The sequence below is a fragment of the Micromonospora sp. NPDC006431 genome (genome assembly GCF_042870725.1).
GTDB lineage: Bacteria > Actinomycetota > Actinomycetes > Mycobacteriales > Micromonosporaceae > Micromonospora.
Genome location: NZ_JBIAHQ010000023.1, coordinates 1 through 107,578 on the forward strand (window position 1 = coordinate 1; position 107,578 = coordinate 107,578).

The 107,578-nt window shown below is 73.4% G+C and carries 96 protein-coding genes, 2 pseudogenes and 1 riboswitch; of the genes and pseudogenes, 15 read left to right on the forward strand and 83 right to left on the reverse strand.

Annotated elements, in window-relative coordinates:
* Positions 1–151: 151 nt before the first annotated feature.
* From pheT to ACFYM6_RS29110, 10 genes are all read right to left on the reverse strand, one after another.
* Entirely contained in the window at positions 152–2,734 is a 2,583-nt protein-coding gene (gene pheT / locus ACFYM6_RS29065) for a phenylalanine--tRNA ligase subunit beta (RefSeq protein WP_387280616.1), read from the reverse strand.
* Positions 2,735–2,771: 37 nt separating this feature from the next.
* Positions 2,772–3,854 carry a phenylalanine--tRNA ligase subunit alpha gene (gene pheS, locus ACFYM6_RS29070; RefSeq protein WP_387280618.1) on the reverse strand — a complete coding sequence of 361 codons (1,083 nt, stop codon included), beginning with the start codon at positions 3,852–3,854 and terminating at the stop codon, positions 2,772–2,774.
* Between the two features lie 170 nt (positions 3,855–4,024).
* A complete protein-coding gene (locus ACFYM6_RS29075; RefSeq protein WP_387280620.1) occupies positions 4,025–4,909 on the reverse strand; it encodes a TrmH family RNA methyltransferase in 885 nt (294 codons plus the stop codon).
* A gap of 32 nt (positions 4,910–4,941) precedes the next feature.
* Positions 4,942–5,334 (reverse strand): 50S ribosomal protein L20, encoded by a 393-nt coding sequence (gene rplT, locus ACFYM6_RS29080; RefSeq protein ID WP_030335718.1) that lies wholly within the window; start codon positions 5,332–5,334, stop codon positions 4,942–4,944.
* 32 nt (positions 5,335–5,366) lie between these two features.
* Positions 5,367–5,561, reverse strand: a complete 195-nt coding sequence (gene rpmI, locus ACFYM6_RS29085; protein WP_073835294.1) for a 50S ribosomal protein L35 — start codon at positions 5,559–5,561, stop codon at positions 5,367–5,369.
* A gap of 19 nt (positions 5,562–5,580) precedes the next feature.
* On the reverse strand, positions 5,581–6,216 hold the full coding sequence (infC, locus tag ACFYM6_RS29090; protein WP_073835293.1) for a translation initiation factor IF-3: 636 nt from the start codon (positions 6,214–6,216) through the stop codon (positions 5,581–5,583).
* A gap of 444 nt (positions 6,217–6,660) precedes the next feature.
* Positions 6,661–7,125: a PH domain-containing protein gene (locus tag ACFYM6_RS29095; RefSeq protein WP_073835292.1), complete on the reverse strand. Its 465-nt coding sequence runs from the start codon at positions 7,123–7,125 to the stop codon at positions 6,661–6,663.
* A gap of 73 nt (positions 7,126–7,198) precedes the next feature.
* A complete protein-coding gene (locus ACFYM6_RS29100; RefSeq protein WP_387280622.1) occupies positions 7,199–8,170 on the reverse strand; it encodes a DMT family transporter in 972 nt (323 codons plus the stop codon).
* A complete protein-coding gene (hisG, locus tag ACFYM6_RS29105) occupies positions 8,158–9,003 on the reverse strand; it encodes an ATP phosphoribosyltransferase (RefSeq protein WP_387280624.1) in 846 nt (281 codons plus the stop codon). The genes ACFYM6_RS29100 and hisG overlap by 13 nt, the downstream gene beginning before the upstream one ends.
* A gap of 45 nt (positions 9,004–9,048) precedes the next feature.
* The gene (locus tag ACFYM6_RS29110) at positions 9,049–9,330 is read right to left on the reverse strand and encodes a phosphoribosyl-ATP diphosphatase (RefSeq protein WP_221623237.1); all 282 of its coding nucleotides are present in this window, start codon (positions 9,328–9,330) and stop codon (positions 9,049–9,051) included.
* Between the two features lie 139 nt (positions 9,331–9,469).
* Here ACFYM6_RS29110 and ACFYM6_RS29115 point away from each other — a divergent pair, with 139 nt between their 5' ends.
* The 5 genes from ACFYM6_RS29115 to ACFYM6_RS29135 all read left to right on the forward strand — a co-directional run bounded on the left by ACFYM6_RS29115 (position 9,470) and on the right by ACFYM6_RS29135 (position 14,119).
* Complete coding sequence (locus ACFYM6_RS29115) at positions 9,470–10,345, forward strand: transporter substrate-binding domain-containing protein (RefSeq protein WP_387280626.1); 876 nt, start codon at positions 9,470–9,472, stop codon at positions 10,343–10,345.
* On the forward strand, positions 10,342–11,187 hold the full coding sequence (locus ACFYM6_RS29120) for an amino acid ABC transporter permease (protein ID WP_073835288.1): 846 nt from the start codon (positions 10,342–10,344) through the stop codon (positions 11,185–11,187). The genes ACFYM6_RS29115 and ACFYM6_RS29120 overlap by 4 nt, the downstream gene beginning before the upstream one ends.
* A 1-nt stretch (position 11,188) precedes the next feature.
* Positions 11,189–11,932: an amino acid ABC transporter ATP-binding protein gene (locus ACFYM6_RS29125; protein WP_387280628.1), complete on the forward strand. Its 744-nt coding sequence runs from the start codon at positions 11,189–11,191 to the stop codon at positions 11,930–11,932.
* Positions 11,933–12,134: 202 nt separating this feature from the next.
* A complete protein-coding gene (locus ACFYM6_RS29130) occupies positions 12,135–12,791 on the forward strand; it encodes an ArsR/SmtB family transcription factor (protein ID WP_387280630.1) in 657 nt (218 codons plus the stop codon).
* Positions 12,788–14,119, forward strand: coding sequence for an MFS transporter (locus ACFYM6_RS29135; RefSeq protein ID WP_387280632.1), 1,332 nt, complete (start codon positions 12,788–12,790; stop codon positions 14,117–14,119). The genes ACFYM6_RS29130 and ACFYM6_RS29135 overlap by 4 nt, the downstream gene beginning before the upstream one ends.
* Positions 14,120–14,223: 104 nt before the next feature.
* On the opposite strand, the gene ribH is transcribed toward ACFYM6_RS29135, so the two are convergent.
* The 7 genes from ribH to rpe form a co-directional block, all read right to left on the reverse strand.
* A complete protein-coding gene (ribH, locus tag ACFYM6_RS29140) occupies positions 14,224–14,724 on the reverse strand; it encodes a 6,7-dimethyl-8-ribityllumazine synthase (RefSeq protein WP_387280634.1) in 501 nt (166 codons plus the stop codon).
* 2 nt (positions 14,725–14,726) lie between these two features.
* A complete protein-coding gene (locus ACFYM6_RS29145) occupies positions 14,727–15,992 on the reverse strand; it encodes a bifunctional 3,4-dihydroxy-2-butanone-4-phosphate synthase/GTP cyclohydrolase II (protein ID WP_387280636.1) in 1,266 nt (421 codons plus the stop codon).
* Positions 15,989–16,684, reverse strand: a complete 696-nt coding sequence (pnuC, locus tag ACFYM6_RS29150; protein ID WP_387280638.1) for a nicotinamide riboside transporter PnuC — start codon at positions 16,682–16,684, stop codon at positions 15,989–15,991. Before pnuC ends, ACFYM6_RS29145 begins: the two co-directional genes overlap by 4 nt.
* A complete protein-coding gene (locus tag ACFYM6_RS29155) occupies positions 16,684–17,301 on the reverse strand; it encodes a riboflavin synthase (protein WP_387280640.1) in 618 nt (205 codons plus the stop codon). Before ACFYM6_RS29155 ends, pnuC begins: the two co-directional genes overlap by 1 nt.
* Entirely contained in the window at positions 17,302–18,363 is a 1,062-nt protein-coding gene (gene ribD, locus ACFYM6_RS29160) for a bifunctional diaminohydroxyphosphoribosylaminopyrimidine deaminase/5-amino-6-(5-phosphoribosylamino)uracil reductase RibD (RefSeq protein ID WP_387280642.1), read from the reverse strand.
* Between the two features lie 167 nt (positions 18,364–18,530).
* Positions 18,531–18,702, reverse strand: a riboswitch (FMN riboswitch).
* Between the two features lie 81 nt (positions 18,703–18,783).
* On the reverse strand, positions 18,784–19,740 hold the full coding sequence (locus ACFYM6_RS29165) for a response regulator (RefSeq protein ID WP_387280644.1): 957 nt from the start codon (positions 19,738–19,740) through the stop codon (positions 18,784–18,786).
* Position 19,741: 1 nt separating this feature from the next.
* A complete protein-coding gene (gene rpe, locus ACFYM6_RS29170; protein ID WP_387280646.1) occupies positions 19,742–20,422 on the reverse strand; it encodes a ribulose-phosphate 3-epimerase in 681 nt (226 codons plus the stop codon).
* Between the two features lie 328 nt (positions 20,423–20,750).
* Here rpe and ACFYM6_RS29175 point away from each other — a divergent pair, with 328 nt between their 5' ends.
* The gene (locus tag ACFYM6_RS29175) at positions 20,751–21,641 is read left to right on the forward strand and encodes a septum formation family protein (protein ID WP_387280648.1); all 891 of its coding nucleotides are present in this window, start codon (positions 20,751–20,753) and stop codon (positions 21,639–21,641) included.
* 48 nt (positions 21,642–21,689) lie between these two features.
* Here the strand turns inward: ACFYM6_RS29175 and ACFYM6_RS29180 are convergent, their stop codons facing one another.
* From ACFYM6_RS29180 to pyrR, 20 genes and pseudogenes are all read right to left on the reverse strand, one after another.
* On the reverse strand, positions 21,690–23,420 hold the full coding sequence (locus ACFYM6_RS29180) for a M28 family metallopeptidase (protein WP_387280650.1): 1,731 nt from the start codon (positions 23,418–23,420) through the stop codon (positions 21,690–21,692).
* Between the two features lie 283 nt (positions 23,421–23,703).
* On the reverse strand, positions 23,704–25,383 hold the full coding sequence (locus ACFYM6_RS29185) for an RsmB/NOP family class I SAM-dependent RNA methyltransferase (protein ID WP_387280652.1): 1,680 nt from the start codon (positions 25,381–25,383) through the stop codon (positions 23,704–23,706).
* Complete coding sequence (gene fmt, locus ACFYM6_RS29190; RefSeq protein WP_387280654.1) at positions 25,380–26,306, reverse strand: methionyl-tRNA formyltransferase; 927 nt, start codon at positions 26,304–26,306, stop codon at positions 25,380–25,382. The genes ACFYM6_RS29185 and fmt overlap by 4 nt, the downstream gene beginning before the upstream one ends.
* Positions 26,307–26,310: 4 nt before the next feature.
* A complete protein-coding gene (def, locus tag ACFYM6_RS29195; RefSeq protein WP_387280656.1) occupies positions 26,311–26,871 on the reverse strand; it encodes a peptide deformylase in 561 nt (186 codons plus the stop codon).
* A 207-nt stretch (positions 26,872–27,078) separates the two neighbouring features.
* Positions 27,079–28,062: an AAA family ATPase gene (locus ACFYM6_RS29200; RefSeq protein ID WP_387280658.1), complete on the reverse strand. Its 984-nt coding sequence runs from the start codon at positions 28,060–28,062 to the stop codon at positions 27,079–27,081.
* A 353-nt stretch (positions 28,063–28,415) separates the two neighbouring features.
* Positions 28,416–30,428, reverse strand: coding sequence for a primosome assembly protein PriA (locus ACFYM6_RS29205; protein ID WP_387280736.1), 2,013 nt, complete (start codon positions 30,426–30,428; stop codon positions 28,416–28,418).
* A pseudogene (locus ACFYM6_RS29210) lies at positions 30,402–30,629 on the reverse strand (primosome assembly protein PriA); the annotation flags it as partial. The gene ACFYM6_RS29205 and the pseudogene ACFYM6_RS29210, both read right to left, overlap by 27 nt.
* A 59-nt stretch (positions 30,630–30,688) precedes the next feature.
* A complete protein-coding gene (metK, locus tag ACFYM6_RS29215) occupies positions 30,689–31,894 on the reverse strand; it encodes a methionine adenosyltransferase (protein ID WP_387280660.1) in 1,206 nt (401 codons plus the stop codon).
* Positions 31,895–31,979: 85 nt separating this feature from the next.
* A complete protein-coding gene (gene coaBC / locus ACFYM6_RS29220; RefSeq protein ID WP_387280662.1) occupies positions 31,980–33,188 on the reverse strand; it encodes a bifunctional phosphopantothenoylcysteine decarboxylase/phosphopantothenate--cysteine ligase CoaBC in 1,209 nt (402 codons plus the stop codon).
* Between the two features lie 15 nt (positions 33,189–33,203).
* Positions 33,204–33,470, reverse strand: coding sequence for a DNA-directed RNA polymerase subunit omega (gene rpoZ, locus ACFYM6_RS29225; protein WP_013285517.1), 267 nt, complete (start codon positions 33,468–33,470; stop codon positions 33,204–33,206).
* Positions 33,471–33,516: 46 nt separating this feature from the next.
* Positions 33,517–34,050 carry a guanylate kinase gene (locus tag ACFYM6_RS29230; protein ID WP_387280664.1) on the reverse strand — a complete coding sequence of 178 codons (534 nt, stop codon included), beginning with the start codon at positions 34,048–34,050 and terminating at the stop codon, positions 33,517–33,519.
* A gap of 26 nt (positions 34,051–34,076) precedes the next feature.
* On the reverse strand, positions 34,077–34,394 hold the full coding sequence (mihF, locus tag ACFYM6_RS29235) for an integration host factor, actinobacterial type (RefSeq protein ID WP_357442661.1): 318 nt from the start codon (positions 34,392–34,394) through the stop codon (positions 34,077–34,079).
* A 179-nt stretch (positions 34,395–34,573) separates the two neighbouring features.
* Positions 34,574–35,410, reverse strand: coding sequence for an orotidine-5'-phosphate decarboxylase (pyrF, locus tag ACFYM6_RS29240; protein WP_387280667.1), 837 nt, complete (start codon positions 35,408–35,410; stop codon positions 34,574–34,576).
* 194 nt (positions 35,411–35,604) lie between these two features.
* Positions 35,605–36,879: an adenosylmethionine--8-amino-7-oxononanoate transaminase gene (locus ACFYM6_RS29245; protein ID WP_387280668.1), complete on the reverse strand. Its 1,275-nt coding sequence runs from the start codon at positions 36,877–36,879 to the stop codon at positions 35,605–35,607.
* A gap of 73 nt (positions 36,880–36,952) precedes the next feature.
* Positions 36,953–37,990: a quinone-dependent dihydroorotate dehydrogenase gene (locus ACFYM6_RS29250; RefSeq protein WP_387280670.1), complete on the reverse strand. Its 1,038-nt coding sequence runs from the start codon at positions 37,988–37,990 to the stop codon at positions 36,953–36,955.
* A 103-nt stretch (positions 37,991–38,093) separates the two neighbouring features.
* Positions 38,094–41,504: a carbamoyl-phosphate synthase large subunit gene (gene carB, locus ACFYM6_RS29255; RefSeq protein WP_387280672.1), complete on the reverse strand. Its 3,411-nt coding sequence runs from the start codon at positions 41,502–41,504 to the stop codon at positions 38,094–38,096.
* Complete coding sequence (carA, locus tag ACFYM6_RS29260) at positions 41,497–42,642, reverse strand: glutamine-hydrolyzing carbamoyl-phosphate synthase small subunit (protein ID WP_387280674.1); 1,146 nt, start codon at positions 42,640–42,642, stop codon at positions 41,497–41,499. The genes carB and carA overlap by 8 nt, the downstream gene beginning before the upstream one ends.
* The gene (locus tag ACFYM6_RS29265) at positions 42,639–43,970 is read right to left on the reverse strand and encodes a dihydroorotase (protein WP_357442649.1); all 1,332 of its coding nucleotides are present in this window, start codon (positions 43,968–43,970) and stop codon (positions 42,639–42,641) included. The genes carA and ACFYM6_RS29265 overlap by 4 nt, the downstream gene beginning before the upstream one ends.
* Positions 43,967–44,893: an aspartate carbamoyltransferase catalytic subunit gene (locus ACFYM6_RS29270; RefSeq protein ID WP_357442647.1), complete on the reverse strand. Its 927-nt coding sequence runs from the start codon at positions 44,891–44,893 to the stop codon at positions 43,967–43,969. Before ACFYM6_RS29270 ends, ACFYM6_RS29265 begins: the two co-directional genes overlap by 4 nt.
* Positions 44,890–45,474, reverse strand: a complete 585-nt coding sequence (gene pyrR, locus ACFYM6_RS29275; protein ID WP_387280677.1) for a bifunctional pyr operon transcriptional regulator/uracil phosphoribosyltransferase PyrR — start codon at positions 45,472–45,474, stop codon at positions 44,890–44,892. Before pyrR ends, ACFYM6_RS29270 begins: the two co-directional genes overlap by 4 nt.
* 283 nt (positions 45,475–45,757) lie before the next feature.
* On the opposite strand from pyrR, the gene ACFYM6_RS29280 reads away from it, so the two are divergent.
* Positions 45,758–46,246 (forward strand): transcriptional regulator, encoded by a 489-nt coding sequence (locus tag ACFYM6_RS29280; RefSeq protein ID WP_013285505.1) that lies wholly within the window; start codon positions 45,758–45,760, stop codon positions 46,244–46,246.
* 72 nt (positions 46,247–46,318) lie between these two features.
* Here the strand turns inward: ACFYM6_RS29280 and nusB are convergent, their stop codons facing one another.
* The 17 genes and pseudogenes from nusB to ACFYM6_RS29365 form a co-directional block, all read right to left on the reverse strand.
* On the reverse strand, positions 46,319–46,729 hold the full coding sequence (gene nusB / locus ACFYM6_RS29285; RefSeq protein ID WP_357442783.1) for a transcription antitermination factor NusB: 411 nt from the start codon (positions 46,727–46,729) through the stop codon (positions 46,319–46,321).
* Positions 46,730–46,752: 23 nt separating this feature from the next.
* Positions 46,753–47,310: an elongation factor P gene (efp, locus tag ACFYM6_RS29290; RefSeq protein WP_123239785.1), complete on the reverse strand. Its 558-nt coding sequence runs from the start codon at positions 47,308–47,310 to the stop codon at positions 46,753–46,755.
* A 466-nt stretch (positions 47,311–47,776) separates the two neighbouring features.
* Positions 47,777–48,217, reverse strand: a complete 441-nt coding sequence (gene aroQ / locus ACFYM6_RS29295; RefSeq protein WP_387280678.1) for a type II 3-dehydroquinate dehydratase — start codon at positions 48,215–48,217, stop codon at positions 47,777–47,779.
* Positions 48,214–49,293, reverse strand: coding sequence for a 3-dehydroquinate synthase (aroB, locus tag ACFYM6_RS29300; RefSeq protein WP_387280679.1), 1,080 nt, complete (start codon positions 49,291–49,293; stop codon positions 48,214–48,216). Before aroB ends, aroQ begins: the two co-directional genes overlap by 4 nt.
* A complete protein-coding gene (locus ACFYM6_RS29305; RefSeq protein WP_387280737.1) occupies positions 49,290–49,811 on the reverse strand; it encodes a shikimate kinase in 522 nt (173 codons plus the stop codon). Before ACFYM6_RS29305 ends, aroB begins: the two co-directional genes overlap by 4 nt.
* Positions 49,811–50,989, reverse strand: a complete 1,179-nt coding sequence (gene aroC, locus ACFYM6_RS29310) for a chorismate synthase (protein ID WP_387280681.1) — start codon at positions 50,987–50,989, stop codon at positions 49,811–49,813. The genes ACFYM6_RS29305 and aroC overlap by 1 nt, the downstream gene beginning before the upstream one ends.
* A 68-nt stretch (positions 50,990–51,057) precedes the next feature.
* Complete coding sequence (locus ACFYM6_RS29315) at positions 51,058–51,951, reverse strand: sulfotransferase domain-containing protein (RefSeq protein ID WP_387280683.1); 894 nt, start codon at positions 51,949–51,951, stop codon at positions 51,058–51,060.
* 13 nt (positions 51,952–51,964) lie between these two features.
* Positions 51,965–53,503, reverse strand: a complete 1,539-nt coding sequence (locus tag ACFYM6_RS29320; protein WP_387280685.1) for a lipopolysaccharide biosynthesis protein — start codon at positions 53,501–53,503, stop codon at positions 51,965–51,967.
* Positions 53,500–55,089 (reverse strand): O-antigen ligase family protein, encoded by a 1,590-nt coding sequence (locus tag ACFYM6_RS29325; RefSeq protein ID WP_387280687.1) that lies wholly within the window; start codon positions 55,087–55,089, stop codon positions 53,500–53,502. The genes ACFYM6_RS29320 and ACFYM6_RS29325 overlap by 4 nt, the downstream gene beginning before the upstream one ends.
* A gap of 25 nt (positions 55,090–55,114) precedes the next feature.
* Positions 55,115–56,062 carry a glycosyltransferase family 2 protein gene (locus ACFYM6_RS29330; RefSeq protein WP_387280689.1) on the reverse strand — a complete coding sequence of 316 codons (948 nt, stop codon included), beginning with the start codon at positions 56,060–56,062 and terminating at the stop codon, positions 55,115–55,117.
* Entirely contained in the window at positions 56,055–57,683 is a 1,629-nt protein-coding gene (locus ACFYM6_RS29335; RefSeq protein WP_387280691.1) for a Wzz/FepE/Etk N-terminal domain-containing protein, read from the reverse strand. The genes ACFYM6_RS29330 and ACFYM6_RS29335 overlap by 8 nt, the downstream gene beginning before the upstream one ends.
* A 175-nt stretch (positions 57,684–57,858) precedes the next feature.
* Positions 57,859–59,757: a delta-60 repeat domain-containing protein gene (locus tag ACFYM6_RS29340; protein ID WP_387280738.1), complete on the reverse strand. Its 1,899-nt coding sequence runs from the start codon at positions 59,755–59,757 to the stop codon at positions 57,859–57,861.
* Between the two features lie 239 nt (positions 59,758–59,996).
* Positions 59,997–60,944, reverse strand: coding sequence for a glycosyltransferase (locus ACFYM6_RS29345; protein ID WP_387280693.1), 948 nt, complete (start codon positions 60,942–60,944; stop codon positions 59,997–59,999).
* A gap of 85 nt (positions 60,945–61,029) precedes the next feature.
* Positions 61,030–61,863 carry a phosphatase PAP2 family protein gene (locus ACFYM6_RS29350; protein ID WP_387280695.1) on the reverse strand — a complete coding sequence of 278 codons (834 nt, stop codon included), beginning with the start codon at positions 61,861–61,863 and terminating at the stop codon, positions 61,030–61,032.
* A 299-nt stretch (positions 61,864–62,162) separates the two neighbouring features.
* Positions 62,163–63,398, reverse strand: a complete 1,236-nt coding sequence (locus tag ACFYM6_RS29355) for a hypothetical protein (RefSeq protein WP_387280696.1) — start codon at positions 63,396–63,398, stop codon at positions 62,163–62,165.
* A 107-nt stretch (positions 63,399–63,505) separates the two neighbouring features.
* Positions 63,506–64,408, reverse strand: coding sequence for a family 16 glycosylhydrolase (locus tag ACFYM6_RS29360; RefSeq protein WP_387280698.1), 903 nt, complete (start codon positions 64,406–64,408; stop codon positions 63,506–63,508).
* 127 nt (positions 64,409–64,535) lie between these two features.
* Positions 64,536–64,717, reverse strand: a pseudogene (locus tag ACFYM6_RS29365) (shikimate dehydrogenase); the annotation flags it as partial.
* 250 nt (positions 64,718–64,967) lie between these two features.
* On the opposite strand from ACFYM6_RS29365, the gene ACFYM6_RS29370 reads away from it, so the two are divergent.
* Positions 64,968–65,483: a peptidoglycan-binding protein gene (locus ACFYM6_RS29370; protein ID WP_387280700.1), complete on the forward strand. Its 516-nt coding sequence runs from the start codon at positions 64,968–64,970 to the stop codon at positions 65,481–65,483.
* Positions 65,484–65,928: 445 nt separating this feature from the next.
* Here ACFYM6_RS29370 and ACFYM6_RS29375 read toward each other — a convergent pair whose 3' ends face one another.
* The 10 genes from ACFYM6_RS29375 to ACFYM6_RS29420 all read right to left on the reverse strand — a co-directional run bounded on the left by ACFYM6_RS29375 (position 65,929) and on the right by ACFYM6_RS29420 (position 77,620).
* Positions 65,929–66,765: a shikimate dehydrogenase gene (locus tag ACFYM6_RS29375; protein ID WP_387280702.1), complete on the reverse strand. Its 837-nt coding sequence runs from the start codon at positions 66,763–66,765 to the stop codon at positions 65,929–65,931.
* Complete coding sequence (gene mltG / locus ACFYM6_RS29380; RefSeq protein ID WP_387280704.1) at positions 66,762–67,982, reverse strand: endolytic transglycosylase MltG; 1,221 nt, start codon at positions 67,980–67,982, stop codon at positions 66,762–66,764. Before mltG ends, ACFYM6_RS29375 begins: the two co-directional genes overlap by 4 nt.
* The gene (gene ruvX, locus ACFYM6_RS29385; RefSeq protein ID WP_387280706.1) at positions 67,979–68,440 is read right to left on the reverse strand and encodes a Holliday junction resolvase RuvX; all 462 of its coding nucleotides are present in this window, start codon (positions 68,438–68,440) and stop codon (positions 67,979–67,981) included. The genes mltG and ruvX overlap by 4 nt, the downstream gene beginning before the upstream one ends.
* 74 nt (positions 68,441–68,514) lie before the next feature.
* Positions 68,515–71,193 (reverse strand): alanine--tRNA ligase, encoded by a 2,679-nt coding sequence (gene alaS, locus ACFYM6_RS29390; RefSeq protein ID WP_387280708.1) that lies wholly within the window; start codon positions 71,191–71,193, stop codon positions 68,515–68,517.
* Positions 71,190–71,495 (reverse strand): hypothetical protein, encoded by a 306-nt coding sequence (locus tag ACFYM6_RS29395; RefSeq protein ID WP_387280710.1) that lies wholly within the window; start codon positions 71,493–71,495, stop codon positions 71,190–71,192. The genes alaS and ACFYM6_RS29395 overlap by 4 nt, the downstream gene beginning before the upstream one ends.
* 24 nt (positions 71,496–71,519) lie before the next feature.
* Positions 71,520–71,981: a DUF948 domain-containing protein gene (locus ACFYM6_RS29400; RefSeq protein WP_073835240.1), complete on the reverse strand. Its 462-nt coding sequence runs from the start codon at positions 71,979–71,981 to the stop codon at positions 71,520–71,522.
* A gap of 147 nt (positions 71,982–72,128) precedes the next feature.
* Positions 72,129–72,758 (reverse strand): hypothetical protein, encoded by a 630-nt coding sequence (locus ACFYM6_RS29405; protein WP_387280739.1) that lies wholly within the window; start codon positions 72,756–72,758, stop codon positions 72,129–72,131.
* Positions 72,759–75,193: 2,435 nt separating this feature from the next.
* Positions 75,194–76,684, reverse strand: a complete 1,491-nt coding sequence (locus tag ACFYM6_RS29410; protein ID WP_387280711.1) for a replication-associated recombination protein A — start codon at positions 76,682–76,684, stop codon at positions 75,194–75,196.
* Positions 76,685–76,759: 75 nt separating this feature from the next.
* The gene (locus ACFYM6_RS29415) at positions 76,760–76,963 is read right to left on the reverse strand and encodes a hypothetical protein (protein ID WP_357442601.1); all 204 of its coding nucleotides are present in this window, start codon (positions 76,961–76,963) and stop codon (positions 76,760–76,762) included.
* A 90-nt stretch (positions 76,964–77,053) separates the two neighbouring features.
* On the reverse strand, positions 77,054–77,620 hold the full coding sequence (locus tag ACFYM6_RS29420) for a GNAT family N-acetyltransferase (protein WP_387280712.1): 567 nt from the start codon (positions 77,618–77,620) through the stop codon (positions 77,054–77,056).
* Positions 77,621–77,646: 26 nt separating this feature from the next.
* On the opposite strand from ACFYM6_RS29420, the gene ACFYM6_RS29425 reads away from it, so the two are divergent.
* A complete protein-coding gene (locus ACFYM6_RS29425) occupies positions 77,647–78,387 on the forward strand; it encodes a GNAT family N-acetyltransferase (RefSeq protein ID WP_387280713.1) in 741 nt (246 codons plus the stop codon).
* Positions 78,388–78,619: 232 nt separating this feature from the next.
* Here ACFYM6_RS29425 and ACFYM6_RS29430 read toward each other — a convergent pair whose 3' ends face one another.
* The 5 genes from ACFYM6_RS29430 to ACFYM6_RS29450 all read right to left on the reverse strand — a co-directional run bounded on the left by ACFYM6_RS29430 (position 78,620) and on the right by ACFYM6_RS29450 (position 84,673).
* Complete coding sequence (locus ACFYM6_RS29430) at positions 78,620–79,996, reverse strand: MFS transporter (RefSeq protein ID WP_387280714.1); 1,377 nt, start codon at positions 79,994–79,996, stop codon at positions 78,620–78,622.
* Positions 79,993–80,613, reverse strand: a complete 621-nt coding sequence (locus ACFYM6_RS29435; RefSeq protein WP_387280715.1) for an ArsR/SmtB family transcription factor — start codon at positions 80,611–80,613, stop codon at positions 79,993–79,995. Before ACFYM6_RS29435 ends, ACFYM6_RS29430 begins: the two co-directional genes overlap by 4 nt.
* 85 nt (positions 80,614–80,698) lie before the next feature.
* The gene (locus tag ACFYM6_RS29440; RefSeq protein ID WP_387280716.1) at positions 80,699–81,511 is read right to left on the reverse strand and encodes a sugar nucleotide-binding protein; all 813 of its coding nucleotides are present in this window, start codon (positions 81,509–81,511) and stop codon (positions 80,699–80,701) included.
* Between the two features lie 98 nt (positions 81,512–81,609).
* Entirely contained in the window at positions 81,610–83,415 is a 1,806-nt protein-coding gene (aspS, locus tag ACFYM6_RS29445) for an aspartate--tRNA ligase (protein WP_387280717.1), read from the reverse strand.
* 202 nt (positions 83,416–83,617) lie between these two features.
* Positions 83,618–84,673, reverse strand: a complete 1,056-nt coding sequence (locus ACFYM6_RS29450) for a S1 family peptidase (protein ID WP_387280718.1) — start codon at positions 84,671–84,673, stop codon at positions 83,618–83,620.
* 246 nt (positions 84,674–84,919) lie between these two features.
* On the opposite strand from ACFYM6_RS29450, the gene ACFYM6_RS29455 reads away from it, so the two are divergent.
* Entirely contained in the window at positions 84,920–85,747 is an 828-nt protein-coding gene (locus ACFYM6_RS29455; protein WP_387280719.1) for a GDSL-type esterase/lipase family protein, read from the forward strand.
* Between the two features lie 56 nt (positions 85,748–85,803).
* On the opposite strand, the gene ACFYM6_RS29460 is transcribed toward ACFYM6_RS29455, so the two are convergent.
* Entirely contained in the window at positions 85,804–86,277 is a 474-nt protein-coding gene (locus ACFYM6_RS29460; protein WP_387280720.1) for a winged helix-turn-helix transcriptional regulator, read from the reverse strand.
* A 56-nt stretch (positions 86,278–86,333) separates the two neighbouring features.
* On the opposite strand from ACFYM6_RS29460, the gene ACFYM6_RS29465 reads away from it, so the two are divergent.
* Positions 86,334–86,843 (forward strand): PaaI family thioesterase, encoded by a 510-nt coding sequence (locus ACFYM6_RS29465; protein WP_387280721.1) that lies wholly within the window; start codon positions 86,334–86,336, stop codon positions 86,841–86,843.
* 190 nt (positions 86,844–87,033) lie between these two features.
* Here ACFYM6_RS29465 and ACFYM6_RS29470 read toward each other — a convergent pair whose 3' ends face one another.
* From ACFYM6_RS29470 to ACFYM6_RS29480, 3 genes are read right to left on the reverse strand one after another with little or no spacing between them, the layout of a single operon-like run.
* Positions 87,034–87,969, reverse strand: coding sequence for an acyl-ACP desaturase (locus tag ACFYM6_RS29470; protein ID WP_387280722.1), 936 nt, complete (start codon positions 87,967–87,969; stop codon positions 87,034–87,036).
* A 51-nt stretch (positions 87,970–88,020) separates the two neighbouring features.
* On the reverse strand, positions 88,021–89,361 hold the full coding sequence (hisS, locus tag ACFYM6_RS29475; RefSeq protein ID WP_387280723.1) for a histidine--tRNA ligase: 1,341 nt from the start codon (positions 89,359–89,361) through the stop codon (positions 88,021–88,023).
* Positions 89,362–89,418: 57 nt separating this feature from the next.
* Entirely contained in the window at positions 89,419–90,138 is a 720-nt protein-coding gene (locus tag ACFYM6_RS29480; RefSeq protein ID WP_387280724.1) for an MBL fold metallo-hydrolase, read from the reverse strand.
* Positions 90,139–90,399: 261 nt separating this feature from the next.
* Between ACFYM6_RS29480 and ACFYM6_RS29485 the strand changes: the two genes are divergently transcribed.
* Positions 90,400–91,251, forward strand: a complete 852-nt coding sequence (locus ACFYM6_RS29485; RefSeq protein ID WP_387280725.1) for a peptidylprolyl isomerase — start codon at positions 90,400–90,402, stop codon at positions 91,249–91,251.
* 61 nt (positions 91,252–91,312) lie between these two features.
* Complete coding sequence (locus ACFYM6_RS29490) at positions 91,313–92,152, forward strand: peptidylprolyl isomerase (RefSeq protein WP_387280726.1); 840 nt, start codon at positions 91,313–91,315, stop codon at positions 92,150–92,152.
* A gap of 169 nt (positions 92,153–92,321) precedes the next feature.
* Here ACFYM6_RS29490 and ACFYM6_RS29495 read toward each other — a convergent pair whose 3' ends face one another.
* From ACFYM6_RS29495 to ruvC, 8 genes are all read right to left on the reverse strand, one after another.
* Positions 92,322–94,775 (reverse strand): RelA/SpoT family protein, encoded by a 2,454-nt coding sequence (locus ACFYM6_RS29495; RefSeq protein ID WP_387280740.1) that lies wholly within the window; start codon positions 94,773–94,775, stop codon positions 92,322–92,324.
* A 217-nt stretch (positions 94,776–94,992) separates the two neighbouring features.
* A complete protein-coding gene (locus ACFYM6_RS29500; RefSeq protein WP_073835843.1) occupies positions 94,993–95,559 on the reverse strand; it encodes an adenine phosphoribosyltransferase in 567 nt (188 codons plus the stop codon).
* A gap of 141 nt (positions 95,560–95,700) precedes the next feature.
* Entirely contained in the window at positions 95,701–96,891 is a 1,191-nt protein-coding gene (gene secF / locus ACFYM6_RS29505) for a protein translocase subunit SecF (protein WP_387280727.1), read from the reverse strand.
* 1 nt (position 96,892) lies between these two features.
* Complete coding sequence (gene secD / locus ACFYM6_RS29510; RefSeq protein WP_387280728.1) at positions 96,893–98,785, reverse strand: protein translocase subunit SecD; 1,893 nt, start codon at positions 98,783–98,785, stop codon at positions 96,893–96,895.
* 223 nt (positions 98,786–99,008) lie between these two features.
* Positions 99,009–99,356, reverse strand: coding sequence for a preprotein translocase subunit YajC (gene yajC / locus ACFYM6_RS29515; RefSeq protein ID WP_387280729.1), 348 nt, complete (start codon positions 99,354–99,356; stop codon positions 99,009–99,011).
* Positions 99,357–99,493: 137 nt separating this feature from the next.
* The gene (gene ruvB / locus ACFYM6_RS29520; RefSeq protein ID WP_387280730.1) at positions 99,494–100,558 is read right to left on the reverse strand and encodes a Holliday junction branch migration DNA helicase RuvB; all 1,065 of its coding nucleotides are present in this window, start codon (positions 100,556–100,558) and stop codon (positions 99,494–99,496) included.
* Positions 100,555–101,157: a Holliday junction branch migration protein RuvA gene (ruvA, locus tag ACFYM6_RS29525; RefSeq protein WP_073835740.1), complete on the reverse strand. Its 603-nt coding sequence runs from the start codon at positions 101,155–101,157 to the stop codon at positions 100,555–100,557. Before ruvA ends, ruvB begins: the two co-directional genes overlap by 4 nt.
* Positions 101,154–101,681, reverse strand: a complete 528-nt coding sequence (ruvC, locus tag ACFYM6_RS29530) for a crossover junction endodeoxyribonuclease RuvC (RefSeq protein WP_387280731.1) — start codon at positions 101,679–101,681, stop codon at positions 101,154–101,156. The genes ruvA and ruvC overlap by 4 nt, the downstream gene beginning before the upstream one ends.
* 202 nt (positions 101,682–101,883) lie before the next feature.
* On the opposite strand from ruvC, the gene ACFYM6_RS29535 reads away from it, so the two are divergent.
* Together ACFYM6_RS29535 and ACFYM6_RS29540 are read left to right on the forward strand one after the other, a co-directional pair.
* Complete coding sequence (locus ACFYM6_RS29535; protein ID WP_387280732.1) at positions 101,884–102,666, forward strand: 3-hydroxybutyrate dehydrogenase; 783 nt, start codon at positions 101,884–101,886, stop codon at positions 102,664–102,666.
* Positions 102,667–102,680: 14 nt separating this feature from the next.
* On the forward strand, positions 102,681–104,600 hold the full coding sequence (locus ACFYM6_RS29540) for a helix-turn-helix domain-containing protein (RefSeq protein ID WP_387280733.1): 1,920 nt from the start codon (positions 102,681–102,683) through the stop codon (positions 104,598–104,600).
* Between the two features lie 114 nt (positions 104,601–104,714).
* Here ACFYM6_RS29540 and ACFYM6_RS29545 read toward each other — a convergent pair whose 3' ends face one another.
* Positions 104,715–105,323: a TetR/AcrR family transcriptional regulator gene (locus ACFYM6_RS29545; protein ID WP_387280734.1), complete on the reverse strand. Its 609-nt coding sequence runs from the start codon at positions 105,321–105,323 to the stop codon at positions 104,715–104,717.
* Between the two features lie 11 nt (positions 105,324–105,334).
* Complete coding sequence (locus ACFYM6_RS29550; protein WP_387280735.1) at positions 105,335–106,903, reverse strand: MFS transporter; 1,569 nt, start codon at positions 106,901–106,903, stop codon at positions 105,335–105,337.
* Between the last annotated feature and the right edge of the window lie 675 nt (positions 106,904–107,578).

A 107,578-nucleotide genomic window follows, 5' to 3' on the forward strand; every position in this document is an offset into this window, starting at 1 on the left:
TGGTGGGGGTTCCCGGCCCGGGCCCGGCGCCGGGGGGGGGGCAAAACCCCGCGGGGCGGCGGGCGCCCCGCCGGGGCTATTGAACGAAGACGAAGGAGGGCCCCCCCCCAAACCCCCCCCCCACCACCTACGATCGGACGAGCGGCCCCGGTCAGGCGCCGCGGAGCGTGGCGCCGAAGCGGCGCGCCGCCTCGGCCACCGCCGCGTCCCGGGTGGCCACCGCCTCCTCGACGGTGAGCGTCCGGTCCGGGGCCCGGAACGTCAGCTTGTACGCCAGCGACTTGCGGCCCGCGCCGAGCTGCTCGGAGGCGTACACGTCGAACAGCCGGACGCCCTCCAGCAGCTCGCCGGCCCCCTCGACGAGGGCCCGCTCGACCTCGGCCGCCGGCACCGAGTCGTCCACCACCAGCGCCACGTCGATCAGCGCGGGCGGGAAGGTGGAGATGGCCGGGCCGGCCACCATCGGCGCCGGAGGCAACGCGTCCAGGTCCAGCTCCATGGCGCAGGTGCGGCGGGGCAGCTCCAGCGCCGCCACCACGGCCGGGTGCAGCTCACCGGCGTGCCCGACGACGGTGTCGTCCACCAGCAGCTCGGCACAGCGGCCGGGGTGCCAGGGGGCGTACTCAGCGGACCGGACGGTGACCCGGTCGGCCGGGATGCCGGCGGCGTCGAGGACGGCCCGGCCGGCCGCCACGGCGTCCGCCCAGCCGGCCGCCCGGCCCGGGCCCCACCAGCCGGCCGGCTCGAGCTCGCCAGTGAGCGCCACGGCGACGTGCCGCGGCTGGTCCGGCACCACCGCGTCGGCGGCGGCGAACTCCTCGTCGGTGGGGCGCCGGTCCACACCCATGGCCGGCGGGGTGCCGGCGCCGGGGCGCGGGTGGAACACCGTGCCGATCTCGTAGATCGCCAGGTCGCGCAGGCCCCGGCTCACGTTGCGCTTGAGGATGCCGAGCAGCGGGCCGAGCAGCGTGGTACGCAGCAGCGGCTGCTCCTCGGACAGCGGGTTCGCCACCCGCACCGTCCGGCGGCGCGGGTCGTCGGCGGGCAGGCCGAGCTGGTCGGCGAGTTCCCCGGCGACGAACGGGTGGGCGAGCACCTCCGCGTACCCGCGCTCGGCGAGCGACCGGGCGACCGCCCGGCGGCGCTGCTGCGGCCAGGTGAGACCACGGCCGGGCGGCGCGGTGGGCAGCACCGACGGCACCCGGTCGTACCCGTCGAGGCGGACCACCTCCTCGACCAGGTCGGCCGGGTCGGTGAGGTCGGGCCGCCAGCTCGGCGGGGTCACCGTGAGCACCTCGGCCCGCCCGGCGGCGGCCACCCCGACCTCGCCCGGGTCCTCGCCCAGCCGGTCGCCACCCCGGGCGACCGTGCAGCCGACCTGCTCCAGCAGCTCGACCACCCGCTCCGGCGAGTACGCCACACCGACCCGCCGCGACGCCAGGTCCGCCGGCAGGGTGACCGGGGTACGCGGCCGGACGTGGTCGATGTCCAGGATCTCCGCACCGACCGTGCCGCCCGCGTGCTCGGTGAGCAGCCGTACCGCCTTCTCCAGCGCGACCAGCGGCAGGGCCGGGTCGACGCCCCGCTCCCAGCGCTTCGCCGCCTCGCTGAACAGCTTGTGCCGGCGGGCGGTGCGACCAACCATCGCCGGGTCCCAGTGCGCCGCCTCGAACAGCACGTCGGTGGTGGCGGCGACCACCTCGCTGGTCTCGCCACCCATCACGGCGGCGAGCGAGATCGGGACGCCGGCGCCCTCGCCCGCGAGGGCGTTGGGCAGCCCAGCGTCGCAGATCACCATGTCCTCGGCGGACAGGGTGCGGTCGACCCCGTCCAGAGTGGTCAGCTTCTCCCCCGGCTCGGCCCGGCGGACCACCAGCGGGCCGCGGATCCGGTCGGCGTCGAAGGCGTGCATCGGCTGGCCGAGTTCGAGCATCAGGTAGTTGGTGATGTCGACCGGCAGCGAGATGCTGCGGATGCCGGCGACGGTGAGCCGCTGCTGCATCCAGCCGGGCGTCTGCGCGGTCGGGTCGACGCCGCGGACCATCCGGGCGGCGAACCGGTCACAGCCGACGGTGTCCCGCACCTCGACCGGGTACGCCGGCTCGACGGTGGCGCCGGGTGCCGGGACGTCGGCCGGGTCGCGGAACGGCACCCCGAGGGCGTGCGACAGCTCCCGGGCGATGCCCCGCACGCTCAGCGCATACCCGCGGTCGGGGGTGATCTCCATCTCGACCACGACGTCGTCGAGGCCGACCACCGGGCGGGCGTCGTCGCCGGGCTTGGCCGGGGTGTCCTCGGGCAGCACGATGATGCCCGAGTGGTCGTCGCCCAGGCCCAGCTCCTTCGCGGAGCAGATCATGCCGTTGGAGTTCCGCCCGTACGTCTTGCGCGCGCCGATGGCGAAGTTGCCGGGCAGCACGCCGCCGGGGAGGATCACCACCACCCGGTCGCCGGGGGCGAAGTTACGCGTCCCGCAGACGATCTCCTGCGGCTCGCCGGTGCCGTTGGCGGCGCCGACGTCCACCTTGCAGAACCGGATCGGCTTCTTGAAGCCGGTCAGCTCCTCGATCTCCAGGACCTCACCGACCACCAGCGGGCCGGTGACGGTCTCCCGCAGGTCCACGACGGACTCGACCTCGATGCCCAGGTCGACCAGCGCCTGCTCCAGGTCGCCGGCGGGCAGGTCGGCGGGGAGGTCGACGTACTCCCGCAGCCAACTGAGAGAAACTCGCATGACTGTTAACCACCGTCTCCGTAGCTCGTGGCGCCGATCAGGCCCCGAACGCGCGGGTGAACCGCACGTCGCCCTCGGCCATGTCCCGCATGTCGCTGACCCCGTGCCGGACCATCACGGTCCGGTCGATGCCCATGCCGAAGGCGAATCCGGAGTAGACCTCCGGGTCGATGCCGCAGGCGCGCAGCACCCGCGGGTTGACCATGCCGCAGCCGCCCCACTCGACCCACTGCGGCCCGTCCCGGTGCTCCGGGAACCAGACGTCGAACTCGGCCGACGGCTCGGTGAACGGGAAGTAGTGCGGCCGCCAGCGGGTTTTCGCGCCCTCGCCGAACATCGCCCGGGCGAAGTGGTCCAGCGTGCCGCGCAGGTGCGCCATGGTGATGCCCTTGTCCACTACCAGGCCCTCGACCTGGTGGAAGACCGGCGCGTGGGTGGCGTCCAACTCGTCGGTGCGGTAGACCCGGCCAGGCACGACCACGTAGATCGGCGGCTTGCGGGTGAGCATGGTGCGCGCCTGCACCGGCGAGGTGTGGGTACGCAGGACAAGGCCAGACGCCGCGCCGTCGGTTGAGCCCTCCTGCGGGGCGATGTGGAAGGTGTCCATCAGGCCGCGGGCCGGGTGGTCGGCGGGGATGTTGAGCGCGTCGAAGTTGGTCCACTCCAGCTCGACCTCGGGGCCCTCGGCGATCTCGTAGCCCATCCCGATGAACAGGTCGCTGATCTGCTCCATCAGCACGGTCAGCGGGTGGCGGGCGCCGCGCGGCCGGCGGTCGTAGGGCAGGGTCACGTCGACCCGCTCCTCGACCAGCACCCGCTCGGCCTGCTCGCGCTCCAGCGTCTCCTGCCGGGCCGCGTACGCGGTCTCGATGGCGCGGCGGGCCTCGTTGACCCGCTTGCCGGCGTCGGCCTTGGCGGCCGGCGGCAGCGCGCCGATCTCCCGGCGGGCGAGCGAGACCGGAGCCCGGTCGCCGAGGTGCGCGGGGCGCAGCGCGTGCAGCGCGTCCGGGTCGGTGGCGGTGGCGAACGCCTTCTCGGCCTCGGCCACGGCCTCGGCCAGGGCGTCGGGGTCGAGCAGGGCGACCTGCTTCGGGTCGTACGGATCGTTGCGGTAGCTCATGGCGTACGGGCACTCCCTCACGGCGGCGCCGGCCCTCACGGGCGGCTAGGCGAGTCTACGGACGCGCGGCTTCGCCGCAGCCCGCCGGTGGGAGGTATGCAGGAGGAAGGGTCACGCCCGCCGCCCGCCGACACCGGCGGGCTGGCTAAACGAACGCCGTGGCGCGTTCATCATCCGGACGACTCCCCTGCTGTGTGACCGCGCGGACCCGACGGTCGGCGCAGTGCTCTCGCTGAAGCGTACAGGCAGACGGCCGCGGCCGCAGCGAGGTTCAGGCTCTCGGCACGCCCGTGCAGCGGCACCCGGACCCGGGCGTCGGCCGCCTCGGTCAGCTCCCGGGGCAGGCCATGGGCCTCGGATCCGAAGAGCCAGGCGGTGGGCGTGGCGAGCCGGCCGGCATCGGCCAGGTCGTCGAGGTCGGTGTCGCCGTATCCGGTGGTGGCCAGCACGGTGCGGCCTGCGGCGCGCAGCGCGTCGACCACCGCGACCGGGTCGGGGGCGCGCACCACGTCGACGTGGAAGAGGCTGCCGGCGGAGGCCCGCACGCACTTGCCGTTGTACGGGTCGACCGCGTCCCCGGCGAAGACCACCGCGCCCGCACCGGCGGCGTCGGCGGTGCGCAGCACGGTGCCGGCGTTGCCCGGGTCGCGGATCTCGGCGAGCACCGCGACCAGGCGCGGCCCGCGTGCCAGGGCCTTCTCGAGCGGTACGTCGAGGTGCCGGCAGACGGCGACCAACCCCTGCGGGGCGACGGTCTCCGCGAGCGCCGCGAGGGCCTCCTCGGTGACCTCGGACACCGGCACGTCGGCCCGGGCGGCCTCGGCGGCGAGGTCGGCGTACCGGTCGAGGGCGGCCGGCGTGCCGAACAGCTCGACGACGGTCCCGGCGCGGCCCAGGGCCTCCCGGACGGCCTGCGGACCCTCGGCCAGGAACCGGCCGGTGGCCTCGCGGTCCCGGCGGCGCTGGAGCCGGCGGGCGGCGACGACCCGGGGGGTACGCGGGGTGAACGGGCCGGGAACAGCGTCGAGGCGCCTCCCGCGCGACGGTGACTGCATGGGAGACGCCTCGATCTGCTGGTGCGGGTGGGTCAGGCGGCCTGGGCCGCGGCGCCACCGGTGCCCTCGGCCGCCACGGCGGCGCGGGCCAGCTCGACGATCGCGGCGAACGCCGCGGCGTCGTTGACGGCCAGGTCGGCCAGGATCTTGCGGTCGACCTCGATGCCGGCCAGGCGCAGGCCCTGGATCAGCCGGTTGTAGGTCATGCCGTTGGCCCGGGCGCCGGCGTTGATCCGCTGGATCCAGAGCTGCCGGAAGTCGCCCTTACGGTCGCGGCGGTCCCGGTAGGCGTACTGCATCGAGTGCAGCACCTGCTCCTTGGCCTTGCGGTAGAGGCGGGAGCGCTGACCGCGGTAGCCGCTCGCGGTCTCCAGCAGGGTACGACGCTTCTTCTGGGCGTTCACAGCCCGCTTGACGCGTGCCATCTCAACTCCTTCTTCGGTTCAGGTGGCGCGCGTCAGCGGCCGAGCAGCTTCTTGATTCGCTTGACGTCGGCCTTGGCCAGCTCGACGGTGCCGGTCAGCCGGCGGGTCTGGGTGGAGGCCTTCTTCTCCAGGTTGTGGCGGAGGCCGGCCTGCTGGGCAACGATCTTGCCCTTGCCGGTCACCTTGACCCGCTTGCCCATACCCGTGTGGCTCTTCATCTTCGGCATGTGGAACGTCTCTCCCCTGTTACTGGCCGCTGGTGTCAGCGGTCGTGCCGGTCTCACCGGCTGCTGCGGTCTCGCCAGCCTCCGGAGCGACGGATTCCTCCGCGGCCCGCTCCCGGGGCGCCCCGCCCCGGGAGGCCGTCGCGGCGACCGCGGCGGCCTTGGTGGCGCGGTGCGGCGCGAGCACCATGATCATGTTGCGGCCGTCCTGCTTCGGCGCGGCCTCGACGTACCCCAGCTCCGAGATCTCGGACTCGAGCCGGCGCAGGAGCCGGTAACCCAGCTCCGGGCGGCTCTGTTCGCGACCGCGGAACATGATCGTCACCTTGACCTTGTCGCCGGCCTTGAGGAACCGCACCACGTGACCCTTCTTGGTCTCGTAGTCGTGCGGGTCGATCTTCGGCCGGAGCTTCATCTCCTTGATGACGGTCTGCTGCTGGTTACGCCGCGCTTCGCGCGCCTTCAGTGCGCTCTCGTACTTGAACTTGCCGAAGTCCATGAGCTTGCACACCGGCGGGCGCGCCATCGGCGCAACCTCGACCAGGTCCAGGTCGACGTCCGCGGCCAGCTGAAGGGCGCGCTCCAGCGGGACGATGCCCACCTGCTCACCCTCAGGACCGACCAGTCGGACCTCACGTGCCCGGATCTGCTCGTTCACGCGTGGTTCGACGCTGATGGGGCCTCCTCGAGTCGAGTCTTTCTTTCTGCATGTGTGCCGACTCCGCGGGCTCCCGGACGGGAGCCGACCCGGAAAGCAGAAGGCCCCGGCGCATGCCAGGGCCCGCTCGACCGGTCGGCACGATCACATGATCGCGCATCCGGTGCCGGAACGTGCCCGGAACCGGTGACCGGACCCGGCCGCCGCGCGGCGACTCGGGTGGGAGCAGGCGCTCCGCTTCGGGACCACCCACGCGTCAGGGACGGGGGCAGTCTGGTCGACTCAGCAACACTACACCCCCGGCCCACCCGTCCCCAAACCCACCCCACCCGCGCCTCGCCGGTGACCAGGCCACTCATTCGTGAAAAGGGTGCCCACTCCGGAGCGGATGCCCGCTCTTTCCGCGACTCCGCCGGCTTCGACCGGGCGGGTGCGGTGGCGGGGTCAGCGAGAGGCGTTGGCGAGGGTAGCCAGGTGGGCCTGGTGCAGGCGGCGCAGGGCCCGCACCCCCTCGACCGCGCGCTCCTTGTCGGCGGCCTGCAGGGCCACCATCGGCAGCAGGTCATCGTCGTGCAGCTCCAGGCTGGCCCAGGGGGCACCCCGGTCGAAGCGGACCCCGCGGACGACCTCCCAGGGCAGCTCGTACGAGCCGATCACGTTGCGCACCCGGATGCCCTTGGCGTCGGCCACCACCCGGGGGCGGGTGAACAGCAGGGCGCCCAGGGCGCCGAGGACGCCCAGCCCGATCATGGCGAACTGGTCGCCCCGCTGGAACGTGCCGTAACCCTCGCCGGTGGCGCCGGTCAGGGAGGTGGCCACCAGGCTGAACACCACCACCAGGGTGGCCGCCGAGGCCCAGCAGACCAGCCGGATCCGACGCGGCCGCACGGTCACCACTGAATCGCTCATGCCGCCTCGCTTCGCTCCGCGGCGGCGCGAGGCGCCACGCTGCTGAGCCTGATGGTCCGCTCGCTCCGTTCGCTCACCCGACCAGTCTGCCATCCGGCTCGGACGCGGGGTCCGCTGCCACACGGGTCGGCGTCCGCCGGCGTACGCCGGCCAGCAGCACCGCCGCGGCGGTGAGCCCCGCGCCGGCCAGCACCGGCAGCCGCGCGCCCGCCCCGCCGGGCAGCGCCACGTCCAGCAGCAGGGCACCGCCGAGCTGGCCGGCGACCAGCGCCAGGCCGGTCCGCAGCACCCCGGCCGCCCGGACGCCGACCAGCAGGGCGAGCACGATGCCGACCCCGAGCAGGCCGCCGATGTAGAGCCACCACTGCCCCGGCCAGGCGGGTCGGATGGCGAACGCCCCGACCGCAGCCGCGACCGCCAGGATCACCGGGGTGCTCACGGCGAAGTTGACCGCCAGCCCGGCGGCGGTGCTGCTGGCGGCGGAGACCCGACCGTTGAGCGCGGACTGCAGGGCGACCGCCAGACCGCCGGCGACCGCGAGCAGGACCAGCCCGACCGCCAGGTCGCCGACCGGGCGACCGAGCTGGGCCAGGGCCACCGCGCCGACGCCGAGCAGCGCCCCGGCGACCCGGGGCGCGGTGAGCGGCAGCCGCCCCGCCGGGGACACCCCGGCCCGGTCCACGGCCAGCCCGCCCAGGCTGCCGCCGGCGACCTGAGCGATCGTGAACACGGCCACCCCGAGCACCGGCACCACGTACGTGCCGATCACCACGATCGCCGCGCCGCCGAGCCCGCCCAGGTAGGCCCACCAGGGCAGGCCGCCGCGCCGCAGCACGGCCAGCCCGGCCCGCATCGACGGGACGGCGAACAGCCCGAGCAGGACCAGCAGGCAGCCGCCGAGGTTGTTGACCACCGCGCCGAGCACCGGGTTGCCGGCCCGCTCCCCCAGCTCGGAGTTGACCACGCCCTGCGCCGCCGAGGCCATCCCGCCGAGGACGACCACGCCCAGGGCGGCCGGCGCGGGCAGGGCTCTCACAGCCGGCACGCGTGGATGTTGGTGACCAGGATGGCCCGCGCGCCCAGCTCGTACAGCTCGTCCATGACCCGGTGCACGTCGTCGCGCTGGACCATCGCCTGCACGGCCACCCAGCCCTCGCGGTGCAGCGGGGAGACGGTCGGCGACTCGATGCCGGGGGTCAGCGTGCTGGCCCGGTCGAGCAGGCCGGCCGGCACGTCGTAGGCGAGCATCACGTAGCGCCGGGCGACCAGCACGCCGTGCAGCCGGCGCAGCAGCTGGTCGGCCTGGGCGCAGCCGGGGGCGCCGGCCCGGCGGACCAGCACCGCCGAGGAGCGCAGCAGCGGCTCGCCGAAGACCACGAGGCCCGCCTGGCGCAGCGTGGCGCCGGTCTCCACCACGTCAGCGACCACGTCGGCGACGCCGAGGCGGATGGCGTTCTCCACCGCGCCGTCCAGGCGGATCACCTCGGCCTTGACACCCAGCTCGGCCAGGTGCCGCTCGACCAGCCCGGGGTACGCGGTGGCGATCCGGTGCCCGCCGAGCTGCTGGACGGAGTCCACGTCGTCGGGGCGGGCGGCGAAGCGGAAGGTGGCCCGGCCGAAGCTCAGGTCGACGACCTCCTCGGCCGGCGCGCCGGAGTCGACCAGCAGGTCCCGCCCGGTGATGCCGACGTCCAGATCACCGGAGCCGACGTAGGTGGCGATGTCCTTGGGGCGGAGGTAGAAGAACTCGAGGTCGTTGGGCTCGTCCCGGCAGACCAGGTCCTTCGGGTCGGTGCGCTGGCGGTAGCCCGCCTCGCGCAGCATCTGGGCGGCCGACTCGGCCAGAGCGCCCTTGTTCGGTACGGCGACACGCAGCATGACGGAGTGCTCCTTCGATCGATGAGATGATCAGCGGACGGGCACTCACAGATGTCGGTAGACGTCCTTGAGCTCGAGACCGGTGGCGAGCATCAGCACCTGGGCCTGGTAGAGCAGCTGGGAGATCTCCTCGGCGGCCCGCTCCGGCCCCTCGTGCTCAGCGGCCATCCACGACTCGGCCGCCTCCTCGACCACCTTCTTGCCGATGAAGTGCACCCCCTTCTCGAGCGCGGCGACCGTGCCCGAGCCCGGGGTGCCGGCAGCGGCCTTGGCCTGCAGCTCGGCGAACAACTCCTCGAACGTCTTCACGGAAGGCGATTCTTCCAGTTCACCGGCCGGGCCGCGTGCGGCGGGTCGGGCCGGGCCCACCGGCCGGGACGGCGCGCGGACCGGTGTGACGGAATTCCCTACCACCACGGTGGGACACGCTTCGGCCCCGAACGCGCCTGGCTCTACGCTGTCCGCCATGGCCAGCAGCTCACGGATCGTCGCGCTCACCCTCGCCGCCGCCACCGCCGTCACGGTGGCCGGCTGCGCCCCACAGGACGACGGGAAGACCACCACCGCCAGCCCCACCGGCGCGGCCGCGGCGTCCTGCGCCAAGGACAGCCTGCCGACGCGGACCCCGGGCAAACTCACCATCGCCACTGACGAGCCGGCGTACGAGCCGTGGTTCCGCGAGAACAAGCCGGAGAACGGCGAGGGCTTCGAGGCCGCCGTCGCGTACGCGGTGGCGGAGCAGCTCGGGTACGCCCGCGAGGACGTCACCTGGATGCGGGTCAAGTTCGACACCGCCATCGCTCCCGGCCCGAAGAGCTTCGACTTCGACGTCAACCAGTTCTCCATCACCGAGGAGCGCAAGCGGGCAGTCGACTTCTCCGCGCCCTACTACCGGGTGCGGCAGACTGTGATCGCGCTCAAGTCCTCGAAGATCGCCGGAGCGAAGACCCTGGCCGACCTCAAGGACGCCACCCTCGGCGCCCAGGTCGGCACCACCAGCTACCAGGCGATCACCGACGTGATCAAGCCGACCGCGAAGCCGCAGGTCTACAACAGCAACGACGACGCCAAGAAGGCGCTGCAGAACGGCCAGCTCGACGGGCTCGTGGTGGACCTGCCGACCGCCTTCTACATCACCGGGGCGGAACTCACCGACGCCACCATCGTCGGCCAGCTACCGCAGGTCGGCGCAGCCGAGGCGTTTGGGCTGCTGCTGGACAAGAACTCCCAGCTCACCCCGTGCCTCGACGCGGCCATCGGCAAGCTCGACGAGGCGGGCACGCTCAAGCAGCTGGAGCAGAAGTGGCTCGCCCAGGTGGCCGGAGCGACCGAGCTGACGTGAGCCTGCTTGAACACACCCCCTCCGCCGCCCAGCTGAGGCGGACCGCGTACCGGCGGCGGCAGACCGTGCGCAGCGTGCTGGTCGCCGCCTCCTCGACGGCGGCACTCGGCACACTGCTGGTCCTCGCGGTCACCGGCGCGCCCGGGTGGGACCGGGTCCGCGAGTCGTTCCTGGACCCCTCGATCGCCCGGGATGCCCTGCCGGCGGTGCTCGCCGGGTTGTGGCTCAACGTCCGGCTGCTGGTCTGCTGCGCCGCCGGCGCGCTGCTGCTCGGGCTGCTGATCGCGCTCCTGCGGACGCTGCGCGGCCCGGTCTTCTTCCCGGTGCGGGCGCTCGCGGCCGGCTACACATACACCTTCCGCGGCCTGCCGCTGATCATCGTGTTGTACGTGCTTACTCTCGGCGTGCCCGGGCTGCGCCTGCAGGGCATGCCGCCGGTGCTGGTGCTCGGCGGCCTCGCGCTGGTGCTCACCTACGGCGGCTACCTGGCGGAGGTGTTCCGGGCCGGCATCGAGTCGATCCACCCCAGCCAGCTCGCCGCCGCCCGGTCGCTCGGGCTGACCTACCGGCAGACCATGCGGCACGTGGTGCTGCCACAGGCCGTCCGCCGGGTCGCCCCGCCACTGCTCAACGACGTGGTGGCGTTGCAGAAGGATGTGGGCCTGGTCTCCCTGGCCGGGCCGATCGACGCGGTCCGCGCCGCCCAGATCGCCACCGCGGAGACCTTCAACTACACCCCCTACATCCTGGCCGGGGTGTTGTTCGTGCTGCTCGCCATCCCGCTGATCGCGGTCACCGACTGGGTGACGCTGCGCTCGGCCCGACGCCAGTCCGGAGGCTGAGATGCCGGTGCTGACCTGCCGTGGGCTGCGCAAGGAGTTCGGCGGCCACGGGGTGCTCGACGGGCTCGACCTGACCGTTGACGAGCATCAGGTGGTGGCGCTGATCGGGGCGTCGGGGTCGGGCAAGTCGACCCTGCTGCGCTGCGTCAACCTGCTGGAGGAGCTGGACGACGGGAGCATCGAGCTGGACGGGGAGGAGATCTCCGACCCCCGTGTCGACCCGGACCTGGTCCGCCGCCGGATCGGGATGGTCTTCCAGTCGTACAACCTCTTCCCGCACCTCACCGTGCTGGAGAACATCACCCTGGCGCCCCGGCGGGTGCACCGGCGGGCGCGGGCCGAGGCCGACGCCCAGGCCCGGGAGCTGCTCGACCGGGTGGGGTTGGGCGCGAAGGCGGACGCCTACCCGGACCGGCTCTCCGGCGGGCAGCAGCAGCGTGTGGCGATCGTCCGGGCCCTGGCCAACTCGCCCAGGCTGATGTTGCTGGACGAGGTCACGTCCGCGCTGGACCCGGAACTGGTAGGCGAGGTGCTGACGATGATCCGCGACCTCAAGGCCGATGGGATGACTATGGTGCTGGCCACCCACGAGATGGGGTTCGCCCGCGAGGTCGCCGACCAGGTCTGCTTCCTCGACGGGGGCCGGGTGGTGGAGGCCGGGCCGCCGGCGCAGGTGCTCGGCGAGCCGACACAGCCGCGTACCCGGCAGTTCCTCAGCCGAATCATCGAGGCCGGCCGGCTCTGACGGCCAGGGGCGGCCGGGGCCGGCTCAGCGTGCGGTAAGGCGAGGAACGCGCGGACCGGGGCAGGCCGGCCCCAGGCCCGGTACGCCACGCGCAGCCGGGGCAGATCCCACGTACCGCACGGTCGTCATGTCGGAAGTCAGTCACGAACATCATGGAAACAGGACTTTCGAAGGTCGCCTTTCGAAAGGTACGCTTCGAACCATGGCCGAGCAGCCCCGCGAGATCACCGACGTCGACACCCTCCGCGCCCTGGCGCACCCGTTGCGACTGCGCATCCTCGACGCCGTCGGCCTGTACGGCCCGCTGACCGCGACCGAGGTGGCCGAGCGGGTCGGCGAGAGCCCGGCGAACTGCTCCTGGCACCTGCGTCAGCTCGCCCGGTACGGCTTCGTCGCCGAGGCCGGCGGCGGCACCGGGCGGCAGCGACCGTGGCGGCTGGTCACCGACGGGCACCGGTGGGGCGAGGGCGAGGAGAGCCCGGAGCTGGCGCGGGCCGGTGACGCGGCCGCCCAGGTCCTGCTCGACCTGGAATACCGCAAGCTCCGGGACTGGATGGCCGTCCGCCGGCAGCAGTCCCCCGCCTGGCGGGACGCCGGCTTCTTCAACCAGTTCATCGGCTGGTACACCGCCGACGAGCTCGGCGAGCTGAAGGAGGAGCTCCGGTCGCTGTTCGGGCGCCATCTGGACCGGCTCACCGACCCGGCGGCCCGCCCGCCGGGTTCCCGGCCGGTGCGGCTGATGGCGTGGGGCGTACCCGAGGTCGACGGGCCGGTCGTCGGTGGCGCCGACGCCGGGCAGGACACGGAACACGGGCCGGTCGTCGGCGACGCCGACGCGGAGCGGAACGGGCAACGATGAGACACCTGCTGCGCCGGCCGGACTTCCGGCTGTTCTTCATCGCGTTGACGGTCAGCATGGTCGCCGAGTCGGTCCTCCTCCTGGCCCTGGCCGTGTGGGTGAAGGAGCTGACCGGCTCCGACGGGCTGGCCGGCGCCACCTTCGTCGCGCTGACCGCGCCGATGGTGCTGGCCCCGCTCGTCGGCTGGGTGGTCGACCGGGCGCCCCGCCGAACGCTCTTCGTGGCGCTCAACGTGGCCACCGCCGTGCTGCTGCTGCCGCTGCTGGCGGTCCGCGACGACGGCCGGCTCTGGATCGTGTACGCGGTCGCCGCCGGCTACGGGCTTTCCTACATCGCGCTCGGCGCGACGATCACCGCGCTCGTGCAGGAGTTGGTCCCGGCCGAGCTGCTGCCCGACGCCAACGGCGCGTCCCAGACCGTCAAGCAGGGGCTGCGGCTGGCCGGTCCGCTGCTCGGTGCCGGCCTCTACGTGCTGCTCGGCGGACCGGCGCTGGCCGCCACCTGCGCGCTCGGCTTCCTGGTGGCCGGCGCGGTCGGGCTGGGGCTGAGCCGCGCTCCGGCTCCGGCTGCGGGCACGGGTGACGGGTTCGGGCCGGCGGCCGGCGGCGACCCCGGCGCCGCGCCGACCGGGGCGGCGCCCCCGGGCGGAGCCGACGTGCTAGCCGCCGGCGGGCGCGGTGCCCTGGTCGCCGGGGTCCGGCACCTGATGGCCGAGCCCGCGCTGCGCCGGGCACTGATGGCGGTGGTGGTCGCCACCATCGGGCTCGGGTTCGGGGAGACGCTGTGGTTCGCGTACGTCGACCAGGGGCTCGGCCGGGAGCCGGCCTTCCTGGGGGTGCTGGTCTCGCTCCAGGGGATAGGCGGGCTGGTCGGCGGCCTCGCCTCGGCGGCGCTGGTGCGCCGGCTCGGGGAACTGGGCACCATGGCGCTCGGCGTGGCCGCTCTGGCCGCCGGCAGCCTGGCCCTGGTCCGGCCGGCCCTGGGGCTCGCCGTCACCGCCAGCGTGCTGATCGGGCTCGGGCTGCCGGCCGCGATGGTGGGCACGATGACGCTGATCCAGCGGCGTACCCCAGCGGACCTGGTCGGCCGGGTCTCGGCCGCGCTGGACGCGTTGGCCAGCGGCCCGCAGGCGGTGGCGATCGGGGCGGGCGCGCTCCTGGTCGGCCTGGTCGACTACCGGCTGCTGTACGGGGTGATCGGCGCGCTGCTGGTGGCCGCGGCCGGCTACCTGCTCACCGGCCGCCGCCTCACCCCGCCCGCCGCCACGCCGCAAGGGGCGGCGCCCACGCCGCTCACCGTCGGCTCGCCGTCGGCGACCGCGGGCTAGCTCCACTGCGGGTCGGCGAGGTGGCGGTGTCCGGACGTCCTGGACACCGCCATCTCGGCGATTCCGCGGCCGGTCACGTCGGGGCGGCCTGCGGGGCGGCGGCGTCAGCCGCCGAAGCCGACCCGGTGGCCGTTGGTGGCGTCGAGGCCGCGGATGGCCAGGGCGGCGTCCAGCGCCGCGACCGTGGCCGCCCAGCCCTTGTCCTCCGCCGAGCCGGGCAGCCCGGCCCGGTCCCGGGCCTGCTCGATGGTCTCCACGGTGAGCACCCCGTGCGCCACCGGCTTGCCCTCGTCGAGCGCGACCCGGGTCAGCCCCTCCGTCACCGACTTGCAGACGTAGTCGAAGTGCGCCGTGGCGCCCCGGACCACCACGCCGAGGGCGACCACCACGTCGTACCGGCGGGCCATCGCCTGGGCCACCACGGGCAGCTCCACCGATCCGGCCACCCGGGCCACCACGGCCCGCGCGCCGCACGCCTCGGCGGCGGCGACCGCCCGGTCGACCATGTGGTCGGTGAGGTCGCCGTGCCAGCGCGCGGCCACGATGCCGACGGTGAGCCCGGCCGCGTCCACCGAGGTGACGCCCGGTTCCCCGAAACCCGCCATGCCTACGCTCCGATCTCGTCACCGGCGACCGGGCGGCCCATCGGCGCCTCGGTCACCTCGTCCAGCCCCTCCAGGAGGTGGCCCATCCGGTCCCGCTTGGTCCGCAGGTAACGCACGTTCTCCGGGTTGGACCGCACGGGCAGCCCCTCGCGGCCGCTCACCGTGAGGCCGTACCCTTCCAGGCCGGCCCGCTTGGCCGGGTTGTTGGTCAGCAGCCGCATCGAGCGGACGCCGAGGTCGTAGAGGATCTGCGCGCCGGTCCCGTAGTCCCGGGCGTCGGCGGGCAGCCCCAGGTCGAGGTTCGCGTCCACGGTGTCCCGGCCTTGGTCCTGGAGCTCGTACGCGCGCAGCTTGTGCAGCAGGCCGATGCCGCGCCCCTCGTGCCCGCGCACGTAGAGCACCACGCCGCGGCCCTCCTGGGCCACCCGGGCCAGGGCGGCCTGCAACTGCGGGCCGCAGTCGCAGCGCAGCGAGCCGAAGACATCCCCGGTGAGGCACTCGGAGTGCACCCGGACCAGCACGTCCCGCCCGTCGCCGAGGTCGCCCATGACCAGCGCGACATGCTCGGCCGGGTCGTGCTCGCTGCGGTAGCCGAGCGCCCGGAACACCCCGTACGGGGTGGGCATCCGCGCCACGGCGACCTGCTCCACCTGCTTCTCGGTACGCCGCCGGTGGGCGATCAGGTCGGCGATGGTGACCAGGGTCAGCCCGTGCTCGGCGCAGAACTTCTCCAGGTCGGGCAGGCGCATCATGGTGCCGTCGTCGTTGACCAGCTCGCACAGCACCCCGGCCGGACGCAGCCCGGCCAGCCGGGTCAGGTCGACCGCCGCCTCGGTGTGCCCGGGCCGGCGCAGCACCCCGCCGTCGCGGGCCCGCAGCGGCACCACGTGCCCGGGACGGGCCAGGTCGGTCGGGTCGGTCGCCGCGTCGGCGAGCAGCCGGATGGTGTGCGACCGGTCGGCCGCGGAGATCCCCGTGCTGACCCCCTCCCGGGCGTCCACGGTCACCGTGTACGCGGTGCCCCGCCGGTCCTGGTTGGTGTGGTGCATGGGCGGCAGGTCCAGCCGGTCGCACTCGCTCTCGGTCAGCGGTACGCAGATGTAGCCGGACGTGTAGCGGACCATGAACGCGACCAGCTCCGGCGTGGCCAGCTCGGCCGCGAAGATCAGGTCGCCCTCGTTCTCCCGGTCCTCGTCGTCGACCACGACGACCGGCCGGCCGGCGGCGATGTCCGCCACCGCCTGCTCGATGCTCCCAAAGCTGGTCATGCCACGGCCTCCGAGTACCTCGGCGGGATCGGGGTGGGGGCGGGCGGGACGGCCCGGGAGGCGCGCCACCAGGCGGCCAGGCCGGCTACGCAGAACCCGCCGTAGACCAGGTACATGGCGGCCGACGGATAGAAGCCGCCGCGCAGCAGCAGCGGTACGCCGACCGCGTCGACGGCGATCCAGACCAGCCAGAACTCCACCCAGCCGCGGGCCATGCCGTACGTGGCGAGCAGGCTGCCGACCAGGATCCAGGCGTCCGGCAGCGGCCCCCACGAGCCGAGCGCGGCCAGCACCGGGTACGCGGCGGCCGTGCCGACCAGCGCGGCGGCGAGCAGACCGAGCCGCTCCCGGCCGGTGGCCCAACGCGGGACGACCGCCGGCTGCTCCCCGCCGCCGGCCCGACGGTTGCGCGACCAGCGCCACCAGCCGTACAGGCTCACCGCGAAGAAGAAGACCTGCCGGCCGGCCTGGCCGTAGAGGTCGTGCGCCTGCGGCGTGGCGAAGACCCCGCCGAGGAAGACGGTGAACAGCAGGGCGTTGCCGATCATGCCGATCGGCCAGGCCCAGACCAGCCGGCGCAGCCCGAGCAGCGCCGAGGCGAGGCCGAAGACGTTGCCGACGATCTCCCGGACCAGCACCGGCGAACCGGCGACCTGGAGCTGCGCGTCGAGCAGCCAGCCGAGCGGGCCCATCAGCGGTCACCGCCCGGGCCGGGCGCGCCACCGGCGAGCAGCCGCTCGACGTACTTGGCCAGCACGTCCACCTCGAGGTTCACCGGGTCGCCGGGCCCCTTGGCGCCGAGCGTGGTGAGTTTGAGGGTGGTGGGGATCAGCCCGACCGCGAACCAGTCGGCACCGACGTCGGCGACGGTCAGCGAGACGCCGTCGACGGTGATCGAGCCCTTCTCCACCACGTACCGGGAGAGCGCGGCGGGGAGCCGGAAGCGGACCGTCTCCCACTGGGCGGCCGGCTCCCGGGCGACGATCTCGCCCACCCCGTCGACGTGCCCCTGCACCAGGTGCCCGCCGAGCCGGCTGCCGAGCGCGGCGGCCCGCTCCAGGTTGACCGGGTCGCCCGGGCGCAACGCGCCGAGCGCGGTGCGCCGCAGGGTCTCCCCCATCACGTCGGCGGTGAAGACGCCGCCGTCGACGTCGACCACGGTCAGACAGACCCCGTTGACGGCGATGGAGTCGCCGTGCCGGGCGTCCGAGGTGACCAGCGGGCCACGGATGGCGACCAGCGCGGAGTCGCCTCCGGTCTCGGTGGTCCGGACCACCTCACCCAGCTCCTCGACGATGCCGGTGAACATTCAGCCCTCCCTCTTCCGGGGCAGCGCGGTGATCCGCAGGTCGGGGCCGACCTGCGTAACGTCGGTGATCTCCAGATCGATGGCGTCGGCGATGGTCGTCACGCCCGCGTCGAGCAGCGCGGTCGGGCCGGCGCCGAGCAGCTTCGGCGCGACGTACCCGACGACCTTGTCGACCAGGCCGGCGGCGAGGAACGCGCCGGCCAGCCGTGGACCGCCCTCCAGCAGGGCGGCCCGCACGCCGCGGTGGTGCAGCTCGGCGAGCAGCGCCGGCAGGTCGACCCGGCCGTCCGGGCCGGCCCCGACCTCCGCGGCGGTGGCGATCCAGGTCCGGGAGGCGCCGTCGCGGACCCGGGCGTCGGCCGGGGTACGCCCCGAGCTGTCCACCACCACGCGCAGCGGCTGCCGGATGGCGAGGGTGCCGTCGCGCAGGTTGCGGGCGGTGAGCCGGGGGTCGTCGGCGAGCACGGTGCCCACTCCGGCGATCACCGCGTCGACGGTGCCGCGCAGCGCGTGCACGTCGATCCGGGCCGCCTCGGAGGTGATCCACATGCTGGTGCCGTCGGCCGCCGCCGAGCGCCCGTCCAACGTGGCGGCGTACTTCCAGATCAGGTACGGCCAGCCGCGGCGCATCGAGGTGAGCCAGGCGACGTTGCCGGCCTCGGCCTCCTCGGCGCGTACCCCCGTCTCGACCTGGATCCCGGCGGCGCGCAGGGTGGCCGCGCCGCCGGAGGCGACCGGGTTGGGGTCCGGGGCGGCGACCACCACCCGGGCGACCCCGGCGGCGATGAGCGCGTGGCTGCAGGGGCCGGTGCGGCCGGTGTGGTCGCAGGGTTCCAGGGTGACCACGGCGGTGCCGCCGCGGGCCCGCGTGCCGGCCTGGGCGAGGGCGACGATCTCGGCGTGCGGGCCGCCCGCGTACGCGTGGAATCCCTCGCCGACGATCTCGCCGGCCGCGTCGAGGAGCACGCAGCCGACCACCGGGTTGGGGCTGGTGGTGCCGAGACCGCGGGCGGCCAGCACGATCGCACGACGCATCGCCTCGTCGACGGAGACGCTCGCCATCGCCTGCCCCTGCCCTCTCGCTCGCCGGTCGCGCGCGGGCGGGGCTGGGAGTCGGCACGGATGCCGCGGACACGCGGCGGCGGAGATCCGGGGACGGCAGCGCCGACCCCGGAGAAGCCCACGCGGCGGCTGAGGGTGTCAGCGGCCGGCAGGGGCCTCCCCGTCCCGCGCGCTGTCTCCCATCCGGACTGTCTGGGGGCGGACGAGCCGCGCCCCAACCGTCGGCCCCGGATTCTCACCAGGTCCACCGGGCGGCAGAGCCGTCCGGGTCGCGGGCTTACCACGGTCGGACCGTGGATCACCGCCGGTTCGGAATTTCACCGAGCCCCGCCAGCGCGTGGTGGGTACATCGGAAGTCTTACACGCCGGGTGGGGGGCCGCGCCACATAGGCGAGGTACTTCACAGGGAAGACCGCACGATCACGTAACGCCGCGCCTGCGGTCGACCGCGACGTACGACCCGGGTTGGCTCTTGGCGACCGTCTTCATCTCGGAGGCGACGGCGATCGCCTCCAGGGGGTTGGTGAAGCGCTTCCCGGGATCGGAGAGGGAGACCCCGATGGAGAGGGTGACCAGGGCGGCCCGGCGGATGTTGCCCCGCCGGTCCTTCAGCTCGACGAAGCCGCGCTCCCGGTCGATCGGGTCGTAGAGGGCGTCGGCGGCCTTCTCGAAGTCCTCCACCGCCCGGAAGGTCAGCGGGCGGACCTGCTCGGGGGTGCAGACAATGACGAAGTCGTCACCGCCGACGTGGCCGAGGAAGGCCGGCGGCAGGCCGATCGACACCACCGCCCGGTGCAGGCTGCGGGCCAGCGCGGAGATGAACTCGTCGCCGCGGACGAAGCCGTACCGGTCGTTGACGCTCTTGAACCGGTCGATGTCGATGTACCCGACGGCGTAGTCGGCGCCGTTGCGCACCCGGTCGCTGATCTCCCGCCGGATCCGGCTGTTGCCGGGCAGCCCGGTCAGCGGGGAGACCTCGCGGAACTCCTTGTTGCGGCGCAGCGTGGAGCTCACCCGGGCGACCAGTTCGGCGGTGTCGAAGGGTTTCACCAGGTAGTCGTCGGCGCCCGCGCTGAGGCCGTTGACCTTGTCGGAGGTCATCCCCTTGGCGGTCAGCATGATCACCGGGAGGGCCGAGGTCATCGGGTCGGCGCGTAGCCGCCGGGTCAGCTCCAGGCCGTCGATCCGGGGCATCATGAGATCCACCACGGCCAGGTCGGGCCGCTGCTGCTCGATGACGTCCAGGGCCTCCTGGCCGTCACTGGCGTGCAGCACCTCGAAACCGTGCAGGCGCAGGTTGAACTCGACGAAACGGGCGATGTCCTCGTCGTCGTCGACGACCAGGATGACGTCGGGTCGCTCACCGGCCGGGTCCACGTCAGGCCCCGGGGGCCGCGCGTTCCGCCAGGGCGCGCAGGCGGCGTACCGCCTCCGCGGGATCGTCGGCGCCGTAGACCGCGGTGCCCGCGACGAAGGCGTCGGCACCCGCCGCGGCGGCCTGCTCGATGGTGTCGGCGGCGATCCCGCCGTCGACCTCGATCCGCAGCTCGAGGTGGCCGCTGTCGACGTGCTCCCGGGCGGTACGCACCTTGTCGAGCAGTTGCGGGATGAACCGCTGGCCGCCGAAGCCGGCCTTGATCGTCATGATCAGCAACGTGTCGAAGCTGGGCAGCAGCTCCAGGTACGGCTCGATCGGGGTGTCCCGGTCGACGGCCAGCCCCGCCTTCGCGCCGGCCGAGCGGAGGTCCTTGGCCAGCGCCACCGGGTCGTCGCACGCCTCGGCGTGGAAGGTGACGTTGTACGCGCCGGCGTCGGCGTACCCGGGGGCCCAGCGGCGCGGGTCCTCGATCATCAGGTGCACGTCGAAGGGCAGCTCGGTCACCGCGCGCAGGCTCTGCACCACCGGCAGCCCGATGGTCAGGTTCGGCACGAAGTGGTTGTCCATCACGTCCACGTGCAACCAGTCGGCGGCGTGCTCGACGGCGCGGACCTCGTCGGCGAGGCGGGCGAAATCGGCGGCCAGGATGCTGGGCGCGACGATCTGCGGCGGTACGGTCACGGGGCCAGTGTACGAACGCGGTCACCCGCCGTCCGCACCGCGGCACCGACGGAGACTCCCTGTGATCCAGACGTGACCCCCGGTGCGGCGCCAACCCGTCGAATGCGGGAACTCGGCACGAAAGGCCATCCGCCACCGGCCGAACGACCGGGCAACACTCCAACAGGGACGGTCACGACAATCGGCCCGGAGGGACTCCCCGTAATCTGAGCGCCGGTGCCGTATGCTGCACCGCCGTGGCAGTCGACCGTTCCGGGGTCGCGGCGCGGCGCGCGCCGAGCCGGAAACGGTCGACGCAGGCGGTCCGCGACGGGGAGGTCGGTGCGCGATGCGGCGATGGGGGACGGCGCTCGCCGTCGGCATGACGGTGGCACTGGCGCTCGCCGGATGCGGCGCGCCGGCGGGGGTGGACCGGGACCTGACCGACGACTGGCCCGCCGCTCCGGCGGCCAAGGCCTTCCTGCCGGAGGCCGGGGTCTGCCATCCCACGATCCAGGACATCGGCTACCTCAGCGGCTACAACCCGGTCGACTGCACCGCGTCGCACCGCAGCGAGACGCTACACGTGGGCACGCTGACCGGCCCGGACGCCGACCGGGGGGCACCCCCGCGCGCCGGGTCCACCGGGATGCGGACCGCGCACGCGGAGTGTGACGGGCGGGTCAGCAAGGCGGTCGGAGCCGACTGGCGGTCGGGACGGCTGCAACTCTCCGTCGTCTTCCCGTCGCCGTCGGCCTGGGCCGGCGGGGCCCGCTGGTTCCGCTGCGACCTCTCCGAGGTGGCCAGCCTGGACGACCGCAGCGTGACCGCCCGCTCCGCCAGCCTGCGCGGCGCCCTGGCGCCGGGATCCCCGCTGACCCTGGGCTGCTACAACCCGAAGCTCAAGAAGGACGACATCGAGCAGATGCAGCCGGTCGCCTGCACGGCCAAGCACCACGCCGAGTTCGTCGGGGTCTACCAGTTCCCCGACATCACGTACGCCGAGTTCAAGCGCACCTCCCTGCGGGCGCACAAGGCGTGCCAGGGGCTGATCGCGAAGTACGTCAAGGTGCCGAACAACAGCGACATGCAGTACCGGTCCGGCACGATCATCTACCACCCCTTCGACGAGGAGTGGACGAACGGCGACCGGGGCGTGCAGTGCTTCCTCTGGGTGTCGGACCGCACGCTGACGAAGTCGCTGAAGGGCGCCGGCAGCAAGGCCCTGCCGGTCCGGTGAGCCGCGCGGGGCGGGGCCGACCGCGGTCGGTCCCGCCCCGTCGACCGGTCAGCCGACCTGCAGCGTCACGTCGTCCACGACGAAGCTGGTCTGCAGGGAGGCGTCCTCCACGCCGGTCCACTTCAGCGTCACCGTCTGCCCGGCGTACCCGGCCAGGTTGAACGTGCGCTGCTGGTAGCCGCCGGCGGCGTTCAGGTTCGAGTACGTCGCCAGCGTGGTCGTGCCGACCTGCACGGTCAGCTTGTCGTACGCCGTCGTCGTGGTGGTCTCGGCGGTGTCGATGTGCAGCCAGAAGGCCAGCGTGTAGCTGGCGCAGCCGGTCGGGAGGGTCACCGACTGCGAGAGCGTGTCGGTGTGGCTGGTGCCGTACCCGTCCAGCCACGCCTTGTACGACCCGGTGCGCGCCGGCTGGCTCGACGAGCTGGTGATCACGCCCGAGCTGGCGGTCCACGGGGTGGTGCCCGACTCGAAGCTGCTGTTGCCGATGAGCTGCCCGCCGACGCAGCCGCCGGTGCCGGTCACGGTGAGGGTGTAGCTGGTGCTGTGGGTGACCGAGCCGGTGCCGGTCACCGTGATGGTCCAGGTGCCGGCGGCGGCGGTCGACGAGGCGGAGACGGTCATCGTGGCCGAGCCGCCCGAGGTGACCGAGGACGGGCTGAACGAGACGGTGACCCCGCTCGGCGCGCCGGTGGCGGAGAGGCTGACCGTCTGGGCGCTGCCGCTGGTGGTGGCGGTGCTGACGGTCGCGGTGGTGGTACCGCCCCGGGCCACGCTGCCCGAGGTTGGGCTCACCGCGACGGAGAAGTCGTTGGTCGGGGTGCCGCCGACCGCGAGCTGCCAGATCGCGTACGCGATCCCGTCCGCGGCGCGGTTGAGGATGGTCGCGTTGATGTTGCTCGTGGTGTCGCAGGAGCGGTGGTAGCAGCCGTCGTACGCCGCCCCCGCGGTGCCGCCCCACTTGCTGGCCTGCGCCGCGGTCTTGGTGTAGCTGGCGCCCGCCGCGTAGCCGGAGGTGGGGATGCCGGCGTTGGCGAACGAGTAGTCGTCGGACCGGCCCTGTCCCTCGGTGTTCTCCTCCGGCTGGAGGTTGAGCGAGTCCCAGTACGCCTTCAGCGGGGCGGCCGTGGTGGAGGTGACCCGGTTGATGAAGTAGCCGCCATTGGGCGAGGCGACCATGTCGAAGTTGTAGTAGCCCTTGATGTAGCCCCGCTGGGTGGTGGTCAGCTGGTTGACGTAGTGCTTCGAGCCCTGCAGGCCCTGCTCCTCGCCGTTCCACCAGGCGATCCGGACCCGCTTGGTCATGGTCGGGTTCTGCGCGGCGAGCACCAGCGCGTTCTCCAGCAGGGTCGCCGAGCCGGAGCCGTTGTCGTTGATCCCCGGGCCGGCGGAGACGCCGTCCAGGTGGGCGCCGAACATGACCACCTGGTCGGCGGGGCCCTGCGGCCACTCGGCGATCAGGTTGCTGCCGGGGTAGGTGCAGGTGGTGCAGGTCTGCTCGGTGACGGTGTAGCCGGCCGCCTGGAGCTTGCCCTTCACGTAGGCGACCGAGGCGGTGTAGCCGGCCGAGCCGGCCCGCCGGTTGCCCCCGTTGCTGGTGGCGATGGTGTTGAACTGGGTGAGGTGGGCCTGCACGTTGGTCACCGAGATGTCCGGCGCGGCGAGGGCCGGCGCGGCGGCCACCGGCGCGGGGACGGCGGAGGCGGGGGCACCGGCCAGCGTCGCCGTCACGGCGGCGAAGAGGGCGAGCGTGAGGCCCGCGGTCGGGGTGCGGCGTCTCATGTGGACTCCTCGTGGGGGTCGGCGGGGCGGGGTGGGCGCGACGCGTGGGCTCCGGTGCAGCCCTCGGCGTCGACGGACCGGTGATCGGAACAGTTACATGCGTCGATCAGATAGTCAACGGGGTGTCACATCCCGCATGCCCACTCCCCAGCCGGGATGCACACCCCGCGCGCGCCGGGTGTGCGCCCGCGCCCGCCGAGCCGCGGAGGCCCGGCGGATGGCAGGCACGGGGCCCAGGAAAGGTCGGTCAGGGCCTGCCCCAGGCGGCACCAGACGTGGCTGCTCAGCCCCGCCGCAGCACCGCCAGGAACATCGCGTCGGTGCCGTGCCGATGCGGCCACAGCTGCACGGTCGGCCCGTCCCCGAGCCCCGGCATACCCGCTGGCAGCAGCGGCCGGGCGTCGACGAAGTCGACCGGGAACCCCGCCCGGCGGGACGCCTCGGTCACCGTCACGTGCGTCTCCACGATGTGCGGCGAGCAGGTCACGTACGCGACCAGCCCGCCCGGACGGACCGCGCGCAGCGCCGCGGTGAGCAGTTCCCGCTGCAGGCGGGTCAGCGGCGGCAGGTCGGACGGCTGCCGGCGCCAGCGGGACTCGGGCCGCCGACGCAGCGAACCGAGCCCGGTGCACGGGGCGTCGACCAGCACCCGGTCGAAGTGGTCCTCGGGCAGCTTCGGATCCGAGCCGACCGTCCGCCCGTCGGTGTTCAGCACGTTCACCGGCAGGCCCCGGGTGGCCTGCGCGACCAGCCGCGCCCGGTGCTCGGCCACCTCGACCGCGGTGAGCCGGGCGCCGCGCTGCGCGGCGAGGGCGCCGAGCAGGCCGGCCTTACCGCCGGGCCCGGCGCACAGGTCCAGCCAGCGGCCGTCCGGGCCGTCCAGCGGCGCGACCGCCAGGGCGTTCGCCACCAGCTGGGAGCCCTCGTCCTGGACGTGGGCGCGTCCCTCGGCCAGCGCCGGCAGCTCCCCCGGCGCACCGCCGGGCAGATAGACGGCGTACGGCGAGAAGGCACCCGGCGCCCCGCCGACCTCGTCGGCCAGCTCGATCGGGTCGACCAGACCGGGCCGGGCGCACAGATGCACCGGGGGACGCTCGTTGTCCTCGATGAGCAGCCGCCTCGTCTCACCCAGATCACCGCCGAGCGCCTCGGCGAAGGCCCGGACGATCCACTGCGGATGGCTGTACGCCAGTGCCAGGTGCCCGATCGGGTCGGTCTGCTCCGACGGGGCGAGCTTCGTCACCCAGCCGTCGAGGTCGCGGGTGGCCACCTCGCGGAGCACCGCGTTGGCGAAGCCGGTGGCGCCCGGGCCGACCGCCCGGACCAGGTCCACGGTCGAGGAGACCGCCGCGTGCGCCGGGACCCGGGTGTGCAGCAGCTGGTACGCCCCGAGCCGCAGCGCGTCCCGCACCGGCGGGTCGATCCGCTGCACGTCCCGGCCGGCGGCGTCGGTGATGATCGCGTCCAGGGTGCCGGTGTGCCGCAGCGTGCCGTAGGTCAACTCGGTGGCGAAGGCGGCGTCCCGGCCGGCCATCCCCTCGTCGCGCAGCATGGCCGGCAGCACCAGGTTGGCGTACGCGTCGTCCCGGTGCACCGCCGCGATCGCCTGGTACGCCACGTGCCGCGGCAGGTCGACGGCCGGCCGGCCGGGCCGGCGGCCGGCGCCGAAGCGCCCCTCGCGAGGCGACCGCTCCCCCGGCCGGGCCGGGCGCTCGGCCCGCTCGCCGCCGACGGGCCGGCGGCCCTCTCGGGAGCGCTCGGGACCGGGGTACCGCCCCGCACCGCGCCCACCGCCGGAGCGGCCGGCGTCGTCGGAGGCGTACCGCGGGCCGCGCTCGCCACCACCGGAGGGCTCGCCGTCGCGGGGCCGTCCCGCGCGGTCACCGGCGGGCGGCCGGGCCGACCCGCCGCGCGGCCCGCCGGTGGAGAAGCGCTCGTCCCGGGGCTCGGACGGCCCCGTCACGCGAACTCCTCGCCGGCGACGACCCGGGCGCCGCGCGCCCAGTCGCTCGCCGACATGGCCTTCTTGCCGGCCGCCCGCACCTCATCGAGCCGCACCGGGACGGTGGCCGTGCCGGCCAGCACGCGGGACTTCTCGACCAGCAGTTCGCCGGGCTTCAGCTCCGGGCCACCGGCCACCGGGGTGACCGGGCCGAGCTTCACCCGGTCGCCGCGGAAGGTCGTCCACGGGCCGGGGGCCGGGGTGCAGGCGCGGATCCGCCGGTCCACGGCGAACGCCGGGTCGGCCCAGCGGACCCGGGCGTCCTCGACGGTCAGCTTCGGCGCGAGGGACACCCCGTCGGCGGGCTGCGGCTCGGCCCGGGCGGTCCCGTCCTCGAGCGCGTCGAGGACGCCCACCAGCAGGCCCGCGCCCGCGTAGGCGAGCCGCTCCAGCAGATCCCCGGAGGTGTCGGTGGGGCGGATCTCGTCGGTGAGCGTGCCATACACCGGGCCGGTGTCCAGCCCCGCCTCCAACTGGAAGACGCTGGCGCCGGTCACCTCGTCGCCGTGCAACACCGCGTGCTGCACGGGGGCCGCGCCCCGCCAGGCGGGGAGCAGCGAGAAGTGCAGGTTGATCCAGCCGTGCCGGGGGATCTCCAGCGCCACCGGCGGCACCAGCGCCCCGTACGCGACCACCGGCACGCAGTCCGGGGCCAGCTCGCGGAGCCGGTCCAGGAACTCGGGCTCGCGCGGCTTCGCCGGGGTGAGCACCTCGACGCCGTGCGCGTCGGCCCAAGCGCCGACCGGCGAGCGGACCAGGCCGCGGCCACGGCCGGCGGGCGCATCAGGACGGGTCACCACGGCCAGCAGCTCGTGACGGGACGCGGCGACGGCGTCCAGGGCGGGAACGGCGACGGCCGGCGTGCCGGCGAAGATCAGACGCACCCGGTCACCGCCCCAGGCCGAACGGGTTGCCGGCGGCATGCGGGCTGAGCTTGACGGTCGGCGGGGCACCCGCGTCGTACCACTCGGCCTCGCGGATCGCCTTCATGGCCGCCTTCCGGCCGGCCGGGTCGAGGCGGTCGACGAAGAGCACCCCGTCGAGGTGGTCGGTCTCGTGCTGCACGCACCGGGCCATCAGGCCGGTGCCGACGATCTGCAGCGGATCCCCGTAGCCGTTGAAGCCCTTGGCGATGACGTTCTGCCGGCGCTTGGTGTCGAAGTAGAGCCCGGGGATGGACAGGCAGCCCTCCGGGCCGTCCTGCTCCTCCTCGTCGGGGAACTCCAGCACCGGGTTCACCAGGTGCCCGAGGACGTCGTCGACGTCGAAGGTGAACACCCGCAGGCCCACCCCGAGCTGCGGCGCGGCCAGGCCGGCACCGTTCTGCTCGCGCATCGTGTCGGTCAGGTCGGCGATCAGCTTGCGCAGCTCGGCGTCGAAGTCGACGACCCGGTCGGCCGGCGTGCGCAGCACCGGATCCCCGAACAGACGGATGGGCTGAACGGTCACGCGGAGTGGCTCCTTGTCTGAAACGAGTGGTGCCGTACCAGTCTACGGAGTCGTCCCTGCCGCCCCGGCCGGCGTACCGCGATCGGCGCCCGGCGACCCGTCACCCTCGGTGACGCCGTCACCGAGGGTGACGGGCAGGGTGGCGTAGCCGCGCGGGGTGAGCCGGACCCGGCGCTCGGGCGGCCCGGCCAGGACGCCGCCCCCTGCTCAGGCGCCGGCGCCCGGCTCCCCGGCCAGCACCGCGTCCCCACCGAGCAGGGCGTGCTCGGGCAGCGGCAGCGCGATCCCGTGGGCGGCCGCCCAGTCGTGGATCAGGCTGGGATTGACCTGGGCGGCGAAGTAGTCGACCGCGCTCATCCCGCCGACGACCGGCTCGTCGACCTCGGCGACCAGCTTGGCGGGCACCAGCGGAAAGCCGTTCTGCAGGGCGGCGCTGAGCCGGCGGTGTCCGTCGACCACGAAGAAGTACTCCCCGGTGTAGCCGATGGTGAGCGGCTCCAGGGCCTCGTCGCCGGCCTCGGCCACGTCACCGACGAACTCGGAGTCCCAGAGGCCCCGCAGCGTGGCGATGTCCTCGGTCGGGTAGACCCGGGCCGGGTCCAGCAGCAGCAACGGCTGGCCCTCACGCAGCACGTCCTCGCCGAGCCGCCCCTCGAACACGTCGATGACGTGCTGGATCACCTGCTCCGGGGTGGCCCGGGTGGTGTCGCAGATCAGGTCGTAGTTGCGCAGCCGCGCCTTGTCGACGCCGTACCGGACCAGGAACCGGCCGCGCTCGCTCTCGCTGCGCTCCCGGAGCTTGGCCCGGGCCTCCTCCAGCGAGGCGTAGCTCTCGGCCGGGCCGGACGGGCGGGCCAGCACCCGCCGGGCCGCCTCGGTCGGCTCGGTGATCATGTGCACCTTGAGCGCGTCGGTGAAGAAGTGCCAGGCCAGCCGGGAGTCCATCACCAGGCGCTCACCGGAGGCGGCGATGTCCCGCTGGAGCTGGTCGACGTACCCGTCGACGGCCCGGTCCAGCTCGGCGTGCAGGTTGAGCTGGAGGGCGGTCATCTGCCGCTCCTGGGCCATCTGCCGGTAGAGGTCACCGACGCTGACCCGGCGCAGCCCCAGCCGCTTGGCGATCTCGACGGAGACGGTGCTCTTGCCGCTGCCGAGGTCACCGTTGAAGACGATCGATTGACGGACGGTCACGACTGGTCCACCCCTGCTCACCGGCTGATTGACATCATCGATTTGGCGTCGCCCCCGACAACCCCAGCTCGGCGCGCCTGACGCCGCGCCACGACCTGACGCCGTCGTCACCGCGCTCTCGCCTGCGTCGCGCCCCCGGGCATGACGGGCGATGCTATCACGCAGTCTCTACCCATTTGCCGGACGAGGTGTGCGGCACGCCTCTGCGGAACTGCCGAAACACCCGAAGATTCCCGGAAAGCGTGGCCATCCGACGCCGGACGGCCACGCTTCCCGGGCGTGCCTCGGTCTGCCTCGTGGCGAGCGGCGCGGCCGGCGGAGCGCGGGGCGGTGGGAGGCGGGGTGCGGGGTGATCAGAAGAGGCTGAGCGGGTCCACCTGGAGGCGGACCGGGTCGGCGGCCTTGCGGGCGCTGCGTTGTCCGGCCGCCGCGTGCAGCGCCTCGGCGAGCGCGGCCGCCCGGGCCCGGGGCACCCGGACCAGCATCCGCTCCCGCCCCTCGGCGGCGGGGACCGGACCGAGCACCTCCGCGCCGTCCGGCAGCCGGGCCCCGGCGAGCAGGTCCGCCACCGCGTCCGCCACACCGGTGACGCTGGCCATCCGTACCGCCGGGGGGAAACCCAGCTCACGGCGCTCGGCCAGTTCCCGGACGGCGAACCAGGCCGCGTCCCAGCGCAGCAGGGCCTGCACCGGGGCGAGGGCGCCGTCGGCGACCACCACCACCCGGCCGCCCGTCGCGCCCGGGCGGGCCAGCGCGGCCGCGGCCAGCCAGCGGCGCAGCGCCTCCTCCCCGGCCCGCAGGTCGGCCCGGGTGAGCAGCGCCCACGAGTCGAGCAGCAGCACCGCCCCGTAGCCACCCTCGGCGACCGGCTCCGCGCCCGGCGTGGCAACCACCACGCCCGCCCCGCCCAGCACCGTGCTCAGCACCTCCTCCCGCCCGGAGGTGCGGACCGGCACCCCCGGGAAGGCGCGCCCCAACTCCTCAGCAGTCCGCCGGGCGCCGGTGACCGCGGCGCGCAGCCGCCGTCCACCGCACTCCGGGCAGGCGTACGCGGCGACGACCCGGCCGCACCAGCGGCAGGCGGGCACCCCGTCGGCGGCCGGCAACGCGAGCGGCCCGGCGCAGTGCGGGCAGCGGGCCGGCGTCCGGCAGTCGGTACAGGCGACCGAGGGCAGGTAGCCCCGGCGGGGCACCTGGACCAGCACCGGCAGGTCGTCGCGGAGCGCGTCCCGGGCGGCGGTCCAGGCCAGGCTGGGCAGCCGGGCGGAGGCCGCGCCGGGGTCCCGGGCCAGCTGCGGGTCGTCCCCGGTCGGCGCGATCGCCGGCACCCGGGCCCGTACGGTCGCCCGGTCGGCGACCACCTCACGGGCCCAGCCGGTCTCCACCAGCAGCTGCGCCTCCGCGGTGCGCGCGTACCCGCCGACCAGTGCCGCCGCCGCGCCGAGCTGGGCCCGGGTGAGCAGCACCTCCCGGGCGTGCGGGTACGGCGCCCGGGGCTCGGCGTGCAGGTCGTCGCCGTCGTCCCAGATCGCCACGAGGCCGAGCCGCCCGGCCGGGGCGAACATCGCCGCCCGGGTGCCGATCACCACGGGCACGTCGCCCCGCAGGGCGGCGAGGAAGGCCCGGTAGCGCCGGGCCGGGCCGAGCGCGGCGGAGAGGCAGACGTGCCGGCCCGGCCCGAGGGTGCCGGTCAGGGCGGCGTCGAGGCGGTCCAGGTCCCGGGCGTCGGCCACCACGACCAGCGCGCCCCGGCCACCGGCCACGGTGGCGGCGACCGCGTCCGCGTACCGGGCCGCCCAGTCCTCCCCGGGCAGCGCGGACCAGACCGCGCGCGGCGCCCGCCCGTCGGTGAGCGCCCGCAGGAAGGCCGGCCCGGCCGGATAGTCCCGCCACCCGCGCGGGTCCACGCTGGTCCGGTCGCCGCCGGCCGGCGCGGACGGTCGGGCGACCGCCTGCGACGACGGCCCGGCGACCATCTCGGCGGCCGGCGGGTCGGCCCCGGCGGTGGCGCCTCCCCCGCCCGTACCGTCGGCGTCGCCGGTCGGCGCCGCGGTGGCCGGGTCGTCGGCGTCGCCGGTCGTCGCAGCCACGGCGGACGGGTCGTCGGCATCGCCGGTCGTCCCAGCCGCGGCGGCCGGGTCGTCGGCATCGCCGGTCGTCGCAGCCACGGCGGACGGGTCGTCGGCATCGCCGGTCGTCCCAGCCGCGGCAGCCGGGTCGTCGGCATCGCCGAGCTGCGCGGCTGCGGTGACGTCCTTCTCGACCCGGGCGTGCCGGGGCGGCACGGCGAGCCGGAGCACGTCGGCGAGGCTGCCGGCGTACCGGTCGGCGACCGCGCGGGCCAGCCGGGCGACCTCCGGCGCCAGCACCGGCACCGGCGAGACCACCTTCTCCAGGTACGCCAGCCGGGGGTGGTCGGACTCCGCCACCCGGTCCAGCAGCCAGCCGTCGACGAGTTGGCCGGCGAAGCGCACCTTCACCCGCACCCCGGGCCGGGCCTGGGCGTCCAGCTCGGCGGGGACCAGATAGTCGAACGGCCGGTCGAGGTGGGCCAGGGGCAGGTCCACGCAGACGCGAGCGACCGGCGACCCGTCGGCGGGTCGCCGGTCGCTGCGCCTGGTCGCGGTCAGGCTCCCGCAGCCGACTTGAGGTCGGCGGCCCGGTCGGTGCTCTCCCAGGTCAGGTCCGGCAGCTCCCGGCCGAAGTGGCCGTACGCGGCGGTCTGCTGGTAGATCGGGCGGAGCAGGTTGAGGTCCCGGATGATCGCGGCCGGGCGCAGGTCGAACACCTCGGCGACGGCCTTCTCGATCGAGGCGACCGGCACGGTCTCGGTGCCGAAGGTCTCGATGAAGAGGCTGACCGGGTGGGCCTTGCCGATCGCGTACGCGACCTGCGCCTCGCAGCGCTCGGCGAGGCCGGCGGCGACCACGTTCTTGGCCACCCAGCGCATCGCGTACGCGGCCGAGCGGTCCACCTTGGACGGGTCCTTGCCGGAGAAGGCGCCGCCACCGTGCCGGGCGTAGCCGCCGTACGTGTCGACAATGATCTTGCGGCCGGTGAGGCCGGCGTCACCCATCGGACCGCCGATCTCGAAGCGCCCGGTCGGGTTGACCAGCAGCCGGTAGCCGTCGATGTCGAGACCGAGGCCCTCCAGCTCGGGAGTGATCACGTGGTCCCGGATGTCCGGGGTGAGTAGCGAGTCCAGCGAGATGTCGGCCGCGTGCTGGCTGGAGACCACGACGGTGTCGAGCCGGACCGGGCGCAGCCCGTCGTACTCGATGGTCACCTGGGTCTTGCCGTCCGGCCGCAGGTACGGGATCGTGCCGTCCTTGCGCACCGCGGCGAGGCGGCGGGCCAGCCGGTGGGCGAGCGCGATCGGCAGCGGCATCAGCTCGGGCGTCTCCGAGCAGGCGAAGCCGAACATCATGCCCTGGTCGCCGGCGCCCTGCGCGTCGAGCGCGCTCTCCGACGAGCCGGTACGCAGCTCGAACGCGTTGTCCACGCCCTGCGCGATGTCCGGCGACTGGGCGCCGATGGAGACGCTGACACCGCAGGAGGCGCCGTCGAAGCCCTTCTTCGACGAGTCGTACCCGATCTCCAGGATGGTCTCCCGGACGATGGTCGGGATGTCCGCGTACGCCTTGGTGGTCACCTCACCGGCCACGTGGACCTGGCCCGTGGTGATCAGGGTCTCGACCGCGACCCGGCTGTGCGGGTCCTGGGCGAGCAGCGCGTCGAGGATGCCGTCACTGATCTGGTCGGCGATCTTGTCCGGGTGGCCTTCCGTGACCGATTCGGACGTGAAGAGACGTGTCACGGCACTCCTAAGCATGTGAAAACTCTTTGAAAAGGTCGCTCGGCGGCAGTTTAATCACCTGTCTCCCAGGGTGACCCCTGGAATGCGCGGTGACCAACCGTCAGGATTGCTCAATCAGCCGGGCGACCACGAGGTCCCAGACCGCGTCGGCCAGCTCCTCCTTGGGCTGCTCGGGCAGCCGGTGCACCGCACCGTCCGCCCCGATCACCGTGGCGGCGTTGGTCTCGGCGCCGAAGACCTTGTCCACGCCCACCTCGTTGATGACGATCAGGTCGGCCCGCTTGCGGGCGAGCTTGGCCCGGCCGTTCGCCTCGGCGTCGCCGGTCTCGGCGGCGAAGACGACCAGCACCTGCTCCGGCCGGCGACGCCGGCCCAGCTCCGCCGCGATGTCCGGGTTGGTGACCAGCTCGATGGTGGGGGCGCTGCCGTCGTCCGCCTTCTTGATCTTTCCGGGCGCGTAGCTCGCCGGCCGGAAGTCGGCGGGGGCGGCGGCCATCACCACGGCGTCCGCGTCCGCGGCCGCCTCGAGGGTGGCCTTGCGCAGCTCCTCGGTGGTGCCGACCCGGACCAGGTCCACGCCGGCCGGCTCGGCGAGCGTGACGTTGGCGGAGACCAGGGTGACCCGGGCGCCCCGGGCGACGGCGGCGCGGGCGAACGCGTAGCCCTGCTTGCCGGAGGAGCGGTTGCCGAGGAAGCGGACCGGGTCGAGCGGCTCGCGGGTGCCGCCGGCGGTGACCACCACGTGCCGGCCGGCCAGGTCGGCCGGGGCGGCGACGCCCCGGGCGAGGGCCCGCCGGGCGACCGCGAAAATCTCCGCCGGGTCGGGCAGCCGGCCCTTGCCGGTGTCCTTGCCGGTCAGCCGGCCGACCGCCGGCTCGATCACCCGCACGCCCCGCGACCGCAGGGTCGCCACGTTGGCGACGGTGGCCGGGTGCTCCCACATCTCGGTGTGCATGGCCGGGGCGAGCACCACCGGGCAGCGGGCGGTCAGCAGGGTGTTGGTGAGCAGGTCGTCGGCGAGCCCGTGGGCGGCCTTGGCGAGCAGGTCGGCGGTGGCGGGAGCCACCACGACCAGATCGGCGTGCTGGCCGAGGCGCACGTGCGGCACCTCGTGCACGTCCGACCAGACGTCGTCGGCGACCGGCTGGCCGGAGAGCGCGGCCCAGGTCGGCGCCCCGACGAACCGGAGCGCCGACGCGGTCGGCACGACGCGGACCCGGTGACCCGACTCGGTGAAGAGCCGGAGCAGCTCACACGCCTTGTAGGCGGCGATGCCGCCGCCGACCCCGAGGACGATCTCGGCGGACATCGACGCGGGCGGGTGCTACGGCTGGTCGGTCGGCTCGGCGGTGAGCAGACCCGCGTTGATCTCGCGCATGGCGATGGAGAGCGGCTTCTCCTGGGGGGTGGTCTCCACGAGCGGGCCGACGTACTCCAGCAGGCCCTCACCGAGCTGGCTGTAGTAGGCGTTGACCTGGCGCGCGCGCTTGGCGGCGAAGATCACCAGCGCGTACTTCGAGGTCGTCTTCTCGAGGAGCTCGTCGATCGGCGGGTTGGTGATGCCCTCGGGGTTGGTGGCGATGGATCCCACGAATAAACCTCTGCGTCTTGATGCACCGCCCGGAGGCGGTGGCCTCTCAACCGCTCGGGCGCGGTTGGGCCGGAGCCAGGAAGGAAGAACCGAGCAAGCCTACCAGCTCGTCCACCGCACGCTCGGTCCGGTCGTGCGCCACGGCGTGTGTGAGGGCGGCGGCCACGGCCGGGTCCGGCCGGTGTCCGGGCGGGGCGAGGAGCACCAGCTGCGGGTCCGGCACGGCGGCCCGGACGGCGAGCGCACCGGGCAGGTCCAGCGGGAGCAGCACCGGCCGGCCCTCGGCGAGCCGGGACCGGACACCCTCCCGCGGCACGCCCCGCCGGTACGGCCCGATCCGGCTCCACTCCAGCAGCTCGTCCGCGGCGATCATCCGGTCGAACCCGGCGGGGTCGAGGAAGAGCCGGTCGACGCCGTCCACCTCACCGGGGCACGGGGCACGGGTGGTGGCGACCACCGGCACCCACACCAACGGAAAGCGCGCCCGGACCTGCTCGACGACACTGCACCGCCCGGCCCCCGAAGGTCCGGTCAGGACAGTGAGCCGAGCCGCCGGGCGCGCCTCGTCATCCGTGCTCATCGCTTGTTTCTACACGCCTACGGCGTTCAGTTGGCGGCGAACTCTCCAAGCAGAGCCTTGCGCTGCTGCTCGCCGAGGCCGCGCAGGCGGCGGCTGTCGGCGATCTTGAGCTTCTCCATGATCTGGGTGGCCCGGATCTTGCCGATGCCCGGCATCGCCTGGAGGACGGCCGACACCTTCAGCTTGCCGACGACGTCGTCAGCCTCGGCCTGCTCGAGGACGGTGGCGAGGCTGGTCTTGCCCTGCTTGAGGTCCTCCTTCAGCTTCGCACGGGCCTTGCGGATCTCCGCGGCCTTCTCCAGCGCGGCAGCGCGCTGCTCGGGGGTCAGTGACGGGAGCGGCACCAGTTCTCCTCAGGTCCCTAGCGCGACGGGCGGAGCGCACCGTCGCTTCTGTGAAACGTGGTGTCGCTGGCAACCAAAGGGGTCCGTGGTTCCCAGCGCGGGGAAAACTAGCGGGCAACGGAGTTTTCGGCAACGTGGGCGCGCGAAGATCAACGCAAAGTGACCGAGCCGTCAGTCAGTCATGAGGTGGCGAGGGTCGTCCGGCACTCCGCCAGCACCCGCTCGGCGGCGGCCCGCAGGGCGGCCACCTCGGGCCCGGCGTGCAGCACCTCGCGGGAGTACGACGGCAGCACCGACGGCAGGCTGGACCCGAACACGGTGCGCAGGTCGGCCGCCGTGGCACCCTGCGCGCCGAGCCCCGGGGCGAGCAGCGGACCGTGCACGGCGGAGAGGTCGTGACCGGTGTCCCCGATGGTCGCGCCGACCACCAGACCGAGGCTGCCGAGCGGCTCGGCACCCCGGTTGAGCTGGGAAATCTCGTCGATCACCGTCTGCGCCACGGTGCGCCCGTCGGCCGCGACAGCCCGCTGCACGGCGGCACCCTCGGGATTCGAGGTGAGCGCCAGGACGAAGACGCCGCCACCGTGCGCGGCGGCGAGCTCGAACATCGGCGCGAGTGACCCCACCCCCAGGTACGGGCTCGCCGTGACCGCATCGACATACATCGGGCTGGATGGATCGAGGTACGCCGCGGCGTACGCGCTGACCGTTGAACCGATGTCGCCCCGCTTGACGTCGAGGAGAACGAGCGCGCCCGCCTCCCGCAACTGTCGGATAGTTGACTCAAGCACGGCGATCCCGCGGGACCCGAAACGCTCGAAGAAGGCCGACTGGGGCTTAACCACCGCGACCCGGTCACCGATCGCCTCCACCACCGTCCGGCTGAACCGGTCGAGGCCCACGACGTCGTCAGACAGCCCCCAGCGGGCCAGCAGCCCGGGGTGCGGGTCAATACCCACGCAGAGCGGTCCCCGCTCGGCCACGGCCCGGTACAGGCGGGCGCCGAAGGTCTCCATCGCGTCTCTCCCTCTCCGTCGCGCGGCGTCGCGCCGCGGCGTGCGTCGATGTCATCCTGTCGCCGCCCGTTCCCGGGTCGGCCGTCCGTGCTGTGCGCCGCCGCCGCGCCGCCCACGCGTGCCGTCGAGGGCCGCCGCCGAGGTGTGCCGGCGCGTGTCCCTGGCGGGCCGCCGGGGGCGGCCAGCGGGCCGGCTCAGCCCGCCTTGACCGCCGCCTCGATGCCGGCCACGATCCGCGCCACGTCCGCGTCGTCGGTGACGTACGGCGGCATGGTGTAGACGAGGTCCCGGAACGGCCGCAGCCACACGCCCTGCGCCACCGCGGCGGCGGTCGCCCGGGGGAGGTCCACCTCGTGGTCGAGCTGGACCACGCCGATCGCGCCGAGCACCCGGACGTCGGCCACGCCCGGGGCGTCGCGCAGCGGCGCCAGGCCGGCCCGTAGCCCGGCGGAGATCCGCGCCACCTGCCCGGCCCAGTCCCCGGCCGCCAGCAGGCCCAGGGAGGCGTTGGCGACCGCGCAGGCGAGCGGGTTGCCCATGAAGGTCGGACCGTGCGCCAGCACCCCGTCGGCCGAGATGCCGTGGGCCACCTCGGGAGTGCAGAGCGCGGCGGCCAGGGTGAGGTAGCCGCCGGTGAGCGCCTTACCGACGCAGAGCACGTCCGGAGCGACCCCGGCGTGCTCGGCGGCGAACATCGTCCCGGTCCGGCCGAAGCCGGTGGCGATCTCGTCGAAGACCAGCAGGATGCCGTGCGCCCGGGTCACCTCGCGCAGCACCCGCAGGTAGTGCGGGTGGTGGAAGCGCATCCCGCCGGCCCCCTGCACCACCGGCTCCACGATCACCGCGGCCAGCTCGTCGACGTGCCGTTCCACCGCGTCCACCAGGGCCGCCTCGTACGCCGGGTCGGGCGGGGTGTCGAAGCCGCCCGGCGGCACCGGCGCGAAGACCTGCCGGGGCAGCACGTCCCCCCAGAGGTGGTGCATGCCGCCCTCCGGGTCGCAGACGCTCATCGGGTGGAACGTGTCGCCGTGGTAGCCGCCCCGCCAGGTGCCCAGCCGGCGGCGCTGCGGCCGCCCGGTGGCCCGCTGGTACTGGAGGCACATCTTCACCGCCACCTCCACGCTGACCGAGCCGGAATCGGCCAGGAAGACGTGCTCCAGGCCGTCCGGGGCCAGCTCGACCAGAGCCCGCGCGAGGCGTACCGCGGGCTCGTGGGTGAGGCCGCCGAACATCACGTGGCTCATCCGGCCGAGCTGGTCGGTGACGGCCGCGTCCAGCACCGGGTGCCGGTAGCCGTGGATCGCCGCCCACCAGGACGACATCCCGTCCACCAGCTCCCGGCCGTCGGCCAGCCGCAGCCGTACGCCCCGGGCGCTCTCCACCACGTAGGGCGGGCTGGCCGGCGGCAGCGCCGCGTACGGGTGCCAGACGTGCCTGCGGTCGGTGGCGAGGATCTCCTCGGGCGTCATCGGGCTCTCCTTCGTCTCCTCGCGGCCGGGCCGCGCGCCGGGCCCGGCGCAGCTTCCCCGCCCGGCCCTCGCCTCACCGGTGGCCGGCCGGCACCGTCGCCGGCCCGGCTGCCCGGGCGACCGACCGGACCAGGGCCGGCCCCCGGTAGATGAAACCGGTGTAGAGCTGGACCAGGCTCGCGCCGGCGTCGAACATCCGGGTCGCGTCGTCCGGGTCGAGGATGCCGCCGACCCCGATCACCGGCAGCCGGCCGCCGGTCTCCCGGTGCACGAAGGCGACCACCTCGCGGGCCCGCGCGGCCAGTGGCCGGCCGGACAGGCCGCCGGTCTCCGCACCCCGCGTCCGGTCGGCCGGGGCGAGCCCGTCGCGGGCCAGGGTGGTGTTGGTGGCGATCACCCCGGCCGCGCCCCGCTCGAGACAGACCTCCAGCAACTCGGCGACGGCCGGCTCGGTCAGGTCGGGGGCGATCTTCACCAGCACCGGCTTCTCCCCCACCAGCGCCGCCAGCAACGCGTCCAGGTGGAACCGGTCCTGCAGGGACCGCAGGCCGGGGGTGTTCGGCGAGGACACGTTGACCGCGAAGTAGTCGCCGTGCTCCCGCAGCGCCCGGTAGGACGCCAGGTAGTCCTCGACCGCCTCGTCCAGCGGGGTCACCTTGGACTTCCCGAGCGAGATCCCCAGGGGTACGCCGATCGGGCGCGGCAGCGCCGCCAGCCGGGCCGCGAGGGCCTCCGCGCCAGCGTTGTTGAAGCCCATCCGGTTGACCACGGCCTCGCTGTCCCGCAGCCGGAACAGCCGGGGCCGGGGGTTGCCCGGCTGGGCGTGCGCGGTGACGGTGCCGACCTCGACGAAGCCGAAGCCGAGCGCCGGCCAGGCCGGCAAGGCGATCCCGTTCTTGTCCATTCCGGCCGCCAGCCCGACCGGGTTCGGGAAGTCCACTCCGAACACGTTGCGCGGCGCGGACCGGAGGTAGCGGGCGCGCAGCGCCGCCAGCACGGCCGGCCGCCGCGACACCGAGGCCAGCCGGTCCAACGTCCACTCGTGCGCCCGCTCGGCGTCCCCACCCCCGATCCGGAACAACTGCGGCCGCACCACCCGCTCGAAGATCACCCCGCGCCTCCCCGGCCCCGGGCCCCGTCGATCATGAGGTTGACGGCGATGTCGATCTCCTCGACCGCCGCCAACCTCATGATCACCGCGATGTTGCCGGCGGTCACTGGGCGGCTCGCAGGGTGGCGTGGAGGTCCTGCAGGGGGCGGACGCGCATGTCGCCCCGGATGCGGGCCTCGATGCCCATGACCGCGGCCGCGGCGCCGGGGACCGTGGTGATGCAGGGGATGTCCGCGGTCACCGCGGCGCTGCGGATCTCGTACCCGTCGGAGCGGGCGCTCGCGCCCGAGCCCTGCGGGGTGTTCACCACCAGAGCCACGTCGCCGCCGAGGATCAGCGACACCGCGTCCTCGCCCGCACCGGCCTCGAAATGCTTGCGGATCTGCTCGCAGGCGATCCCGTGCCGGCGCAGCACCTCGGCGGTGCCGGTGGTGGCGACGATCTCGAAGCCCAGGTCGGCCAGGCGCTTGATCGGGAAGACCATCGCGCGCTTGTCCCGGTTCGCCACCGAGACGAAGATCTTGCCGGCGGTCGGCAGCGACCCGTACGCGGCGGACTGCGACTTGGCGAAGGCGTGCCCGAAGTTGGTGTCGATGCCCATCACCTCGCCGGTGGACTTCATCTCCGGGCCGAGCAGCACGTCGATCCCCTTGCCGGCCGGCGTACGGAACCGCTTGAACGGCAGCACCGCCTCCTTGACCGCGATCGGGGCGTCGGCCGGCATGGTGCCGCCGTCCCCGGTCGGCGGGAGCATCCCCTCGGCGCGCAGCTCGGCGATGGTGGCGCCGAGCGCGATCCGGGCCGCCGCCTTGGCCAGCGGCACCGCGGTCGCCTTGGAGACGAACGGGACCGTCCGGGACGCCCGCGGATTCGCCTCCAGCACGTAGAGCATGTCGCCCTGCAGGGCGTACTGGACGTTCAGCAGGCCGCGCACGCCGACCCCGCGGGCGATCGCCTCGGTGTAGCGGCGTACCTGGGCCAGGTGCGAGCCGGCCAGGGTGATCGGCGGCAGCGCGCAGGACGAGTCGCCGGAGTGGATGCCGGCCTCCTCGATGTGCTCCATCACGCCGCCCAGGTAGACCTCGCCGTCGGCGTCGCAGAGCGCGTCCACGTCGATCTCGATGGCGTCGTCGAGGAAGCGGTCCACCAGCACCGGGTGGTCGGGCGAGATGTCGGTGGCCCGACCAATGTAGTCGCGCAGGGTGGCGTCGTCGTAGACGATCTCCATGCCCCGCCCGCCCAGCACGTACGACGGGCGGACCAGCACCGGGTACCCGATCTCGTCGGCGATCGCCTTCGCCTCGTCGTAGGAGGTGGCCATGCCGTGCGCCGGAGCGCGCAGCCCGGCCCGGGCCAGCACCGCGCCGAACGCACCCCGCTCCTCGGCCAGGTGGATCGACTCCGGCGAGGTGCCGACCACCGGGACCCCGGCGTTCTTGAGCCGCCGGGCCAGACCGAGCGGGGTCTGCCCGCCGAGCTGCACGATCACGCCGACCACGCCCGGGCCGCCGGCCGCCCGGCCGGAGGAGTCCTCGGCGTGCCAGACCTCCAGGACGTCCTCGAAGGTCAGCGGCTCGAAGTAGAGCCGGTCGGCGGTGTCGTAGTCGGTGGAGACGGTCTCCGGGTTGCAGTTGACCATCACGGTCTCGTAGCCGGCGGAACCGGACGCGGGGGCGGTGCCGATGGGCGCGCTGCGCAGCGCCTGGACGGCGTGCACGCAGGAGTAGTCGAACTCGATGCCCTGCCCGATCCGGTTCGGCCCGGAGCCCAGGATGATCACCTTGGGCCGGTCCGAGGGCGCGACCTCGGTCTCCTGGTCGTACGTCGAGTAGTGGTAGGGCGTGGTCGCCTCGAACTCGGCGGCGCAGGTGTCGACCGTCTTGTAGACCGGACGTACCCCCAGCCGGTGGCGCAGGGCCCGGACGCCGTCCTCGCCGGCCAGCTCGGGGCGGAGCGCGGCGAGCTGCCGGTCGGACAGCCCGGCCCGCTTGGCCCGGCGCAGCAGGTCGGCGTCGAGCACCGGCGTGTCGACGATCTCGGCGCGCAGCTCGACCAGCGCCGCGATCTGGTCCAGGAACCAGGGGTCGATCCCGCCGGACGCCTCGGCGACCTCCGCGATCGAGGCGCCGAGCCGCAGCGCCCGCTCCACCGTGTAGAGCCGGCCGTCGTGCGGCATGCGCAGCGCGGCGAGGGTGCTCTCCCGGGTCGCGTCGGCCGGGTCGGCGCCCGTCGCGGCAGCGACGACCTCATCCGGAACAGTCCAGAATCCGGCTGCTTTTGTCTCCATCGAGCGCATGGCCTTGTTCAGCGCCTCGGTGAAGTTGCGGCCGAGGCTCATCGCCTCGCCGACCGACTTCATCGTGGTGGTCAGCTCCTGGTCCGCGCCGGGGAACTTCTCGAACGCGAACCGGGGGATCTTCACCACCACGTAGTCCAGCGTCGGCTCGAACGCCGCCGGGGTCTTCAGGGTGATGTCGTTGGGGATCTCGTCCAGGGTGTAGCCGATGGCCAGCTTCGCCGCGATCTTGGCGATCGGGAAGCCGGTGGCCTTCGAGGCCAGGGCCGAGGAGCGGGACACCCGGGGGTTCATCTCGATCACGACGATCCGGCCGTCGGCCGGGTTCACCGCGAACTGGATGTTGCAGCCGCCGGTGTCCACCCCGACCTCGCGCAGCACCGCGATGCCGAGGTCGCGCAGCCGCTGGTACTCCCGGTCGGTCAGGGTCATCGCCGGGGCGACGGTGACGCTGTCGCCGGTGTGCACACCCATCGGGTCGAGGTTCTCGATCGAGCAGACCACCACCACGTTGTCGTGGCGGTCGCGCATCAGCTCGAGCTCGTACTCCTTCCAGCCGAGCACGCTCTCCTCGATGAGCACCTCGTGCACCGGGCTGGCGGCCAGGCCGGCCCCGGCGATCCGCCGCAGGTCCTCGTCCGTGTGGGCCATGCCGGAGCCGAGGCCGCCCATGGTGAACGACGGCCGGATCACCACCGGCAGGCCCAGCTCGACGACGGTCTCCTCGACCTCGGCCATCGAGTGGCAGACCCGGGAACGGGGCACCAGCGAGGACGGGTCGTCGAGGCCGATCCGGACGCCGGCCTTGGCGACGATGTCCTTGAACAGCTGCCGGTCCTCACCGCGCCGGATCGCCTCGATGTCGGCACCGATCAGCTCGACGCCGTACTTCTCCAGGACCCCGGCCTCGTGCAGGGCGACCGCGGTGTTCAGCGCGGTCTGGCCGCCCAGGGTGGGCAGCAGCGCGTCGGGACGCTCCTTGGCGATGACCAGCTCGACGAACTCCGGGGTGATCGGCTCGACGTACGTGGCGTCGGCGAACTCGGGATCCGTCATGATCGTCGCCGGGTTGGAGTTGACCAGGCTGACCCGGATCCCCTCGCTGCGCAGCACCCGGCAGGCCTGGGTGCCGGAGTAGTCGAACTCGCAGGCCTGCCCGATCACGATCGGCCCGGAGCCGATCACCAGGACGTGCTTGAGGTCGGTCCGCTTAGGCATTCTTTCCGCCTTCGATGAGCTCGGCGAAGCGGTCGAAGAGGTAGTCCGCGTCGTGCGGGCCGGCCGCCGCCTCCGGGTGGTACTGAACGGTGAAGGCGGGCACATCCTTGGCCCGCAGCCCCTCGACCACGTTGTCATTGAGGCAGACGTGCGACACCTGGACGCCCCCGAACGCGGTGTCGATCACCTGGTCGGGGACCACCGCCCCGGCCTGCGCACCAGGCACCTCCACGGCGAAGCCGTGGTTGTGGCTGGTCACCTCGACCTTGCCGGTGGCCCGGTCGAGCACCGGCTGGTTGATGCCGCGGTGCCCGTAGCCCAGCTTGTAGGTGCCGAAGCCGAGTGCCCGACCCAGGATCTGGCTGCCGAAGCAGATGCCGAAGAGCGGGATCCGCCTGGTCAGCACCTCCCGGGCCAGCGCCACCGGACCGTCGGCGGTGGCCGGGTCGCCCGGGCCCGGCGAGAAGAACACCGCGTCCGCCCCGGTGGCGAGCAGGTCCTCGATGCTGGCGGTGGCGGGCAGCACGTGGGTGGTCACCCCGCGCGCCGCCAGCCGGCGGGGCACGTTGCGCTTGATGCCCAGGTCCAGCGCGGCGACGGTGAACCGGTGCGGGCCCCGCGCCTCGACCACGTACGGCTCGACGGTGGTCACCTCGGCGGAAAGGTCCGCGCCGACCATCTGCGGCGACCGGCGGACCCGGTCGAGGAGGGCGGCCGGGTCGTCGTCGACGCTGGAGATGCCCACCCGCATGGCGCCCCGCTCGCGCAGGTGCCGGGTGAGCGCCCGGGTGTCCACGCCGCTGATGCCGACCACGCCCTCGGCGGCGAGCCGGTCCTCCAGGCCGCCGGTGGCCCGCCAGTTGGAGCCGATCCGGGCCGGGTCCCGCACCACGTACCCGGCGACCCAGATCCGGCCGGACTCGTCGTCCTCATCGTTGACGCCGGTGTTACCGATGTGCGGCGCGGTCTGCACCACCACCTGCCGGTGGTAGGAGGGGTCGGTCAGGGTCTCCTGGTAGCCGGTCATGCCGGTGTTGAAGACCGCCTCACCGAAGGTCTCCCCGACGCTGCCGTACGCCTCGCCGTGGAAGGTGCGCCCGTCCTCGAGGACGAGGATCGCGGGCCTGCGCTTGGTCACTTGACTGCCTTTCCGTCCAGGACCGTCGGCTCGCCGCGCAGGAAGGTCGCCACGATGCGACCTGGCAGCGTCATGCGGGCGTACGGGGTGTTGCGACTGCGACTGGCCAGCTCCGCCGGTTCGATGACGCGGCGGACGGCCGGGTCGACCAGGGTCAGGTTGGCCGGCACGCCGGGGGCGGGGTCGAGGCCGTGCCCGTCCAGCCCGGCGATCCGGGCCGGGGCGCGGGACATCCGCTCGGCGATCAGGTCCCACTGCGGGCCGACCACGTCGAGGGCGATCGACAGCGCCGTCTCCAGGCCGAGCATGCCCGGCCGGGCGTACGCCCACTCGCACTCCTTGTCCTCCACCGCGTGCGGGGCGTGGTCGGTGGCGATGATGTCGATCACGCCCTCGGCCAGCGCGGCCCGCAGCGCGGCGACGTCGGCCGCGGTCCGCAGCGGCGGGTTGACCTTGTAGACCGGGTCGTAGGGAGCCACTGGGCTCCAGTTGTTCGCGAGTGCGGGGCTCGCAAGCTCACTCCGCCCGCTCACGACCTCGTCGGTGAGCAGCAGGTGGTGCGGGGTCACCTCGGCGGTCACCTTCACCCCACGCGCCTTGGCGTGCCGCAGCACCTCCACGCTGCCGGCCGTGGAGACGTGGCAGACGTGCAGCCGGCTGCCGACGTGCTCGGCCAGCAGCACGTCCCGGGCGATGATCGCCTCCTCGGCGACCGCCGGCCAGCCGGTCAGCCCGAGCCGGGTGGAGACCTCACCCTCGTGCATCTGCGCGCCCTCGGTGAGCCGCGGCTCCTCGGCGTGCTGGGCGATCACCCCGTCGAACGCCTTGACGTACTCCAGGGCCCGGCGCATCAGCTTCGGGTCGGCGACGCAGTGCCCGTCGTCGGAGAAGATCCGCACCCGGGCCGCCGAGTCGGCCATCGCGCCCAGCTCGGCCAGGCGCTCGCCGGCCAGGCCGACGGTGACCGCGCCGATCGGCTGCACGTCGACCAGCCCGGCCTCCCGGCCGAGCCGCCACACCTGCTCGACCACACCGGCCGTGTCGGCGACGGGCGAGGTGTTGGCCATCGCGCAGACCGCGGTGTAGCCGCCGAGGGCCGCGGCCCGGGACCCGGACTCGACGGTCTCGGCGTCCTCCCGGCCGGGCTCGCGCAGGTGGGTGTGCAGGTCGACCAGGCCGGGCAGGGCGACCAGGCCGGTGGCGTCGACCACCGTGGCGTCCGGGGCGGTCAGCCCCGCGCCGGTCTCCGCCACGACGCCGTCGCGGATCAGCAGGTCGGTCGGCGCGCCGCCGACCACACTCACGTTCCGGATCAGGTACGCGGTCACCGGTTGTTCCCTCCGAGCAGCAGGTAGAGGACGGCCATCCGCACGGAGACCCCGTTGGCGACCTGTTCGACGATGGTGGAGCGGGGTGAGTCGGCGACCTCGGGCGTGATCTCCATGCCCCGGTTCATCGGACCGGGGTGCATGACGATCGCGTGCTCGGGCAGCCGGCGCAGGCGCGGCCCGTCGAGCCCGTAACGGCGGGCGTACTCGCGGGCCGAGGGGAAGTAGGAGTCGTTCATCCGCTCCCGCTGCACCCGCAGCATCATCACCACGTCCACACCGGGTAGAACGGCGTCGAGGTCGTAGGAGACGTCGGTGCCCGGCGCGAGTGCCGGCGAGATGTCGACCGGGATGAGGGTGGGCGGGCCGACCAGGGTGACCTTGGCGCCGAGGGTGGAGAGCAGCAGCACGTTGGAGCGGGCCACCCGGGAGTGCAGCACGTCACCGACGATCGCCACGTGCAGGCCGGCGAGCCGGCCCAGCCGGGCGCGCATCGTGTACGCGTCGAGCAGCGCCTGGGTGGGATGCTCGTGGGTGCCGTCGCCGGCGTTGACCACCGACCCGTCCACCCAGTTCGCCAGCCGGTGCGGGGCGCCGGAGGCCGGGTGCCGGACGACCACCGCGTCGGCCCCCATGGCCTGCAGGGTGAGGGCGGTGTCCTTCAGGCTCTCGCCCTTGGTGACGCTGGAACCCTTCGCGGAAAAGTTGATCACATCGGCGCTGAGCCGCTTGGCGGCCGCCTCGAACGAGATCCGGGTCCGGGTGGAGTCCTCGTAGAAGAGGTTCACCACGGTCCGGCCGCGCAGCGCGGGCAGCTTCTTGACCTCGCGGCCGGCGACGGTGGCCATCTCGGCCGCGGTGTCCAGGATCTGGGTGGCGGTGGCCGCGTCCAGGTCGCCGCCGGAGAGCAGGTGCCTGATCATGACGGGCTACCCCCGTAGAGCTTGACCTCGTCGGCGCCGTCGGTCTCGGCGAGGGTGACCTTGACGCTCTCGGCGAGCGCGGTCGGGATGTTCTTGCCGACGTAGTCGGCCCGGATCGGTAGTTGCCGGTGGCCGCGGTCGACCAGGACGGCGAGCTGCACGGATGCCGGGCGACCGACGTCGCTCAGCGCGTCGAGGGCGGCCCGCACGGTACGGCCGGAGAAGAGCACGTCGTCGACGAGGATCACCCGCCTGCCGTCGATCCCGCCCGGGGGCAGGTCGGTCGGGCCGACCGCGCGGGTGGCATGCCGGCGCAGGTCGTCGCGGTAGAGCGTGATGTCGAGCACGCCGACCGGGACGGTCACGTCCTCGAAGGTGCTGATCCGGGCGGCGAGGCGCCTCGCCAGCGGGACGCCACGGGTGGGAATGCCGAGCAGCACGGTCTCGGCGGCGCCCTGGGTCTTCTCCAGGATCTGGTGGGCGATGCGGTCGACCACCCGCGACACGTCGGCGGCGGTGAGGATGACCTTCACCGAGGGTTGTCGTGGCGGCGACGTGCGGGCAGCCGGTGGGTAGGCCACGGCGGACCTCCTTCCCCGCCTCACGGGACGGGTCGTTAAAGGATGTCTGGTCTTCCGGCGGGCCGCAGGCGGCCCGGACCGGGGCTTCACGCCACGTTACCAGCGGTCACCGGGCCGACCGTCGGCGGTACTGACCCCCGGGTCAGGCCGGCGAAACCGGGACAAGTCCCCCGCCTGCCCCAACGGTAACGTCACGAGCACTTGACCCGGTGTCCCAATCCCCGTACCGTCACGCTCCGTAGCGATAGCTGGGAGAACCCCGAGCAGCACTGGGAGTGTCCGAATGCCCTCTGAATACGCCAAGTCGCTGGGCGCCCGCCTGCGCTCCATCCGCCAGCAGCAGGGCCTGTCCCTGCAGGGGGTGGAGGAGAAGTCGAACGGGCGGTGGAAGGCTGTGGTGGTCGGCTCGTACGAGCGTGGCGACCGGGCCGTCACCGTGTCCCGCCTGGCGGAGCTGGCCGACTTCTACCGCGTTCCCGTCTCGGAGCTGCTGCCCGACGGCAGCGGGGTGCGCCACGAACCCACCAGCAAGATCGTCCTGGACCTGGAGCGGCTCTACGACGAGGCCTCCGAGGACCTCGCGTATGTCGCCCGGTACGCCCGCGCCATCCAGCAGCAGCGCGGCGACTACAACGGCCGGGTGCTCTCCATCCGCGCCGACGACCTGCGGGCCCTCGCGATCGTCTACGACGCCTCGCCGTCGGGTCTGATCGAGCGGCTCACCGAGCACGGCGTGCTGGTCGCCGACCCGCGCGCGTTCTTCGCGTCCTGACCCGCTGTCACCACGACGAGGGCCCGTGCCGGACGGCACGGGCCCTCTCGTCGTCGGTGGTGACGCCGCCGGTCAGCGGGTGGCGTACTCGGCGATCCGGCCGAGGATGCCGTTGAGGAAGCGCGGCGAGTCGTCGGTCGACATCTGCCGGGCCAGCTCAACGGCCTCGCTGATCGCCACCGCGTCGTCGATCTCGTCGACGTAGAGCAGCTCGTAGACCGCGATCCGGGCCAGGTTACGGTCGACCACCGGCATCCGGTCGAGCGTCCAGCCCTCGGCGTAGCTGGCGATCAGCTCGTCGATCCGGTCGAGGTGCGCCGCGACGCCCTCGACCAGGCCCACCGCGTAGCCCAGGTGCTCGGGGCGCGGCTTCTCGATCCGCTCGAGGTACCCGGCCAGCACCTCGACCGGCGGACGGTCCCGCAGGTCGGCCTCGAAGAGCACGTCCAGCGCCCGCTTGCGCGCCTTGCGGCGCGCCGGCATCTGCTGCTTGGGAGCCTCGGCCATCAGGCGCGGCCGAGGTAACGGCCGTCGCGGGTGTCGACCTTGATCTTCTCGCCGGTGGTGATGAAGAGCGGCACCTGGACGGTCGCGCCGGTCTCGACGGTGGCCGGCTTGTTGCCGCCGGTCGACCGGTCGCCCTGCAGACCCGGCTCGGTGTAGGTGACCTCGAGCACGACCGAGGTCGGCAGCTCGATGTACAGCGGCACACCCTCGTGGGTGGCGACGGTCGCCTCGGCCTCGGGGAGGAGGTAGTTGGCGGCCTCGCCGACGGTGCCGCCGGGGACGGTGATCTGGTCGAACGTCTCCAGGTCCATGAAGACGTAGTCCTCGCCGTCGGCGTACAGGTACTGCATGGTGCGCTTGTCGACGGTGGCGGTGTCGACCTTGGTGCCCGCGTTGAAGGTCTTGTCGACCACCTTGCCGGACAGCACGTTCTTCAGCGTGGTACGCACGAACGCACCGCCCTTACCGGGCTTGACGTGCTGGAACTCGACGACGGCCCACAGCTCGCCGTCCAGGTTGAGTACCAGGCCGTTCTTGAGGTCGTTGGTGGTGGCCATTTCCTGCCTTGATCATCAATTGGCGGACAGACCTCAGAAGTCTACTAGCTGTGTCGAACCGGGTCCGCCGCGCTGCGCGCGGGGCCGGCCGGGTGCCCGCCCGGCGGCCGGCCGAACGTGCCGAACATCACCCAGAGCGACAGTCGCGTCCACCGGAGGCGCCGACCACACCCGCCTTTGCTCTGCAGCCATCGGCGCAACACACACGCTCCGTTACGAGCCCGGGCGACGATCCGGGCGGGACCGGAGCCTGTCGTTGCAGCTCAACCGAGTGATGCGTGGATGGCTGCAGAGCGGCGACCACCGCACCGGTGCGACAGACCCGGGCAACGGAACGTGACGAAGATGACGAACACGGAGAGCCGCTGCCGGCGGCGCGGGCGCGGGGCCGATCGTGCTCGGGGCGGGCGGACCGCGCGGACGGGCGCGCCGGCGCGGGCGGCAGGGGGCGAGCCGCCGGGACGGGTCAGGCGTCGCCGGCCAGCCGGGCGGCCAGGTGGCGCAGAGCGAGCCGGTAGCCGTCCACGCCCAGGCCGCAGATCACCCCGGTCGCCACCGCGGAGACCACCGAGTGGTGCCGGAACTCCTCGCGGGCGTGGATGTTGGAGATGTGCACCTCGACCAGGGGGCCGCGGAGCATGGCGCAGGCGTCCCGGACCGCGATGGAGTAGTGCGACCAGGCGGCCGGGTTGAGCACCACCGCCGCCCCCTCGTCGGCCGCCGCGTGCAGCCAGCCCAGCAGCTCGTGCTCGGCGTCGGTCTGCCGGACGACCACGTCCAGCCCCAGCTCCCGGCCGGTGTCCACGCACAGGGCCACCAGGTCGGGGTAGCTGGTGACGCCGTACACGTCGACCTGACGGGTGCCGAGCCGCCCCAGGTTCGGCCCGTTGAGCACGTACACCCTCATGAGCTGATCTCCCGGTAGGCGGCGTGCAGCAGCTCGTCGTCCGGACCCTCCAGGATCGCCGGGCGGGCCGGCCCGTCCAGCACCACGAAGCGCAGCGTGTTCCCGCGGGCCTTCTTGTCCACCCGCATGGTGGCCAGCAGGCGCTGCCAGGCGTCGGCCCGGTAGCTGGTGGGCAGGCCGAGCAGGCCCAGCACCGCGCGGTGCCGCTCGGCGGTGGCCGGGTCCAGCCGGCCGGCGAGCCGGGCCAGGGTGGCCGCGTAGACCAGGCCCACCGCGACGGCGTGACCGTGCCGCCAGCGGTAGCCCTCGACCTTCTCGATCGCGTGGGCCAGGGTGTGCCCATAGTTGAGCACCTCGCGTACCCCGGACTCGCGCAGGTCCCCGGAGACCACGTCGGCCTTGACCCGGATCGCCCGTTCGATCAGCTCACGGGCCACCGGTCCGGCCGGGTCGACGGCGGCGGCCGGATCCCGCTCGACCAGGTCGAGGATCACCGGGTCGGCGATGAAACCACACTTGACCACCTCGGCCATCCCGGCGGCCAGGTCGACCGGGGGCAGGGTGTCCAGGGCTGCCAGATCGCAGATCACCCCGGCGGGCGGATGGAAGGCCCCGACCAGATTCTTGCCGGCCGCGGTGTTGATCCCGGTCTTGCCGCCCACCGCCGCGTCGACCATGCCCAGCAGCGAGGTCGCCACGGGCACCCAGCGCACCCCGCGCAGCCAGCAGGCCGCCACGAAACCGGCCAGGTCGGTGACGGCGCCGCCGCCCACCCCCACCACGGCGTCGGTACGGGTGAAGCCAGCCTCGCCGAGCCGGTCCCAGCAGGCGGCGGCCACGTCGATGTGCTTGCCCGCCTCGGCGTCCGGCACCTCGATCAGCAGCGGCGCGACACCGGCCGCCCGTACCTGTTCCGCGATCCCCTCGGCCAGGCCCTTCAACGCCGGCGCGTGCAGGAAGGCCACCCGTTCCGCGCCGGGCAGCAGCCGTGGCGGCGGGGTGAGCAGGTCACGACCCACGAGCACCTCGTACGGCCGCTCGCCGCCGACCGGGATCCGCGTCACCTCGTCCGTCATCGCGCCGCCCGCCCGTCGGCCGTGAGCAGGGCGGCGAGTTCGACGGCGAGCTCCTCCGGGGTACGCCCGTCGGTGACCACGGTGGCGGTCGCCACCTCGGTGTAGAGCGGCCGGCGCTGCTCCATCAGGTGCTTCAGGGTGGCCCGGGGGTTGAGCGCCAGCAGTGGCCGGCCGGCACCCAGGCCGACCCGCTTCACCGCGTCGGGCAGCTCCACCGACAGGTGCACGACGGTGTGCCCGATCAGCGCGGCGCGGTTCTCCTCGGCGAGGACCGCGCCCCCGCCGAGGGCGAGCACCCCGGGGTGCGACGCCAGCGCCGCCGCCACCGCCGCCCGTTCGAGGGTACGGAAGTGGTCCTCCCCCTCGTCGACGAAGATCTCCGGGATCGGCTTGCCGGCGAGCTGCTCGATGTCGGTGTCGGTGTCCCGGAACGCCACGCCGAGCGCGGCGGCGAGCGCCAGCCCCACCGTGGTCTTGCCGGACCCGGGCGCCCCGACCAGCACGCAGACCGGCCGGATCACCGGATCACCAGGGCGTCGAGGTAGCCAGCCAGGTTGCGGCGCATCTCGGCGACCGAGTCGCCGCCGAACTTCTCCACCGCGGCCTCGGCGAGCACCAGGGCCACCATCGCCTCGGCCACCACCGCCGCAGCCGGCACCGCGCAGACGTCGGAGCGCTGGTTGATCGCGGTGGCCGGCTCCCCGGTGGCGACGTCGACCGTGGACAGGGCCCGGTTCAGCGAGGAGATCGGCTTCATCGCGGCCTTCACCCGCAGCGGTTCACCGGTGGTGATGCCGCCCTCCAGGCCGCCGGCCCGGTCGGTCACCCGGCGTACCCCGGCGGCCGTGGGCAGGATCTCGTCGTGCGCCTCCGAGCCGCGCGAGCGGGCCTGCTGCCAGCCGTCGCCGATCTCCACGCCCTTGATGGCCTGGATGGACATCAGCGCGGTGGCCAGCCGGGCGTCGAGCTTCCGGTCCCACTGCACGTGGCTGCCCAGGCCCGGCGGCACCCCGTACGCGAGCACCTCGACCACGCCGCCCAGGGTGTCGGCGTCCTTCTTCGCGGCGTCGACCTCGGCGACCATCCGGGCGCTGGCCTCCGGATCGAGGCAGCGCAGCGGGTCGGCGTCGATCCGCGCGGCATCCTCCGGGGCCGGACGCAGGCCGGGCTTCACAGCGACCGGGCCGAGCTCCACCACGTGGGAGACGATCTCCACGCCGAGCGCCTGCTTCACCAGCGCCTTGGCGACCGTACCCACGGCGACCCGGGCGGCGGTCTCCCGGGCGCTGGCCCGCTCCAGGATCGGCCGGGCGTCGACGTGGCCGTACTTCTGCATCCCGGCCAGGTCGGCGTGGCCCGGGCGGGGACGGGTGAGCGGGGCGTTACGGGCCTGCCCGGCCAGCTCCACCGGGTCCACCGGGTCGGCGGCCATCACCGTGCGCCATTTCGGCCACTCGGAGTTGCCGACCCGGATCGCCACCGGGCTGCCCAGCGTCACGCCGTGCCGCAGGCCGCCGATGATCTCGACCTCGTCCTGCTCGAACGACATCCGGGCACCCCGGCCATAGCCGAGCCGGCGGCGGGCCAGCTCACCGGAGATCTCCGCGGTGGTCAGCTCGACGCCGGCGGGCACCCCGTCCAGCATCGCGACGAGGGCGGGTCCGTGCGATTCACCTGCAGTCAGCCAGCGCAACACAGCGGCCAGTCTGTCACGCCCGGTGTCCGCCCCGATGCTCCGCCCACCGCGTCCCGCCCTGCGGACCGTCAGCGTTCCCAGTCGAAGGTCAGGCCCAGGCGGTCGGCGAGGGCCTCGTTGTACGGCGCGTAGTACCGGGTCAGTTCGTCGCGCACCGCCGCGTCCATGGCGCTGCTGCGCCGGTCGTTGAACACCTGGTACCGGTCGAGCTGGTACGGCGGCAGCCCGAGGAAGTCCAGCACCCGCGCGTACGCCGCGGCCGGCTCCCGGTAGAACGTCTCGCTGGGCAGGATGAGCAACTGCTCCCGGTCGAACCGGTCCAGCCACGGCTCCAGGTGCTCCAGGTACCGGCCCCGGGCCCGATAGCTGTACCAGTCGTAGGCGTTGCTGACGTACGTCGGGTCGGCGATCAGCTTCTCCCGCTCCCCCGCCGTGCGCTCCTCCTCGGCCGCGAGGGCCTCGGCGAAGCCGAGCGGCTCCACGCCCTCGGTGCGCCGCTCCTTCCAGTGCGAGTACGCCCGCTCCACCGGGTCACGCAGGAGCACGATAAGCTTCACCGCCGGGATCAGCTCGGCCACCCGGGCCGGAGCGAGGGGGTGGAACATGTACAGCGGCGCGGCCTCCCCCACCCGGGTCGGCCCGCCGTGCCGGCGTTCCAGGGCCCGTCGCTGCCGCTCGGTCGGGAAGTGCGAGCGGTACCAGGCCTCGCCCCTGGAGTAGGTGTCCTCGAAGTAGTGCGAGGTCTTGGTGTTCCACGCCGGGAAGAGGCGTGGCACCAGGGGGTGCTCCAGCAGGTACCGCCAGAGCGACGTCGTCCCGCCGCGCTTGGTGCCGATGACCAGGAAGTCCGGCAGCGGCCTCCGGTCGCTGGTCCGTTCCCCGTAGCGCACCAGCGAGCTGCGCACCCCGCTCAGCACCGGGGCGGGCACCAGCGTCTTCACCCGGTCCCGCAGCGTCGTCATCCTGTCCTCCTCGTCATCGGGGTGGCCGCCCCAACAGGGTGGGCACGGTGGTGCGCATCCGCCGGCGTAGCTTGGGGTGCAGCAGCAGCGCGACGGCGAGCAGCGCCACCACCCCGAGGGTGAGGAACAGGCCGGCCACGCCCCGACCGGCGACCGCCGCCCCGCCCCCGGCCACGACGGCGGTGCCCGGCGCGGCGGCGACCGCCGCGCGCAGCACCTCCCGCGTGATCAGCGGCTCACCGACCACCCGGCGGGCGGCCGCCGTGGCGATCACGTTCTCCACCACGATGCCGGCCGCCCAGGCCGCCGCCGCACCGAGTGCGCCGTACGGCGGAATCAGCACCAGGGCCAGCCCGACGTTGAGCACCAGGCCGGTCGCGGCGGCGAGCAGGTGCCGCCGGCTGCTGCCGCTCATCAGCAGCAGGGTCTGCACGATGCCGGTACCGGAGTTGACCATCATGGCGCCCGCGAGGACCGCCATGGCGGACGCGCCGGTGGTGAACTCCGCGCCGAACAGCCACAGGAAACCCGGGGCGAATATCGCCAGCAGCAGGTATCCCGGCCAGGACAGCGCGATGATCCAGCTGGTGATCCGCCGGTAGACCATGACCGCCTCGACCCGGCGGCCCTGGCCGAGCAACCGGGACAGCTGCGGGGCAACGGCAACCCGCAGGCCCTGCATAACGAGCAGCCCGGCGAGGGCGTACCGGCCGACCGCGCCGATCACGCCGGCCTCGGCCTGGTCGGCGAGGGCGGCGGTGAGCAGCACGGTAAGCCACATGCTGCTGGCGTCGATGGCCGCCGACGCAGCCCGGGGCAGGGCGAAGCCCCAGAGGGTGCGCCAGTCCTCGCCGACCGGGCGCAGCGCAGCACCGGCAGCGAGGCCGAGCGGGCGGACCAGCAGCGCCGCGCCGACCAGCCCGGCCAGCAGCACCGGGGCGAGCCAGCCGGCGAAGACGGCGGTCACCCCCGCACCGGCGGCGACCGCGGCGAGCACCAGCGCGGGACGGGCCGCGGGCAGCAGGACGTACTGCACGGCGACCAGGGCCGCGACCGGGCGGACCGCGCGGACGGCGGCGAGCAGCAGGGTCATCGCCACCACGAACGGCAGGCCGGCGAAGGCCAGCCGGAGCAACTCCTCGCCCCCGGTCGTGCCGGGATCGAAGAACACCGGCGCGAGCAGCCCGGACAGGGCGACGCCGGCCGCCGCCACACCGACGGTGAACAGCAGCGCCGGCGACAGCGCGACCGGCAACAGGCGGGCCGCGTCGCCGGTTCGGCCCGCCGTGCGCCGGGGCAGGGCCCAGACCAGCGCAGTGTCCGCGCCCGCGCAGCAGAGCGCACCCAGGACGGTGACGACGCCGATCGCGGTGAACATCGCGCCGGAGCCGGCGGGTCCGAGTCCGCGGACGATCACCACGGTCAGCACGAAACCGAGCAGGCCGTTGACGGCCGCCCCGGCCAGTCCGACCATCCCGCTGCGCGTGCCGCGGCGGACCTCCCGCTCGCCGGCGGTCGCGGGCGCGCCCGGCACGGCCGTCGTACCGGTCACGGCGTCCCTCCCTGCTGTGGCGCCCCGGGCGCCGGACGATCCACGACGGTGTCGGGCGGTGGCGAAACGACCGGGTCGGCCGGCGCCCGGGGCTCTGGCACGACCGGCGCCGGCGCGTGTTCGGCCACCGGGTCGGGCGCGCCGGTTGCCGGGCCGGGCACCGGGGCGGCGGTACGCAGCGGCACGGTGGCCACCCCGGCCCACGCGGACGGCTTCCGCCGGCCTGGCACCGCCGCCCGGCCGAAGCCCCTGGTCCGCCACGACCGCAACGGCGCCGGGCGGGACATGGCGGACGGGCCGAGCGCGGCCCGGTTGACCGGCCCGGCGACCGCGGCCAGCCCAGCGCCGACGGCGAAGAAGATCACTGACAGGTTCGGGTCGATGTACGCGTACACCGGAATGACCACCAGGGCGATCACCGGGACCGCGCTCAGCCAGAAGCCGGCCGGCGACACCGCAGCGGCCAGCCGCCGGGCGGCCAGCAGCAGCCAGGACAGGAAGACGAACAGCGCCGGGATGCCGTGGCTGTAGAGGATCTGCCAGATCAGCCCCTGGGTGCCGAGTGGCTCCTCGGCCAGCGTGGTGTCGACGCTCTTCGGCGCGCCGTAGCCGAGCAGCGGCGAACGCTCGACCGCCTGCCAGGTACGCAGGTACAGGTCCATCCGGTCGACGTTGGTGTCGGTGGTGCTGACCCGCGCGTTGATCATGTCCTGGACCGGGACCACGAGGCTGACGATCCAGACCAGCAACACCAGCCCGGCGATGGAGAGGATGAGGCGGGCGTTGCCCCGGAGCAGCGCGCGCAGGGCGAGGTAGAGCAGGCCGGCGCCGAGGCCGAGGAACATGCCGCGGTTGAGCGTCAGGAACGCCGGGACCACCGACAGCGGCAGCGAGAGCCAGAGCGCCCGCCGGAACCGGCCGGTGCGCACCGAGGTCAGGTACGCCAGCACGCACGGCACCAGCAGGGCGTACGCGGTGCCCCAGTTGTTCGTGTACGGGTACGGCGCGGCCGTGCGGTAGATCGGTGCCCGGGAGACCGGGTTGAACTCGTTGAGCCGCACGTGGGTCAGCGCCTGGATGTACCGCTGCCCGCTGATGCCGTGCGGCAGCGCCAGCTCCACCGGGGTGGTCAACGCGAAGGTGGGGGCGAGCACGGCCAGCCAGCCCAGCGCCACGATGCCGAGCCAGTACCAGCCCAGCGGGCGCAGCACCCGCTCCCAGGCGGCGCCCTCCCGCACCAGGGTGTGCACGTACACGCCGACGATCAGGGCGGTCACCAGGAAGCCGAAGCGCAGCCCGAAGGTGAGGTAGGCGGTGGCCCGGTCCAGCCGGCTGGCGCTGAGCAGCACCAGGGCGAGGAACAGCAGCCAGCAGGCGCTGCCGGCGGGCAGCGGGACGCGACCGCGCGCGACGAGCAGGGCGAGCAGCACCACGCCGAACACCGACCAGCCGAGATAGAACGCGCCGAGCGCCCACCACAGCGGCATCAGGGCGAACATCAGGGTCAGCGGCCAGACCGGCAGCGGCGCGGCAGGCATGAGCCGCGACCCGGACGCGCCGCCGCCCGCCGGTCGCGAGGCGCTCACCGGCGGGAGGATCCCGGCCGCCCGGTCAGACACCCCGTCCCGTCCGCTGGGCCAGCCGAAGGACCCGCTCTCCGGACAGCAGACCGAGCACCACGGGGACGGTCACCAGGACGCGCTTCTCGCGCGGGTTGAGCCGGAGCACCCGGCCCAACTCCCGGACCGCCTCCCGGCGGCACCGCCCGGAGGCGAGGGCGAAGGCGATCTGCCCGTGCAGCCGGGCCAGCCCGGTCCGGCTCCGGGCCAGTTCGGGGTGCTTGTCGATGAGGTATCGGGTCGCCTCGACGATCATCGCCCAGCGGCCGAAGAAGAACGAACCCCCATGCCAGTCCACCACCACTAGGACCTCAGGCACGATGACCACCGGGCCGTGCGCGGCGATTCGCAACAGCCACTCGTAGTCCTCGCCGTAGCCGCCGGGCAGGTCCTCGTCGACCGGGCCGACGGCGTCCCAGGTGGAGCGCGGCAGCAGGATGGTGCTGGAGTGCACCTCCATGATCCGGTCCTCGACGAAGTCGGACAGGGTCACCTCGGTGGCGTCGAGCCGCCGTTCCTTGGCGATGCCCGGGCCCTCCAGCCGGATCCCGCAGCTCACCGCGGCGGCGTCCGGCCGGACGGCCAGCAGCTCCGCCTGGCGGCGCAGCTTGCCCGGCAGCCAGTGGTCGTCGTCGTCGCAGAAGGCCAGCAGGTCGTGCGCCGCCTCCTCCGCGCCGGTGTTGCGGCCACCAGGCAGGCCCCGCGAGTGGGTGTTGTTGACGTAGCGAAGTGCCCGGCCGTCCGGCACCGGCAGGTCCAGCGGGCGGATGTCGGTGTGGTCGTAGACGACCAGGCATTCCACCGGCCCGGGATAGTCCTGTTCGAGCACCGCGCCCACGGCTCGCTCCAACAGCCCCGGGCGGTCCCGGGTGGCCACCACCACGGTCACCGGCGGGTACGCCCCGCCCGCCGGGACGGCCGGCTGGTCGTGGTCAGTCACGCCCATCTCCCGTCAGTACGAATCCGAACGGCTCCACGCCCACCGCACGCAGCCGCTCGACCAGGCGGACCAGCTCGGCGATGCGGGTCCGGTCCCGAGCCGCCACCACCACCGCGCGGCCCTCCCGGGCGGCCCGCACGCCCCGCTCGTCGTGCAGCGCGGGCGGTGCGTCGAGCACCGTGAGGCCGCCCCCGGGCAGGGCGTGCAGCTCGACCAGCCGGACCGTGCCGGAGCCGATCCGCAGCTCCTGCCCGTCGGTCCGGGCGCCCGCGCCGGCCGCCGCGGGCCGGCTGGCGGGGATGGCCTGGGTCTTCTCCTCGTTGGTGGCGGACCGATACACCCCGCTGTTCGGCCCGTCCGCGGTCGGGTAGGGGCGCGGCTTCCGCACGGCGGGGATGACGGCCGTCTCTTCGGGTCCGGCGGTGCCGCCGGCAGCCGCCGCCGGTGCGGTCGCCGGCTGCCGCTGCCGGATGACGCGCGCCGGCTCCACCGGCGGGTTGCGGCGCTGCGCGTCCAGCATCAACGGCCGGATCCGGTCCAGGCTCTCCGGCGTGACGCCGAGCTGCACCTCGTGTCCGGCGCCGGCGAGCGCGGCGGCCAGCCCACCGGTCACCTGCTCGCGTCCGTCGTTCGCCGACGAGGACAGCAGCACCAGCGGGCCGCGGTGCGGGCCGTCCACCCAGCGGGCCAGCGCGAGCGCGAGGTACCGCAGGTCCGACTCGTCGGGGTGCCCGCCGCGGTTGCGGCGGACCGTGCCCAGCAGCGGCGCACCGATCGCCGCCACCGCCTCGGCCGTGGTGCGCAGCCGTCGGTCCAGGGATTCCCGCGCGAAGGCCACCAGCGCGCCGAGCAGCAAGCCGCCGAGCAGGCCCGCGACGAGGATTACCGGCGCGGCGTCCCGGCTGGACGGGATCGGCTCGCGGGCCGCGCTCGTGATCGACCCGGGGCTGAGGTCCGCGGAGGCGATCTTGGACCGCTGCTCGGCGAGCGTGGCGAGCTGGTCGTTCAGCGCCCGCAGCTGGTCCAGCAGGGCGCTGGTGCGCGGCGACGGGCTGTCCGCGGGCTGGCTCGGCAGGGATCGCTGGGTGGTGGTGCGCTGCGCCGTGACCACCGCAATCGTGTCGTCGTACGACTTCAGCACCGCCGCGCGCTGGTTCTCGTAGATGCCCCGGCGCAGGTCCAGGTACGCCTGGCCCGCCCCGTTGGCGCCCTGGACCGCCTCCCGCTCGCTGTGCGCGGCGTAGTTGAAGCGCATCACCTGGCCGCCGACCGGGGTCTCCACCTCCAGCGCGTCGGCCACCTCCTTGGTGTCCCGGCCGGTGATGGCGGCGACCTTGTCGATGACGTCGTTGCTGGTCGCGATGCCGCTCTCGGCCGTCATGTTCACCGCGCGGTCGGCGCCACCCGAAGGCACCGAGAACGGGTCGGTGACCACCGGGCGGATCACCACGGCCGTCGTCGCGGTGTACGTCGCCGGCAGCACGAACAGGTAGACCAGCACGGCCAGCAGCACCGCCGCCGCCACGCCGAGCACGGTCCGCCACCGGCGGAGCGGAACCCGGGCCAGCTCGACGAGGCCGACCGGGTTCTGTCGGGCGGGGGCGACGTCGGTCACGTCCATCAGTCAGGTCCTTGCGCGATGAGGAATGGGTAACCGCCTCGGGCCGGAGCGGGACCACCCGGGGTGACGTCTCATTGTCACCGGCCGGGTGCCGGTTGCGGCAGTGCGACCCGAGCCGTCCCGGGCGGTCCGCCATGCCACGAGGGTGGCGGGACCGCCCGGTCGGATCGGACCGTCAGGAGGTGGCGAAAAAGAGCGTCCTGCTCGACCAGTTCACGCCGCCGCCCGCCGCCGCGAGCTGGACCGAGGCGGCGCCGTCGACGGCCGTCCCGTCGAACGGCACCGCGCGCAGCGAGCCGTCCTGATTGCCGTAGACGAGCTTGCCGCTGACCCAGGCCAGGCCGCGCACCCCACCCCAGGCCAGGCCTGTGCTGGGCAGGGTGAACTCGGTGCAGCCGACGATGTAGCCGTCCGGCTCCAGATACCGGTAGAACAGCCGGTTCGTACCGGACTTGGTGTAGTACATCCGGCCGTCGAGATAGAACGCCCCGGTCATCGCCGCCGCGTTGAACCAGTCGTTGTAGCCGCTGCTCACCCAGGGCGCGCCCACCGAACCGCCCGAGAAGATCGACACCTCGAGGTAGCTGCCGCTCGGCGCGCTCGCATCGGTCTTCGACCAGTAGACCTTGTTGCCGATCGAGAAGGACGCGCCGGCAGCGGTGAGGTTCGCCTGGCTGGTGCTGACCGGGGTGCCGAGCGTGGTGCCGTCGAACGGGGTCTTCGTCGCCTGCCCGTTGGCGGAGGAGACGTAGAGGAAGCCCGACGCGGCGGCCGGGGCGTTGACCGCCGCCACCGTACGCCCGCCGGCCAGCGGGAACAGGCCCATCCGGCCGTGGTACTCGTTGCCGACGCCGTCGGAGTCGAAGCCGGCGTACAGGCCGGTGCTGCCGCGCCACAGCTCCCACATGATCGGGCCCCAGGTGGTGGTGCCCGCCGGGGCGCCCGAGCGGCCCGGGTTCCAGACCAGCGGCATGCCGTTGATCGGGTCCAGCGCGCCCAGGCCGAACCGGTTGATCGCGCCGGCACCGGCCGAGTCGTTGCCGTTGGCGTTGTTCAGCCAGCGGAAGTGCCCGCCCACGTAGACCACGTTGTCGGTGACCTCGACCGAGGTCACCGAGTCGGTGCCGGTGTAGTTGACCCAGGTGGCGTCGATGCCGGCACCCCGGTCCACGGTCTCGAACCGGGCGATCGCGTCGCAGTACGCCCCGTCGCCCCGTCCGCCGTCGGCGATGACGACGAAGTAGGTGCCGTCGTCGGAGAAGTCGACGTCCCGGGCGTAGAACGGGAACGACCAGTCGTAGCAGGGCGCCACGTACCGCTGGGTGCTCCAGTCCGCCACGGCCGGGGTGCCGGCCAGGTCGACCACCACGACCTGGTTGCGGGCCTGCCCGTTGACCTGGGTGAAGTTGCCGACCGCCACCAGGGTCCGGCCGTCCGGCGACACCGCCAGGCCCCAGACCAGCTCGCTGCTGGCCCGGGCCACGCTGGCGTCGATCTGGAAGGTCGGGTCGATCGCGCCGGTGGTGGCATCCAATCGGGCGAGCAGCGAGTGCTGGGTGCCGTTGACCCAGTGGAACGCGCCGGCGATATAGAGCTTGGTGCCGACCACAATGGTGCGCCGAACGAGACCGCCGTCGCTGCGCCCGGCCCAGCTGGCCACGGTCGCGCCGCTGGTCGGGTCCAGCTCGACCAGGTTCTTGCGGCTGACCCCGTTCACGTTCACGAAGGCGCCGCCGACGATGAGCTTGCCGTCGGGGCTGACCGCCAGGGCGTGCACGGCGCCGTCCAGCACCGGGTTGAACCCGGTCTTCAGCGCGCCCGTGGTGCGGTCGTACGCGAAGAGGTAGTTGCGGGTGGTCCAGCCCGCGCCGCCCGCCGCCTTGACAGAGGTGAACGATCCGCCGACGTACACGGTGGTGCCGATCTCGGCGAACGCCTTGGTGTCGCCGTTCTGGGCGTGCGGGGTTTCGTCCGCCGGATTCGCCGACGTGAGCGTGCTGGTGACCGGCGTGAGGCCCGCCGCGCGGGCCGGCGCGGCGAGCAGCCCGACGGCGAGCACCGGCGCGGCGAGCACAGCGAGCCACCGCCACACCGGTCGAGACGTTCTGTGAAGCACTGGCGCCCCCAATGAGGTAGTGAGAACACGACTAGCTTGCTGGAAACGGACATTCGACACCATCAACCGACCGGTCCGCCCGGTCACCGGCTCGGTCCGGTCCCGACGTACGAGTCGCGTCCCGGGGCCTCCGGTGTGGACGTGGCTCCGTTGTCGACCGGCGGAGGCGGGCACGAGGTGGTCCGGCCGAAGCGGCCTCACGTCGGGTCCGTCCACTGGAACGGCGCGACGGCACCGCTCGCCTCGACCGTCCACGATGCCGCCTCCGTCAGGTCCTCGAACGTCACGGCGTCGGCTTCCCGGGCCAGGACCAGGCCGCGGCGGTCCAGATCCCAGGCCAGCTCGACCTGATGGTCGTCGACGTGCTCGTCGTGGCAGCGCCGGCGCGGCACGTAGACGGCCCGGCGGCCGGCCCGCATCGCGGCCAGCGCCGAGCCCACCCCAGCGTGGGTCACCACCACGTCGGCCTCCCGCATCGCCTGCTGCATCTCCGCGTACGGGACCTGTGGGCGCGCGCCGGCCGGCAGCTGGGGGATCCGGGTGGACCCGACCTGCCACAGCACCTCCACCTCCGGTGGCAGCACCTCGACCAGTCGGGCCAGCAGCCGGGGGAAGCCGAAGTGCTGGTGGGTGCCGAGGGCGACGACCACCCGGGACACCGGCCGCGGAGTGGCGAGGCGACTGGCGCGGTAGCCGTCGAAGACGGTGCCGCCGTACCGCCACCGCTCGTCCGCCCAGCCCGGGTACTGGGTGTAGAGCCGGGTGCGGGGCACCCAGGCGACCAACTGGCCGGTGAGCGAGGGGCCTTCCGTACGGGTCGCGCTCTCGATGTAGTGGCAGGCGAGCCCGCGCCGGCTGGCGGGCACGAAGAAGGACATGGCGACGCTGGCGCCGGTGCTGACCACCCGGGTGAACCGGCCGCCGCGCAGCACCCGTCGGGCGGCCAGCAGGTTACGCGCCGCTCCCATGGCGTCCCGGGTGGTCGCGGGCGGGATGTGGATGACCTCCTGACCCTCCAGGAGGGAACGGCTCTGCGGCGAGTCGAAGGTCGCCCAGACGCAGTCCTCCCGCAGGCCCAGCCTCGGCCGCAGGTCGTACAGCTCGGCGAGATGCCCACCGGTGGAGGCGACGAGAAGGTTGGTCACGTCTTGCCCAACTTCCGTTCGAAGGGTGGCGGCAGGGCGGTTCCGGGCCACCGCGGGAGGAGGTCACGGGCGGCCCGGGCTCGGGTCAGGTGCCGATCGTGACGTCGTCGCGCGGGGCCGGCGCGGTGGACCGCTCCGGGGACCGGACCCGCCCTGCCGCCACCAGGACGGCGAGCACCATCACGCCGGTGAGCAGGGAGCCGAAGATCCAGCCGCCGACGACGTCCGTGAGCCAGTGCTTCTCGGCGTAGACGCGGGTGTAACCCTCCACGGTGACCAGCATCGCCAGCGCGGTGACCAGGGTGACGCGGACCCGGCGGGGCATCCGCCAGGTGAGCGCGGCCAGCACCAGGATCGTGCCGAAGGTCATCAGCACCCGCGCGCAGCCGCCGGACGGATAGGTGCCCAGGTCGGTCGGCGGGTGGCCCCGGTCGACCACCAGCTTGAGGATCTCCTGGGTGTACTGCTCCACGACGAACTGGAGCGGCAGCGCGACAAGCGGGATCCACCAGCGCCGACGCCGCCAGGCGACGGCGAGGACGAGGGCGGCGACCACGGTGACCCACTTGAGCGGGTACCGGTCACCGATCGCGGTGACGAACGAGTTGACCTCGGCCCACCCGTCGACCCGCCGCGCGTGCACGTACTCGAACACCGGATGGTCGACGTGGGGTTCGAGCCGGGACAGGGCCTCGCCCAGCGGCCAGCAGACGGCGACGACCGCGGCCGAGCCGGCGAGCAGCACGACCACGGCGGCGCCGAGCCGGCCGAAGGCGGCGGTGAGACCGGCGACGGCGACGCGCAGCCGCCCGGCCGTCCGGCTTCCCGCCACGGCCGGCGCCCAGCGGCCGGCCAGCCACGGAACGAGGATCGCCGGCAGGAGTACGGCGAGCACCCCGCAGACGTAGATCAGGATCACCGGCGGTCACCGCCGTCGGGCCGCCGGGCGGGCGAATCGGCGTCCGTCCCGGGCCGCGCGACGCGTGCCCGCCGCCGCACGCCCTCTGCCATGCCAGCCACCGGCCGGACCTCCCCGTGCCCACGGTCCGGGGGCGCCCCACGCCACCCGGGCCGGATCGAACCCGCCACCACGTGACAGGTGGTGATCGAGTGCTGACACCCTAGTGGAGCTTCCTCGCCGGCGGTAGCGAGGGCGACGGCTCTGCGGTGTTTTTTCCCGTATTCCAGTCGCCTCCCCGACAACGGGCACCGACCGGCTCAGTCTCGCGGCAGCCCCAACCGGTCGGCAAGCAGGTGCAGCAGGGTGGGGTGCAGCTTGCTGCTCCAGCCGCCGCCCCCGGCGGCGAGTTCCGCGGTACGCAGCCACAACTCGACGAGGTAGGCGTCGGCGACCAAGCGACGGCGCGCCGGGTCGAGACCAAAGGCGGCGCCGTACCGTTCTAGCACCGCCGTCATCTCGCTCGCCGCCTCGGCCACCGGCCGGTCACGCAGCGACAGTGCACTCTGGAACGCCTGGTGGGCGAGGTCGAAGCCGACCGGCCGCCCGGTGCCGCTGTTCTCCCAGTCCCAGGCGAAGAGGCGGCCCCGGTGGGTGGCGAGGTTCCAGGGCACCCAGTCGCCGTGCCAGTGGCCGAACTCCAATGTGGTCGTCCCGTCCCGGTCGGCGAGGGCCGCCAGCGCCGGGACGACCGGCCCGCCGGCGCGTCCGGCACGGGCGGTGAGGTCGGCCAGGAACGGCGAGTCGGCCAGCGGCCGGGGCGCGGCCGGCGGGCCGCCGCGCCGGGCGACCGCGAGCATGGCGGCCACCTCCGGCCGTTCCGGGCGGGCCAGCCGGCGCACGCCGGCGGGCATCGGCTCGACCAGGGTCACCGCCAGGTCGCCCCAGGCGAGCTCCCGCAGCAGCCGGGGCACCTCGGGAAACTCACCGGCGCCCCGCGGCAGCTCCCGCAGCGCGTCGGCCTCCGCGCGGACCATCGCCCGGGTCGCCTCGTTCCAGCCGACCTTCGCGTACGCCCGCGCGGCGCCCCGGTCGTCGAAGAGTTGCAGCGTCGGCTTGTGGTGCGGATCGGGTGGGCGGATGCCGATCGCGGCGTGCAGGGGGCAGCCCTCGATCCGGGTGAGGTACGCGGTGAGCAGCAGCTCGGCCGGATCGGCGGTGGCCGGGACGGCGACGGTCAGCACCGGCATCCGGGCCAGCTGGGTGGCCCCGAGACCGGCCAGCACGCCGACGGCGAACCGGTTGACGCGGACCCGGGGCGGCCGCAGTGCGTTGTACGCCAGCGTCGACGCCGCCCCGACCCGGCGGGACGGCAACGGCAGCAGGAACTTGGCCCGCTCCATCGAGGGCACCACGGCGTACCGGGCGACGACCCGGTGTCCCGGGGGCGGCACGGCGGAGCCGGGGCCGACCCCGAGCCACAGCCGCGCCTCCCCGAAGATCGCCCGGCTCACCCAGCCGAGGCCGTCCTGGCGGATCCGCGGGTCCTCCACCACGTCATGTCCTCCCCTGTGCCAGCCCTGCGCCCCGGCACACTGGCGGTCACGATATTGGCGACGGGCAACGGTCCGGCCGACGGGCGCGGCGGCGCCGGTGTTGACGGTCAGCGCTGCCAGACGCGCACGTAGTCGACCCGGAAGTCGGCCGGAAAACGAGTGGCCGCGTCGGGACGGCCGAGCCAGCCCCCGACCTGGAAGTTCAGCCGCAGGTTGAACGGCTTGTCGAAGGCCTCGTCGAACCACGGCGTGGTGCCGCGATCCCGCTGCCAGACCTGCCGGCCGTCGATGTACCAGCGGATCACCCCGGGCTCCCACTCGGTGGTGTAGGTGTGGAAGCCATCGCCCGGGTGCCCGCTCGGGAACTCCCAGCGCTGGTCCTGCTTGACGGGGGTGTAGTCGTAGAAGATGGCCTGGGTGGCGGCCCGGTGGTACGCCGCGCCGCCGGGCAGCTCGACCACGTCGATCTCACCCTTGCCGCCGTCGTCCGGCCGCAGCCAGAACGCCGGCCACAACCCCTGCGAGTCGGCCGGCCCGTTCGGGGACTCGGCGCGCACCTCGAAGCGGCCGTAGCGGAACGAGGCCTTGCCGATGGTGTCCAGGTAGCCCTCGGTGTACTGCCGGAGCTGCGAGCCGCACACCGTGGTCTTTCGCTGCGCCCGGAGGGTCAGTACGCCGCCCGAGACGATCACGTTCTCCGCGTCGTCGACGTTGCAGCCGAGGTCGATGTCGCGCGCCTCGCCGTTCCGGACGTTCCACCTGGCCCGGTCGACCGTCGACCCGTCGAACTCGTCCGACCAGACCAGCCGCCAGCCCGGTACGTCCGTACCGGGGCGGTCGGCCGGGGCCGGCGCGGCCGGACGGGCCGCCGGCATCACCTCGGCGGCGACCCGGGGCAGCGCCAGGGCGACGAGGCCGGCGACCAGGGCGGCACCGAGGACGCCGAGCACCACGGGCCGGCGGGATCCGCGAACGGCCGGACGGTCGTGCTGGGGCGGGTGCCCGGTCACAAGCACTCCCTGGTTCGGCGAAGGGTTGCCGCAGCAGCGTATCGACCTGTCGCACTCAGAAGACGGACCCCGGCCGCCAGTCGAAGTGCCCGGCGAGCGGGTCGGCCACCCCCTTAGGCACGGCCGAGATCACCACCGACAGCCGGGCCCACTCCGGGCCAGGCCCGGGACCAGGCCAGCCAACTCCTCGGCCGCGCACTCGATGCGCGTGTACGACCACCCGGTCAGCCCGGCCGCCGCGCACCCCGCCTCGTGGATCACCGGGGAGAGCGAGTGCGCGATCGGCTTACCGACGACCGCTGCCCTCACGTGCAGTTGCTTCCCGTCAGCACCTTGTTGTCGCACATCTACTTCTGCAGCGCCCTGAATTCGGCGGGGCGCTGCCAGCAACCCCTGGATCCCCACCACCGCCTGACCGCCCAAGATCGGGCACCTATCCAGTTACTTCAAAACCGGCTCTTCCCAAACGGTCCAGTTGTGGCAATACTATGCATGCATCGACGCAGGCCACTACATAGTGTGTGCGGCGCTAGGCGTCGAGAACGGGGAAGGAAGAGGCTTGAAGAGACTAAAGGGAACGGCGGTAAGCACTGCCCTCATCACCGCGGCGGTAATGCTCGGCGCTTTTGGGGGCGCCGCACCCGCTGCAGCATCCGCTTCTGCCGGCTACATCAGCGGGGTCGACGCGGTGACCGATGACTGGGGTGATGAGGGAACGCTCAGCACCACAAGTTATGCGAACAGCAGTGCCGCGGGGCTCTGGCAGCAGGTTCTGGTCGCCGACGGACTGATGAGCAACCTAGACGTCGACTGCTCGTTTGGCCCCAAGACCGAGGCGGCCACCAAGACCTGGCAGAGCCGAAACGGCCTCACCGCCGACGGGAGGGTCGGGCCCTTAACCTTCGGAAAGGCCGACAATCGGCTCACCGATCAGGGTGGCGGCTATGTCTACTACCACGGTTCGAACGGCGTTTCCGCGTTCAAGCGAATCAACGGGCAATATTGGACCCTCTTCTACAACTCATACGACACGTGGTCGGTTGCGTACTACAACTCGAAGCCCTCTTGGTGCTAACGAACAAGCAAATGCCGTTGTCAACGGCTAGAGGAAAGGTAGCTGTTCACCTCGACTTGCAGCGGATGCGATCCACCGCGAGCTGCGCATACTCGATCCCAGCATGATCGCCGGCCGCAGGTGCGTGCCGAACGGTCGGATGAATTGCAGGATTTTGGTCGCCTTGCGGCAGGCCGCCAATGCCGGCCGTTCAATTTGTACGCCTGATTCAGGGTGAACAGTCACAGAGGAAAGGTGTCCCATGGGTTCCATCGGACACCTTTCCTCTAACCCGAGTTGCCTCAGGTCAGTACGGCAGCCCGGGTTCGTTATGTAGATGCCGGTTGATGAGTTCCGCAGCGGTAGCGAGTGGTCCGGGCTCGTGCTTGGCGTTGGCGTCGCCAATGGCAAGACCAAAGGTCATCATCGCCGATGATCTTGAGTCAAGTCAGGTCTAACGAGACAATTAGTGCTGTCCCAGGTTCCAGCGACCGTTCGAACGGTCGCCGAACAGGGCGGCGGCCATCGCCGCGCGGGGCGCGGCAACGCCGGTGAACTGCACGAACTGGTCGACCGCCTGGGCCAGCAACAGGTCCAGCCCGGAGACCACCCGGCAGCCGGCGGCGAGCGCAGCCGTGGCGAGCGGGGTGGGCCAGGGATCGTAGAGCGCGTCGAAGAAGACGGACCCCGGCCGCCAGTCGAAGTGCCCGGCGAGCGGGTCGGCCACCCCCTTCGGCACGGTCGAGATCACCAGATCGGCGCGGGCGTGCGCCGGGGCGCCGTCCCAGTCGGCGCCGGCCAGGGGCACCCCGACCGCGCGGGCCACCGGGCGCAACTCGTCGATCGCCTCCGGCCGGCGGGCCACCACGGTCACGTCGGCCGCGCCGATCCGGGCCGCCGCCGCGATCGCCGCCCGGGCAGTGCCGCCGGCGCCGAGCACGGTCACCGTGGCGCCGGCCGCGCAGCCGGCCGCGGTGAGCACGTCGACCATGCCGGTGACGTCGGTGTTGTCCGCGTACCAGGTGCCGTCGGGGCGGCGTACCAGGGTGTTGGCGGCACCCACGGCGGCGGCGACCGGCGAGACCTCGTCGGCCACCGCGAGCGCCGCCTCCTTGCCCGGCATGGTCACCGACAGCCCGGCCCACTCCGGGCCCAGGCCCGCGATCAGGCCGGCCAACTCGTCGGCCGCGCACTCGATCCGGGTGTACGACCACCCGGTCAGCCCGGCCGCCGCGTACCCCGCCTCGTGGATCACCGGGGAGAGCGAATGGGCGATCGGCTTACCGACGACCGCTGCCCTCACGTGCAGTTGCTTCCCGTCAGCACCTTGTTGTCGCACATCTGCTTCTGCAGCTTCTTGAAGTCGGCATCGTTGGAGCCGTAGCCCATCGTGCCCTTCTTGTCCACCGTCATGAAGTAGATCCAGTCACCCGGCGGCGGGTCCAGCGCGCCCTTGAGCGCACCCTCGCCCGGGTTGCTGATCGGGGTGATCGGCAGGCCGGCCACATTGTGCGTGTTGTACGGGTTCTTCAGATCGTTGATCTCGCTCTGCAGCAGGTCGTCCGAATCCTTCGGGTCCTTGCCCTGCAGCCTCAGCCAGTAGTTGATACCACTGTCGATGCCGAGGCACTTGCAGGGGATCTTGCCGCGGTAGACCCGGTTGTAGATCACCTGGGAGACCTTCGCGAAATCCTTCGGGTCGACCGCCTCGGCCTGGGCAATGGACGCGGTGATCAGCGCCTCGTACGGCGAGATCTGCCGTTCCGTCTTCACCCGGTCGACGAAGTCCATCTGCTGGGCGACCCTGAGGAACTCGTCCACCATCATCTTCAGGATCGTCTCGGCGGTGGCCTTCGGCGGGATCTCGTAGGTGGACGGGTAGAGGAAACCCTCGATGCTCTTCGGGCCCTTCTTGCCGTCCTCGCGCTTGAACCAGAAGGCCGGCACGCCCAGCTTCTCCGGGTCCGCCGCGGCCTTCTTGAACTCGGCGACCGGGATCTTGGTCTCCTTGGAGAGGATCGCGTAGATGTTCAGGGTGATGGTGCCCTCGGGGATGGTCACCCCGTTGACCACCCGGCTCTTCGGGTCGAGCAGCAGGGTGACCACGTCGGCGGCCTTCATCTGCTTGCGGACCTTGTAGCTGCCGACCTGGATGTTCTTGCTGCGCGAGTTCGCCTCGGCGGCCTCGATGAACGCCTTGGTGCTCTTCACGACCCCGGCGTCGTAGAGGGCGTTGCCGATGTCGGTGAGGGTGTCGCCGGCCTTGACCTGCACCAGCACCTCGCCGGAGCCCGGGCCGTCGTAGTCGGGGGTGACGAGGTAGCTGCGGATCCGGTCGAAACCGACGTAGGCACCGCCGCCGATGCCGCCCAGCAGCACGAGCGCCATCAGGAGGGCGAAGACTGTCTTGCCCCGGCCGCCGCGCGAGCCGCCGTTGCGCTTCCGTACCGCGCTGCGCCGGTGCCGGCCCTTCTCCCCCCTCTCCTGCTCGTCGAACACCACGTCAAGGTCGTCGATCATTGCGTCCGCCTCCGCTGTGCGTCCAGCCAGCTCTGCAGAATCTCCACCGCGGCGGCCTGATCGACCACCGCCCGTTGGCGCTTTCCCCGGACGCCCCGTTCGGCCAGCCTACGACTCGCGACCACGGTCGACATCCTCTCGTCCGTCAGCGTCACCGGAATCGACCCCATTACATCGGCCAAACGGGCAGCGTACGCCGATACGTTCAGCGCCGCCGGGCCATGCTTTCCGGCGAGGTTGACCGGCAGCCCGACGACGATCTCGACCGCCTCGTGCTCCGTGGCAAGCCGGACCAGCTCGGCCATGTCGGTCGGCACCGCGTCCGGCGCCGCGGTCAGGTCACGGGCGAGGGTGACCAGCGGGGTGGCCAGGATGCCGTGCGGATCCGACCTGGCCACCCCCACCCGGACCTGCCCGACATCCACCCCAAGTCGAACCCCGCGGGTCGGTTCAGCCATCTACCGGACACCTTCCCGCCGGTACGGGTCAGGGCGGACCGTTCGGTCCGCCCTGACCTCGATCGATGCGACCATCACGCCTCGGCGATCGCCTTCTCCACCGTCTGGAGCAGGTTCGGCGCCTCCGCGGCGGGCAGGCCACCGCCCTGAGCCAGCTCGTCGCTGCCGCCGCCCCGACCGGAGAAGGCCGCCTTCACCAGGTCCTTCGCGCTCAGGCCCCGAGCCCGAGCGGCCTGGTTGACTGCCACCACCAGGGACGCCTTGCCGTTCGCCCGGGCGGCCACGGCGACCACCGCCGGCCGGGCCGGGTCGATCCGGCCTCGGACCTCCTGGGCCAGGGTCCGCACGTCGTTGGCCGCCGCGCCCTCGGGCGCCTCGGTCCCGACGTACGCGACGCCCCGCACGTCCCGGGCCTGCGCGGCCAGTGCCGCCGCGCCGCCCAGCACCAGCTGGGCGCGGAGCTTCTCCAGCTCCTTCTCCGCGTCGCGGAGCTGGGTGACGGTCTGCTCCACCCGGTCGGCGACCTGGTCGCCGGGGACCCGGAACAGCTCGGCCAGCCGGGAGACCAGCAGGTGCTCGCGGGCCAGGAAGCCGAACGCGTCCATGCCCACGAGGGCCTCGATCCGGCGCACACCGGAACCGACCGACGCCTCGGAGAGGATCTTGACCAGGCCGAGCTGGGCCGAGCGGGCCACGTGGGTACCGCCGCAGAGCTCCCGGGCGTAGTCGCCCACCTCGACGACCCGGACCCGCTCGCCGTACTTCTCGCCGAACAGCGCCATCGCGCCGATCCGGCGCGCCTCGTCCTGGGTGGTGATGAAGGCGTGCACCTCCAGGTCGGCCAGGAGCACCTCGTTGACCTGCTGCTCGACGTCGTGCAGCACGCTCGGCGCGACCCCGGTCGGGGTGTTGAAGTCGAACCGCAGCCGGCCCGGCGCGTTCAGCGAACCCGCCTGGGTGGCCGACTCGCCGAGGAAGTTGCGCATGGTCTGGTGCACCAGGTGGGTGGCCGTGTGCGAGCGGGAGATCGCCCGCCGGCGGGACACGTCGATCTCGGCGTACCCGGTCTCCCCGGCGCGCACCTCGCCCCGGACCACCCTGGCCCGGTGCACGATCAGCCCCGGCACCGGCTGCTGCACGTCGAAGACCTCGAGCTGGCCGCCGCCGACCGTGATGAGACCCTGGTCGGGCTGCTGGCCGCCGCCCTCGGCGTAGAACGGGGTGGTGTCGAGCACCAGCTCGACGGTGTCCCCCTCGACCGCCGCGGCCACCTCGGCACCGCCGGCGAGCACGGCGCGTACCCGGGACTCCCGGTTCAGCTCGGTGTAGCCGGTGAACTCCACCGGGCCGCCGCCGTCGAGCACCGACCGGTACGCCGACACGTCGGTGTGGCCGGTCTTTCGCGCCTGCGCGTCCGCCTTGGCTCGGTTGCGCTGGTCGGCCATCAGCCGGCGGAAGCCGTCCGCGTCGACCTGCAGGCCCTGTTCGGCCGCGATCTCCAGGGTCAGGTCGATCGGGAAGCCGTACGTGTCGTGCAGCTGGAACGCCTTGTCACCGGAGATCGAGGTTTGCCCGGCGGACTTGGTATCCGCGATCGCGGTGTCCAGGATCGTGGTGCCGGCACGCAGCGTGGCGAGGAAGGCGTCCTCCTCCGCGTACGCGTACTGGGAGATCCGGCCGAACTCCGCGGTCAGCTCCGGGTACGACGGGGCCATGCAGTCCCGGGCCACCGGCAGCAGCTCCGGCAGCGCCCGGTCCTGGTAGCCGAGGAGGCGGACGGCGCGGATGGCCCGGCGCATGATCCGCCGCAGCACGTAGCCGCGCCCCTCGTTGGACGGGGTCACTCCGTCGCCGATCAGCATCAGCGCGGTGCGCACGTGGTCGGCGATCACCCGCAGCCGGACGTCGTCCGGGTGCGACTCGCTGGCCGCGTGGCCGGAGCGGGTGCCGTACCGCTTGCCGGTCAGCTCGGCGGCCTTGTCCAGGATCGGCTTGACCTCGTCGATCTCGTAGAGGTTGTCCACGCCCTGGAGAATGGACGACATCCGCTCCAGGCCCATGCCGGTGTCGATGTTCTTCGCCGGCAGATCGCCCAGGATCGGGAAGTCCTCCTTGCCGACGCCGGGCCCCCGCTCGAACTGCATGAAGACGAGGTTCCAGAACTCCAGGTAGCGGTCCTCGTCGACCTCCGGGCCGCCCTCCCGCCCGTAGGCGGGGCCCCGGTCGTAGTAGAGCTCGGAGCAGGGGCCGCACGGGCCCGGGATGCCCATCGACCAGAAGTTGTCCGCCTTGCCGCGCCGCACGATCCGCTCGACCGGCACGCCGGTCCGCCGCCAGATCTCGTACGCCTCGTCGTCGTCCAGGTAGACCGTGGCCCAGATCCGCTCGGGGTCGAGCCCGAAGCCGCCCTGGTCGGCCGGCTTGGTGGCCAGGTCCCAGGCGAACGGGATCGCCCCCTCCTTGAAGTAGTCACCGAACGAGAAGTTGCCGTTCATCTGGAAGAACGTGCCGTGCCGGCTGGTCTTGCCGACCTCGTCGATGTCCGGCGTACGGATGCACTTCTGGACGCTGACCGCACGGGAGTACGGCGGGGTCTGCTGGCCCAGGAAGTAGGGGACGAACTGCACCATGCCGGCGTTGACGAACAGCAGGTTCGGGTCGCTGATGGCGGGCAGCGGAGCGGACGGCACCACGGCATGGCCGTTCGCCTCGAAGTGGGCGAGGTACCGCCGCTTGATCTCCGCCGTCTTCATCGCTGGTGCTCCTCCGGGAAAATCTCTCGGTTGCCGATCCGCGGGTCCTCCCGCAACTCGGCGAACTGGTCGTCGTACACCTCGCCGCGGGCGAAGGCCTCGTGGATCTCCTGCTCGCGCTCGGCCATCCCGATCCGGACGTCCTCGACGAAGCCGCGGACCGACTCGACGAGGCTGCCGGCGGATTCGGACAGGCCGCTGGCGATGCCGGCCGGCGTGTACGCCTGCGCGGTGCGGGTCGCCTTGCGGACCACCAGCACCCCCACGGCCAGCCCGATGCCGAGCCAGAACAACCGCTTCATGTCACAGTCCTCCCGCTCGCCGGGTCACCGGTTGGCGCGCTTCTCAGCGCGGCGCCGCTGCTTGATGATGTCCCGGGCCTCCCGCTCGTTCTCCGCGTGCCGGCGGGCGGCCGCGGCCCGGCGCACGCCGTAGCCGAAGGCGGCCACCTTGACCAGCGGGTTCGCGGCGGCGGCGGAGACCACGGCGGCGAGGTTCGCCACGTTGGCGGTGACGTTCTGCGCGTGGCTGGTCATGGTGTCCACCTTGGCGAGCTGCAGGTTGACCCCGTCGAGGGAGGTCTGCACCTGCTCGAGGGCGGTGTTGACGTTCTTCACCGTGGTGTTGACGTCACCCAGCAGCGGTGCGGAACGGTCGTTGAGGTCGTTGATCATCCGGGTGGCAGCGTCCACGGTGTGCCGCAGCCGCAGGATGGGCAGCGTCAGGATCAACACGAGCATCGCGAATGCGATTGCCGCGACCAGCGCCGCGACCTCCATAGGTTCCACGCCTGTCCTCCTCGACCAGGGTCCCGGGGCCCGACGCCCCGAGACGCGCGACCGTCCTGTGCACTCCGCCTCGGCCCGGCCCGTCATGACCGACCGCACCACCGGACCCGCCAGCCCCAGACCCTACCGTCCGTGATGGAGAGGTGCTCACGACGGTGAGGGTGTCAACTCGCCGAGTGGATCGTCGGTGAGCGTCGGGAAGGGATCCTCACCGGTGAGTGACGGATCAGTGCTCGGCTGCGGCCCGGTCCGCTCGTCGTCGATCGCGTTGCGGACCTTCACCGACACCAACGACCCGGTGCACGTCTGCGCTGCGGGCGAGGGGGCCGGAGACGGCGCGGGCGCCCCGTCCACCGGCGGCGGCACACAGGCCGGCTCGCGTACCCAGAGGTCGAGGGTGAGCTCGTCCCGGCGCCAGCAGGTGTAGTTGCCCTTGGCCGGCTGGCCCGGGACCTGCTCCGGGCAACGGGCGACCTTCCAGCGCTGCCAGCCGTCCTTGGCGAGGGCCTGCTCGTACGCCTGCGCGGTCTCCTTCGGCCCCTGCTGCGACTCGATGGTCCGTTCCCGCAGCCGGCAGTCCTGCAGGCACCAACGGCTGCCGCTGACGTTGTCGACGGTTGTCACCGCAGCCCACGAGGGCACGTCCAGCCCGTCCAGGGTGTCGAAGACCGGGTCGTGGCTGAGCGTGCGCACCCCGAAGTAGAGCGGGACCGCACCGAGCAGCACCAGGCTGACCAGGACGAGGATGCCCAACCGCAGGCGCCGCCGTTCGCGCATCTGCCGGCGCAGCTCGGAGCGGGCGCCGCGCAGGCCACCGGCGGCGGTGGCCGCCCCGACCGGCTCCGCCTCGGCTCGCCGCAGCGCCGGTCCGGCCCCGTCTCCCGGTCCCGGTCGCGCGGGCTCCTGCGTCGGTACGACCGCGGCCGCCCGGGCCACCGCCGGCTCGCCGGTCCGCCCCGGCGGGGGCAGGGCCGGACCGGGCCGGTGCGGCTCGGCCGAGGGCGGGGTCGCCCGCCCGGCCGGGCGCTCGTCCGGGTCGGCGGGCCGGGCCACGGACGCGGCTGCCCGGGCCACCACCGGACCGCCGGCCGGGCCGGTACGCGGACCGGGCTCGCCGCCCGGCTGGGGCGCGCGCCCGTCATCGCCGGGCATACGCGGCGGGACGGGACCGTCCGGCCCCGGTCGGGCCGCGCCCCGGGCCGGGCCGGCGGTCCGGGCATCACCGGCGGCCGGCCCTACTCCGGGCCGCCCGGCCGGGGCAGATACCGGGCCGGGCCGCCGCTCCGGATCGCCACCCGAGGGAATCCCGCCGGTCCGCGCCGGGTCACCGGCGACGGGAAAACCGCCGGTCCGACCGGGATCGTTGGTCGGCAGGCCGCCGGTGCGGTCGGGGTCCGGGGTGCGGCCGGCGTCCGGGCCGGCGGGTCGGCCGGCCGGCGCGGCGGGACGCGCGGATCCCCGGGCGGCCCCGGACCGGTCCGGCTTGACCGGAGGCACGGCAGCCGCGCCGGCCCGTCCGGTCGCAGCACGGCCGGGGCCGGCGGGGGTGACCCCCCGGCCCGCCGTCGGCTCGTCCATCGGGGCAGCGGGTCGGCCCGCCGCCGGCATCGCGGCGTCGCTGTGCTGGGCGCGGCCGGCCTGCCGGAGCCAGTCGGCGGATCGGTCGGGACGCTGCGGCCGCGGTTCGTCGATGTCCTCCCGGGCCGCACGGCGTGGACCCGTCCGCGGTCCGTCCACGGCGGACCGGCGTCCGCCCGGCGGCTCCGGAGCGGCCCGGCGACCGGCCGAGGTGGGTTCGTCGTCCGGCACGGCCCGATGCCCCGACGGCGGCACCCCGTCGTCGGGGGGAGCCGCCTGGCGGCCGGCGGCCGACCCCGCGTCCCCGGGAGCAGCGCGGCGCGCGGTCGGCGTCGACGGATTCACGGCAGCCGCGCGGCGACCGGTCGAGGTCACGGCATCGTCGGGCGCGGCCCGCCGTCCGGCCGGCATGGCTGCGTCATCGGGCGCGGCGCGGCGACCGGTCGGGGCGCTCGGGTCCTCCGGCCGCCGCCCGGCGGGGGACACGTCGGACGGGACGTTCGGTACCGGCGGGGCGTTCCCGCTGCGCGGTACCACCACCGGCTGGTCCGGTTCGGCGCGGCGCCGGCCGCCGGCCCGCCCGTCACCCGGCTCGGCGGGGGCGTCCAGCCGCGACGTGCCGGCGGTCGGGTCGGGCGCAGCCGGGCCCCGGCGGCGCCGCGGCTCGGGGGCGCCCGGCAGCGGAGCGCCGGTCACCGGGTCGACGGCGGGGCGGCCGCCGGCACCGGGGGCGGCCGTGGCACGGGCCGAGGCCACGCCGGGCCGCCCGGCGTCGGGCTCGGCGCCCTCGGGCAGGGCGCGACGGCCCCCGCCGGACACGGGTCGGACCGCCGGATCGACGCCACCCGCCCGGCCGGGGGACGGGGCGGCGCTCGGTCCGCCGGGCCCGTCGGACCCGTGCCGGCCACGCGGCGTGGGTGGGACGGCGGCTCGTGCCCCCTCCGATGCCGGAGGCTGCCAGCCGGGGCCCGGGGGCGGGGCGGCGGGGGCCCGATCCGGGCCGGGTCCCTGCCCGGCCCGGTTCGGGACGGACCCGCCCGACGGCGCCGTGCGCTGGCCGGGCGGGCCGCTCGTCCGGCCGGGCGCCGGGGGCACCGGTCCCTGCTGGCCGGTCGGCTCGTCCCCGCCACGGCGCGGCGGCCGGGACGGCTCGGCCGGGTGCCGGGTGGGCTCCGGTGCGCCGGGCCAGGGGCCCTCGACGGGGCGGCGTCCGGCGGCGGGGCCGCCGGGGCGGACCGGGGGCGTGGCGGGTCCGGCGCCGGCCGCCCCATGCCCGGCGGGCGGGCCGTCGGGCCCGGGTCGGCCGGCACCGGGCGGCGGCACCGCACCGGGACGGGGACCGTGGGTCGGCTCGGGCGACGGCCCGCCGGGCCGGGGGCCGGGGGCCGCCGGCGGCATCCCGCCGCGCGGGGGCGGCGCCGCGCCGGGGCGGGCACCGGGATCGTCCCCGTCCGGGCCGAGGTCGGCCCGCTGCTGCTTCGCCGTACGCAGGTCGTCGATCCAGCCGAACTCCTCGCCAGCGGTCGCCGCGTCCGGCTCGGCGTCGGCCTTGCCGCGCCCCCACCGGCGGCCCTTGGCACGAGGGTCTCGCCGCTCGTCGGGGCCGTCCTCCGGCCGCTCCGGACCACGCGCCATCACTGCTGACCCTCTCCGACGGCGTCACTGCCGCCCTCATTCGCCACGTTGACCTGCTCGGCGCCGGGCGGGCGACCACCGTTGACGGCGGCCTCCACCCGCGCCGCCGGTGTCGGCAGCCCGCGGACGATCCGGCGGAGCAGCGGCAGCCGGCCGGCCACCGCGCGCTCCGCACCGTGCCCGCTGGGCCGGTAGTAGTCGGTCCCGACGAGATCGTCCGGAGCGTACTGCTGGGTGACCACCCCGCGGTGGTCGTCGTGCGGATAGCGGTAGCCGGCGCCGTGCCCGAGCCCCCGGGCACCGGAGTAGTGGGCGTCGCGCAGCCCGCGGGGCACCGGCCCACCACGGCCGGCGCGGACGTCGGCGATGGCCGCGCCGATCGCCGTGGTGGCCGAGTTGGACTTCGGTGCGGTGGCCAGATGGATCACCGCCTGAGCCAGGTTGAGCTGCGCCTCGGGCAGCCCGACGTACTCGACGGCGTGCGCCGCGGCGGTGGCGACGGTCAGCGCCGTGGGGTCGGCCATGCCGACGTCCTCGCTGGCGAAGATGACCATCCGCCGGGCGATGAACCGGGCGTCCTCGCCGGCCACCAGCATCCGGGCCAGCCAGTGCAGCGCCGCGTCCACGTCCGAGCCGCGCATGCTCTTGATGAATGCGCTGGTCACGTCGTAGTGGGCGTCGCCGTCGCGGTCGTACCGGACGGCGGCGACGTCGACGGCCTGCTCGGCGGTGGCCAGGTCGATCCGCCCGGTGCCGAGCGCGGTGGCGGTGGCGGCCGCCGCCTCCAGCGCGGTGAGCGCCTTACGTACGTCGCCGCCGGCGAGGCGGACCAGATGGTCCTCGGCCTCGGTCTCCAGGGTGAGCGCGCCGGCCAGGCCGCGCTCGTCGGCGACCGCGCGGCGCAGCAGGCCACGCACGGCGTCGTCGTCCAACGGCTGCAGGGTCAGCAGGACGCAGCGGGACAGCAGGGGCGAGATGACCGAGAAGTACGGGTTCTCCGTGGTCGCCGCGAGCAGGGTGACCGTCCGGTCCTCCACCGCGGCGAGCAGCGAGTCCTGCTGGGTCTTGCTGAACCGGTGCACCTCGTCGATGAAGAGCACCGTCTGCGGCCCGCCGGAGCGGCGCTGCCGGCGAGCGGCCTCGATCACCGCGCGGACGTCCTTCACGCCGGCCGTCAGCGCGGACATGGCGACGAAGCGCCGGTCGGTGGCCCGGGCCACCAGATGGGCGATCGTGGTCTTGCCGCTGCCCGGCGGCCCCCAGAGGATCACCGACATCGGCGCCGCGCCCTCGACCAACTGGCGCAGCGGCGCGCCCGGGGCGAGCAGGTGGTCCTGCCCGACGAGTTCGTCGATGCTGGCCGGCCGCATCCGAACGGGCAGGGGGGAATCCACCCCGACGGCGGTGAACCCGTCGACGCCGCCGGAGCCCGCGGGGGCGCTGGGCGCTCCGGCGGGTTCGCCGAGGGTGAAGAGGGCGTCGGACTCCATCACGAGAACAGTACCGGGCCGGCCCGACGACGCTGGAATCGCGCCGCTGGCCCGGCCCGGGTTGATCGGTTCCGGTCAGCCGCGACCCGGCCGCCGGCCCCGGTACCAACGGCCGCCGCGCGCGCCGGAGCCCACTCCGGCCAGGTAGAGGGAGAGCAGCAGGAAGCCGATCAGGCTGAGGGTCTGCGCGTTGAACAGGTCGGGCGCGCCGAGGTTGGTGTTCAGGAAGTCGAGCAGCAACGCGAAGCCGAACACGATGGCCGCGATTATGGCGAGCATGGTCGTTCCTCCGGTGGGGGTCCCAGTAGGTCGGCGACGGATGTACCCGATCGGTCGGTTCGCCAATCTCCACCCTGGACGGGGCTCCGCTCAGCCGGCCGACCACGGGTCGGTGGCGAGGACGGCGTAGCGCACGGAGTCCCACCAGGCGCCCCGGACGAAGAAGTGGTCGCGACTGATCCCCTCCTGCCGCATCCCGACCTTCTCCAGCACCCGCCACGAGGCGGCGTGGTCGGGGCGGGTGGTGGCCTCCACCCGGTGCAGGCCCACCTGCTCGAACGCGAGGCGCAGCAGCAGGCCGGCGACCTCGGTGCCGAGGCCCCGGCCCCAGTGATCCGGGTGGATCACGTACCCGATCTCCCCGCGCCGGTGCTCGGGGCTGGTGACGGTGAGGGTCCCGAGACCGACCAGCCGGTCGGCCGAGGCGGCGGCCAGCCGGTACGACAGGCGCGGCGAATCCTGCGCGGCCCGGCGCCACGCCGGCAGGACCGCCTGGATCTCGTCCACCGACGGCGGCGACTCGTCCAGCACCCGCTCGACGACCCGCGGGTCGCTGTACAGCGCGTGCATGGCGACCAGATCGTCGTCGTCCCACTCACGCAGCAGGCAACGGTGGCCGGGCAGTCGTACCGGGTGTGCGGAGCGGATGCCGGGCATGGGGTCTCCTCTCGTAGGCTGGCCGCATGATCACTGCCGACCAGGTCCTGGTGGGTCGGGATGCGCTGCTCGCCGCCGCCGGCCACCACCCGTACGTCCGGCATGCCCTGTGGCGGGGCCACGAGGCGCGCGGTTGGCGGCGGGACGGTGCGGTGGGCTGGCTGCTGCCGCCGGGCCGGGGCCCGGCCGCCGAGGCGCTCGGGGCGTTGGGGCCGGCGCTGGACGCCTGCGCCGGCCTGGTGGCGGACGGGACCCTGCAGGCCGGGCAGTGGCTGCACCTGCCCCGCACGTCACCGGAGGAGCTCGCCGGCCGGCTGACCGCGGCCCGCCTCCACGACTGGGACTTCCTCTGGACCGCCACCCCGCCGTCGCGGCAGGCGGAGGAGGAGCGGGTGGTCCGTCTCACCGAGGCCGACCACCCGGCCCTGGCCGCGCTGATCGAGGCGTCCTTCCCCGCCACCACCACCCGTCCCGGCGACCCGCGGGTCGTCGACTGGTACGGCATCCGTGACGGTGACCGCCTGGTGGCCTGCGGGGCCGACCGCAGCCGGGGTGACATCGGTTTCCTGGCCGGGCTGACCGTGGCTCCCGACCGCCGGGGCCGTGGCCTCGGCGCGACGCTCACCGCCGGAATGACCCGCGCCCTCTTCGCCCGGTACGACCACGTGGCGCTCGGCGTCTACCCGGACAACGTCGCCGCGATCCGGCTCTACCGTCGCCTCGGCTACACCGGCACCGAGCCCCGAAGCTCCGTCCAACTCGGCTGAGGGCGCCCGCACGACCTGCCTGCGCGGGCGCCGCCACGCGCTGTCCCGGCCCCCCGGCACCGCCAGGTCGCCGACCCGGGGGCATCCCCACCCACTCGACACCGCCACCTCGCCGACCTGGCGTCCCGGCCCGCCTGACGCCCGCAGATCGCCGAGTTGGCGGCGGTCGGGCGCGGTGGACACCGCCAGGTCAGCGACCTGGCGGTGTCCCGACCGGGCGGCCTCAGGCACGTCAGCCCGCCCGGACCGTGCCAGCCGTCGGGGCGACCGGCGCGTCGCCGACGGGCGCCGCCGGCACCGGGCCGACGCCCGGAAGGCCCGGGCCGGAGGCGGGATCGCCCGGGCCGGAGGCGGTCTCCTCCGCCACGCTGCGGGCGGACCGGCTGGCACGCCAGGCCGGCAGGTAGAGCGGGGCGGCCAGCGCCAGCACCACCGCGCCGACCAGCATGGCGAGGCTGACGCTGCTCCGGTCGGCCACCGTGGTCAGGACCACCGCGCCGAGCGCGCCCGCCGGCTGGGCCATCATCGAGTTCAGCGAGAGCACGCTGGTCCGGTACGGCCCATCGACCTGCCGGTGCAGCAGCCCCATGTGCAGCGGGTTGGACGCACCGTGGATGGTGTAGCAGGCCAGGTAGGCAATGAGCACGCCGACCGGGCCGGCGAGCAGGCCCATCCCGACCACGGTGACGCCCTGGAGTACCCGCATGAGGGCGGCGGCGGGCGCGGCGCCCAGCCGGCGCAGCAGGAACGGGGTGAGCGCGGCGCCGGCCGCGTTGGCCAGCCAGGCCGCCGAGCCGGCGGGGCCGAGCAGGGCGGCGGCGCGGTCGGCGCTGCCGACCACCTCGGAGAGGCGTACCGGCAGCAGGGACTCGAAGGTGACCATGCCGAAGCCCCAGAACAGCTCGACGGCGATCAGGGCCAGCAGCACCCGGGAGCGGCGCAGCAGGCCGATCGCCTGCCCCACCATCCGGGGCGCGTCGACCATCGAGGCGCGCAGCGCGGCAACGCCCTTGGCCGGCCGGGTCTCCACCAGCAGGACCAGCAGCGCGACCAGCGACACGGCCTGCAGGACGAGGGCCACCAGCACGGGCAGGGTCAGCGCGCTGACCGGTCCGACCGGGCCGAGCGCGATCAGGCCGCCGCTGAGCAGGGCACCGGCGCCGATGGCCAGGCCGATGACGGTGCCGGCGTAGCCGAGGCCTCGCTCGTACTCGGCGTCCGGATCGGCGGCCAGGGTGGTGTCGACGTACCAGGACTCGAGGGGGCCGCTGTCCAGCGCCCGGTAGACGCCCTGCAGCGCCCAGACCAGGAAGAAGAGCCAGAACGAGTCGGCCACCGCGAAGAGTGCCAGCGAGATCAGGCAGGTCACCCCGGCGGTGACGAGCACCGGCTTGCGGCCGAGCGCGTCGGCGAACCCACCGGTCGGCAGCTCCAGCGCGAGGACGACCAGTCCCTGCGCGGTGGCGACCAGGCCGATCTGGGACAGCGACAGGCCCCGCTCCTGCATCAGCAGGATCATCACGGGCATCAGCAGGCCGCTGGGCAGCCAGCGCAGCCCGTAGAGGGTGAGGTAGCGGAACCGGACCTGGCGTACGGACAGGGTGCTCATCGCTCCTCCTCGGACGGCGGGTCGGCGAGCCGCAGGTCCGCCAGCAGCGGCAGCGCGGCGAGGAAGATCTGCACCTGCTCGGCACCGGGCTCCGTGGGGTCGGCCTCCGCGCGGTAGCGGTCGAGGATCTGCCACACCTCGGTCTGCAGCGCCGCAAGTCGGGTCGACGGGATGGTCATGAAGATGTCACCCATGCCGAACGCGTCCCGCCAGGCCGGGGACCACTCGTGCTGGACGGCGAGCCACTTCTCGGCGTGCTCGACGAAGTGCCGCACCTGGTTCCCCTGGATCCAGTCGATCGCGGCGCGGGCGTCCGGGTCGTCGTCGAAGTCGGTCGGCTCCCAGTTGGTGACGTCGTGCGCGGCCCGCCAGAACCGCTGCCGGCCGGTGCCGAGATCGGGGTCCTCGGCGACCAGCCCGACCTCGGCGAGCTGGCGCAGGTGGTAGCTGGTCGCCCCGGTGTTGGTGCCGAGCAGCTCGGCGAGGCGCGTGGCGGTGGCGGGTCCCTTCACCCGCAGCGCCCCGAGCAGTCGGGTCCGCAGCGGGTGCGCCAGGGCGCGTACCTGCTGATTGTCGAGCCGCACCTCGCGCGGTGCCGGCTTCCTGTCGTTCCCCATGGATGCACAATATCTGTGCACACTTTCTATGCACAAGAGTTGTGCACAGAAAGTGTGCATGATCCGACAGTTGGCGCGGTGACGCTCAGGAAGCGAGGAGTTCGGTGACGCCGCGCAGCCGGGTACGGAGCAGCCCGACGGCGCGGGAGGAGTCGAGGCGTACCTCGGCGGGGCGCTGCACGCCGGCGGCGACGGCGGTCGTGGTGTTCAGGCCGACCGGGTCGAGCCCGGACCGCCGGGCGACCAGGAGGCCCAGCTCGGCGCGGCTCACCGGGTCCGGGCCGGCCACGTTGAGCAGGCCGGCGTACCCGGAGGACACCAGCTCCAGCACGGCGGCGGCGAGGTCCACCACGTCGATCGGGCAGCGAACCTCGTCGGTGAAGAGGGTCGCCCGGCCGGCGAGCGCGTCGCGGCAGAGCTGGATCTGCTTGCTCCCCTCCCCCACGATCAGCGAGGTACGCACCAGCGCCGCGCCCGGGTCGATCGCCCGGACCGCGGTCTCCGCCGCCGCCTTCGCCGCCCCGTACGCGTTCACCGGGGTGGGCACGTCGTCGTCGAGGTACGGCGCCGGGCGCCCGCCGTGCAGCGCGTCGCTGGACAGGTGCACGAGCCGAGCGCCCACCTCGGCCGCCGCGGCCGCGACGTGGGCCGCCCCGTCGGCGGTGACCGTCCAGTCGTCGTAGCGGTAGGGGGTGGCGACGACGGCGTCGGGGCGTACCTCGGTGAGCAGCGCGCGGACGGCGGACCGGTCGGTGACGTCGAGCCGGCGGGCGGCCACGCCCGGCACCGCGACGGCGGCCGAGTGCCAGGTGCCGACCACCCGCTGTCCCGCCGCCACCGCCTGCCGACACACCTCGGCGCCGAGGAAGCCGCTGGCCCCCACCACGAGCAGCGTCACGCCGTCCACCTCTCCGACTCGTCGATCATGAGGTTAGCGGGGCGACACGCCGAAGCGGTGCCCGCCAACCTCATGATCAACGGCGCGAAGCATCGGGATCAGGTCGGGTCGGCGACCGGCGCCACCGGGCCCGCGGTGCCGGCGTGCGCACCGGTGGCGGCCTTCGGCTTGGCGTCGACGCCCGCCTCGGCGCGCTGCTGCGCGGTGATCGGCGTGGGCGCGCCGGTCAGCGGGTCGAAGCCACCCCGGGTCTTCGGGAAGGCGATGACCTCGCGGATCGAGTCGGCGCCGGCCAGCAGCATGCAGATCCGGTCCCAGCCGAAGGCGATGCCGCCGTGCGGCGGCGGGCCGTACTTGAACGCCTCCAGCAGGAAGCCGAACTTGTCCTGTGCCTCCTCCGGGGTGATGCCGAGCAGGTCGAAGACCCGCTGCTGCACGTCGCCCCGGTGGATACGGACGGAGCCGCCGCCAATCTCGTTGCCGTTGCAGACGATGTCGTACGCGTAGGCCAGGGCCCGGTCGGGCGCCTCCTCGAACCGGTCCACCCAGTCGGCGTTCGGCGAGGTGAACGGGTGGTGCACGGCCGTCCAGCCGCCCTCGTCGGTGCGCTCGAACATCGGCGCGTCGACCACCCAGCAGAACGCCCAGGCGGTCTCGTCGATCAGGTTGGCCCGCTTGGCGATCTCGATCCGGGCGGCGCCCAGCAACTCCTGCGCCTCGCGGGTGTTGGTGCTGGCGGCGAAGAAGACGGCGTCGCCCGGCTTGGCGCCGACGGCGTCGGCCAGCCCGGCCAGGTGCGCCTCGGAGAGGTTCTTGGCCACCGGGCCGCGCGCCTCGCCGGTCTCCGCGTCGAGCACCACGTACGCGAGGCCACGGGCGCCCCGCGCCTTGGCCCAGTCCTGCCAGCCGTCCAGCTCCTTGCGGCTCTGCGCCGCGCCGCCCGGCATCACCACCGCGCCGACGTAGCCGCCCGCGTCGATGGCGCCGGCGAACACCCGGAACTCGGTGCCGCGCAGGTAGCCGGTCAGCTCGGTCAGCTCGACGCCGTAGCGCAGGTCCGGCTTGTCCGAGCCGTAGCGGGACATGGCGTCGTGCCAGGTGATCCGGGGGATGGGCCGGGGGATCTCGTGGCCGGCCAGGTCCGACCAGAGCGCCGAGACGATCGCCTCACCGAGCTCGATGACGTCGTCCTCGGTGACGAAGGACATCTCGATGTCGAGCTGGGTGAACTCCGGCTGCCGGTCGGCGCGGAAGTCCTCGTCCCGATAGCAGCGGGCGATCTGGTAGTACCGCTCCATCCCGCCGACCATGAGCAGCTGCTTGAACAGCTGCGGCGACTGCGGCAGCGCGTACCAGCTGCCGGGCTGGAGGCGGACGGGGACCAGGAAGTCGCGGGCGCCCTCGGGGGTGGAGCGGGTCAGGGTGGGGGTCTCGATCTCCAGGAAGTCCCGCTCGTTCAGCACGGTGCGGGCGAGCTGGTTGGCCCGCGAGCGCAGTCGCATCGCCTTGGCCGGACCGCTGCGGCGCAGGTCCAGGTAGCGGTACTTGAGCCGGATGTCGTCGCCGGCCTCGATCTGGTCGTCCACCGGCAGTGGCAGCGGCGCGGCCTCGGAGAGCACCTCCAGCTCGCTCGCGGTCACCTCGACCTCGCCGGTGGGCAGGTCCGGGTTCTCGTTGCCCGCGGGGCGGCGGGTCACCTCGCCAGTGACCTTCACGCAGAACTCGTTGCGCAGCGCGTGCGCGTCCTCCTCCCGGAAGACCACCTGGACCACGCCGGAGCCGTCGCGCAGGTCGACGAAGATGACACCGCCGTGGTCGCGCCGGCGGGCCACCCACCCGGCGAGCGTCACCGTCGAGCCGGCGTCCGCGGCGCGCAGGCTTCCGGCGTTGTGGGTACGGATCACGGCTTGCGTCTCCTCATCTGCGGTACACGTCTGCTCCCCGCATTCTGTCAGGGCGCCCCGGTCCCCACCGCCACCGGGCGCGGTTGCGGACCGGGGAAGGGCCCTTTCCTGACGCGGGTGCCCGGCCCCGCACGCCCGACCGCAGACGCGGAGAGCGGGCCGCCGGAGGCCGGCGACCCGCTCTGCGCGGTGTCGGTCAGGGTCAGATGATGCTGACGCCGTAGACGCTCATCGGCTCGGTGACCGGCTGGAAGTAGGTCGTGCCGCCGGTGCGGCAGTTGCCGCTGCCACCGGAGGTGAGGCCGACGGCGCTGCTGCCGCTGAACAGCGAGCCGCCGCTGTCGCCGGGCTCGGCGCAGACGTTGGTGCGGATCAGGCCGGAGACGCTGCCCTCGGCGTAGTTGACGGTGGCGTTCGTCGCCTGGACGCTGCCGCCCCACAGACCGGTGGTGCTGCCGGAGCGGGTCACGCTCATGCCGACGTACGCGTTGGCGGCGCCGGTGACGTCCCGGTAGGTGCCGTTCCAGAGGTAGACGTTGCCGGCCGCGTTGGCGGAGTTGCTGTGCCGGACGATGCCGTAGTCGTTGCCCGGGAAGCTGGTGCCCGCGCGGGTGCCCAGGACGCTGGTCTGGCCCGAGTTCGAGTACCAGGTCGAGGCGATGTTGGTGCAGTGTCCGGCGGTCAGGAAGTAAACGGTGCCGGAGCTGCTGCGGACGTTGAAGCCGAGCGAGCAGCGACCGCCGCCGGCGGCGTAGATCGCCTGGCCGCCGGAGATCCGGGTGCTCAGCACGCCGGGCTCGGCCTCGATCCGGACCGTGCCGCCGGTGCGGGCGGCGGCGGCCTTGACCCGCTCCAGCTTCGCGCCGGTGACGGTGCTGTCCACCGAGACCACGACCTGGTTGGTGGCCGGGTCGACCCACCAGGCGGTGCCCGGGATCTTGGCGGACCGCTCCAGCTCGGCGGTGGCGGCCTTGAGCTTGTCGGCGCCCCGGGTGACGAGCTTCGGGGTGGCGCCGGCGGCGCGGACCTGGCGCGCGGCCGCGGCGTCGGTCACCGCGATGACCATCTTGCCGCTGCCGTCGGCGTACGCGCCGGCGGCGCGGTCACCGAGCTTCTCGGCCAGGGTGGCGGCGGCGTCGGGGGACGCGGGCGAGGCGGGGGCCGCCTGGGCGGGTGCGCCGAGCAGCGAGCCCGTGACCAGGGTGCCGGCCACGGCGACGGCAGCGGCGCGAAGGAGCGAGGACCTCGTGGGTCGCATGTAACAACCTCCAAGGAGGGGGTGACGGACGCCGTCATACCGACGCGCCCGAGGACAACCCGGCCGACCTGGGGGAACCGGCCGGGTGACCAAAGTATTCACACATTTAAGATCCTGCGCAAGGCGGCACTTTGCCCGAATTGGCCCCGCCGGAAAAGCAACCAGTACGCAACATTGTGGACACAGAACGTCATCTATACCATCGGACCACCGCAGCACGCCGGCACCCGTGATCCGGAGGCCACCATGACCCTCGTCCGACGCGCGCTGGCCACCCTCGCCAGCGCCACCGCCCTCGTCCTGCTCGCCGCCACCCCCGCAGCCGCCGCCGGCCCGCCGCCGAACTCGATGGCCAGCCTGGGCGACTCGATCACCCGCGGCTTCAACGCCTGCGGCTGGTACGTCGACTGCACCGCACGGTCGTTCAGCACCGGCACCGATGCCGGGGTGAACAGCCACTACCTGCGGATCCGCGCGGTCAACCCGGGCATCCACGGCCGCAACCACAACGACGCGAAGACCGGCGCCACGTCCGCCGACATGTACGGCCAGGCGGGCACGGCGGTCAGCCAAGGCGTCGAATACGTGACCATGCTCATCGGCGCCAACGACGCCTGCACCAGCTCGGAGCCCACCATGACCCCGGTGGCCACCTTCCGGGCCAACATCGACAGCGCGCTCACCCGGATCAAGGCCGGCCTGCCGAATGCCCGGGTCGCCGTGCTCAGCATTCCGGACATCCACCGGCTCTGGTACGTGGGCAAGGACAGCTCCAGCGCCCGTAGCGCCTGGTCGGCCTTCGGCATCTGCCAGTCCATGCTGGCCAACCCGACCTCGACCAGCCAGGCGGACGTGGACCGGCGGGCCCGGGTCCGGCAGCGGGTGATCGACTACAACACCCAGCTCGCCCAGGCCTGCGCCGCGTACGGGGCGAACTGCGACTTCGACGACAACGCGGTGTTCAGCTACCCGTTCGTGCTGAGCCAAGTCTCTGGCTGGGACTACTTCCACCCGAACACCAGCGGGCAGGCGGTGCTCGCCAGCGTCTCGTACGCCAACGGCTTCGGCTGGTAGTCCCTCCCCCGCCCGGTGCGCGGCCCCGTCCGGTGGTCCGCGCGCCGGGTCGCGCCTCAGGTCCGGCGGCGCGCTCCCGGTCCGGGGCGGGGTAGCACGTCGCGCGGTTCGGTCACCTCGTGCCCCTCGGCGCAGCGCAGCGCGACCCGGACCTCGGCCCCGCAGTCTCGGTGGGTGACGGTCAGCGGCGAGCCGTCCGGATCGGCCAGGTAGCGGTCGCCCCAGCCGAGCACCGCCACCAGCACCGGCCACAGGTCCAGCCCCTTGTCGGTGAGCCGGTACTCGTGCCGCATCCGGCTGCCCGGCTCCCGGTACGGCACCCGGCGCAGCACACCCTGCTCGACCAGCATGGCGAGCCGGTTGGTGAGCACCTGCCGGGGAATGCCGGTGCGGACCCGCATGTCGTCGAAGCGGCGTACGCCGTTGAAGACCTCGCGGAGCACGACCAGCGTCCACCGCTCGCCGAGGATGGCCATCGCGCGGGCGATGGTGCAGTTCTCCACCGACCAGTCCAGTGCCGCGGGTCTCATGCCGACCAGGCTAGGTCTGATTGACAGACTCAGCAACGCGCTGCGAGGCTGGGTCCATGACACAGACGCAGGACCGCAGCCGCACCTTCTCCTGGTCCGACCCGCTGGCCGGAGCCGCGCACGTCGGTCGGCGTAGCGGCCTGGAACTGCTGCGCGCGATGATCGCCGGGGAGCTGGCCGCGCCGCCGATCATGCACCTGATCGACATGGCCCGGATGGCGGCGGACGAGGGCCGGGTCACCGTCGAGCTGGTGCCGCAGGAGTTCCACTACAACCCGCTCGGCACGGTGCACGGTGGAGTCATCTCCACCCTCCTCGACACCGCCGCCGGGTGCGCCGTCCACAGCACGCTGCCGGCCGGCGTCGGCTACACCTCGCTTGACCTGAACGTGAAGTTCCTCCGGCCGGTCACGGTCGACAGCGGCCGGCTGCGCTGCGCGGGCACCGTGCTCCAGCGCGGCCGGCGTACCGCCCTGGCCGAGGCGCGCCTGACCGACACGAAGGACCGCCTCATCGCCCACGCCACGTCGTCCTGCCTGCTCTTCCCGCTCGACGCCCCCGTCTGACCCGGCGGGCACATCCGTCCGCGCCGCCTCGCCCCGCCCGCGCCGCCGCCATGGCCACACTTCCCGGAAAGGGTGGCCATGGCCCTCGGCATGAGCCCTCTTTCCCGGAAACTGCGCCCTCGTCGAGGCGAGGCGAGGCGGGTGCGGCAGGGCGAGGCGGGCGGAGAAGGGGCAGCGGGCGGGAGTGGGGTCAGCGGGCGAGGGTGAGACGGGCGGCGCGGGCGGCGCGCTTCTCCTCGAAGCGGACCGCCTGGACCTCCAGGGTCTCGAGGTGGGCGGCGATCTGGTCGCGGGCGGCCTCGCCGTCGGCGTCCAGCCCGGTCGCCTCGAAGAGGTTCCACTGCCGCAGCACCGGAACGACCACCTCGTCCCGGTGCTGGCGCAGGTCGTAGATGCCGGCCAGGGCGATGGCCACCGACTTGCGGGCGAAGCCCTCGATACCGACGCCCGGCATCTGGAAGTCGGCCAGCACGTCCGCGACCGCCCGCATAGCCTGGCTCGGCGCCAACTCGAAGGCCGCGCCGAGCAGGTTGCGGTAGAAGACCATGTGCAGGTTCTCGTCGGCCGCCACCCGGGCCAGCAAAGCCTCGCAGGTCGGGTCACCGGTGGCCCGACCGGTGTTGCGGTGCGAGATGCGGGTGGCCAGCTCCTGGAACGAGACGTACGCCAACGAGTGCAGCACCTCGTCGCCGTGCGTGTTGTGGTAGCCGGCCGACATGTGCACCATCCGGGCCCGCTCCAGCGCCACCGGGTCGACCGCCCGGGTCACGGTGAGGTAGTCCCGGATCGCGGTGCCGTGCCGCCCCTCCTCGGCGGTCCACCGGTGCACCCAGGTGCCCCACGCCCCGTCCCGACCGAAGAGGGTGGCGATCTCGTGGTGGTACGAGGGCAGGTTGTCCTCGGTGAGCAGGTTGACGATCAGCGCGGTCCGGGCCACCTCGGGCAGCGTGGAGTCCGTCTCCGCCCACGGTTCCCCGCCGAGCGGGCCGTCGAAGGTACGCCCCTCGCTCCACGGCACGTACTCGTGCGGGAACCACTCCTTCGCCAGCGACAGGTGCCGGTCGAGGTTCTTCTCCACCACAGGTTCGAGTTCGAGGAGGAGGGCGGTCTGGCTGAGCACGGTCACGAGGTTCTCCCTACGGTGGCGTAACTTACGCCACCGTAGGTCGAAACCTCGTCAGGCGCCAGTCGAGGCCGGTCCGACCAGCGGCTTCAGGTCCGCCCGGGGCGGCATCCACTCGCCCGCCGCCGCGGCCACCTGCTCGCCCGAGCGGATGTCCTTCACCTGGTCGCCCTCGCCGCCGGGGAACCAGACGTACGGGATGCCGCGCCGCTCGGCGTACCGGATCTGCTTGCCGAACTTGGCGGCGCTGGGCGACACCTCCGTGGGGACGCCCCGGGAGCGCAGCGCCTCGGCGACCTGGTTGCTCGCCGGCCGCTCCTCCTCGGTGGTGACCGCGACCAGCACGCAGGTCGGCACGCTGCGGGAGACCGACAGCGCCTCCGCGCCGAAGAGCAGGCCCAGCAGGCGGGTCACCCCGATCGAGATGCCCACCCCCGGGAAACGGACGTTGCCCGAGCTGGCCAGGTTGTCGTACCGGCCGCCGGAGCAGATCGAGCCGAACCGCTCGTAGCCGATCATCTGCGTCTCGTAGACCGTGCCGGTGTAGTAGTCCAGGCCGCGGGCGATGCGCAGGTCGGCGACGCAGAGGCCGGGCGAGTGCGCGGCGGCGGTCTCCACCACCGCGACCAGCTCCGCGATGCCCTCGTCCAGCAGCGGGTCGCTCACCCCGAGGGCGCGCACCGCGTCGGCGAAGGAGGCGTCCGGCGCGGAGATCTCGGCCAGGGCCAGGCACGCCTTGGCCTGCGCCTCGCTCGCCCCGGCGGTCTGCGCCAGCAGCTCGGCCACCCGGGTCGGGCCGATCTTGTCGAGCTTGTCGACTGCGCGCAGCGCCGCCTCCGGGTCGGTCAGCCCGATGCCCCGGTAGAAGCCCTCGCAGATCTTGCGGTTGTTGACCTGGATCCGCACCGGCGGGATCGGCAGCGAGCGCAGCGCGTCACCGATCACCAGCGGCATCTCGGCCTCGTAGTGGGCCGGCAGGGTGTCCCGGTCGACGATGTCGATGTCGGCCTGGAGGAACTCGCGGTAGCGCCCCTCCTGCGGCCGCTCCCCCCGCCACACCCTCTGGATCTGGTAGCGGCGGAACGGGAACTGCAGCTTGCCGGCGTTCTCCAGCACGTACCGGGCGAACGGCACGGTCAGGTCGAAGTGCAGGCCGAGCGCGTCGTCGCCGGTCGCCCCCTCCGGGTCGGCCTGGAGCCGGCGCAGCACGTAGACCTCCTTCGAGGTCTCCCCCTTGCGCAGGAGCTGGTCCAGCGGCTCGACCGAGCGGGTCTCCAGCGGGGCGAAGCCGTACAGCTCGAAGGTGGCCCGGATCCGGTCGAGGACGAACTGCTCGATCATCCGCTGGGCGGGCGTCCACTCCGGGAAGCCGGAGATGGGCATGGGCTTGCTCATGGCGTACTCCTTGAATCCGCGCCAACAGCGCGGTGCGGGCGTGGGCCGCGGCCGGGGCTACAGGCCGCGGGTGGGCGCGGCCGGGCGCGCGGCGCCGGTCTCCGCCACCTCGATGAGGTACGGGTTGGTCGCGCGCTCGCGGCCGATGGTGGTCGCGGGGCCGTGGCCGGGCAGCACGACGGTGTCGTCGGCCAGCGGGAGGACCTTCTCCCGGAGGCTGGCCAGCATGCGGGGCATGCTGCCGCCCGGCAGGTCGGTGCGGCCGATCGAGCCGGCGAAGAGCACGTCACCGGAGAGGCAGATCTGCTCGGCCTCCCAGGGCGAGCCGGCGCCGGGCAGGCGGAACAGCACCGACCCGCCGGTATGGCCGGGCGCGTGGTCGACGGTGATCTCCAGGCCGGCGAGGCTGAGCGTGACGCCGTCGGTCAGCTCGGCCACGTCCTCCGGCTCGGCGTACGGCAGCCGACCGCCGAAGAGCTGGGTGAGGTCCATGGAGAGCGCCTTGGCCGGGTCGGCGAGCAGCTCCCGGTCGTCCGGGTGGACGTAGGCGGGGATGCCCCGCGCGCCGCAGACCGGCGCCACGGAGAAGGTGTGGTCGAGGTGGCCGTGGGTGAGCAGCACGGCGGCCGGGTGCAGGCGGTGCTCGGCGAGCACGGCGTCGAGTCGGTCGAGCACCCCGATGCCGGGGTCGACCACCACGCACTGCTCCCCCGGCGCGGTCGCCACCACGTAGCAGTTGGTGCCGAAGGCGTCCGCGGGAAAGCCGGCCACGAGCACGTCCGCTCCCCTTCCGTTCGAGTCGTCGTCCCCGTCAGCAGCCTAGTCGCCCCGGCCACCGGGTTCCGTCGACCCACTCGTCCCATCGACCCCGCCGGACCCACCGACAAACGTCCGATAGGCCTCTGCCCCGACCTCGTACACCACTTTCCCAGTCGGTACCCGTACACTCTGGCGGGCGTGTGGCGTGGCGCACCTTCCGCCGGACGGCCGGACGGCGCCCCCGCGGGCGAGGACCAGGGTAGAGGAAGGGGAGCACGGGTGGCTTCCAGCAGGGACCGGCAGCGCAAACTGGCGCGGGCCAAGCTCGACCGGCAGCTCGCCCGGCGGGCCGCCGCCGCGAAGCGTCGCCGGCAGATCCAGGCCGGCGTCGGCACCGCGATCGTGCTCGCGCTGATCGTGGTCGGTTCGGCCTGGGCGCTCGGCGCGTTCGACTCGAAGCCGGAGCCGAAGGCCGCCGAGGACGTCTGCGCCTGGACCCCGCAGGACGCCGGTGCCAACACCAACCTCAAGGACGTCGGCACGCCGGCCACCACCGGGCTGCCGACCGCCGGCACGCGGAGCATGACGGTCACCACCAACCAGGGTGCCCCGATCACGGCCGAGCTCGACCTCACCGCGGCGCCGTGCGCGGCGGCGAGCATCTCGTTCCTGGCCGGCAAGGCGTTCTACGACAACACCAAGTGCCACGAGATCACCGCCGAGGGCGCGCTGCGCTGCGGCGACCCGAGCGGCACCGGCATCGGCGGCCCGGCGTACTCGTTCTACGACGAGAACGTCCCGGCCGCCCCGGAGCCGAGCCCGTCCGCCTCGCCGGCCCCGAGCGAGCCCCCGGCGTACCCGAAGGGCACGGTCGCCATGATCGCCAGCCCGCCGGGCGCCAACGGCAGCCAGTTCCTGATCTTCTTCAAGGACTTCAACCCGGACAAGCCGGCCTACCCGGTCATCGGCAAGGTCACCGGTGGGCTCGACGTGGTGGAGAAGATCGGTGCCCTGGAGACCGTGGACAATGGGAGTGGGGCCAAGGTCAAGCCCAAGACGGACGTGGTGATCCAGAGCCTCACCGTCGGCGAGCCGAACGCCGCGCCGGTGGCGAGCCCCAGCGCCGGCTGACCCGGCGCCCCACCCGAACAGCAGCGGCAGCGCCGCACGAAGAGCACCGTAAGGAGTGACCGTGACGTCCACGAGGGAGCGGCAGCGCGCGGCGGCGCGGGCCCGACTCGAGCGGGAGATGGCCGAACGCGCCGGCAGGGCCCGCAAGCGCCGGCAGACGCAGGCCATCGTCGGCGCCGCGGCCGTGCTGGTGCTCGTGGTCGCCGGCACCGTCTGGCTGGCCACCTCGCTCGGCGGCGACAAGAAGCAGAACACGGCTGCCAACACCGAGGGCTACGCCCAGTGCGCCTACGCCGAGGTGCCCAAGGAAGCCCGGTCCAAGCAGATCAAGGACGTCGGGCTGCCCGCGAACCAGCAGGACAACAAGGGCACCCAGACGATGACGATCGACACCAACCTGGGTGCGATCACCGCCAAGATCGACCGGAGCAAGGTGCCCTGCACCGCCGGCAGCTTCACCCACCTGGCCAGCAAGGGCTTCTTCGACAACACCAAGTGCCACCGGCTGGTGACCCAGGGCATCCAGGTGCTGCAGTGCGGCGACCCGAGCGCGACCGGCAACGGCTGGCGGGAGACCGACGGCACCGGCGGCCCGAGCTACAATCTGGCCGAGGAGAACCTGCCCACCGACAAGCGGCCGCCGTACCCGGAGGGCGTCATCGCGATGGCCAACTCGGGCCAGCCGGGCAGCACCGGTAGCCAGTTCTTCATCGTCTACGGCGACTCCCAGCTCGACCCGAACTACACCGTGCTGGGCACCATCACCGGCGGCATGGACGTGGTCAAGCAGGTCGCGGCGGCCGGCGACGACGGCGCCTTCGCCCAGCAGGCCGGTGGCGGCCACCCCAAGAAGGAGGTCGTCATCAACAAGCTGGCGATGAGCGACATCCAGGGCGGCTGACCCCGTACGACGCACACGGAAGCGGGGGGGGGGGGGGGGCGGCGGGGGGCGGGGCCGGGGGGGGGGGGGGGGGGCCCCCCCCCCCCCCCGCGCGGGGGGCCCCCCCCCGCCCCCCCCCGCGCCCGCCCCCCCCGCCCCCCCCCGGCCCCCGCTTCCGTGTGTCGGTGTCTCAGGCCCCCGACGTCACCCGGTAGGCGTCGAAGACCCCGTCGACCTTGCGGACCGCGGCCAGCAGGTGCCCCAGGTGCTTCGGGTCGGCCATCTCGAAGCTGAACCGGCTCACCGCCACCCGGTCCCGGGTGGTGGTGACGGTGGCGGAGAGGATGTTGACCCGCTCGTCGGAGAGCACCCGGGTGACGTCGGTCAGCAGCTTGTGCCGGTCCAGCGCCTCCACCTGGATGGCGACCAGGAACGTCGAGGCGGAGGTGAGCTTCCAGTTCACCTCGACCACCCGCTCGCTCTGCGCCTTGAGGTCCTCGGCGTTGGCGCAGTCGTCGCGGTGCACGCTCACCCCGCCGGAGCGGGTGACGAAGCCGAACACGGCGTCCGGCGGTACCGGCGTGCAGCAACGGGCCAGCTTGATCCATACGTCGCTGACGCCCCGGACCACCACGCCCGGGTCGTGACTGCTGGACCGGCTGCGCGGCGGCCGGGTGGCGACGGCCGTCTCGGCGATGTCCTCGGCCGCGCCCTCCTCGCCGCCGTACGTGGCCATCAGCTTCTGCACCACCGACTGGGCGGAGACCTGGCTGTCGCCGACCGCGGCGTAGAGTGAGGCGACGTCGGCCAGGTGCAGATCCCGGGCGATCGCCATCAGGTTGTCGGAGGTGAGCATCCGCTGCAACGGCATGCCCTGCTTGCGCATCGCCTTGACGATGGCGTCCTTGCCGGCCTCGATCGCCTCCTCGCGCCGCTCCTTGTTGAAGTACTGGCGGATCTTGGTGCGGGCGCGCGGGCTCTTGACGAAGCCGAGCCAGTCCTGGGTCGGGCCGGCCGTGTCGGACTTCGAGGTGAAGATCTCGATCACGTCGCCGTTGGAGAGCGTCGACTCCAGCGGCACCAGCTTGCCGTTGACCCGGGCGCCGATGCACTTGTGCCCGACCTCGGTGTGCACCGCGTATGCGAAGTCCACCGGCGTCGACCCGGTCGGCAGCGGGATGACGTCACCCTTCGGGGTGAAGACGTACACCTCCTGGCTGGACAGGTCGAACCGGAGCGCGTCGAGGAACTCGCTCGGGTCGGCCGCCTCCCGCTGCCAGTCGAGCAGCTGGCGCAACCAGGTCATCTCGTCGATGTGCGCCGGCGGGCCGACGATCTGGGTGCCCTTGTGCTCCTTGTACTTCCAGTGCGCGGCGATGCCGAACTCGGCGGTGCGGTGCATCGCGTACGTGCGGATCTGCATCTCCACCGGCTTGCCGGTGGGCCCGATGACCGTCGTGTGCAACGACTGGTACATGTTGAACTTGGGCATGGCGATGTAGTCCTTGAACCGGCCGGGCACCGGCTGCCAGTTGGCGTGGATGACCCCCAGCGCCGCGTAGCAGTCCCGCACCGTGTCGACCAGGATCCGCACGCCGACCAGGTCGTAGATGTCGTTGAAGTCGCGACCCCGCACGATCATCTTCTGGTAGATCGAATAGAGGTGCTTCGGCCGCCCGGTGACCTCCGCCTTGATCTTGGCGGCCTTCAGGTCGGTACCGACCTTCTGGGTCACCTGGCGCAGCAGCGCCTCCCGCTGCGGCTGGTGCTCCCCGATGAGGCGGTTGATCTCCTCGTACCGCTTCGGGAACAGCGTGCCGAAGGCGAGGTCCTCCAGCTCCCACTTGATGGTGTTCATACCGAGGCGGTGCGCCAGAGGGGCCAGGATCTCCAGCGTCTCCTTCGCCTTCTGCTCCTGCTTGGGCCGGGGCAGGAAGGTGAGGGTACGCATGTTGTGCAGCCGGTCGGCCAGCTTGATCACCAGGACCCGGGGGTCCTTGGCCATGGCGACGACCATCTTGCGGATCGTCTCCGCCTTGGCCGCGTCGCCGAGCTTGACCTTGTCGAGCTTGGTCACGCCGTCGACCAGCAGGGTGACCTCGGGACCGAAGTCGGCCCGCATCTGGTCGAGGGTGTATTCCGTGTCCTCGATCGTGTCGTGCAGCAGCGCCGCCACCAGGGTGGTGGTGTCCATCCCGAGGTTGGCCAGGATCGTCGCCACCGCCAGGGGATGGGTGATGTACGGGTCGCCGGACTTGCGGTACTGACCCGAGTGCCAGCGCGCGGCGGTGTCGAACGCCCGTTGGAGCAGCCGGGCGTCGGCCTTCGGGTGATTCTCCCGGTGGGTGGCGATCAGCGGCTCGAGCACCTCGCTGACCTGCGAGGTCTGCCACGGCGCGTTGAACCGGGCCAGCCGGGCACGCACCCGGCGGCCGGTCGGGGCGTTGGAGAGCGCGAAGCCACCGCCGGGGGACGGTTCACCCGCGTCGGTCCGCAACGGCACCACGACCGCCCCGGACGACGCACCGCCGTCCGTCCTGGCGTCGGGCCCGCCGCCGGAGCCGGTCGCCCGGGCCGGCGGGTTGCCGCTCCGCTCGGTCACCGAGCCGTCCGCGTCGCCTGTCGGGTGCACCGTGCCCTCCACCGGAGGGACGACATCGTGGGACACCGGCCTCCTCACCGCTCGCCGGGGTGCGCCGACCGTCCGGCCGACGTCCAGTACAACCGGCCCGGGGGCCGGCGTTGTTCCGCGCCGACCCGCCACCCCGCCCGGTCGGCAAAGGGCAATGCTACCCGTACGCAGGGTCCCCCGCCCCTCCGCCGGTCGGACCGCGCCGGGGCGGCCCGACCGGTCCAGGGGGTCAAACGGTCAGCAGGGCATGGACCGGACGCGGGGCGAGCCGCTCCCGGCCCTTGAGGAAACCCAGCTCCAGCAGCACGGTGAAGCCTGCGACCGTGCCGCCGGCCCGCTCGACCAGGTCGAGGGTGGCCTCGGCCGTCCCGCCGGTGGCGAGCACGTCGTCCACCACCAGGACCCGGTGGCCGGCGGTGAAGGCGTCCTGGTGCACCTCCAGGGTCGCCTCGCCGTACTCCAGCGCGTACGAGGCGGCGTGCGTCGCGCGGGGCAGCTTGCCGGCCTTGCGCACCGGCACCACGCCCACCCCGGACGCGTACGCGATGGCCGCGGCGAGCACGAACCCGCGCGCCTCGATGCCGGCCACGGAGTCGAACGAGTCCCGCCCGTGGTACGCGATGATCCCGTCGATCACCTCGCGGAAGACGGCACCGTCGGCGAAGAGCGGCATCAGGTCCTTGAACATGACCCCGGGCTGGGGGAAGTCCGGCACGTCCAGCACCCGGCTGGCGACCAGCTGGGCGACCTCGGGGCCGCTGTCTCCCCGTACCCCGGTGGTGTGGGTCTCCGTCACGGTACGTCCCATGTCCCTTCGAAACGACGACGGCGTCCGCCATGCTGCTCGCACAGCATGACGGACGCCGTCCGGTCGATTCCTACCGGGTGTCCCCGGGCAGGTCGGCGACGCCGGCGCGCCGCCGGAAGGTTGCCCCGGTCAGCGGCGCTTGGCGCCGCCCGGCCGGTTGCCTCCGCCGCCGGAGCGGCCGCCGCGGGCACCGGTGGGACGCTTGCCGGCCGGCCGGGCGCCCACCTTCGGCGCGGCGCCGGCGAGGGCTGCCGCCTCCGGGTCGATGGCGGCGCCGTCGCCGGCCGCCACGGCCCGCGGCGCGCCCTTCGGGGCGACCTCGCCCCGGGCGATCGCGCCGCGCCGGGCTAGCACCCGCTTGTTGTGCGCGCTGATCCGCGGATCCTGGTTCTTCATCAGCACCAGCAGCGGGGTGGCCAGCAGGATCGAGGTCAGGAAGGCGACGGCCATACCGACGAAGAGCACCAGACCGAGGTCCTTGAGCGTGCCGGCGCCGAGCAGGCCCGCCCCGATGAACAGCAGACCACCGACCGGCAGCAGGGCGACCACCGAGGTGTTCAGCGACCGCATGAGGCTCTGGTTGAGCGCCAGGTTGGACGCCTCGCCGTAGGTCATGTTGTTGTTCGCGGTGATGCCGCGGGTGTTCTCCTGGACCTTGTCGAAGACCACCACCACGTCGTACAGCGCGAAGCCCAGGATGGTGAGGAAACCGATGATCGTCGACGGGGTGACCTCGAAGCCGACCAGCGAGTAGATGCCGGCGGTGAGGCCCAGGTTGGTCAGCAGCGAGGCGATCGCCGCGGCCGCCATCCGCCACTCGAAGCGCAGGACCAGGTAGACCGCCACCACCGCGACGAAGATCAGCAGGCCGAGCAGCGCCCGGGAGGTGACCTGGCTGCCCCAGGCCTCGGAGACCTGGCTGCCGCTGATCTGGTCGGCGTTGATGCCGAACTCCTGGGCCATCTCGGTCTTGACCGCGTTGGCCTGGTCGGCGCTGAGCTGCGAAGTGCGCATCTCGTAGTACTCGCCGCTGGTGCTGCCGACCTTCTGCGCGGTGACCACCTCGACGCCGCCGCCCTTGGCCGCCAGCGCCGCGTTGACCTTCTCCTCGGCCTGGTCCAGGGTGCCGACGCTCGCCGGCACCTGGAAGGAGTTGCCACCGGCGAACTCGATGCCGAGTTTGAAGCCCTGGATGGCGAAGCTGAGCACGGCGACCAGCACCAGCACACCGGCGACGCCGAACCACAGCTTGCGCCGGCCGACGATGTTGAGATCGGCCTCGCCCCGGTAGAGCCGGGACGCCAGACCAGTCTTAGCCATCTCAGGCCTCCTTGACGCGCGGGTTGCGGGCGGTGGCCTGCTCGGCCGACCGGGCCGGCAGGGCCCGGCCGAGACCGCTGACCCGCGGGGACAGGAACGCCCGGGTCCGGGCGAACATCGTCATGATCGGGTGACGGAAGAGGAAGACGACGACCAGGTCGAGGACGGTCGCCAGGCCGAGCGCGAAGGCGAAGCCCTTCACCGCGCCGACCGAGACGAGGTAGAGCACCACGGCCGACATCAGGGTGATGGCGTTCGCCGAGATGATCGTCCGACGGGCCCGGATCCACGCCCGCGGCACCGCGCTGCGTGGGCTACGTCCCTCCCGGATCTCGTCCTTGAGCCGCTCGAAGTAGATGACGAACGAGTCCGCCGCCACACCGAGCGAGACGATCATGCCGGCGATGCCGGCGAGGGTGAGGGTGAAGCCGATCGACCGGCCGAGCACCACCAGCGCGCCGAAGACCAGCAGCGCGGAGAGCACCAGGCTCAGGAAGATGACCGAGCCGAGCAGCCGGTAGTAGAAGAACGAGTAGATGATGACCAGCAGCATGCCGATGCCGGCCGCGAGCAGGCCCGCCTTGAGGTGGCTGTCGCCCAGGGTCGCGGTGACGTTCTGCGCTTCAGCCTGGTTGAAGGTCACCGGCAGCGCGCCGTAGCGCAGCTGGCTGGCCAGCTGGTTGGCGGTCTTGCTGTCGAAGCTGCCGCTGATCTGGGAGTCGCCGGTCAGCACGCCCTGGATCTCCGGGGACGAGATGATCTCGTTGTCCAGCACCACGGCGACCCGGCACTTGCCGTCCTGGCCGAGCGCGGTCTGGTCGCAGGCCTGGCCCTCGTTGTTGAACGACTCACGGGTCAGCGCGGTCCACTTCTCCTGACCCTTGCCGGTGAAGTTCAGGCTCACCACCCAGGAGCTGGTCTGGTCGAGCTGCGCGGACGCGTTCTTGACGTCGGTGCCGACCACCTTGGCCTTGTCCAGCAGGTACTTGGCGCCGGACTCGCAGGCGACCGCCTGCTGGTTCTCGTCCTTGATCGACGCCGGCGGCCGCTTGTCGAGCTGGGCGCAGGTGATGGTCGGGACGTTGTACTGCATGTCGACCGGCAGCACCGCGATCTCCTGCGGGGCGAGGGTGCCGAACGGCTTGAGCTTCTCGGCCAGCGACGGATCCGCCGTGACATCGGCCGGGGCCTTCAGGCCGGTGGCGGCGGACCAGGCGGCGGCGCCGACCTTCTGCTCGACGGCCTTGCGCTGCTCCTCGATGCTCTGCGGCACCGGGACGGCGCTGGCGGACGGCGCGGCGGCGCTCGGCGAGGCCGACGGGGTCGGCGCGGCGGCGCTGGCGCTCGGCGTCGGGACCATGCCGCCCTGCCCACCGGCGCTCGGCGACGCGGTCGCCTGCGGCGCGGCGCTGCCGGATGGGGCAGGGGCGGCGCTGCCCGACGGGGCCGGGGTGGCGCTGGCGCTCGGGGCCGGGGCGACGGTGGCGCCGCTGCCGTCGGTGGCCTTGAGGACCTTGCGGAAGCGCAGCTCGGCGGCGCTGCCGACATCGGTCAGGTCCCGGTTCTGGCCGGGCAGGGAGATGACGATGTTGCGGTTGCCCTCGGTGACCACCTCGGCCTCGGCCACGCCGTACGCGTTGACCCGGTTCTCGATGATCTGGCGCGCCTCTTCGAGGTTGGCGGCCGTCGGGGGCTTGCCGTCCACGCTGTTGGTGGCCTCCAGCGTCACCCGGGTGCCGCCGATCAGGTCCAAGCCGAGCCGAGGCTCCAGCCGGTCCTTCCAGCCACCGCTGGCGCCGCCAGAGAAGAACACCAAAAGATAGAGGACGACGAAGACGAGCCCGAGCACGGCGAGCTGCCGTCCGGGGCGCATCTGTCCCTGAGGTGGTGCCACGGCTGTCCTGTCTCCCTGTACGGTCGCGCCGCTGAGCAGCGGCGACGAATGTCGGGCCGGGGGTGTCCGCCCGACGGCTCTGACGGGTCGACGCCGCCGGCCGACACGCCTCCCGGTTACGACGCGGCGGCGCCGGCCGGAATTCCCGTGCGTGTCGGCGCCGGGCGCCGACCCAACTATCCACTTGTGCGGGTGAATCCGCTGCCCCGTCCGGGGCTGGCGGTCACTCCTTGACGGTCTCCACGTCCTCGGCGGCCGGCTCGATCGTCTCGGGGCGCTCGGCCTGCTTGACCACCCGGGCGACGGCCGGGCGCGCGAACCGGGTCTGCACGCCCGGGGCGATCTCCAGCAGGACCGTCTCGTCCTCGACGGCGGTGACCGTGCCGTGGAGCCCACCGATGGTGACGACCTCGTCGCCCGGGCCGAGCGCGGACTGCATCTGCTCAGCCTCGCGACGCCGCTTCTGCTGGGGGCGGATCATCATGAAGTACATGACCCCGAAAAGCAGAGCGATCATGAGGATCGGCGTCAGACTGCCGGCTCCCCCGCCACTCGCTGCTGCGTAAAGCACGGTTGTTGACCTTCCCATTGGCCTCCCGACCGGCACGAGGGGCGCCGGAGCGGAGGCGGATTCTCACGTCCTGTAGACCGCGCGAAGTCTAGTCCCTGCACCTGGGAACACCGAATGCGACCCAGATCACGTTCGGATCACGGCGTTTCAGGCTGCGCGGAGAACAGATCGGGCATGCGAGGGGCGTCGGTGCCAAATGTACCATTCGGCGGCGTACGCCCCAGATGGTGCCAGGCAGCCTCGGTGGCGACCCGACCCCGGGGCGTACGCGCCAGCAGCCCCGCGCGCACCAGGAACGGCTCGCAGACCTCCTCGACCGTGTCGGGCTGCTCCCCCACCGCCACGGCGAGGGTGGAGAGCCCCACCGGGCCGCCCCGGAACGAGTCGACCAGCGCGATGAGCACCGCCCGGTCCAGCCGGTCCAGCCCGAGCGCGTCGACGTCGTACACGGTCAGGGCGGCCTGGGCGGTCTCCAAGGTGACCACGCCGTCGGCCCGGACCTCGGCGAAGTCGCGGACCCGGCGCAGCAGCCGGTTGGCGATCCGGGGCGTCCCCCGCGACCGGCCGGCGATCTCGGCGGCGCCCTCGTCGGTGATCGGCACGCCGAGAATGCGCGCCGAGCGGCGCAGCAGCGACTCCAGGTCGGCCGGGGCGTAGAAGTCGAGGTGGGCGACGAACCCGAACCGGTCCCGCATCGGCCCGGTGAGCAGGCCGGAGCGGGTGGTCGCGCCGACCAGGGTGAACGGCTCCACGTCCAGCGGGATCGCGGTCGCGCCGGGGCCCTTGCCGACCACCACGTCGACCCGGAAGTCCTCCATCGCGCTGTAGAGCAGTTCCTCGGCCGGCTTGGCGATCCGGTGGATCTCGTCGATGAACAGCACGTCGCCCTCGGCGAGGCTGGTCAGGATGGCGGCCAGGTCGCCCGAGCGCTCGATGGCCGGCCCGCTGGTCACCCGGATTCCCGAACCCAGCTCGGCCGCCACGATGTTGGCCAGGGTGGTCTTACCCAAGCCGGGCGGCCCTGACAAGAGGATGTGGTCGGGCGGGGAGCCACGCCGCATGGCGCCCTTGAGCAGCAGGTCGAGCTGGTCGCGGACCCGGTGCTGGGCGATGAACTCGTCGAGCCGCTTAGGCCGGACGCTGGCCTCCGCGTCCAGTTCCGCGTCGCTGACGTACGCCGAGACCAGGTTCTCCCCCGTCATCGGGTGCGGCCCAGGAGGCGGATGGCCTGCTTGAGCAGGACCGGCACCGGCGGGGTCGCCCCGTCGACGGTCTCGGCGACCGCAGCGACGGCCTGCTCGGCCTGGGCGGCCGTCCAGCCGAGCCCGACCAGGGCCTGCCGCACCTGCTCCGGCCAGGCGCCCGCGGTCACCCCGGCCGCGCCGTCCGGACCGACCGGCACCGGGCCGATCCGGTCGCGCAGTTCGAGGACGAGGCGCTCCGCGCCCTTCTTCCCGATGCCCGGCACCCGGGTCAGCGCGGCGGTGTCGGCGTTGGCGATGGCCTTGCGGACCGCGTCCGGGGTGTGCACGGCGAGCACCGCCTGGGCCAGCCGGGGGCCCACCCCGCTGGCGGTCTGGAGCAGCTCGAAGAGCTGCTTGGCGTCGTCGTCGGCGAAGCCGTAGAGGGTGAGCGAGTCCTCCCGGACGACCAGGCTGGTGGCGAGCCGGGCCGGCTGGCCGACCCGGAGCTCGGCGAGGGTGCCGGGGGCGCACTGCACCGCCAGGCCGATGCCGCCCACCTCCACCACCGCGTGGTCCGGACCGGTCGCGGTCACCGTGCCGCGCACGCTGGCGATCATCGGGTTCCTCCTCGTCGTGCCCGCTCGGCCGCGGCGGCCAGCTTGGATCGGGTCCCACCGCGCCAGATGTGGCAGATGGCCAGGGCCAGGGCGTCGGCGGCGTCGGCGGGCCGGGGCGGCTCGGGCAGCCGCAGCAGCCGGGTGACCATCGCGGTCATCTGCGCCTTGTCGGCCTGACCGGAACCGGTCACCGCCGCCTTGACCTCACTGGGGGTGTAGGTCTGCACGGGCAGCCCGACGCGCGCGCCGGCGAGCACGGCGATCCCGCTGGCCTGGGCGGTGCCCATCACGGTGCGGACGTTGTGCTGGCTGAACACCCGCTCCACGGCGACCGCGTCCGGCCGGTGTTCCGCGATCAGGTCGGCGAGCGAGCGGTCCAGGTGCAGCAGTCGCAGCGGCAGGTCGTCCTCGGCATCGGTGTAGACGACGTAGTAGGCGACCAGCGTGCAGGGCCGCCCCGGCACGCCCTCGACCACGCCGACCCCACACCGGGTCAGCCCCGGGTCGACGCCGAGCACCCGCACGCCGCCTCCTCCCCGACCGCCAGCAGTACGTGTGTTCGACACCCTACCGATCCACTCCGACAGGTGCTCGCGCGGACACGCCCGTCGGGGCAAACCACCGGCGATGCACCGCGCGGGTCGCGTCCGCCCACACACCCCTTTGGCGGAGTATGTGTCCGCACGCCATGTGCGCCCGGCCACACAGCTCGTAACTTCTTGCGCCATGACGGCAGAACCCGTGGCGGTCCCCCACGTCGTACGCGTCGACCTCTCTGGTCGCAGCGCCCTGGTGACCGGTGGTGGCAGCGGCATCGGACGGGCCTGCGCCCTGCGCCTGGCGGCGGCCGGCGCGACGGTGCTCGTGGTCGACCGCAACGTGGAGGCGGCCAAGGCGGTGGCCGCCGAGGCCGGCGGTCGCGCCGAGGGGATCGACCTGGCCGACCCGGCCGCGGTGGACCGGCTGGACGTCGACGCGGACATCGTGGTCAACAACGCCGGCCTGCAGCACGTCGCGCCGGTGCAGGACTTCCCCGTCGAGCGCTTCGAGTACATCCAGCGGGTGATGGTGGAGGCGCCGTTCCGGCTGATCCGGCGGGCGCTGCCGCACATGTACGCCAACGGCTGGGGACGGATCGTCAACATCTCCTCGGTGCACGGGCTGCGCGCCTCGCCGTACAAGGCGGCGTACGTCTCGGCCAAGCACGCCCTGGAGGGGTTGTCGAAGGTGGTCGCCCTGGAGGGCGCCGCGCACGGGGTGACCGCCAACTGCATCAACCCGGCGTACGTGCGGACGGCGCTGGTGGAGAGCCAGATCGCCGACCAGGCGGCCACCCACGGCATCGGCGAGGACGAGGTGGTCGAGAAGATCATGCTGGCCCGGGCGGCGATCAAGCGGCTGATCGAGCCGGAGGAGGTGGCGGAACTGGTGGCGTACCTGTGCTCCCCGCCGGCCTCGTTCATCACCGGCACCTCGATCGCCCTCGACGGGGGCTGGACGGCGAACTAGTGGCGCCCCGCACAATGTCGGTCATGTCGTCGCCGGTTGAGTTTCTCGAGCTGCTGGCCCGGGAGGCCGCCGCGGTGGAGTTCGAAGGGCCGCTGGTCGCGGCCCGGGCCGCCGGCGTGCCGGCCGAGCGGCTCGCCGAGTTGGAGCAGGCGAAGGTGGTGGCGCTGCGGGTCCGCGCGCTGCTGGAGCGCCGGCGCCGCCGGGAGATCGAGCTCTCCGGCCTGTACGACACGGCCAGCGACCTGGCCGGGCTACGCGACCTGGACGACGTCCTGCGGGCGATCGTGCACCGGGCCCGGAACCTGCTCGGCACCGACGTGGCGTACATGACGCTCAACGACGAGGAGCGCGGCGACACGTACATGCGGGTCACCGACGGCTCGATCTCGGCCCGGTTCCAGCGGCTGCGGCTGCCGATGGGCGCCGGCCTGGGCGGGCTGGTGGCGCAGACCGGCACGCCGTACGCGACGGCCAACTATCCGGAGGACGAGCGGTTCCACCACACCGGGGAGATCGACGCCGGGGTCGGCGAGGAGGGCCTGGTGGCGATTCTCGGGGTGCCGCTGCGGCTCGGGTCGAGCGTGATCGGCGTGCTGTACGCGGCCAACCGGTCGGCCCGGCCGTTCGCCCGGGAGGAGGTGTCGCTGCTGGTCTCCCTCGCGGCGCACGCGGCGGTGGCGATCGACACCGCCCGGCTGCTCGCGGAGACCCGCGCGGCGCTGGAGGAGCTGTCGGCGGCGAACAGCACCATCCGGGCGCACAGCAGCTCGGTGGAGCGGGCCGCGGCCGCACACGATCGGATGACCGCCCTGGTGGTACGCGGCGGCGGGATGGAGGACGTGGCGGCGGCGGTGACCGAGGTGCTCGGCGGGGCGTTGCTGGCGCTGGACGCCGAGGGGCGGCGGTTGGCCCGGGTGGGCGAGATCGACGAGCCGGACCGGGCCGACATCGTGGAGGCGGTGGCCGCGTCACGGACCGAGGGGCGCAGCGTACGCCGGGGTCCGCTCTGGTACGCCGCCGTGGTGGCCGGCGCGGAGAACCTGGGCGCGCTGGTGCTGCGCCCGGACGGGGAGCTGGTCGACGCGGACCAGCGGATCCTGGAGCGGGCGGCGCTGGTGACCGCGCTCCTGCTGCTGTTCCGGCGGACCGTGGCCGAGGCCGAGGGCCGGGTCCGGGGCGAGCTGCTCGACGACCTGATCGCCCGGCCGCTGCGGGACACCGACGCGCTGCGCAGCCGGGCCCGCCGCCTCGGGGTGGACCTGGACGCCCCGCACGTGCTGGTGGCCGTGGGCGACGACGCGATCGCCGCGACCGGCTCGGCCCGGCAGCGGGTGCTCTCCTGGGCCACCACGTACGCCTCGACCCGGGGCGGGCTGGCCGCGGCGCGGGACGGCCGGGTGGTGCTGATGCTGCCCGGCAAGGACGCCGGCGGCGCGGCGCGCGCGGTGGCCCGGGACCTGTCCCGGGTGACCGGCCGGCCGGTGACCGCCGGGGCGAGCGGGCCGTCCACCGGGCCGGCGTCGCTGGCCACGACGTTCGCCGAGGCGGAACGGTGCCTCACCGCGCTGGGCGCGCTGGGCCGCGCCGGGCAGGGCGCGAGCACGGCCGAGCTGGGCTTCGTCGGGCTGCTGCTGGGCGCGGTCGGGGACTCGGGCGACCGGGACGTGGCCCGGTTCCTGACCGCGACCGTGGGGCCGGTGGTGGACTACGACGCCCGGCGGGGCACCGCGCTGGTCAAGACTCTGGAGGCGTACTTCGGGGTGGGCGGCAGCCTGGCCCGGGCGGCGGAGCTGCTGCACGTGCACGTCAACACGGTCACCCAGCGGTTGGAGCGGGTCGGGCAGCTGCTCGGCGCGGACTGGCAGAAGCCGGAGCGCGCCCTGGAGGTGCAGTTGGCGCTCCGCCTGCACCGGCTGCGTACCCCCGCCGGCTGAGCCACCGGGCGGGCGGTGCGGCGGATGCGCACCGGCTCGCCGATCCGGCGGTGTCCGGGTGGCCCGGACACCGCCGCGGCGCCGGTGTCGGGTCATGCGGCGGAGGGGACCCGGTCAGCGGGCGCGGAGGCCGTCCAGGACGGCGTCGACGATCCGCTCCGGCAGGATCCGGTCGTCCAGTTCGGGCTGCCAGCGCAGCATCCGCTGCATCAGCATCGGCCCGCTCAGCAACGCCATCGCCAGCTCGACGTCCAGATCGGCGCGGAGTTCCCCGCTGCGTACGCCGCGCTCGAGCACCTGCCGCATCAGCTTCCGGCGCGGCTCGACCATGGTCTGGTAGAGCCGGTAGTGGGCCGGGCTGCGGTTCACCTCGGGCACCAGGCAGGGCATGATCTTCGCGGCCCGGGGATCGACGTTGTGCCCGATCGCGCCGACCAGGAGCACCAGGTCGTCCCGGACGGAGTGGCCGGCCGGCTGGGGCGGGGTGCCCTTGAGGGTGCGCAGCGCGTCGAGCAGCAGGGCGTCCTTGCCGGGCCACCGGCGGTAGATGGTGGCCTTGCCGACCCCGGCGCGGGCGGCGATCGCCTCGATGGAGAGCGTCTCGATCGTGTTGCCCTCGGCGAGCAGGTCCAGGGTCGCCTGCACGATCGCCTCGTCCGCGCGGATGCTCCGCGGTCGCCCGGGCGACCGCGGAGCATCGGCGGTGGAACTCATGTCAGACATTGTCGCCGAACCTACGCGGTCCCAGCCAACTCAGGTTCGGCGGCCGCTCGGGCGTCGGCCGGAGCGAGCACCGGGCGGCCCGGCATCCAGCGGAGCACGATGACGATGCCGAGCGCGGCCACCAGCGCGGAGAGCCCCGCCGCCCAGTGCATCGCCGACACGAACGAGTCGTTGGCCGCGGCGATCAGCCGCGGCGCGGCCGGCCCGAGCTGCGCCGCCGCCGCGTACGCGCCGGAGATGGACTCCTCGGCGGCCGCCCGGGCCGGGGCGGGCAGGCCGTCGAGCGCCGTGGCGACGTCGCCCCGGTAGACCGCGGAGAGCACCGAGCCGAGCACCGCCACGCCGAGCGCACCGGCCACCTGGCGAATCGTGTTGCTGACCGCGGAACCGACGCCAGCCTTCTCCCGGGGCAGCGCCGACATGATCGACTCGGTGGCCGGCGGCATGATGTTGGCCATGCCGGTGCCCTGGAGGAAGGTCAGGACCAGGATGACCCAGATCGGCGTGACCGCGTCGACGAAGACGAAGGCGCCGAGCGCCACCGCGGTCAACGCGAGGCCGACCAGCGCGACGGCCCGACCACCGAAGCGGCGGACCATCGCCGCGCTGCGCGGCGCGAAGAACAGCTGCGCCGCGGCGAACGGCAGGAAGAGCAGACCGGTCTCCAGCGGGCTGTATCCGCGGACCAGCTGGAGGTAGAACGCGTTGAAGAACATCACGCCCATCGCGGCGAAGAACACCAGCCCGACCAGCGCCACCGGGGCGGCGAACCGGGGCACCCGGAACAGCCGGACGTCCAGCGACGGGTGGTCGCTGCGCAGCTCGTGGGCGACGAACCAGGCCAGCACGGCCAGCCCGCCGACGATGGCGGCCCAGACCGGCAGTCGGTCGAAGCCGTGCTCGCCGCCGTCGATGATGCCGTAGGTGAGCGCGACCAGGCCGACGACGGACAGCAGCACGCCGAACAGGTCCACCCGGCCCGGGTTCGGGTCGCGGGACTCCGGCACCAGCAGCGCGACCAGCACCACGCCGAGCACCACCACCGGCACGTTGATCAGGAAGACCGAGCCCCACCAGTAGTGCTCCAGCAGGACGCCGCCGAGGACCGGACCGATCGCCACGGCGAGGCCGACCGCGCCGGCCCAGACACCGATCGCCCGGGCCCGCTCCCGGGGGTCGAAGACGTTGGAGATGATCGACAACGTCACCGGCATGATGGCCGCGCCGCCGACACCCATCAGGGCGCGGGCGCCGATCAGCTGCGCCGGGTCCTGGGCGTACGCCGACAGCAGCGACGCCAGTCCGAACAGCGCCAGGCCGACCAGCAGGAAACGCTTGCGGCCGAGGCGGTCGCCCAGGACGCCGAAGGTGAAGAGCAGACCGGCGAACACCAGCGTGTAGGAGTTGATGGCCCACTCCAGCTCGCCCTGGCTGGCACCGAGGCCGTGCACCGGGTCGGCCAGGGTACGCAGGGCGACGTTGAGAATCGTGTTGTCGAGGACGACCACGAGGAGGCTGATCACCAGCACCCCCAGGATCGCCCACCTCCTCGGGTGTCCGGTGTTCTCGTGCGGTTCCATCCCGGTTCTCCCCCCGGTTCACCCGCGTCGAAATACGATACGGGGCAGACTCGTAACGGCCCGAGCGTAAGCGAGCGAGTTTCGATACGGAACCGGTTCGTATCGTTTGTGTGCCAGGTCACGTGCCCTGTCAGGCTTGATCCCTCCGCCGGCCACGGCGTTGCCACACCCCCGTCGTGGTCCAGCGCCGTCCGAATGTCCGCCCTCCGTGGTTCGCGCCCGTGTACGGGGCCGGCGCCGCGCCCTGACTGGCCCGCCCTCGTCCCGCACCCGTGCGCCCAGTGGCGCACTTTCGCGGAAAGTGAGGCCTTCCGGCGGCCCGAGGGGCCACTTTCCCCGAAAGTGTCGCCTCGTTTGTTGCGCCGGGGCGGTGATCGACTCCGTGGGCGGCATGTGGTGGTGTCGCGGGTGCCGGATACCGCCTCGTGCGGCACCTGGAGTGGATCTACGGGGGTTGGCGGCGCCCGTCCGGGTGTTGTGGTCCGCGATGTCCGGTTTGCGGGTGACGGTCGGCATCCTCGGCCCGGAATTTCGGGCGGCCGGGGGTCGTTGAGTGGGTGCGCGGCCGAGTAAGGCACCCTGGGCCGCCCCGCGTTTTCCGGACAGGCTCGTTTGTGACTAATTCATGCGGCGAGCTGCCGGTTCTCGAACTCGTCTCGAACTTGTCGTGGGGTT

Bases quoted from the DNA above. Each gene is read 5' to 3' on its own strand.
- ACFYM6_RS29550 (WP_387280735.1), bottom strand. From the start codon at position 106,903: ATGGAACCGCACGAGAACACCGGACACCCGAGGAGGTGGGCGATCCTG.
- ACFYM6_RS29465 (WP_387280721.1), top strand. From the start codon at position 86,334: ATGACACAGACGCAGGACCGCAGCCGCACCTTCTCCTGGTCCGACCCG.
- aroB (WP_387280679.1), bottom strand. From the start codon at position 49,293: ATGACGGACGAGGTGACGCGGATCCCGGTCGGCGGCGAGCGGCCGTAC.
- pheT (WP_387280616.1), bottom strand. From the start codon at position 2,734: ATGCGAGTTTCTCTCAGTTGGCTGCGGGAGTACGTCGACCTCCCCGCC.
- pheS (WP_387280618.1), bottom strand. From the start codon at position 3,854: ATGAGCTACCGCAACGATCCGTACGACCCGAAGCAGGTCGCCCTGCTC.
- ACFYM6_RS29540 (WP_387280733.1), top strand. From the start codon at position 102,681: ATGTCGGTCATGTCGTCGCCGGTTGAGTTTCTCGAGCTGCTGGCCCGG.
- ACFYM6_RS29180 (WP_387280650.1), bottom strand. From the start codon at position 23,420: ATGAGACGCCGCACCCCGACCGCGGGCCTCACGCTCGCCCTCTTCGCC.
- ACFYM6_RS29435 (WP_387280715.1), bottom strand. From the start codon at position 80,613: ATGGGGAACGACAGGAAGCCGGCACCGCGCGAGGTGCGGCTCGACAAT.
- ACFYM6_RS29125 (WP_387280628.1), top strand. From the start codon at position 11,189: ATGCCGGTGCTGACCTGCCGTGGGCTGCGCAAGGAGTTCGGCGGCCAC.
- aroQ (WP_387280678.1), bottom strand. From the start codon at position 48,217: ATGAGGGTGTACGTGCTCAACGGGCCGAACCTGGGGCGGCTCGGCACC.
- alaS (WP_387280708.1), bottom strand. From the start codon at position 71,193: ATGAAGACGGCGGAGATCAAGCGGCGGTACCTCGCCCACTTCGAGGCG.
- ACFYM6_RS29280 (WP_013285505.1), top strand. From the start codon at position 45,758: ATGCCCTCTGAATACGCCAAGTCGCTGGGCGCCCGCCTGCGCTCCATC.
- ACFYM6_RS29415 (WP_357442601.1), bottom strand. From the start codon at position 76,963: ATGCTCGCCATAATCGCGGCCATCGTGTTCGGCTTCGCGTTGCTGCTC.
- ruvA (WP_073835740.1), bottom strand. From the start codon at position 101,157: ATGATCGCCAGCGTGCGCGGCACGGTGACCGCGACCGGTCCGGACCAC.
- ACFYM6_RS29535 (WP_387280732.1), top strand. From the start codon at position 101,884: ATGACGGCAGAACCCGTGGCGGTCCCCCACGTCGTACGCGTCGACCTC.
- ACFYM6_RS29410 (WP_387280711.1), bottom strand. From the start codon at position 76,684: ATGGAGTCCGACGCCCTCTTCACCCTCGGCGAACCCGCCGGAGCGCCC.
- ACFYM6_RS29425 (WP_387280713.1), top strand. From the start codon at position 77,647: ATGATCACTGCCGACCAGGTCCTGGTGGGTCGGGATGCGCTGCTCGCC.
- pyrF (WP_387280667.1), bottom strand. From the start codon at position 35,410: ATGGAGACCTTCGGCGCCCGCCTGTACCGGGCCGTGGCCGAGCGGGGA.
- ACFYM6_RS29430 (WP_387280714.1), bottom strand. From the start codon at position 79,996: ATGAGCACCCTGTCCGTACGCCAGGTCCGGTTCCGCTACCTCACCCTC.
- hisG (WP_387280624.1), bottom strand. From the start codon at position 9,003: ATGCTGCGTGTCGCCGTACCGAACAAGGGCGCTCTGGCCGAGTCGGCC.
- pnuC (WP_387280638.1), bottom strand. From the start codon at position 16,684: ATGGGCCCGCTCGGCTGGCTGCTCGACGCGCAGCTCCAGGTCGCCGGT.
- ACFYM6_RS29335 (WP_387280691.1), bottom strand. From the start codon at position 57,683: ATGGACGTGACCGACGTCGCCCCCGCCCGACAGAACCCGGTCGGCCTC.
- hisS (WP_387280723.1), bottom strand. From the start codon at position 89,361: ATGAGCAAGCCCATGCCCATCTCCGGCTTCCCGGAGTGGACGCCCGCC.
- ACFYM6_RS29145 (WP_387280636.1), bottom strand. From the start codon at position 15,992: ATGACCAGCTTTGGGAGCATCGAGCAGGCGGTGGCGGACATCGCCGCC.
- ACFYM6_RS29405 (WP_387280739.1), bottom strand. From the start codon at position 72,758: ATGCGCGAACGGCGGCGCCTGCGGTTGGGCATCCTCGTCCTGGTCAGC.
- ribD (WP_387280642.1), bottom strand. From the start codon at position 18,363: ATGGCGAGCGTCTCCGTCGACGAGGCGATGCGTCGTGCGATCGTGCTG.
- rpmI (WP_073835294.1), bottom strand. From the start codon at position 5,561: ATGCCGAAGATGAAGAGCCACACGGGTATGGGCAAGCGGGTCAAGGTG.
- ACFYM6_RS29245 (WP_387280668.1), bottom strand. From the start codon at position 36,879: ATGACGCCCGAGGAGATCCTCGCCACCGACCGCAGGCACGTCTGGCAC.
- mltG (WP_387280704.1), bottom strand. From the start codon at position 67,982: ATGATCGACGACCTTGACGTGGTGTTCGACGAGCAGGAGAGGGGGGAG.
- rplT (WP_030335718.1), bottom strand. From the start codon at position 5,334: ATGGCACGCGTCAAGCGGGCTGTGAACGCCCAGAAGAAGCGTCGTACC.
- nusB (WP_357442783.1), bottom strand. From the start codon at position 46,729: ATGCCGGCGCGCCGCAAGGCGCGCAAGCGGGCGCTGGACGTGCTCTTC.
- ACFYM6_RS29155 (WP_387280640.1), bottom strand. From the start codon at position 17,301: ATGTTCACCGGCATCGTCGAGGAGCTGGGTGAGGTGGTCCGGACCACC.
- ACFYM6_RS29395 (WP_387280710.1), bottom strand. From the start codon at position 71,495: ATGAAGCGGTTGTTCTGGCTCGGCATCGGGCTGGCCGTGGGGGTGCTG.
- ACFYM6_RS29230 (WP_387280664.1), bottom strand. From the start codon at position 34,050: ATGAGCACGGATGACGAGGCGCGCCCGGCGGCTCGGCTCACTGTCCTG.
- metK (WP_387280660.1), bottom strand. From the start codon at position 31,894: ATGCTTAGGAGTGCCGTGACACGTCTCTTCACGTCCGAATCGGTCACG.
- carB (WP_387280672.1), bottom strand. From the start codon at position 41,504: ATGCCTAAGCGGACCGACCTCAAGCACGTCCTGGTGATCGGCTCCGGG.
- coaBC (WP_387280662.1), bottom strand. From the start codon at position 33,188: ATGTCCGCCGAGATCGTCCTCGGGGTCGGCGGCGGCATCGCCGCCTAC.
- ACFYM6_RS29075 (WP_387280620.1), bottom strand. From the start codon at position 4,909: ATGCAGTCACCGTCGCGCGGGAGGCGCCTCGACGCTGTTCCCGGCCCG.
- ruvB (WP_387280730.1), bottom strand. From the start codon at position 100,558: ATGACGGGGGAGAACCTGGTCTCGGCGTACGTCAGCGACGCGGAACTG.
- ACFYM6_RS29455 (WP_387280719.1), top strand. From the start codon at position 84,920: ATGACCCTCGTCCGACGCGCGCTGGCCACCCTCGCCAGCGCCACCGCC.
- ACFYM6_RS29130 (WP_387280630.1), top strand. From the start codon at position 12,135: ATGGCCGAGCAGCCCCGCGAGATCACCGACGTCGACACCCTCCGCGCC.
- ACFYM6_RS29095 (WP_073835292.1), bottom strand. From the start codon at position 7,125: ATGAGCGATTCAGTGGTGACCGTGCGGCCGCGTCGGATCCGGCTGGTC.
- ACFYM6_RS29315 (WP_387280683.1), bottom strand. From the start codon at position 51,951: ATGACGACGCTGCGGGACCGGGTGAAGACGCTGGTGCCCGCCCCGGTG.
- ACFYM6_RS29135 (WP_387280632.1), top strand. From the start codon at position 12,788: ATGAGACACCTGCTGCGCCGGCCGGACTTCCGGCTGTTCTTCATCGCG.
- ACFYM6_RS29420 (WP_387280712.1), bottom strand. From the start codon at position 77,620: ATGCCCGGCATCCGCTCCGCACACCCGGTACGACTGCCCGGCCACCGT.
- ACFYM6_RS29450 (WP_387280718.1), bottom strand. From the start codon at position 84,673: ATGCGACCCACGAGGTCCTCGCTCCTTCGCGCCGCTGCCGTCGCCGTG.
- ACFYM6_RS29545 (WP_387280734.1), bottom strand. From the start codon at position 105,323: ATGTCTGACATGAGTTCCACCGCCGATGCTCCGCGGTCGCCCGGGCGA.
- ribH (WP_387280634.1), bottom strand. From the start codon at position 14,724: ATGGCGGGTTTCGGGGAACCGGGCGTCACCTCGGTGGACGCGGCCGGG.
- ACFYM6_RS29115 (WP_387280626.1), top strand. From the start codon at position 9,470: ATGGCCAGCAGCTCACGGATCGTCGCGCTCACCCTCGCCGCCGCCACC.
- secF (WP_387280727.1), bottom strand. From the start codon at position 96,891: ATGGCTAAGACTGGTCTGGCGTCCCGGCTCTACCGGGGCGAGGCCGAT.
- efp (WP_123239785.1), bottom strand. From the start codon at position 47,310: ATGGCCACCACCAACGACCTCAAGAACGGCCTGGTACTCAACCTGGAC.
- ACFYM6_RS29460 (WP_387280720.1), bottom strand. From the start codon at position 86,277: ATGAGACCCGCGGCACTGGACTGGTCGGTGGAGAACTGCACCATCGCC.
- ACFYM6_RS29175 (WP_387280648.1), top strand. From the start codon at position 20,751: ATGCGGCGATGGGGGACGGCGCTCGCCGTCGGCATGACGGTGGCACTG.
- ACFYM6_RS29270 (WP_357442647.1), bottom strand. From the start codon at position 44,893: ATGATCAGGCACCTGCTCTCCGGCGGCGACCTGGACGCGGCCACCGCC.
- ruvX (WP_387280706.1), bottom strand. From the start codon at position 68,440: ATGGCTGAACCGACCCGCGGGGTTCGACTTGGGGTGGATGTCGGGCAG.